Annotated in this window: 105 protein-coding genes and 2 tRNA genes (1 of these 107 cut by a window edge); 42 read left to right on the forward strand and 65 right to left on the reverse strand. The window is 68.6% G+C overall.

Annotation, left to right across the window (positions count from 1 at the left end; all coding sequences use genetic code 11):
* The first annotated feature begins 222 nt into the window (after positions 1-222).
* Together ACP96_RS10120 and ACP96_RS10125 are read left to right on the forward strand one after the other, a co-directional pair.
* Complete coding sequence (locus tag ACP96_RS10120; RefSeq protein WP_050033215.1) at positions 223-1,020, forward strand: pirin family protein; 798 nt, start codon at positions 223-225, stop codon at positions 1,018-1,020.
* 65 nt (positions 1,021-1,085) lie between these two features.
* Complete coding sequence (locus ACP96_RS10125) at positions 1,086-1,769, forward strand: haloacid dehalogenase type II (RefSeq protein ID WP_050033216.1); 684 nt, start codon at positions 1,086-1,088, stop codon at positions 1,767-1,769.
* 55 nt (positions 1,770-1,824) lie between these two features.
* Here the strand turns inward: ACP96_RS10125 and ACP96_RS10130 are convergent, their stop codons facing one another.
* Complete coding sequence (locus tag ACP96_RS10130) at positions 1,825-2,463, reverse strand: protein sorting system archaetidylserine decarboxylase (RefSeq protein ID WP_050033217.1); 639 nt, start codon at positions 2,461-2,463, stop codon at positions 1,825-1,827.
* 2 nt (positions 2,464-2,465) lie between these two features.
* Positions 2,466-3,515, reverse strand: a complete 1,050-nt coding sequence (locus ACP96_RS10135) for an AAA family ATPase (RefSeq protein ID WP_050033218.1) — start codon at positions 3,513-3,515, stop codon at positions 2,466-2,468.
* Between the two features lie 423 nt (positions 3,516-3,938).
* Between ACP96_RS10135 and ACP96_RS10140 the strand changes: the two genes are divergently transcribed.
* The 4 genes from ACP96_RS10140 to ACP96_RS10155 all read left to right on the forward strand — a co-directional run bounded on the left by ACP96_RS10140 (position 3,939) and on the right by ACP96_RS10155 (position 8,377).
* Positions 3,939-5,096 carry an ABC transporter substrate-binding protein gene (locus ACP96_RS10140; protein ID WP_082222505.1) on the forward strand — a complete coding sequence of 386 codons (1,158 nt, stop codon included), beginning with the start codon at positions 3,939-3,941 and terminating at the stop codon, positions 5,094-5,096.
* Positions 5,097-5,126: 30 nt separating this feature from the next.
* Positions 5,127-6,149: a carbohydrate ABC transporter permease gene (locus ACP96_RS10145; RefSeq protein WP_154020449.1), complete on the forward strand. Its 1,023-nt coding sequence runs from the start codon at positions 5,127-5,129 to the stop codon at positions 6,147-6,149.
* Positions 6,146-7,093 (forward strand): carbohydrate ABC transporter permease, encoded by a 948-nt coding sequence (locus ACP96_RS10150; RefSeq protein ID WP_050033220.1) that lies wholly within the window; start codon positions 6,146-6,148, stop codon positions 7,091-7,093. Before ACP96_RS10145 ends, ACP96_RS10150 begins: the two co-directional genes overlap by 4 nt.
* Before the next feature lie 129 nt (positions 7,094-7,222).
* Positions 7,223-8,377, forward strand: coding sequence for an ABC transporter ATP-binding protein (locus ACP96_RS10155; RefSeq protein WP_050033221.1), 1,155 nt, complete (start codon positions 7,223-7,225; stop codon positions 8,375-8,377).
* 46 nt (positions 8,378-8,423) lie between these two features.
* On the opposite strand, the gene ACP96_RS10160 is transcribed toward ACP96_RS10155, so the two are convergent.
* The 3 genes from ACP96_RS10160 to ACP96_RS10170 all read right to left on the reverse strand — a co-directional run bounded on the left by ACP96_RS10160 (position 8,424) and on the right by ACP96_RS10170 (position 10,153).
* Positions 8,424-9,104: a DUF4013 domain-containing protein gene (locus ACP96_RS10160; protein ID WP_050033222.1), complete on the reverse strand. Its 681-nt coding sequence runs from the start codon at positions 9,102-9,104 to the stop codon at positions 8,424-8,426.
* A 69-nt stretch (positions 9,105-9,173) separates the two neighbouring features.
* Entirely contained in the window at positions 9,174-9,590 is a 417-nt protein-coding gene (locus ACP96_RS10165; protein ID WP_050033223.1) for an SHOCT domain-containing protein, read from the reverse strand.
* An 83-nt stretch (positions 9,591-9,673) separates the two neighbouring features.
* A complete protein-coding gene (locus tag ACP96_RS10170) occupies positions 9,674-10,153 on the reverse strand; it encodes a DUF192 domain-containing protein (RefSeq protein WP_050033224.1) in 480 nt (159 codons plus the stop codon).
* A 61-nt stretch (positions 10,154-10,214) separates the two neighbouring features.
* On the opposite strand from ACP96_RS10170, the gene ACP96_RS10175 reads away from it, so the two are divergent.
* The 4 genes from ACP96_RS10175 to ACP96_RS10190 all read left to right on the forward strand — a co-directional run bounded on the left by ACP96_RS10175 (position 10,215) and on the right by ACP96_RS10190 (position 13,247).
* Positions 10,215-10,288: transfer RNA gene (locus tag ACP96_RS10175), tRNA-Val, on the forward strand.
* Positions 10,289-10,831: 543 nt separating this feature from the next.
* The gene (locus ACP96_RS10180; RefSeq protein WP_050033225.1) at positions 10,832-11,521 is read left to right on the forward strand and encodes an HVO_2922 family protein; all 690 of its coding nucleotides are present in this window, start codon (positions 10,832-10,834) and stop codon (positions 11,519-11,521) included.
* A 7-nt stretch (positions 11,522-11,528) separates the two neighbouring features.
* Positions 11,529-11,984 carry a DUF5518 domain-containing protein gene (locus ACP96_RS10185; protein ID WP_050033226.1) on the forward strand — a complete coding sequence of 152 codons (456 nt, stop codon included), beginning with the start codon at positions 11,529-11,531 and terminating at the stop codon, positions 11,982-11,984.
* 81 nt (positions 11,985-12,065) lie between these two features.
* Positions 12,066-13,247 (forward strand): DNA primase, encoded by a 1,182-nt coding sequence (locus ACP96_RS10190; RefSeq protein ID WP_050033227.1) that lies wholly within the window; start codon positions 12,066-12,068, stop codon positions 13,245-13,247.
* A gap of 4 nt (positions 13,248-13,251) precedes the next feature.
* On the opposite strand, the gene ACP96_RS10195 is transcribed toward ACP96_RS10190, so the two are convergent.
* Positions 13,252-13,470, reverse strand: a complete 219-nt coding sequence (locus ACP96_RS10195; protein WP_050023853.1) for a DUF7472 family protein — start codon at positions 13,468-13,470, stop codon at positions 13,252-13,254.
* Positions 13,471-13,649: 179 nt separating this feature from the next.
* On the opposite strand from ACP96_RS10195, the gene ACP96_RS10200 reads away from it, so the two are divergent.
* Both ACP96_RS10200 and ACP96_RS10205 read left to right on the forward strand, forming a co-directional pair.
* Positions 13,650-14,312 carry an SWIM zinc finger family protein gene (locus ACP96_RS10200; RefSeq protein WP_050033228.1) on the forward strand — a complete coding sequence of 221 codons (663 nt, stop codon included), beginning with the start codon at positions 13,650-13,652 and terminating at the stop codon, positions 14,310-14,312.
* Between the two features lie 104 nt (positions 14,313-14,416).
* Positions 14,417-14,782: a hypothetical protein gene (locus tag ACP96_RS10205; protein ID WP_050023851.1), complete on the forward strand. Its 366-nt coding sequence runs from the start codon at positions 14,417-14,419 to the stop codon at positions 14,780-14,782.
* 143 nt (positions 14,783-14,925) lie between these two features.
* On the opposite strand, the gene ACP96_RS10210 is transcribed toward ACP96_RS10205, so the two are convergent.
* From ACP96_RS10210 to ACP96_RS10225, 4 genes are all read right to left on the reverse strand, one after another.
* Complete coding sequence (locus ACP96_RS10210; protein WP_050033229.1) at positions 14,926-15,117, reverse strand: hypothetical protein; 192 nt, start codon at positions 15,115-15,117, stop codon at positions 14,926-14,928.
* 128 nt (positions 15,118-15,245) lie between these two features.
* A complete protein-coding gene (gene rpl12p / locus ACP96_RS10215) occupies positions 15,246-15,587 on the reverse strand; it encodes a 50S ribosomal protein P1 (RefSeq protein WP_050033230.1) in 342 nt (113 codons plus the stop codon).
* An 18-nt stretch (positions 15,588-15,605) separates the two neighbouring features.
* Positions 15,606-16,646, reverse strand: coding sequence for a 50S ribosomal protein L10 (locus ACP96_RS10220; RefSeq protein WP_050033231.1), 1,041 nt, complete (start codon positions 16,644-16,646; stop codon positions 15,606-15,608).
* On the reverse strand, positions 16,643-17,281 hold the full coding sequence (locus tag ACP96_RS10225) for a 50S ribosomal protein L1 (protein WP_050023848.1): 639 nt from the start codon (positions 17,279-17,281) through the stop codon (positions 16,643-16,645). The genes ACP96_RS10220 and ACP96_RS10225 overlap by 4 nt, the downstream gene beginning before the upstream one ends.
* Before the next feature lie 278 nt (positions 17,282-17,559).
* Here ACP96_RS10225 and ACP96_RS10230 point away from each other — a divergent pair, with 278 nt between their 5' ends.
* A complete protein-coding gene (locus ACP96_RS10230; protein WP_050023909.1) occupies positions 17,560-19,104 on the forward strand; it encodes an acyl-CoA carboxylase subunit beta in 1,545 nt (514 codons plus the stop codon).
* A complete protein-coding gene (locus tag ACP96_RS10235) occupies positions 19,104-19,439 on the forward strand; it encodes a hypothetical protein (RefSeq protein ID WP_050033232.1) in 336 nt (111 codons plus the stop codon). The genes ACP96_RS10230 and ACP96_RS10235 overlap by 1 nt, the downstream gene beginning before the upstream one ends.
* A 159-nt stretch (positions 19,440-19,598) precedes the next feature.
* On the opposite strand, the gene ACP96_RS10240 is transcribed toward ACP96_RS10235, so the two are convergent.
* On the reverse strand, positions 19,599-19,847 hold the full coding sequence (locus tag ACP96_RS10240) for a hypothetical protein (RefSeq protein ID WP_050033233.1): 249 nt from the start codon (positions 19,845-19,847) through the stop codon (positions 19,599-19,601).
* A 140-nt stretch (positions 19,848-19,987) separates the two neighbouring features.
* Between ACP96_RS10240 and ACP96_RS10245 the strand changes: the two genes are divergently transcribed.
* Positions 19,988-21,880 (forward strand): ATP-binding protein, encoded by a 1,893-nt coding sequence (locus ACP96_RS10245; protein ID WP_050033234.1) that lies wholly within the window; start codon positions 19,988-19,990, stop codon positions 21,878-21,880.
* Between the two features lie 57 nt (positions 21,881-21,937).
* On the opposite strand, the gene flaJ is transcribed toward ACP96_RS10245, so the two are convergent.
* From flaJ to ACP96_RS10300, 11 genes are all read right to left on the reverse strand, one after another.
* Entirely contained in the window at positions 21,938-23,674 is a 1,737-nt protein-coding gene (flaJ, locus tag ACP96_RS10250) for an archaellar assembly protein FlaJ (protein WP_050023841.1), read from the reverse strand.
* Positions 23,675-23,676: 2 nt separating this feature from the next.
* The gene (locus tag ACP96_RS10255; RefSeq protein WP_050023839.1) at positions 23,677-25,350 is read right to left on the reverse strand and encodes a type II/IV secretion system ATPase subunit; all 1,674 of its coding nucleotides are present in this window, start codon (positions 25,348-25,350) and stop codon (positions 23,677-23,679) included.
* A gap of 76 nt (positions 25,351-25,426) precedes the next feature.
* Entirely contained in the window at positions 25,427-26,176 is a 750-nt protein-coding gene (locus tag ACP96_RS10260; RefSeq protein WP_050023837.1) for an ATPase domain-containing protein, read from the reverse strand.
* A gap of 2 nt (positions 26,177-26,178) precedes the next feature.
* The gene (locus ACP96_RS10265) at positions 26,179-26,652 is read right to left on the reverse strand and encodes a flagellar protein G (RefSeq protein WP_050033235.1); all 474 of its coding nucleotides are present in this window, start codon (positions 26,650-26,652) and stop codon (positions 26,179-26,181) included.
* Positions 26,653-27,105 (reverse strand): flagellin, encoded by a 453-nt coding sequence (locus tag ACP96_RS10270; protein WP_050033236.1) that lies wholly within the window; start codon positions 27,103-27,105, stop codon positions 26,653-26,655.
* Entirely contained in the window at positions 27,095-28,909 is a 1,815-nt protein-coding gene (locus ACP96_RS10275) for a FlaD/FlaE family flagellar protein (RefSeq protein WP_050033237.1), read from the reverse strand. The genes ACP96_RS10270 and ACP96_RS10275 overlap by 11 nt, the downstream gene beginning before the upstream one ends.
* Before the next feature lie 116 nt (positions 28,910-29,025).
* Positions 29,026-29,571 (reverse strand): chemotaxis protein CheD, encoded by a 546-nt coding sequence (locus ACP96_RS10280; protein ID WP_050033238.1) that lies wholly within the window; start codon positions 29,569-29,571, stop codon positions 29,026-29,028.
* Entirely contained in the window at positions 29,568-30,767 is a 1,200-nt protein-coding gene (locus tag ACP96_RS10285) for a chemotaxis protein CheC (RefSeq protein ID WP_050033239.1), read from the reverse strand. Before ACP96_RS10285 ends, ACP96_RS10280 begins: the two co-directional genes overlap by 4 nt.
* Positions 30,767-31,123: a chemotaxis protein CheY gene (gene cheY / locus ACP96_RS10290; protein WP_008008138.1), complete on the reverse strand. Its 357-nt coding sequence runs from the start codon at positions 31,121-31,123 to the stop codon at positions 30,767-30,769. Before cheY ends, ACP96_RS10285 begins: the two co-directional genes overlap by 1 nt.
* 102 nt (positions 31,124-31,225) lie before the next feature.
* Positions 31,226-34,885: a carboxypeptidase regulatory-like domain-containing protein gene (locus tag ACP96_RS10295; protein ID WP_050033240.1), complete on the reverse strand. Its 3,660-nt coding sequence runs from the start codon at positions 34,883-34,885 to the stop codon at positions 31,226-31,228.
* An 89-nt stretch (positions 34,886-34,974) separates the two neighbouring features.
* Complete coding sequence (locus ACP96_RS10300; protein ID WP_050033241.1) at positions 34,975-36,345, reverse strand: CARDB domain-containing protein; 1,371 nt, start codon at positions 36,343-36,345, stop codon at positions 34,975-34,977.
* 254 nt (positions 36,346-36,599) lie between these two features.
* Between ACP96_RS10300 and ACP96_RS10305 the strand changes: the two genes are divergently transcribed.
* On the forward strand, positions 36,600-37,058 hold the full coding sequence (locus ACP96_RS10305; protein WP_050033242.1) for a zinc ribbon domain-containing protein: 459 nt from the start codon (positions 36,600-36,602) through the stop codon (positions 37,056-37,058).
* Between the two features lie 502 nt (positions 37,059-37,560).
* On the opposite strand, the gene ACP96_RS10310 is transcribed toward ACP96_RS10305, so the two are convergent.
* The 4 genes from ACP96_RS10310 to ACP96_RS10325 all read right to left on the reverse strand — a co-directional run bounded on the left by ACP96_RS10310 (position 37,561) and on the right by ACP96_RS10325 (position 40,396).
* On the reverse strand, positions 37,561-38,385 hold the full coding sequence (locus ACP96_RS10310) for a DUF7500 family protein (RefSeq protein WP_050033243.1): 825 nt from the start codon (positions 38,383-38,385) through the stop codon (positions 37,561-37,563).
* A gap of 86 nt (positions 38,386-38,471) precedes the next feature.
* Positions 38,472-39,125 (reverse strand): archaellin/type IV pilin N-terminal domain-containing protein, encoded by a 654-nt coding sequence (locus ACP96_RS10315; protein ID WP_050033244.1) that lies wholly within the window; start codon positions 39,123-39,125, stop codon positions 38,472-38,474.
* A 2-nt stretch (positions 39,126-39,127) separates the two neighbouring features.
* On the reverse strand, positions 39,128-39,718 hold the full coding sequence (locus ACP96_RS10320; protein WP_050033245.1) for an archaellin/type IV pilin N-terminal domain-containing protein: 591 nt from the start codon (positions 39,716-39,718) through the stop codon (positions 39,128-39,130).
* A 339-nt stretch (positions 39,719-40,057) separates the two neighbouring features.
* A complete protein-coding gene (locus tag ACP96_RS10325; RefSeq protein WP_050026364.1) occupies positions 40,058-40,396 on the reverse strand; it encodes a hypothetical protein in 339 nt (112 codons plus the stop codon).
* Between the two features lie 184 nt (positions 40,397-40,580).
* Here ACP96_RS10325 and ACP96_RS10330 point away from each other — a divergent pair, with 184 nt between their 5' ends.
* Positions 40,581-40,919, forward strand: coding sequence for a helix-turn-helix domain-containing protein (locus ACP96_RS10330; protein ID WP_050026366.1), 339 nt, complete (start codon positions 40,581-40,583; stop codon positions 40,917-40,919).
* 87 nt (positions 40,920-41,006) lie between these two features.
* Here ACP96_RS10330 and ACP96_RS10335 read toward each other — a convergent pair whose 3' ends face one another.
* Positions 41,007-41,735 carry an RAD55 family ATPase gene (locus ACP96_RS10335; RefSeq protein ID WP_050033246.1) on the reverse strand — a complete coding sequence of 243 codons (729 nt, stop codon included), beginning with the start codon at positions 41,733-41,735 and terminating at the stop codon, positions 41,007-41,009.
* Positions 41,736-41,879: 144 nt separating this feature from the next.
* On the opposite strand from ACP96_RS10335, the gene ACP96_RS10340 reads away from it, so the two are divergent.
* A complete protein-coding gene (locus tag ACP96_RS10340; protein ID WP_050026368.1) occupies positions 41,880-42,443 on the forward strand; it encodes a HalX domain-containing protein in 564 nt (187 codons plus the stop codon).
* A 212-nt stretch (positions 42,444-42,655) separates the two neighbouring features.
* Positions 42,656-44,182: a molybdopterin-dependent oxidoreductase gene (locus tag ACP96_RS10345; RefSeq protein WP_050033247.1), complete on the forward strand. Its 1,527-nt coding sequence runs from the start codon at positions 42,656-42,658 to the stop codon at positions 44,180-44,182.
* Positions 44,183-44,221: 39 nt separating this feature from the next.
* Here ACP96_RS10345 and ACP96_RS10350 read toward each other — a convergent pair whose 3' ends face one another.
* Positions 44,222-45,643: a DHHA1 domain-containing protein gene (locus tag ACP96_RS10350; RefSeq protein WP_050033248.1), complete on the reverse strand. Its 1,422-nt coding sequence runs from the start codon at positions 45,641-45,643 to the stop codon at positions 44,222-44,224.
* A gap of 158 nt (positions 45,644-45,801) precedes the next feature.
* Between ACP96_RS10350 and ACP96_RS10355 the strand changes: the two genes are divergently transcribed.
* From ACP96_RS10355 to ACP96_RS10365, 3 genes are all read left to right on the forward strand, one after another.
* Positions 45,802-47,130 (forward strand): O-acetylhomoserine aminocarboxypropyltransferase/cysteine synthase family protein, encoded by a 1,329-nt coding sequence (locus tag ACP96_RS10355; RefSeq protein WP_050033249.1) that lies wholly within the window; start codon positions 45,802-45,804, stop codon positions 47,128-47,130.
* A gap of 4 nt (positions 47,131-47,134) precedes the next feature.
* Entirely contained in the window at positions 47,135-48,436 is a 1,302-nt protein-coding gene (gene metX / locus ACP96_RS10360; protein WP_050033250.1) for a homoserine O-acetyltransferase MetX, read from the forward strand.
* Positions 48,437-49,062: 626 nt separating this feature from the next.
* Entirely contained in the window at positions 49,063-50,715 is a 1,653-nt protein-coding gene (locus tag ACP96_RS10365; RefSeq protein ID WP_050025905.1) for a long-chain fatty acid--CoA ligase, read from the forward strand.
* A gap of 25 nt (positions 50,716-50,740) precedes the next feature.
* Here the strand turns inward: ACP96_RS10365 and ACP96_RS10370 are convergent, their stop codons facing one another.
* A complete protein-coding gene (locus ACP96_RS10370) occupies positions 50,741-51,181 on the reverse strand; it encodes a DUF5807 family protein (RefSeq protein WP_050033251.1) in 441 nt (146 codons plus the stop codon).
* A gap of 369 nt (positions 51,182-51,550) precedes the next feature.
* Between ACP96_RS10370 and ACP96_RS10375 the strand changes: the two genes are divergently transcribed.
* The 3 genes from ACP96_RS10375 (at position 51,551) to ACP96_RS10385 (ending at position 54,708) form a co-directional block, all read left to right on the forward strand.
* Positions 51,551-54,037 (forward strand): DEAD/DEAH box helicase, encoded by a 2,487-nt coding sequence (locus ACP96_RS10375; RefSeq protein WP_050033252.1) that lies wholly within the window; start codon positions 51,551-51,553, stop codon positions 54,035-54,037.
* Positions 54,038-54,106: 69 nt separating this feature from the next.
* Positions 54,107-54,319 (forward strand): DUF7557 family protein, encoded by a 213-nt coding sequence (locus ACP96_RS10380; protein ID WP_050033253.1) that lies wholly within the window; start codon positions 54,107-54,109, stop codon positions 54,317-54,319.
* The gene (locus ACP96_RS10385; RefSeq protein WP_050025897.1) at positions 54,316-54,708 is read left to right on the forward strand and encodes a PIN domain-containing protein; all 393 of its coding nucleotides are present in this window, start codon (positions 54,316-54,318) and stop codon (positions 54,706-54,708) included. Before ACP96_RS10380 ends, ACP96_RS10385 begins: the two co-directional genes overlap by 4 nt.
* 6 nt (positions 54,709-54,714) lie before the next feature.
* On the opposite strand, the gene ACP96_RS10390 is transcribed toward ACP96_RS10385, so the two are convergent.
* Both ACP96_RS10390 and ACP96_RS10395 read right to left on the reverse strand, forming a co-directional pair.
* Positions 54,715-55,803: a molybdopterin-dependent oxidoreductase gene (locus ACP96_RS10390; protein ID WP_050033254.1), complete on the reverse strand. Its 1,089-nt coding sequence runs from the start codon at positions 55,801-55,803 to the stop codon at positions 54,715-54,717.
* Between the two features lie 68 nt (positions 55,804-55,871).
* Positions 55,872-56,699: an MBL fold metallo-hydrolase gene (locus ACP96_RS10395; protein WP_050033255.1), complete on the reverse strand. Its 828-nt coding sequence runs from the start codon at positions 56,697-56,699 to the stop codon at positions 55,872-55,874.
* A gap of 92 nt (positions 56,700-56,791) precedes the next feature.
* Between ACP96_RS10395 and ACP96_RS10400 the strand changes: the two genes are divergently transcribed.
* Positions 56,792-57,832, forward strand: coding sequence for a succinylglutamate desuccinylase/aspartoacylase family protein (locus ACP96_RS10400; protein WP_050033256.1), 1,041 nt, complete (start codon positions 56,792-56,794; stop codon positions 57,830-57,832).
* Between the two features lie 32 nt (positions 57,833-57,864).
* Here ACP96_RS10400 and ACP96_RS10405 read toward each other — a convergent pair whose 3' ends face one another.
* The 3 genes from ACP96_RS10405 to ACP96_RS10415 form a co-directional block, all read right to left on the reverse strand.
* Positions 57,865-58,374 carry a Tfx family DNA-binding protein gene (locus tag ACP96_RS10405; protein WP_050033257.1) on the reverse strand — a complete coding sequence of 170 codons (510 nt, stop codon included), beginning with the start codon at positions 58,372-58,374 and terminating at the stop codon, positions 57,865-57,867.
* Positions 58,375-58,519: 145 nt separating this feature from the next.
* Positions 58,520-59,017, reverse strand: coding sequence for a TRAM domain-containing protein (locus ACP96_RS10410; protein WP_050033258.1), 498 nt, complete (start codon positions 59,015-59,017; stop codon positions 58,520-58,522).
* Positions 59,018-59,143: 126 nt separating this feature from the next.
* The gene (locus ACP96_RS10415) at positions 59,144-59,491 is read right to left on the reverse strand and encodes a hypothetical protein (protein WP_050033259.1); all 348 of its coding nucleotides are present in this window, start codon (positions 59,489-59,491) and stop codon (positions 59,144-59,146) included.
* A gap of 100 nt (positions 59,492-59,591) precedes the next feature.
* Here ACP96_RS10415 and ACP96_RS10420 point away from each other — a divergent pair, with 100 nt between their 5' ends.
* Both ACP96_RS10420 and ACP96_RS10425 read left to right on the forward strand, forming a co-directional pair.
* Positions 59,592-59,840 carry a hypothetical protein gene (locus ACP96_RS10420; protein ID WP_050033260.1) on the forward strand — a complete coding sequence of 83 codons (249 nt, stop codon included), beginning with the start codon at positions 59,592-59,594 and terminating at the stop codon, positions 59,838-59,840.
* Positions 59,837-60,679: a BKACE family enzyme gene (locus ACP96_RS10425; RefSeq protein WP_050033261.1), complete on the forward strand. Its 843-nt coding sequence runs from the start codon at positions 59,837-59,839 to the stop codon at positions 60,677-60,679. The genes ACP96_RS10420 and ACP96_RS10425 overlap by 4 nt, the downstream gene beginning before the upstream one ends.
* A gap of 83 nt (positions 60,680-60,762) precedes the next feature.
* Here ACP96_RS10425 and ACP96_RS10430 read toward each other — a convergent pair whose 3' ends face one another.
* On the reverse strand, positions 60,763-61,701 hold the full coding sequence (locus ACP96_RS10430) for an NAD-dependent epimerase/dehydratase family protein (RefSeq protein ID WP_050033262.1): 939 nt from the start codon (positions 61,699-61,701) through the stop codon (positions 60,763-60,765).
* 95 nt (positions 61,702-61,796) lie between these two features.
* Between ACP96_RS10430 and htpX the strand changes: the two genes are divergently transcribed.
* A complete protein-coding gene (htpX, locus tag ACP96_RS10435) occupies positions 61,797-62,666 on the forward strand; it encodes a zinc metalloprotease HtpX (protein WP_050033263.1) in 870 nt (289 codons plus the stop codon).
* Between the two features lie 134 nt (positions 62,667-62,800).
* Here the strand turns inward: htpX and ACP96_RS10440 are convergent, their stop codons facing one another.
* From ACP96_RS10440 to ACP96_RS10470, 7 genes are all read right to left on the reverse strand, one after another.
* Positions 62,801-63,961, reverse strand: a complete 1,161-nt coding sequence (locus ACP96_RS10440; RefSeq protein WP_050033264.1) for an acyl-CoA dehydrogenase family protein — start codon at positions 63,959-63,961, stop codon at positions 62,801-62,803.
* Between the two features lie 233 nt (positions 63,962-64,194).
* On the reverse strand, positions 64,195-64,548 hold the full coding sequence (locus ACP96_RS10445) for a DUF7126 family protein (protein WP_050025288.1): 354 nt from the start codon (positions 64,546-64,548) through the stop codon (positions 64,195-64,197).
* Positions 64,548-65,465: a glutamine-hydrolyzing GMP synthase gene (gene guaA / locus ACP96_RS10450; protein WP_050033265.1), complete on the reverse strand. Its 918-nt coding sequence runs from the start codon at positions 65,463-65,465 to the stop codon at positions 64,548-64,550. The genes ACP96_RS10445 and guaA overlap by 1 nt, the downstream gene beginning before the upstream one ends.
* Entirely contained in the window at positions 65,466-67,121 is a 1,656-nt protein-coding gene (locus tag ACP96_RS10455) for a CTP synthase (RefSeq protein ID WP_050033266.1), read from the reverse strand.
* 624 nt (positions 67,122-67,745) lie between these two features.
* A tRNA-Leu gene (locus ACP96_RS10460) sits at positions 67,746-67,829 on the reverse strand.
* 30 nt (positions 67,830-67,859) lie between these two features.
* Positions 67,860-68,939, reverse strand: a complete 1,080-nt coding sequence (locus tag ACP96_RS10465; protein WP_050033267.1) for a PAS domain-containing sensor histidine kinase — start codon at positions 68,937-68,939, stop codon at positions 67,860-67,862.
* 91 nt (positions 68,940-69,030) lie between these two features.
* The gene (locus tag ACP96_RS10470; RefSeq protein WP_050033268.1) at positions 69,031-69,924 is read right to left on the reverse strand and encodes a DMT family transporter; all 894 of its coding nucleotides are present in this window, start codon (positions 69,922-69,924) and stop codon (positions 69,031-69,033) included.
* A 123-nt stretch (positions 69,925-70,047) separates the two neighbouring features.
* Here ACP96_RS10470 and ACP96_RS10475 point away from each other — a divergent pair, with 123 nt between their 5' ends.
* Positions 70,048-70,617 carry a DUF309 domain-containing protein gene (locus tag ACP96_RS10475; RefSeq protein ID WP_050033269.1) on the forward strand — a complete coding sequence of 190 codons (570 nt, stop codon included), beginning with the start codon at positions 70,048-70,050 and terminating at the stop codon, positions 70,615-70,617.
* A 72-nt stretch (positions 70,618-70,689) separates the two neighbouring features.
* Positions 70,690-71,493 carry a succinylglutamate desuccinylase/aspartoacylase domain-containing protein gene (locus ACP96_RS10480; RefSeq protein WP_050033270.1) on the forward strand — a complete coding sequence of 268 codons (804 nt, stop codon included), beginning with the start codon at positions 70,690-70,692 and terminating at the stop codon, positions 71,491-71,493.
* An 18-nt stretch (positions 71,494-71,511) separates the two neighbouring features.
* Here the strand turns inward: ACP96_RS10480 and ACP96_RS10485 are convergent, their stop codons facing one another.
* Entirely contained in the window at positions 71,512-71,910 is a 399-nt protein-coding gene (locus tag ACP96_RS10485) for a cupin domain-containing protein (protein WP_050025279.1), read from the reverse strand.
* Between the two features lie 109 nt (positions 71,911-72,019).
* On the opposite strand from ACP96_RS10485, the gene ACP96_RS10490 reads away from it, so the two are divergent.
* The gene (locus ACP96_RS10490) at positions 72,020-73,207 is read left to right on the forward strand and encodes a CBS domain-containing protein (RefSeq protein WP_050033271.1); all 1,188 of its coding nucleotides are present in this window, start codon (positions 72,020-72,022) and stop codon (positions 73,205-73,207) included.
* A gap of 630 nt (positions 73,208-73,837) precedes the next feature.
* Here the strand turns inward: ACP96_RS10490 and ACP96_RS10495 are convergent.
* The gene (locus tag ACP96_RS10495) at positions 73,838-74,041 is read right to left on the reverse strand and encodes a hypothetical protein (RefSeq protein ID WP_050027199.1); all 204 of its coding nucleotides are present in this window, start codon (positions 74,039-74,041) and stop codon (positions 73,838-73,840) included.
* A 103-nt stretch (positions 74,042-74,144) separates the two neighbouring features.
* Positions 74,145-75,071, reverse strand: a complete 927-nt coding sequence (gene larE / locus ACP96_RS10500) for an ATP-dependent sacrificial sulfur transferase LarE (protein ID WP_050033272.1) — start codon at positions 75,069-75,071, stop codon at positions 74,145-74,147.
* A 114-nt stretch (positions 75,072-75,185) separates the two neighbouring features.
* On the opposite strand from larE, the gene ACP96_RS10505 reads away from it, so the two are divergent.
* Positions 75,186-77,195 carry a MutS-related protein gene (locus tag ACP96_RS10505; RefSeq protein WP_050033273.1) on the forward strand — a complete coding sequence of 670 codons (2,010 nt, stop codon included), beginning with the start codon at positions 75,186-75,188 and terminating at the stop codon, positions 77,193-77,195.
* Between the two features lie 26 nt (positions 77,196-77,221).
* On the opposite strand, the gene uvrA is transcribed toward ACP96_RS10505, so the two are convergent.
* Positions 77,222-80,173 carry an excinuclease ABC subunit UvrA gene (gene uvrA / locus ACP96_RS10510; protein WP_050033274.1) on the reverse strand — a complete coding sequence of 984 codons (2,952 nt, stop codon included), beginning with the start codon at positions 80,171-80,173 and terminating at the stop codon, positions 77,222-77,224.
* A 98-nt stretch (positions 80,174-80,271) separates the two neighbouring features.
* Positions 80,272-82,515: a twin-arginine translocase subunit TatC gene (gene tatC / locus ACP96_RS10515; protein WP_050033275.1), complete on the reverse strand. Its 2,244-nt coding sequence runs from the start codon at positions 82,513-82,515 to the stop codon at positions 80,272-80,274.
* Between the two features lie 122 nt (positions 82,516-82,637).
* On the opposite strand from tatC, the gene ACP96_RS10520 reads away from it, so the two are divergent.
* Positions 82,638-83,741, forward strand: coding sequence for a twin-arginine translocase subunit TatC (locus ACP96_RS10520; RefSeq protein ID WP_050033276.1), 1,104 nt, complete (start codon positions 82,638-82,640; stop codon positions 83,739-83,741).
* A 448-nt stretch (positions 83,742-84,189) separates the two neighbouring features.
* Here ACP96_RS10520 and argF read toward each other — a convergent pair whose 3' ends face one another.
* From argF to ACP96_RS10585, 13 genes are all read right to left on the reverse strand, one after another.
* Positions 84,190-85,089, reverse strand: a complete 900-nt coding sequence (gene argF / locus ACP96_RS10525) for an ornithine carbamoyltransferase (protein WP_050033277.1) — start codon at positions 85,087-85,089, stop codon at positions 84,190-84,192.
* A 133-nt stretch (positions 85,090-85,222) separates the two neighbouring features.
* Entirely contained in the window at positions 85,223-86,380 is a 1,158-nt protein-coding gene (locus ACP96_RS10530) for a [LysW]-lysine hydrolase (protein WP_050033278.1), read from the reverse strand.
* A complete protein-coding gene (locus ACP96_RS10535; RefSeq protein ID WP_050033279.1) occupies positions 86,380-87,507 on the reverse strand; it encodes an aspartate aminotransferase family protein in 1,128 nt (375 codons plus the stop codon). The genes ACP96_RS10530 and ACP96_RS10535 overlap by 1 nt, the downstream gene beginning before the upstream one ends.
* On the reverse strand, positions 87,504-88,427 hold the full coding sequence (locus ACP96_RS10540) for an acetylglutamate/acetylaminoadipate kinase (RefSeq protein ID WP_050033280.1): 924 nt from the start codon (positions 88,425-88,427) through the stop codon (positions 87,504-87,506). The genes ACP96_RS10535 and ACP96_RS10540 overlap by 4 nt, the downstream gene beginning before the upstream one ends.
* Positions 88,424-89,503, reverse strand: coding sequence for an N-acetyl-gamma-glutamyl-phosphate reductase (gene argC / locus ACP96_RS10545; protein ID WP_050033281.1), 1,080 nt, complete (start codon positions 89,501-89,503; stop codon positions 88,424-88,426). Before argC ends, ACP96_RS10540 begins: the two co-directional genes overlap by 4 nt.
* Positions 89,500-90,387, reverse strand: coding sequence for a lysine biosynthesis protein LysX (gene lysX / locus ACP96_RS10550; protein WP_050033329.1), 888 nt, complete (start codon positions 90,385-90,387; stop codon positions 89,500-89,502). Before lysX ends, argC begins: the two co-directional genes overlap by 4 nt.
* Before the next feature lie 41 nt (positions 90,388-90,428).
* The gene (lysW, locus tag ACP96_RS10555; RefSeq protein WP_004047516.1) at positions 90,429-90,617 is read right to left on the reverse strand and encodes a lysine biosynthesis protein LysW; all 189 of its coding nucleotides are present in this window, start codon (positions 90,615-90,617) and stop codon (positions 90,429-90,431) included.
* Positions 90,618-90,905: 288 nt separating this feature from the next.
* Positions 90,906-92,378, reverse strand: a complete 1,473-nt coding sequence (gene argH, locus ACP96_RS10560) for an argininosuccinate lyase (RefSeq protein WP_050033282.1) — start codon at positions 92,376-92,378, stop codon at positions 90,906-90,908.
* Positions 92,379-93,608 (reverse strand): argininosuccinate synthase, encoded by a 1,230-nt coding sequence (locus ACP96_RS10565; protein ID WP_050033283.1) that lies wholly within the window; start codon positions 93,606-93,608, stop codon positions 92,379-92,381.
* Positions 93,609-94,204: 596 nt separating this feature from the next.
* Entirely contained in the window at positions 94,205-95,542 is a 1,338-nt protein-coding gene (hemL, locus tag ACP96_RS10570) for a glutamate-1-semialdehyde 2,1-aminomutase (RefSeq protein WP_050033284.1), read from the reverse strand.
* A 190-nt stretch (positions 95,543-95,732) separates the two neighbouring features.
* A complete protein-coding gene (locus ACP96_RS10575; protein WP_050033285.1) occupies positions 95,733-97,412 on the reverse strand; it encodes an ammonium transporter in 1,680 nt (559 codons plus the stop codon).
* Between the two features lie 586 nt (positions 97,413-97,998).
* Positions 97,999-99,030: a DNA repair and recombination protein RadA gene (gene radA / locus ACP96_RS10580; protein ID WP_050033286.1), complete on the reverse strand. Its 1,032-nt coding sequence runs from the start codon at positions 99,028-99,030 to the stop codon at positions 97,999-98,001.
* A gap of 194 nt (positions 99,031-99,224) precedes the next feature.
* The gene (locus ACP96_RS10585) at positions 99,225-99,725 is read right to left on the reverse strand and encodes an ACT domain-containing protein (RefSeq protein WP_050033287.1); all 501 of its coding nucleotides are present in this window, start codon (positions 99,723-99,725) and stop codon (positions 99,225-99,227) included.
* A gap of 157 nt (positions 99,726-99,882) precedes the next feature.
* Here ACP96_RS10585 and ACP96_RS10590 point away from each other — a divergent pair, with 157 nt between their 5' ends.
* The gene (locus tag ACP96_RS10590; RefSeq protein WP_050033288.1) at positions 99,883-102,078 is read left to right on the forward strand and encodes an ATP-dependent DNA helicase; all 2,196 of its coding nucleotides are present in this window, start codon (positions 99,883-99,885) and stop codon (positions 102,076-102,078) included.
* Positions 102,079-102,124: 46 nt separating this feature from the next.
* Here the strand turns inward: ACP96_RS10590 and ACP96_RS10595 are convergent, their stop codons facing one another.
* Complete coding sequence (locus ACP96_RS10595; protein WP_050033289.1) at positions 102,125-102,484, reverse strand: DUF7473 family protein; 360 nt, start codon at positions 102,482-102,484, stop codon at positions 102,125-102,127.
* 60 nt (positions 102,485-102,544) lie between these two features.
* Positions 102,545-103,102 carry a TATA-box-binding protein gene (locus tag ACP96_RS10600; protein ID WP_050025223.1) on the reverse strand — a complete coding sequence of 186 codons (558 nt, stop codon included), beginning with the start codon at positions 103,100-103,102 and terminating at the stop codon, positions 102,545-102,547.
* A gap of 87 nt (positions 103,103-103,189) precedes the next feature.
* Here ACP96_RS10600 and ACP96_RS10605 point away from each other — a divergent pair, with 87 nt between their 5' ends.
* The 3 genes from ACP96_RS10605 to rpiA all read left to right on the forward strand — a co-directional run bounded on the left by ACP96_RS10605 (position 103,190) and on the right by rpiA (position 106,371).
* Positions 103,190-104,296 (forward strand): THUMP domain-containing protein, encoded by a 1,107-nt coding sequence (locus ACP96_RS10605; RefSeq protein ID WP_050033290.1) that lies wholly within the window; start codon positions 103,190-103,192, stop codon positions 104,294-104,296.
* Between the two features lie 155 nt (positions 104,297-104,451).
* A complete protein-coding gene (locus ACP96_RS10610) occupies positions 104,452-105,579 on the forward strand; it encodes an ORC1-type DNA replication protein (RefSeq protein WP_050025950.1) in 1,128 nt (375 codons plus the stop codon).
* A 39-nt stretch (positions 105,580-105,618) separates the two neighbouring features.
* Entirely contained in the window at positions 105,619-106,371 is a 753-nt protein-coding gene (gene rpiA / locus ACP96_RS10615; protein WP_050033291.1) for a ribose-5-phosphate isomerase RpiA, read from the forward strand.
* Positions 106,372-106,451: 80 nt separating this feature from the next.
* Here the strand turns inward: rpiA and ACP96_RS10620 are convergent, their stop codons facing one another.
* Positions 106,452-106,619 carry a DUF1931 family protein gene (locus ACP96_RS10620; protein ID WP_004047560.1) on the reverse strand — a complete coding sequence of 56 codons (168 nt, stop codon included), beginning with the start codon at positions 106,617-106,619 and terminating at the stop codon, positions 106,452-106,454.
* Positions 106,620-106,806: 187 nt separating this feature from the next.
* Here ACP96_RS10620 and larB point away from each other — a divergent pair, with 187 nt between their 5' ends.
* From larB to ACP96_RS10630, 3 genes are all read left to right on the forward strand, one after another.
* A complete protein-coding gene (gene larB / locus ACP96_RS10625; RefSeq protein WP_050033292.1) occupies positions 106,807-107,592 on the forward strand; it encodes a nickel pincer cofactor biosynthesis protein LarB in 786 nt (261 codons plus the stop codon).
* 157 nt (positions 107,593-107,749) lie between these two features.
* Positions 107,750-107,902 carry a DUF7563 family protein gene (locus tag ACP96_RS19220; RefSeq protein ID WP_198951533.1) on the forward strand — a complete coding sequence of 51 codons (153 nt, stop codon included), beginning with the start codon at positions 107,750-107,752 and terminating at the stop codon, positions 107,900-107,902.
* A 70-nt stretch (positions 107,903-107,972) separates the two neighbouring features.
* Positions 107,973-108,239 (forward strand): GIY-YIG nuclease family protein, encoded by a 267-nt coding sequence (locus tag ACP96_RS10630; protein WP_050025952.1) that lies wholly within the window; start codon positions 107,973-107,975, stop codon positions 108,237-108,239.
* 23 nt (positions 108,240-108,262) lie between these two features.
* Here the strand turns inward: ACP96_RS10630 and hisG are convergent, their stop codons facing one another.
* On the reverse strand, positions 108,263-109,153 hold the full coding sequence (gene hisG / locus ACP96_RS10635) for an ATP phosphoribosyltransferase (protein ID WP_050033293.1): 891 nt from the start codon (positions 109,151-109,153) through the stop codon (positions 108,263-108,265).
* 418 nt (positions 109,154-109,571) lie between these two features.
* Positions 109,572-109,979: a hypothetical protein gene (locus ACP96_RS10640; protein ID WP_050033294.1), complete on the reverse strand. Its 408-nt coding sequence runs from the start codon at positions 109,977-109,979 to the stop codon at positions 109,572-109,574.
* Positions 109,980-110,101: 122 nt separating this feature from the next.
* Between ACP96_RS10640 and uvrB the strand changes: the two genes are divergently transcribed.
* Positions 110,102-111,658, forward strand: partial view of an excinuclease ABC subunit UvrB gene (gene uvrB / locus ACP96_RS10645; RefSeq protein ID WP_050033295.1) — the 5' portion only. It continues 498 nt past the right edge of the window; 1,557 of the gene's 2,055 nt are visible here — the first part of the coding sequence; its start codon is at positions 110,102-110,104; its stop codon lies beyond the right edge, outside the window.

The following is a 111,658-nucleotide window of genomic DNA, read 5'->3' on the forward strand; positions in this document are numbered from 1 at the left end:
GCGGATCGAGTTCGTAGCTCATGTTACATTCCTGTCTATGTACGGGACGGGTATGAACGTTCTCTGTAACGCATTTTAGTAATATATCTGTTACTACTACTGTTCGATATACACCACTCAATAGGGTTCTAGATCGCTATTTTGAAATAACCATACTTTATCTGTCTATTCTCGGCTACCGGCGACGCGGCCCTTATCAGTGGCGAACTCGTCAGATCGAGTATGACAGCAGACGAGACGGCCGCGGGCGGCGTCGAACCGCTCTCCGGCGAGACGGTCAGACACGGAACCGGCGTGAACTCCGACCGCGCGTTCCCGACGAACGGCCATCCCGACAACCTCGACCCGTTCGTGCTGTTCGAGCGGTTCTACATCGACCCGGACAAGGGGTTCCCGATGCACCCGCACAAGGGGTTCGAGATCGTCTCGTACATGATCGAGGGCGGGATGGAGCACGCGGACTCGCTCGGCGTCGAGCACACCGCCCGCGAGAACGAGGCGATGCGGATCACGACTGGAAGCGGCATCCGCCACTCCGAGTTCCCCGCCGACGGTGAGGCCTGTAACGGGCTCCAGCTGTGGGTGAACCTCCCGCGCGAGGAGAAGGAGGCGGACCCGGACTACGTCGACGCGAGCGCCGAGGAGCTTCCCACAGACGAGCTCGACGGCGCGACCGTCACGACCGTCATCGGCGAGGGGTCGCCGATCGAGCTATACACGCCGATGGAGTACCTCGACGTGCGCGTCACCGACGCGTGGACGTGGGAAGTTCCCGAGGAGTGGTCCGGGTTCCTCTACGGCGTGGAGGGGAGCGGGACCGTACGGGACGCGGGGGCTGACGCGGGCGACGAGACCGGAACCGACGCCCGCCGCGAGTTCGCCGCGGGCGACGTGCTCCCGAACGCGGACGCGAGAGACGTGATCGTCGAGAGCGACGAGGGAGCGGGGCTCCGCTTCGTCGCTGTCTCCGGGCGCCCGCACGGCGAACCGATCCGCCAGCAGGGGCCGTTCGTGCTGTAGCCACCCGCTCGACGGCAGGTGACAAGACGGGGTATGATAACGCGGGACCACGAAGAGACGGCCGAATGCCATTCGATCCGGACCGCGTTCGGACCGTCACCTTCGACTCGTACAGCACCCTCGTCGACGTGGAGGCGGCCGAGGCGGCGCTCGCCGACCGCGTCCCCGACCCGGAACCGGTGTCGCGGCTCTGGCGCTCGCGGTCGCTGGCGTACACGTTCGTCGCGAACGCGATCGACGCCTACCAGCCCTTCTACGAGATGAACCGCGGCGCGTTGACGTACGCGCTGGCGGCTCACGACGTCGATATATCGACCGGAGAGCGCGACGAGATCCTCGCGGTGTACCACGAGCTGGAAGTGTTCGACGACGTGCGGTCGGGGATCGAGCGCCTGCGCGAGGGCGGCTACGAGCCGTACGTGCTCTCGAACGGGAATCCGGAGATGCTCGACTCGATGGTCGAGCACGCCGGGATCGGCGACCTCGTCGCCGGGACGATAAGCGCCGACGAGGTGGAGACGTTCAAGCCGGCGGCCGAGCTGTACCGCCACGGCGCCGCCCGGACGGGGACGCCGATCGACGAGGTCGTCCACGTCACCGCGGGGTGGTTCGACGTGCTGGGCGCGTCGCACGCGGGGATGCAGGCGGTCCGCCTCGACCGGAAGGGGACGCCGTGGGAGCCGTTCGCGGGAGATCCGGACCTCACGGTCGAGTCGATCCACGAGGTTGCCGACGCGCTCGGGGTCTGAGGCGGTCGCTGGCGGCGCCCGAGGACGACCGCGCTCGGCGAGGAAAATCGCGAACTCAGTCTCGGTCCCGTTCGGCGATGATCGTCTCGCCGGCGCGCACCGCGTCGCCCTCGCCCACGAGGAGGTCGCGCTCGTCGACGTCGGCGGGGAAGATCACGTCCGCCCGCGAGCCGAACGAGACGTGGCCGATGCGCTCGCCGCGGTCGACCGCGTCGCCGGGCTCGACCGACGGGTGGATCCGGCGGGCGAACCAGCCGGCGATGACCAGCAGCTCGTACTCGCCGAAGTCGATCGCGACCTGCTCGTTGCGGTCGGACTCCTTGCTGAACGCGGGTCGATTAGCGCCGGGACGGTGTCGCACCTCGCGGACCTCGCCCGCGAGCGGCGCGCGGTTCACGTGCACGTCGGTGACGTTCATGAACACGCCGACGCGCAGGCGCTCGCCCTCCTCGCGCACGACGCTCACGGTGCCGTCGGCGGGCGCGACGACGACCGCTTCGGCGTCGGGCGTCGCGCGATCGGGGTCGCGGTGGAACCAGAGGACGCCGAAGGCGAGCGCGAGCAGCCCGATCCCGACCGGCGGCAGGAACGGGAGCGTCACCGCGGCGGCGAGCGCGGGCGCGAGCGCCAGCCACCACGCCTCGTCGACGACCTCGAACGGAAGGACCGCCGCGAGCGGGGGGTTCCGTCCCATCGTCAGGCCCCCACGGGGTCCCGGAGGTCGGGTCGGAGCTCGGTCCGTCCCGCCGCCCACGCCGCGAGCAGGTGGACGAGGTGAGTCCGGTCGTCGAGTCCGTCGGTCAGATCGAGGTCGGCCTCGCCGGCGAGGACGTGGAGCCGAGCGAGGTCGTCACCCCCGTACTCGGAGCCGGCGCGGGCGACCCGCAGGGTCTCCCGGAGGAGTTCCCCACCGTCGTACCCCCCCTCGTCGAGCAGGTCGTCGAGGGTCGAGCGCGCGTCCTTCAGGTCGCCGGCGCGGGCATCGGCGAGCGCCCCCCGGATCGCGTCGTCGTCGCCGACCTCGCCGAGCGTCTCGTAGGCGGTCGACATGGTGATCTCGCCGCCCTCGACCGCGGTGGCCTGCGCCGAGAGGATCGCCTCCCGGAGGTCGCCGCCGGCCGCGCTGGCGACGAACTCCAGGCCGTCGCCGTCGTAGTCGACGCCCTCGCGGTCGCAGATCGTTTCGAGCACGTCGATCGCCTCGTCGGTGGTCGGCGCGCGCACCCGCACCGGGAAGCAGCGCGAGCGGATCGGCGCGATGAGCTTCGACGGCTGCCGGGTCGCGATCACGAACTGCGTGGTCCGGTGGTGCTGCTCCATCACCCGCCGGAGCGCCTGCTGGAAGTCCTCGCGGATCGCCTCGGCGTTGTCCAAAAGCACCGTCTTGTACTCGCCGGACATCGGCGCGTACGACGCGGACTCCTTGAGCACGCGGTTGATCATGTCGCGTTTCGCCATCCGGCTACGGCCCTGCAGGAACCCCTCGAAGCGGGGGTCGGTCCGGATCTCCTTTTTCGTCCGGCCGAAGAAGTCGGCGACGTTGATCTCGATCAGGTCCGCGTCAGGGTCTTCGTGGGCGGCCCGGGTCAGCGCCCGCGTTGCCGCCGTCTTCCCGACGCCGGGCGGCCCCTGTACGACGAGGTTCATCGGCTCGTCGACCGCGCGCTCCAGTCGCTCGCGGGCCTCGTCCTGTCGGATCTCGTCGAGCGCCGGGGCGTGCGCGTCGATCCACAGCGGTCCCTCCATGTCGCGTCATCCGGGCCACGCGCTCAAGAATCGGTCGGTCCGATTCTCGATTCGGACCGTCGTCGCTCCCGACGGCCCCCTGACACGCCCCTCTCGCGAGACGCGTGGGACAGACACGGGGGCGGGTGGCAGCGCACAGACATTATTAACAATCGGAGTAAATGAACATCAATCGTTAAGTACCGGGAGTGAAGATAAGGATCGTACATGGCACAAGACAGTCCATCCGACGACGAGCGGCTTACGCGTCGCCACTACGTGGCCGGCGCCGGAACTCTCGCGACCGTGGGGATCGCCGGTTGTTCCGGCGGTGGCGACGGCGGTGACGGGAGCGACGGCGGTGACGGGAGCGACGGCTCCGACGGCAGTGACGGTTCCGACGGCTCCGACGGCAGCGACGGCGGAGCGGCCGGCCCGGTCGAAGTGCTTCACGGCTGGACCGGCGGGGACGGTGCCACGGCGGCCGAGGCGCTGGAGGAGGCGTTCAACGAGGCGCACCCCGACACCGATCTCGACATGAACCCCATCGGCGGCGGGGGCAACGAGAACCTCGACGCCGTCGTGGCCAACCGGCTCCAGAGCAGCGATCCGCCGGGCGCGTTCGCCGGCTGGCCGGGCCCGAACCTCGAGCGCTACGAGGGAGCCCTCGGCTCCGTCGACGACGTCTGGGAGGAGAACGGCTTCGAGGACGTGATGGTCGAAGAGGCTACCGACCTCCACCAGCAGGGCGGGAGCTACCGCGCCGTTCCGCTCGGATCGCACCGCCTGAACTGCCTCTTCTACAACGTCTCCGTCGTCGAGGACGCGGGAATCGACGTCGAGTCGCTGGACAGCCCCTCGGCGCTCATCGACGCCTTCGAAACGGTTTCGAGCGAGACCGACGCCGTCCCGATGACCCACGCGATGTCTGGGACGTGGACGACGACGCAGCTGTGGGCCGCCGTGATGCTCGGCGAGAACGGCTATCAGCCGTACATGGACTTCCTGGCGGGCGACGGCGACGAGAGCGCCGTCCGGACGGCGTTCGAGACGACCGCGGAGATGCTGGAGAACCACATCAGCGACGACGCCGCCTCGCTCAACCTGACGCAGTCGAACCAGAAGATCATCAACGGCGAGGCCGCCTTCATCCACCAGGGTAACTGGGCGGCGGGCGCCTTCCGGAACGCGGAGGACTTCGAGTACGGAGACGACTGGGGCTTCAAGACGTTCCCCGGGACGGAGGGGATGTACACCCTTCACTTCGACTCGTTCCTCTACCCGTCGAACAACCCGACGCCGGAGGCCTCGAAGACCTGGATGTCGTTCGCCGGCAGCGAGGAGGCCCAGATCGCGTTCAACCAGTACAAGGGGTCGATCCCGACCCGAACAGACGTGAGCATGGACGAGTTCGGTCCGTACCTCCAGGAGACGGCCGAGGACTTCGCAAACGCGGAGTACCGCCCGCCGAACCTCCAGCACGGACTCGGCGTCACCTCGCAGACGATGACGGCGCTCAACGAGGTCATCTCCTCGAATTTCACCGGGCCGTACAACGTCGACGACGCGACGCAGGGCTTCCTGGACGCGGTGTCGAACTAAGCCCACCAGATGCTCGATTTTTACCGACGATTGCACCGCGCGATCAGCCCATCCTCGGGCGACGGAGACGAACCCCGCACCGACGGTGGCGTCGTGAGCGACGGCGCTGCCTCGGGCCCGGGAGCGGAGTCCGATAGGGGAGCGGTAGAGCGGCTCAAAGCTGCGGTTGACAACCGCTTCGGGGCCGACTTCGTGGAGTCGTCGATCTTCTGGCTCCCGCCGTTCCTGCTGATGGGGCTGTTCGTCTACGGCGCGGTCATCTGGAACCTGCTTATCTCGCTGACCGACTACGAGGGCTTCGCGAACGCACCGGACTACTCGAACCTCGACTTCGAGATGTACACGCGTGCGCTCGCGGACTCCGGCTTCATCGACGCCGCGGTCAACACGCTCATCCTGCTGGTCGCGTTCACGGCTGGGACGCTCGCGGTCGGCCTCCTGCTGGCCATCCTGATCGACAGGGGGATCCGGTTCGAGAACACGTTCCGGACGATCTACCTCCTACCGATGAGCCTCTCGTTCGTCGTGACCGCCCAGTTCTGGCTGTGGATCTACAACTACAACAACGGGATCGCCAACAGCGTCATCGGCGTCGTCGGCCTCGGGCCGGTAAGCTGGCTGGGCAATCAGGACATCGTCCTCTACGCCGTCATCTTCGCGCTGATGTGGCAGTTCTCGGGGTACGCGATGGTCGTGTACCTCGCCGGGCTCCGCGCGATACCGGACGAACACTACGAGGCGGCCAAGGTCGACGGCGCGTCGACCCTGAAGATGTACTGGCGCGTGATCATTCCCCAGCTGAAGGGCGCAACGATCAGCGCCGCCGTGGTGCTGATGGTGTTCGGCATGAAGGCCTTCGACTTCCTCTACTCGCTTGTGGGGGGGTACCGGCCGCCGAACGGCGCCGACATCCTCGCGACGAAGATGGTCCGTGAGGCGTACTCGAACTCCCAGTGGGCGTACGGCGCGGCCATCGCGATCGTCCTCTTCGGGATGGCGCTGGCGGTCATCGGTCCCTACCTCGTCTACGAATACCGGAGGAACAACCTATGAGCGACGACAAACTTCGAACCGACGGAAGCGGCGCGATGGCGACGACGACGAAGCTTCGCCGGAATCTCGAACGGATGACGGTCGAAGACATTGCGCTGTACGTCGTGTTGGTTCTAGCGGCGGGGTTCTACCTCGTCCCCATCGAGTCCGGGCTGGTCACGTCGTTCAAGACAGGTACCGCGATCATCGAAACTGCTCCGTTCGCTCCGCCGGGAGCGTCCGGGTTCACGTTCGAGAAGTGGCGGACGGCGATCGATGCCCTGCTGCGCGGGATGGGGAACAGCCTCCTGTACGCCGTACCGGCGACGATCATCTCGGCGCTCGTCGGGAGCATCACGGCGTACGGGCTGACGATTCCGAACTGGAAGCCGTCGTACAAGGCGCTGGTGCTCGCGCTCATCATCGCGGGCATCTTCATCCCGTACCAAGCGGTGCTGGTGCCGCTGACCCAGTTCTGGTCGCAGTGGGTCCAGCTCGGCGACCTGCTCTCGTTCGTCTGGGCGCTCGGGATCGACGACGACTACGTGGGGATCGTCGAACTGGTGGTCACCCACGTCGCCTACGGGGTCCCGATCTGTACGCTCCTGTTCCGGACGTACTACAAGACGATGAGCGACGAGATGATGGAGTCCGCTCGCCTTGACGGGGCGTCGCTTCGCCGCGTCTACCGGCGGATCGTCCTACCGCTCTCGGGACCGATGTTCGCCGTGGTGCTCATCTATCAGTTCACCCAGATCTGGAACGACCTGCTGTTCACGCTGGTGATCGTCTCGACGGAATCGAGCGCCGCGGCCCCGGTCGTGTTGATCCTCGCGGGCCTCGGGACCTCGATGGAGGGCCAGGACTTCGCGCTCCGGATGGCTGGAGCGTTCTTCGCGGCGCTCCCGACGCTCGCGGTGTACATTCTCTTCGGCGATGAGTTCGCCGAGGGGGTGGCGGCGTGACGCGCACGCCGACGCGGGGCGACGGCGGCGCGATCCGAAGGCGGATGCTCGACGAAGCCGGCGACAGCCCGAGACGGGAGTCGGCGCGACGCGCAAACGACTACTCGACAGCGACCACAACTCAAAGATATGGCAACGCTTGAACTCGACTCAATAACGAAGACGTTTCAGGACGGCGACGAAGAGATCGTCGCGGTCGACGATGTCTCGATGTCGATCGACGACGGGGAGTTCCTCGTCGTGGTCGGTCCGTCCGGCTGTGGAAAGTCCACGACGCTCCGGATGGTCGCCGGCTTAGAGACGATCACCGCCGGCACGCTCAGCATCGATGACCGCGTCGTCAACGACGTGAAATCGCAGGACCGGGACATCGCGATGGTGTTCCAGTCGTACGCGCTCTACCCCCACATGAGCGTTCGGGAGAATATGTCGTTCGGGCTCGAGGAGTCCACGGACCTCCCCGACGACGAGATCAACCGGATGGTGAGCGAGACTGGCGAGATGCTCGGCATCTCGCCCCTGCTCGACCGAAAACCGAGCGACCTCTCGGGGGGGCAACAGCAGCGCGTCGCGCTCGGCCGCGCCATCGTCCGCGACCCCGAGGTGTTCCTGATGGACGAGCCGCTCAGCAACCTCGACGCGAAGCTCCGCGCGGAGATGCGGACGGAGCTCCAGCGGCTTCAGAACGACCTCGGCGTGACGACGGTGTACGTCACGCACGATCAGACCGAGGCGATGACGATGGGCGACCGGATCGCCATCCTCGACGGCGGGGAGCTGCAGCAGATCGCCGAGCCGCTGAAGTGCTATCACGAGCCGGCCAACCAGTTCGTCGCGAGCTTCCTCGGCGAGCCCTCGATGAACTTCTTCGACGTGACGCTCGACGGCGACCGGCTGGTCGGCGACGTCTTCGAGTACCCGATCGGCGACGACGTGCGGGCTGACCTCGGGGAGACGACCGACCTCGTGCTGGGGATCCGCCCCGAGGCGGTCGAACTCGTCGAGGGGGGAGCCGACGTACCGCACGAGTTCGGGATGACTGTCGACGTCGTCGAGCCGATGGGCGACGAGAACACGGTGTACCTCCAGTTCGACCCCGACGCGGACACCGAGACCGGCGCGACGCTCGTCGCGACGATCGACGGGTTCACGCGCGTCAGCGAGGGCGACACGGTGACCGCGCACATTCCGGAGGACGCGATCCACGTCTTCGACCGCGTCACGGGCGAGGCGCTCCACAACCGGTCGATGGAAGACGCCGCCGATCAGGTCGACCTCGCCTGACCGGACGCGAGCCGTTTGGGGTTTTTCCCGCTTTTTCAGAGCCGCCTCACCAGTAGGCGGTCCGATCGACGCCCTCGGCGAGGAGCGCCGCGGCGGCGACGTGGGCGTAGGCGCACCACCCGAGCGCGAGGAGCGCCGCGGCGCTCCGCGCGGCCGTCGCCGCGAGCGCGCTCCACGCGACGACGACGAGCACGGTCGCGCCCACCCACGCGAGGAAGTACGTGCTCGACGCCGTGCCGCGGAGGGCCTCTCGCTGGAGTCCCGCACGGAGCCCGTCTCGAACGCTCACGACGGCCGCCGCCGGGAAGAGGTAGCCGCAGACGACCGTAACGAGCAGCGCGAGGGTCGCGAGGGTCGCGAGGGTCAGGCCCCCCAGCGCGTCCGGGACCGACCCGCTCGCGACGACGTAGCCGGCGGCGACGACGGTAACGGCCGCGGGGAGGAGGAAGACGGCGGCGACGCCGAACAGCCGGCCGGCGAGCCGTCTCGTTCTGGTCGTTGCCAATCGCGGAAACCCGTCGCCCGCGAGGACGCCGCCGAGGAGGCCGAGCCACGCGAGGAGGGGCACGGCGGCGAGCGCGAGCGGCGGCACCAGCGACCAGTCGGGCCACAGCCGCGCCGCGAACCGAACGAGCGCCCCGCAGAGGAGGAGTGCCGCGAGGCACTTCGCGGTGCCGTCCAGCCGGGTTCGGTCGGCGATCGGGTACCGGAGCGCGTCGATGAACACGTCAGGATCTCTCGCCAGCGCCGCGCAAAACGATGACGGTCGCGGTCGAAATCGGGGCCGGAGCCGGGATCACTCCCGGACCCGTTCGACTTCGCGTCGGAGCCCGTCGCGGACGCGCTCGGCGATGTCCTCGGCGTCGCGGTCGGCGGTCTCGGCGTCCTCGGTCTCCAGCAGCCGGTCGAGCTTGCGCTCGAACTCGCGCTCGTCGATCTCGCCGCGGGCGTACCGCTCGCGGAGCGCGCGGAGGGCCGGGTCGTCCGGGGTATTCGCGTCGTCGCCGTCGCCGCCTTGGTCGGGAACCGGCTTCGTCAGCGTGTGGAGGACGGGCAGGGCGACGAACAGCCCGAAGAACCAGACGAGCGGCAGCGACCACCAGAGTCCGGTGACGAGCGGGGCCGCGACGCCGGCGCCGAGGACGAGGACCGCGAAGATCCGCCGCCAGCGGTGGCGGAGGTTCCACGCGATCCGGCGGGGGAGATCGGTCATAGCTCGGTCGACGCCCGCGAGGGGCAAATCGGTTTCGTCGGGAGAGAGGTGGTTCGGTCGCGGACGGCGGGTTCCACCGCGGATCAGTCGAGTTCGAAGACGAGCCGGTCGCCCGGCTCGACGCCGTTGCGCTCGCTCCAGCCGCGCGGCACTTCGAGGACGTACCGTCCCGTGCCGCGGTACCGGGTGTACGGGCGCGAGTCGGGCTCCGCCTCGTGGATCTCGGTGACGGTGCCGTTCGGCGCGACGAAGACGATGTCGAGCGCGAACGCCATGTCCCGCATTACGTAGGCGTGTTCGCCCGTCTCGTCGTGGACGAAGAGCATTCCCTCGTCGTCGGCCAGTTCGTCGGTCGCGGAGAGGCCGACGTACTGCTTCGCGAGGCCGTCGGCGACGCGCGCCTCGACGCTCGCGAGCGATTCGTCGGTCTCGCCGTCGACCGCCTCGACGCTCGCGGTGTCGTAGCCCGCGATCAGGAGAGTCGGGTTCGCCGCGATCGCGGCGGCGAGGAGGAGGGCGAGGGTAACGGAGGCGCCGGCGATCGCGAGGAGGCGGCGGTTCACGGCCGATCCTCGCGCCGCAGAAAGAAACCGTTTTCCGCTCCCGGCGGGTTTGAAACCCTGAGGGCTCGTGGTCTAGCTGGTTATGACGCGGCCTTTACAAGGCTGAGATCGGCGGTTCGAACCCGCCCGAGCCCATACCTGTGGCGAGCAATCCGCGAGCCGCAGGTATGGCGGGGCGGGTTCGAACCCTATCAGTCGCGCGCAGCGAGCGCAGTGAGCGAGCACGTCTGATTCCGGTTCGAACCCGCCCGAGCCCGCATCGTCGGAGAGCTATCTGCGAGCCGCAGGTGCGGCTGCGAGTGTCGATCGGTCGTGGATCGACGTGTTCGATAACTCGACGGTGAGGACCTCCAAAGCCCCAGTCGCGACGACTCGCGCGGCTCGGTGCGCTCCTCGTCACTCGCTTCGCTCGTTCCTGCGGTGCTTCCATCGCCGTGCTTCGCCCTCGCGACTGCCCCTTTGAGTCCCACCCCGACCGCCCCGCACCGCACAGCCTCACGCCTCCCCAGCCTCGTCGGCCGGCGCTTATAAGCGCCGGCCGACTCCCTCGCGCGTGCTACTCGCGGGCCGATGGCCCGCTTGCAGGCACGCGCCACCGCCACACTTGCTTATAAGTGAGACACAGTTTACCAGAATCGGCCATAGCGTTTTGTGCGCTCGCTGTAACGTGTTCCTCGTATGCCCGACGAAACCGTTCACGAGTCGCGGAAATCGCGGAGCCGACAGGCGCTTGCCACCTACTTCCGACGCATCGCGCGGGCGCTCGGCCGCGGAGAGCCGGTCCCCGTCGACGACGCCGGCACGGTGACGGTTGACCCGGCCGCGGAACAGGAAGTCGAGGTCGAACTCGAACGCGAGGACGGGACGGTTCACTTCGAGGTCGAGATGGAGTGGCCGGAGGCAGAGGGCCAGATCGACGACGAGGCCGCCGCGAGCAAGGCGACCTTCGAGCTGTACGCGGACAGCGCCGACGAGTGGCGCTGGCGGCTCCGTCACGACAACGGGAACATCATCGCCGACGGCGGCGAGGGGTACTCAGACAAGCGCGACGCCGAGTCCGGCATCGAGAGCGTTCAGCGGAACGCGCCCGGCGCCCACGTGATCGACGCCTCCCGCGACGAGGAGACGCCGGAGGAGGGCGGCAGCGACGCGACCTTCGAGCTGTTCCGCGACAAGGCGGACGAGTACCGCTGGCGGCTCCGCCACGACAACGGGAACATCATCGCCGACGGCGGACAGGGGTACGCCTCCAAACAGAAGGCGAAACAGGGGCTCAACAGCGTGAAGTCGAACGCGCCCGGCGCGGCGATCGAGGAGCCGGGCGACGACGAAGCGCTTGACGACGAAGAAGAGGAAGAGGAGGAGTAGCCGAGCGATGGTCCCCGACGACGGGTCCTCCACCGACGACGTCGCTTCCCCGGACGCTCGCTCCCCGGACGCGAGCGGCACCGCGTCGAACGACTTCCTCGCGCCCGGAGACGACGCGCCCGCGGACCTGGTCGACGTGCTCGTGTACGGGCTCGTCGGCGGGATCGCCGGCTCGGTGCTGTCGTTCGTCCCCCTCGCCACCGTGCTCGGCGGGGCGGTCGCGGGCTACCTCTGCGGGGGTCGGTCGGCGGACGCGCTCAAGACGGGAACGGTCGCCGGCGTCGTGATGACGCTGCCGTTCGCGGCCGTCGTGGTCTTCCTGCTGTTCTTCCTCGGGATCGCCGGGGCGCCCGCCGAGTTCGGGATCATCGCGCTGCTCGTGGTCGGGCTCGCCGCCGCCTACACCCTCGGCTCCGGGATCGTCGGCGGACTCCTCGGGCACTACCTCCGCGGGCGGCTCTGAGGCCGCTTTCCGCTAGCCCCCCCCTTACCTCGACGCGGACCGCACCGCTTATTCGCCGCCCGTGGCTACCTCGGCCCGGACATGGACGCGCTCGACGCCAAGTACCCGTTCTTCGCGACCGCCCGCGAGGCGGTCGCCGACGCCGCGGTGTCGCTGCCGGAGCTCGTCGCGGCCGACGCGCCGGCCGTCGAGCGCGCCCGCGAACGCGTGGAACGCGCCCTGATGGACGGGACGGTCGCCTCAGAGAGCGGCGCGTTCCCCGCCGAGTCGGAGTACGACGCGCAGGCCGAACTGCTCTCGTACCCGATCGCGCGGATCCTCGTCTCGCTTTTAGACTCCCAGCCCGCCATCGAGAAGTACGCCGCCGCCGAGGCCGCGACCGCGATCGACCGGATCCGCGAGGACCTCGCGACCGACGACGAGCTGCGGTCGATGTCGACCCCGACCGTCGCGCTGGACGACGTGCTCGCCGAGTTCGACCTCGCGGACGCAGTGCGGCCGGAGCCCCCGCGACCGTCCGTGGGAGCCGGCGGGGGCGCGGCTGCGACGGGAGCCGGCACCGGTCGGGGAGACGCCGGCCGCGACCCCGAGCATTACTGGATCGCCGTGGGGCCGTACCTCCGGCTTACCTCCCCCTCGTGGGGCGAGTCGTGGCGGCTCGTCAACCGCGCGCTCGCCGACGGCGAGGTGCGCGTCTCCCGCGAGGAGCTGTTGGACGCGCTCGAAGCCGCCGTCGAGGACCGGGTTTGCGAGGGGCTTCCGTTCGAACTCGCCGCCGGCGAGGGGATCGCCGCGGAGCTCGAGTCCGGCGTCGCGGACCTCAAGCGCCTGCTCTCCGAGCGCACCTACGCCGGCCCGGTCGACGTGGTCGCGCCCGCCCTGTTCCCGCCCTGCATGCGGAACCTGATCGAGAAGGCCGAGCGCGGCACGGACCTGTCCCCGCCGGAGTCGTTCGCGCTGATGGCGTTCCTCGTCGGCATCGGGATGAGTCCCGACGAGGTGGTCGCGTTCTGCGCCGACACGAGCCTCGACGCCGAGGGGATCCGGTACCAGACCGAGTACCTGAGCGACGACCGGGGAAGCCAGTACCCGCCGCCGACCTGCGAGACGCTGGCGAACTACGGGATCTGCCACAACGAGGAGGACCACATGCAGGTCGCCGCCGATCCGCTTGCGTACTACGAGCAGCGCGTGGACGAAGCTGACGAGATCACCGACTGGCGGGAGGAGAACGCGACTGCGACAGAAGCGGAGAGCGAGTAGCCGTCTACGCGTCGTCGTCGCCCGCGCGGATGAGGTACGCGCCGACGAGCGCCATCAACAGTACGAACGCGGCGAGCAGCGCGACGAGGGCGATCGCACCGGTCTCCGGCAGTCCGTCGGGACCGCCGAACGCGACCCCGATCCCGACCAGTCCGGCGACGAAGACCGCGGCCGCCGACAGCGAGACCGCGATCTGCCGACGAAGCTCCGCGTCGATTTCCATGTCCGCGAGTTTCCGTCGCCGCTAAAAAAGGACTTCGATGAGGGCGTCGAGGTCGCCGTGACCGAGCCGGTGAACCCGTCTCGAAGGCGGAATATCGGTATCTCAACCCATTTCGCCGGCGAATTTATCCGTTTCTACCACTTATCGTGACGTAAGCGAGGTCCCCCCTCGCGGTCACTATGACGCACACTCGAAACACGCCCGCGTCAGCAGCCTCCGAACCGACCCCGCCGCGAGAGCCGTCCTCGGCGACGTCGCCGCCGCCGTCGGCGGCCTCAGACAGAGACGGCGACCGGTCCGTCCGCGCCGCCGCCGAGGAGATGACGGTCCGCCCGCTCCGCGACCGGCGCTACGTCGTCGAGACCGACGGCGGCACCTACGTGGTCACCCTTGACGCCGGCACCTGTACCTGCCCGGACCACGCGATCCGCGGTTCGCGGTGTAAGCACCTCCGCCGCGTCGCGATGGAGGTGACCGCGGGGTCCGTCCCCGCGCCCGACCAGCGCGTCGGCGTCTGTGCGGTCTGCGGCGCGGAGACGTTCGTCCCGTTCGACGCGAGCGGCGCACAGCTCTGTGACCGACACGCGTTCGAACCCGGCGCGGTCGTCCGCGACCGCGAGACGGGGAAGCGGCTCGTCGTCGTCGCGGTCACGACCGAGCGGGCCGACACCTACCGGACCGAGGAGGGCCGAGCGATCGCCGACTACCCCACGAACGCCGACTACGGCGCCCACGAGCCCGTCGTCGAGGCGGTCTACGCGGAGTCGATCCGGCCGGGTCGGAGCGTCGCGGACTGCGACCGATACGGGTTCCCCGCCTCGCGGCTCTCGAGAGTTCTGTAGGGCTCCGTAACGCACCGTAACATCACGTAACACCCGGAAGCGTTCCCCTTCGGTCCGGACAGCTATTCCCAAGCTACTCGTATCGGCACGGTTCGACGTACCGTATGGAAGAGGGGTCGGACCCGGGGGACGACGGCGCTATCGCGGCCGAACTCCGCCGGCTTCACGAAGTGACCCGTGAGATGACCGCCGCGGCGACCCGCGAGGAGGTGTTCGGGGTCGCGACCGCCGCCGCAAGCGACCTGCTCGGATTCGAGTACAACACCGTCCGAGAGCACGACCCGCGCCGAGACACGCTCGCCCCCGTCGTGGTATCGCCCGCTCTCAGGGCGGTCGGCGGAGAGCGACGACCGTACGTCCGAGGTGAGTCGGTACAGTGGGAGGCGTTCGACGACGGGGAGATACGGGTGTACCAACGCGTGGCGGCGATCGACGACGACGCGGACCGCGACGGCGTACCGACCGGCTAACGGCGGCGATCCGGGGGGGCTCGGACTCGCCATCGTCGCCGATGTCGCCGCCGCGCACGGCTGGTCGCTCTCGCTGACGACAAGTCGAGTCGGCGGCGCCCGCGTGGAAATAGCGACCGGCGGCACCCCCGACGGGAAGGGGCTCACCCGGCGAGGTGGCTGATGTCCCGACGGAGCGTGTACCCCTTCGGCACCCCGACATCGCCCAGACAGTCCTCGCACAGCACCCGCTCGTAGTCGCGGTTCGTCTCCTTCTCGAGCAGCGAGACGTCTCCGATCGGCAGCACCGACTCGCACCGATCGCACTCGACCTTGTCGCCGTCGACGATCTTCATCACCTCTCCGTTTCCGAGATCGGTATATAAACTCGCGGACGGCGTTATCACTCGGGATAGCGAGCCCGATAAAAAGCGAATGTTGAAGAGTCGGTCGGCGCGGTCGGAGTCTCGGCGGTCGTCCGGCGTTAGCCGAAGAGTTCGCCGAGGCCCTCGCCGCCGTCGCCGTCTTCCTCGTCGTCGTCCGCCGCTTCCTCGGCGGCGTCCTCGTCGTCATCGTCGGCCTCGTCGTCGGCCTCGTCGGCCTCCGCGGCGTCCGCGGAGCCGCCCGAGGCGGCGCCGGCGGCCGGGGCCGCGGCGGCCGTCTCGATGGCCTCCTCGATGTCGACATCCTCCAGCGCGGCGACGAGCGCCTTGACGCGGGATTCCTCGACGTCGACGCCGGCGGCTTCGAGCACGCCGGTGACGTTGTCTTCGTTGATCTCTTCGCCAGTCTCGTTCAGGATGAGCGCAGCGTAAACGTATTCCATTGGTGTATCCTCGTGGTGTTATCCGAACATCGCGCCGAGACCCTCGCCGCCGTCGCCGTCGTCGTCGTCGGCGTCGTCGTCGGTCGCCTCAGCGTCGTCCGTCTCGTCTTCTTCCTCCGCCTGTTCCTCTTCCTCGTCGGCGTCGTCCGTCTCGGGAGCCGGGGCGGCTTCGACGCCCTGCAGCTCCTCGGGGAGCGCCTCCTCGTCGTCGATCTGGGCCGCGAGCGAGCGGAGCTGGGCGTCGGCCTTCCCGATGAGGTCGGGCACGACGTCCGGGCTCTCGATCTCCGCGAACAGCCCGACGGACTTCGCCTCGCCGGACGCCTTCGCGAGAAGGGTGCCGGCGGTGGCGGCCGTCGGGTACGCGGCGTTGACCGAGAGGTTCCGCGCGGCGGCGGCCGCCGAGCGGATGTCCGCCTCGTACTCGTCGACGTCGATCTCGAGCTCGTCCGGCTCGAACAGGACGCCGTCGGAGTAGACGCCCTTGAGGTCGAGCCCGACTTCCTTCGGCTCGATGCCGAGCTCCGTCAGGACGTTCGCGAGGTCGTCGTCGACGACCTCGCCCTCGTCGAGGACCTTCGAGTCCTCGGTGACCATGATCGAGCCGTCCTGGATGCGCGCGGCCGCGCCGACCGTCTGGAGCTCGCCGACGAACGGCCCCGGGTCGACGCCCGTGTCACCCTCGGGGATGACGACGTCGTTGGGGGCGACCTCGCCCGCGTTGATCGGGGCGGGGGTCTTCGAGGCTTCCAGCTGCTTGAAGAGACCGAACGGATTGTCGTTCGTGCCGATGAGCGCGACCTGACCCGCGACGTACTGGGTCAGCTCTTCGACGCCGTCGTTCACCTCTTCGAGCGCGCGGACGGTGAGCGTGTTGCGGCTCATCCGGACGTCCGCGGAGCCGTGCAGCTCGCGGCGCATGGCCTGGAGCTGACGGCTCGGGATGCCGGCGACGCCGACGATCCCGACTGAGTTGAACGAGCGGATGAAGTCGACGAGTTCGTCGACCTCCTCCTGTTTCCACTGCGGGATCGTCTCGGTCTTTCGGACCGAGCTCATACGGGCACCTCCTTGGCGGGACCCATCGTGGTCTTCACGTAGATCCCGTCGATGTTCAGCGGGCCCTTCTCGAGGCTCGCTTCGAGTCGCCGGACGATGACGTCGATGTTGTCCGAAATCGCGTCGGGGCCCATGTCCTCGGCACCGACACGGGTGTGGAACGTGCGCCGGTCGCGCGACCGGAGCTGCACGGTGTTTTTCATCCGGTTGACTGTGTCGACGATGTCGTCGTCCGGCTGCAGTGGGGTAGGCATCTTCCCGCGCGGACCGAGGACGGTACCGAGGTACCGACCGATGTCCTGCATCAGGTTGGCCTCTGCGACGAAGAAGTCGGTCTCGCCGGCCAGATCCTTTGCGCGGTCGTCGTCGTCTCCTAAGTCTTCGAGGTCGTCGCTGTCAAGCACTTGATCAGCGACTTCCTCTGCGCGGACGGCGGTTTCGCCCTCCGCGAAGACGACGATCTGTGTCTCCTGCCCCGTTCCAGCCGGCAGCACGACGGACTCGTCGATGCGGTTCGACGGATCGTTGAGGTCGAGGTCTCGCAGGTTGATCGCGATGTCCACGGTCTCGCGGAAGTTCCGCTCGGGCGCATCGTCGAGTGCGAGGGTTACGGCCTCTTGTATTGTGTCTGCCATTTTCACCTCCGTAGTACGCAGGTCGCTCCTACGGGTCAGTGAAACAGGCGAAGCCTGTCTCACCGGAGAGTGGTCCATCGGAGGTTTAAAAGCGTCGAACCGCACGTCCGGGTGTGAACCGGAGACAGGGGCCGTGCGGGCGGTTCTCGACCGGCACCTCGACCGACGCTCAGCGCTCGATTCGACGCGCGTCGAACGCGAGAACGTCGCGTAGGGGAACCCTTTTGATGCCGCTGTCCGACCCACGAGGTAATGACTCAGGGTGGTCCGGCGTGACGATGGACGACCGTATCGAGGACCTCCGCGAGCGCCGCGAGCGGGCGGCGCTCGGCGGCGGCGAGGATCGGATCGAGTCCCAACACGAGAAGGGGAAGATGACCGCACGCGAGCGGATCGATTACTTCCTCGACGACGGGACGTTCCACGAGTTCGACCGGTTCCGCACCCACCGGAACCACAAGTTCGGCACCGAGGAACAGCAGATCCCGGGTGACGGCGTCGTCACGGGGTACGGCGAGGTGAACGGGCGGAAGACGTTCGTCTTCGCGCACGACTTCACCGTCTTCGGCGGGTCGCTCGGCGAGGTGTTCGCCGAGAAGGTGTGTAAGGTGATGGACAAGGCGATGGACGTGGGCGCGCCCGTCGTCGGTCTCAACGACTCCGCCGGCGCCCGCATCCAGGAGGGCGTCGAGGCGCTCGGGGGCTTCGCGGAGATCTTCCGGCGCAACACGGAGGCGTCCGGCGTGATTCCCCAGATCTCGGCGATCATGGGACCCTGTGCCGGCGGGGCGGTCTACTCCCCTGCCATCACGGACTTCACGTTCATGGTCAAGGACACCTCGCACATGTTCATCACCGGCCCGGACGTCATCGAGACCGTCACGGGCGAGGAGGTGAGCTTCGAGGAGCTCGGCGGCGCGGTGACCCACACCTCGACCTCCGGCGTCGCGCACTTCGCCGAGGAGAGCGAGGAGGAGGCGTTGGACAACATCGCGCGGCTGCTCTCGTACCTCCCCGCCAACAACGTCGAGGATCCGCCCCGCGTCGAGCCGTGGGACGACCCCGAGCGCGCCGACGAGGAGCTGGGCGACATCGTCCCGAACGCGCCCCGGAAGCCGTACGACATGAAGGAGGTTATCGGCAGCGTCGTCGACGAGGGGTCCTTCTTCGAGGTGCAGGAGAACTTCGCGAAGAACATCGTCGTCGGCTTCGGCCGGCTCGACGGCCACTCGATCGGGATCGTCGCCAACAACCCCCGCGTGAACGCCGGCACGCTCGACATCGAGTCGAGCCAGAAGGGCGCGCGGTTCGTCCGGTTCTGTGACGCCTTCAACATCCCCATCCTCACCTTCGAGGACGTGCCCGGGTTCATGCCCGGCACGGATCAGGAGCACAACGGGATCATCCGCCACGGCGCAAAGCTGCTGTACGCCTTCTCAGAGGCGACCGTTCCGCTCCTGACCGTCATCACCCGGAAGGCGTACGGCGGGGCCTACTGCGTGATGTCGTCGAAGCACATCGGCGGGGACGTGAACTACGCGTGGCCGACCGCCGAGATCGCAGTGATGGGCCCGAAGGGCGCCGTCAACGTCCTCTACCGCGAGGAGCTGGAAGCCGCGGACGACCCCGACGCGCGCAGACAGGAGCTCATCGACGAGTACCGCGAGGAGTTTGCGAACCCGTACACCGCCGCCGACCGCGGCTTCGTCGACGACGTGATCGAGCCAGCGGAGACACGCGCGCGGCTGATCGACGACCTCCAGATGCTGAAGGGGAAGCGCTCGGAGGCGCCCGAGAAGAAACACGGCAACATCCCGATCTGATGGCGACCGACGCACCCGAACCGGACGACGCGGCGGCCGAATCGGGCGGCACCGCGCCCGGCGATGACGCCGCCGTCGCCCTCGACGGCCTGTCGATCCCGGACGACGCCGGCGACGAGGAGGCCGCCGCCATCGCCGCCGCGGTCGCGGCCCACCTCCGAGACGGCGAACGCGCCGCCGCCGCGGCCGCCGCGGCAGACGACGAGCCGGACTGGGAGGGCGAGCGCTGGTCGTTCGCCGGTCGAGTCGATCGGCTGCAGAATCGGTCGGTCCGCGTCCCCGTCGACGCGCCGACCGACCCGTGGACCGCGGCCGGTCGCGCCGACCGGTTCTGAGTCGAACCGCGCGCATTCCCCCGGCGGCCGACCTCAGTAGCCTCCGATAGTCCGGCGGTTCGGCCGCCATGCGAACCCGTTGCAGGGCGCATCGGAGAATACGTTCGATCGCGTATATAGCTACGGCCAATATCTGTAGCCGGGTCTATCGCCGACGGGTCATGCGTCGCGCGAGTCGTCGGCGTCAGCGTCGCCGTCTCCCTTCGTTTCGATCGGCTCGCCGCGCCACTCGTCCGGCGAACCGCCGCCGAGGAGCCGGTTGAGGACGATCGGCACGACGCCCGCGAGGAAGACGAGAACCCCGATCCGAACGAGCAGCGAGGCGTCGGTCAGCAGGGTCGCGGCGAGGTACGCGCCCGCCGCGACCAGCACCGACGGCAACACGTAGGGATTTCCGGCAGAGAGCATGTCCGGACATGGGGTCCGGCAGGCTCTTAATCGTCTCGGAGGGTCGCGGCGGGCGCCGACGCGGTACGACGATCGTCGTGAGTGCCCGTCGTCGCGGACCGATAGAATGAGGTGGGTTATGGTGGAATAACCGTGTAAGAATGTTCGACAAGGTTCTGGTCGCGAACCGCGGGGAGATCGCGGTTCGGGTGATGCGCGCCTGTGCGGAGCTGGGTGTCGACACCGTCGCCGTCTACAGCGACGCGGACAAACACGGCGGCCACGTCCGGTACGCGGACGAGGCGTACAACGTCGGGCCGGCGCGCGCCGCCGACTCGTACCTCGACGGCGAGGCGGTCGTCGACGCCGCGCAGGCGGCCGGAGCCGACGCGATCCATCCGGGCTACGGCTTCCTCGCCGAGAACGCCGACTTCGCGGCCCGCGTCGAGGCCGCCGACGGGATCACCTGGGTCGGCCCCGCAAGCGACGCGATGGAGCGGCTCGGGGAGAAGACCCACGCCCGCCGGGTGATGGACGACGCCGACGTGCCCATCGTTCCGGGAACGACCGAGCCCGTCACCGACGCCGAGGCCGTGACCGAGTTCGGCGACGAGCACGGCTACCCCGTCGCGATCAAGGCCGAGGGGGGCGGCGGCGGTCGCGGGATGAAGGTCGTCGAGAGCGCCGACGAGGCCGAGGAGGCGCTCGAGTCCGCCAAGCGCGAGGGCGAGGCGTACTTCTCGAACGACTCCGTCTACCTCGAACGCTACCTGCAGAACCCGCGCCACATCGAGGTACAGATCGTCGCGGACGATCCGGACGGCGACGCCGGCGTCGACGCCGATCGGTCCCTCGGCGAGAGCGACGTGGTCCACCTCGGCGAGCGCGACTGCTCGCTCCAGCGCCGCCACCAGAAGGTGATCGAGGAGGGTCCCTCCCCCGCGCTCTCCGACGAACTGCGCGAGCGGATCGGCGAGGCCGCGCGCCGCGGCGTCGCCGCCGCCGACTACACCAACGCCGGCACCGTCGAGTTCCTCGTCGAGGAGGACGTGGACCGCGACCCCTCGGAGCCGCTCGGGCCGGACACGCCCTTCTACTTCCTCGAGGTCAACACCCGGATTCAGGTCGAACACACCGTCACCGAGGAGCTGACGGGGATCGACATCGTGAAAGAGCAGCTCCGGGTCGCCAGCGGCGAGGGACTCTCCGTCTCGCAGGACGACGTGGCGCTCGACGGCCACGCGATCGAGTTCCGGATCAACGCCGAGAACGCCGCGAAGGAGTTCCAGCCCGCCAACGAGGGCCGGCTCGACACGTACGACCCGCCCGGCGGGATCGGCGTTCGCGTCGACGACGCGCTCCGACAGGGCGACGAGCTGGTCACCGACTACGACTCGATGATCGCGAAGCTGATCGTGTGGGCTCCGGACCGCGAGGAGTGTCTCGCTCGGTCGAAGCGCGCGCTCGCGGAGTACGACTTGGAGGGCGTCGTCACCATCGTCCCGTTCCACCGGCTCATGCTCGACGACGAGCGATTCGTCGACGGCACGCATACGACGAAGTACCTCGACGAGGAGCTCGACGAGGCGCTGATCGCGGAGGCGCAGGAGAAGTGGGGCACCGAGTCGGCGTCGGCGAGCGACGACGACGAGGAGGTGTCCGAACGCGAGTTCACCGTCGAGGTGAACGGCAAGCGCTTCGAGGTCGAACTGGAGGAGCGCGGCGCGCCCGCGATTCCGATGCCAGAGGGCGGGGCGGGCGGCAGCGGCGGCGGCCAGCAGCGCCCCCCGCAGGCGAAATCCGACGACGGGGGCGACGACGCAGTTGACGTGGCCGAGGGCGGCGAGGCCATCGAGGCGGAGATGCAGGGGACGATCCTCTCGGTCGACGTCGACGAGGGTGACGAGGTCGCCGCCGGCGACGTGGTCTGCGTGCTCGAGGCGATGAAGATGGAGAACGACGTGGTCGCCGAGCGCGGTGGCACCGTCGCGAGCGTCCACGTCGGCGAGGGCGACAGCGTCGACATGGGCGACGTGCTGATCGTTCTGGAGTAGCGGCGCTCCCTCCGCCGACTCGGTGGTTTATAACGGGTAGAGAGACAGTTTCAGCCCCTAGATCGATAGGAGCGCGTTCACCAGCGACCGGGTCGCGATCGCCGTCGCCGCGCCGAGCCACGTCAGCAGGACGAAGTGGATGTACCCGTTCGCGGGGTTCCCGCCGTCGATCCGGCGGATCATCTGCGAGGAGAGCGCGGCGTTGAACAGCACCACCGTGAGCAGCAGGTACTCGATGAGCGGGATGTCGTACGCGCCGGGGTAGACGATCTGCCCGATGTCCATCTGGTCGAGCTGGAAGTCGGCCGTCAGGTCCGCGAGGATGGCGACGATCTCTAACCCGATGAAGAAGGCGAACGTCGCCGCCGCCGTGATCCCGTACAGCAGCCCGATGAAAGTCATCGCCGCCTGCCGGCGCTGCTCGCGGAGCTGGTTGACGGCGTTCATGTTCTTCGATATCAGCTCGCCGAGCATCTTCGGGTCGCCGCCCATCCGCCGACCGACGAGGTACATCTCCGAGAACTTCTGGATGAGGTACGACCGCGTGTCGTAGGTGAACTCCTCCCACGCGCCCTCGGTGCTGATCCGCATGTTAAGTCGGCGGTAGAGCCGTTCGATCGCCGGCGAGAGGTCGCCGAAGTTCTTGTCGCGCAGCGTGGTCAACACGTCTGTCGTCGTCGACTGCTTGGCGCTCTCGGTGGCGCCGAGCGCCCGGACGAAGGAGGGGAACTCGCCGTCGCGGGCCGTGATCATCTGTTCCTCCTGTCTGAGCACGACCCCGGTGATAAAGAGGGGAGAGATCGGCACCGCGAGGTACAGCGGGAGTCGCACATCGTCGATAAAGAAGAGCAGTCCCGGAAGCCCGGGACCGTACCCGAACATCCCGGCGGCCGTGATCCCGATAATGAGGAAGGAGAGCCCGCCGCCGATCCCGAGCGACGCCCACAGCTTCAGGTCGCCGGGGGCGCGCTCGTCGGGGTGGTACCAGATCGGGTCGTACGGCGAGGTCGCGCGGATCATCGCGTAGAAGCCGAGCTGAACGAAGACGAAGAGGACGATGACGGCCGACACCGTCGCGGTCGGGTCGTTCCCGGTGAGAATCGGGAGGACGATCGCGAACACTAGCGCGAACGTCATCGAGAGGATCATCGACATGTACAGGTCCTTCATCACCTCCAGGTTCGACAGCGAGGACTCGTAGAGCGTCTCGTACTTCGCGAGCATGACGTCCTGCTCCGAGACGAGGAACTCCTCTAGCGACTGGCCCGCGCCCATCGTGTAGCCGAGTCGATCGAAGAAGTCGGCCATCGCGTCGGAGGGGACCTCCTCGGCCCGCCGGCGACACGCGTCGTCGAGGCTCTGGTTCCAGGTGTCGACGAGGTGGACGACCCGGTTGATCTCCTCGGCGGCGACGCCGTACTCCTCCTCTTTCGCTAGGGTTCGGAACACCTCCATGCGGTCGATGTTCGTCGTCGACAGCACAGTCATGTGGGTCATCACGAGATGCAGTTGGTTGTCGATCTTGTTCTCTAAGCTGGAGAGGTAGATCTTCGGGTAGATGACCGCGGCCACCAACACGAGCCCGCCGAACATCGGGACGGGAATCCGTGCCGCGAGCGGCAGGGGAAGGACGAACAGCCCGACGACGCTCGCGAGGAAGACGAGGACCGACGGAACCAGCACGAGCCCGACGTACTTCCGCTTCGAGATGTCGAGCTTGTCGTACGACTCCATCACGGCCGAGGTCAGCTGCGCGGCCGTCGCGAGCCCGTTGCCGACCTCCTTCACCGCCATGGCTATCTGACGTTCCGGTGCATGTCGAAGGGGAGCCCCTCGACGCCGTCGCGCTGGAAGGAGTTGATCGCGTCGTTGACCTCGTGGTAGCCGAGGATGTCCTCTTGGATCATCCGCTCGATAAGCTCCGCGCGGAACTCCAAGTCGTCGTAGATATCGCGGGTGTCGGCGTACCCCAGAAGCGTCGCGATCTGCTCTTCGAGCACGTAGGAGTTGTTCATCCCCTGGAAGACGATCTCGTCTTCGACGGGGTCCCAGCTGAACACCTCGCGGGTGACGACGCCCTCCATCTCCTTGGAGTACCCCTCGATCTCCTGGACGCTCGTCACCCGGCGGAGCACGTCGTCGCCCTGTTTCACCCGGTTCTGGAACAGCGCCACGTCGGCGTTGTCCATGAACGTCTCCGGGACGTTGATCGGCTCGGAGGTGAACCGCTGGATCATCGAGACGATGTCGGACGCGTGGAACGTCAGCATGACCGGGTGCCCCGTCTGGGCCGCCTGGAACGCCATGCGCCCCTCGGCGCCACGCACCTCACCCACGATGATGTAGTCGGGGCGCGACCGCAGCGCGGCGGCGACCAGGTCGAACATGTCCACGTCCGAGGAGCCCTCGCCGCCGCCCTCGCGGGTCAACAGCTGCTGCCAGGTGCTGTGCGGCGGGATGACCTCGGCGGTGTCCTCCGCGGTGTAGATTTTCGAGTCGTCCGGGATGTACGAGAGGATGGCGTTCAGCGTCGTCGTCTTCCCGGACGCCGTCTCCCCGACCACGAACACCGTCTGCTCGTTCTCCAGACAGAGCCAGAGGTACGCCGCCAGCTGCGGCGAGAGCGTCCCCCAGTTGGTGATCTGGTTGATCGACAGCGGCACCTCCTCGCCCTGCCGGATCGTGAGCGAGGAGCCCTTCAGCGACACGTCGTCGGAGTAGATGATGTTGATACGCGAGCCGTCCGGGAGCGTGGAGTCGACGATGGGGTCGGAGTCGGAGAGGGGGTCGCCGATCCGCTCGCCCATGTTGCGCAGCCAGTTGTCGAACTCCTGCGGCGTGCCGAAGTCGACGGTCGTCTCCAACATGCCGAAGGTGCCGTGATCGACGTGACACTCCTTCGGACCGATGACGTGAATGTCCTCGTTGGCCGTGTCACGCATCACCGGTTCGAGCGGGCCGAGTCCGACGATGTCGCGGTTGAGCCGATAGCGGATGCTCTCGTAGGTCTCCTCGGTGACCGACAGCTTTCCCATGTTGAGCACCTTCGAGAGGCTGCCGCGGAACCCCTGGTTCTGCTCGTCGACGTGCGTGACCTCCTCCAACAGCTCCTCGATGAGGTCGTCGTACTCGGCCTCCGAGTCCGGGGCGCTGTGCTGACCGCTCACCGTGAGGAGCCGGTTTTTCACCTCGTTCAAGACTTCCGCCTGCGGCCCGGACACCTCCGGCTCGATGGCGTAGTACTTGGTGTCCTGCCCGAGGTCGCCGTAGATGTGGCTGTAGATCGGTCCGCCGACGGGGTAGATGACGTTGGGGCGGTTCGACTCGTACTCGTCTTTCGGCTCCTCGATGAACTGCGGGAACTCCCCGGTGATCTGTTTGAACTCCCGCAGGTGCTCGCGGAGGTGTGGCCGCCGCATGGCCGCCTTCCGGAGCTCGTCCGACGGTTTCGCTGTGCCGTGTTCGGTCATGGTCTACTCCGTGTCTCCTGTCGGGTCGGTCGCGTCCCGGTCGCCGGGACGGCTGTGCGTCGACTCGTCCATGGGTTCAGGCGACGCTCCGGCTCTCGATGACGATTCCGGTCCCCGAGCGCACCGAGAACCCGATCGTGTCGCCGACCTGTTCGCCCATTCCCGCGAACCGCTTCACGTTGATCTGCCGGCGGATGTCGTTCCCGACCTCGATCATCTCCAGCTGGAGGAACACGTCGGCGATGGACCGGAACGGGCCGATCGCGTCGTCGTCGACGGCCGAGGGGTCGACCGTGAGCACCACCACCTTCCCCTGCGAGATGATCTCCCGGAAGAAGGAGATGATCTCCAGGGCGGCCTGTCGCTCCTCGTTCTTCCGAACGAGCGCCTCGAAGGTGGGGTCGTTCCGGAAGATGGCGTCGAACGTGTCGAGGAAGACGACGTCGGAGTTCCACATCGCCTCCGCGTTCATCAGCCGCTTGAGCAGCTCCTTGCGCTCCCCGTCGTCGTCGGAGAACGCCCCGCCGGAGTCGAAATCGGCGTGGAGGAAGAGCATCTCCTCCTGGAGGAGCGGCTTCACCATGTCGTACTCCAGCGAGTGCATCTGGTCGATGAATCCGCGGACGGTGAGCTCGGTCGACATCATCGTCACCGACGCGCCCTCCTCGACGAGCCCGTAGGCGAACCGCTGGGAGATGGCGCTCTTGCCGGCGCCGTAGTCGCCCTCCATGAGGACAATGCTCCCGCGGGGGATCCCCCCGCCGAGCTCCTTGTTCAGTCGGTCGCGCTCGCCGAGGCCCAAGGAGAGGAGGTTGTCGTGGGGCACGGTTAGCTCCCCCCTTCCACGCGGAACTGGAACAGCTCTTCGTCGCCGTTGACGGTGACGAACACCCGGTGGTCGCCGTCGGCGAGCTGTCCCGTGTCGATCGTGAGCCGCAACACGTCGCCCCGGCTCCACGCCGCGCCCGCGTCGGCGGAGACGAGCTTGCCGTTGATCGCGCTCGGCCCGACGTACTGGCCGTCGAAGACGACGTCGAGGTCCGAGCCGTCGGGCGCGAGTCGATAGGTGCCGGTGTTCTTTATTAAGAGGGTCACGTTCTCCTCGGTGGCGTCGTACACCCCCGCGTTCGCGTCGGAGATGATCGTCACGTCGGTCCGGAGCGTCTCGGTCGCGTCCAGCCCGGCGTCGTCGACCGCCGCGCTCACGCGATCGACTCCGGTGGTGATCGTGCCGACCACGCCGGCCGCGATCACGAGGCTCGCGATGAACAGGATGAGGTGCGAGACGGGAACGCTGGCCATCTACGCGCTCACCTCCGCCGTGTCGCGAACCCCGGACTCGACGACGAGGACGACGCGGGTGCCGTCCTCGATGTTCGTGTCGGTCTGCGCGACCTCGATGCTCAGCGTCTCCCCGCCGAGCCACAGTTCGGTGTCGCCGTTGCCGTCGACAGTCGTGGCCGCGTTGGCTCCGCCCACGTCGACGTACTCGTTGCCGACGACCAGCGTCGCGTCGCCTGCGACGAGGCCGACGGAGCCGTTGTTAGTCGCGTTGACGGTGAGCGTCGTGCCGTCGTACGTCGCGTTCGACACCGCGAACGCCGTGTTCTGCCGTTCGAGCGCGCGCTCGTTCATCCCGTGTTGCGCGTCGGTGACGCGGTCGAACCCGTTGGCCGCGACGGGGTAGAACGTCGTGAACGCGAAGAACAGCCCCGCGACGATGATCGCCGTCGACGCGGAGACGCTAACGCCCATCGCCCCACCCTCCGTCGGCCGGGTCGGCGCGGTCGGAACGCGGGTTCGGGTCGTTCATCGGCCGCGGGGAGCCGCCGTTGCGCTCGCACCCCTCGGAGCCGCGGCGGTCGTCCCGGTCGTCGCGGCGTTCCCCGTGACCGTCCCGTCGCTCCGCGTCGCCCCTGTGACCGTTCTCGCTCGCGCGCCCCTCGCGGCGATCGTCGGAGCGGTCGGGCGCGCGGCGGTCGCGTCCGCCCTCGCGTCGCCCGTATCCGCCGCGTCCACCGCGACCCGACCCCCCCCGCGGCGGGCCGCCGCCGACCAGCGAGCCGCCGGCGAGGTCGTCCCAGCGGTCGAGCAGCAGCAGGTGACCGCTCGTCCCGTTGAGCTGGGTCACGTACCGGAGGCTGCGGGTGTGGTGCTCGCGGACCAGCCGGTCGGTCCCCGGCCGGTCGACGAGGTTGCGGTCGATCGTGCCGAACCCGGAGAGGAAGTCGCGGAGCCGCGCGGCCGCCTCGGGGGCGATCCACTCGATGCGCTCGTAGTAGTTGATCGCGCGCACCGCGTCGGTGACGTCGCTCTCGGAGACGAGGAACTCCAGCCACTCCATCACGAGGAGGTCTCCGACGTAATCGCCGGGCAGCTCCGTGAGATACGGCTTGCCGCGGGTCCCCGAGAGCTCGTCCTGCTGGACGTACTCGAAGCCGTCGCCGTTCGCCTCGGCGGGGTCGCCGCCGGGCTGGGGGCCGCGCGAGCGGTCGGGCTCCGGTTCGGGTTCCGGCTCGGGCTCGTGGCCGTTCGTCGCCGGGTCGTCGTCGACGGGGTCCTCGTCGAACGAGTCCATCCCGTCGTCGAAGTCGACGCCGTCGTCGGGGCCGTCGTCGAACGGGTCCGGCTCGTCGCCGAGGTCCTCCTCGAAGGAGTCGTCCCCGTCGTCGAACGGGTCCTCGTCCGCGGGCCCGTCGGCGTCCGTTTCGGCGCCGTCCTCGTCGGCCCAGTCGGCCTCCCCGGCGTCGTACTCCTCTTTCAGCTCGCTGAAGCTCTTTCCATCGTCGTTCATGTCGTCTCCGTCGTCCGCCGCCGCGGTCTCGGACGCGGCGTCGGCGGGGTCGCCGTCGTCCGTGTGCTCGTCGCCCGGTTCCTCGTCCAGCTCGGCGAACTCGTCGTCGTCCTCGTCCTCGAGGTCGTCGTCGAGCAGGTCGTCGTCGAAGAACCCGTCGGCGTCCGCGTTCGCGACGTCTTCGTCGAGGTCGTCGTCGCCCGCGTTCTCCTCCTCGTCGTCGAAGAGGCCGAACGAGCCCTCGCCGCCGCCGTCGACCCCGTCGAAGCCGCTGGAGTCGTCGACGAACGGGTTGATGCCGCGGGTGACCATCTCGTAGATGTCGAGGAGGTTCCGCACGTCCTCCTCGATGTCGTCGACGGCGGCCGAGATCTCCTCGTTCTCCGAGCGGACGGTCGAGACGGTCGACGAGAGCGAGGCGACCTCGTTCTCCAGATCGTCGAGCCGATTTTCGAGTTCGTCGGTGTCCGCCCCACCACCGCCGCCGTCGTCGTCGAACTCGTCGTCCCACTCGTCCATCCCGTCGAAGTCGTCGAAGTCGTCGCCGCCGCCGCCCATTCCGCCGCCACCGCCCATTCCGCCGCCACCGCCGCCCATCCCTCCGCCGCCGAAGGGGTCGTCGTCGCCGCCCATGCCCCCGGAATCGTCGTCGTCGGAGCCGTCATCGTCGAGGAATCTGTCGAGGACGCTCGCACCGACGAGCCCCAGCGTGGCGACTATCCATGCGGCCGTTGGAGCTCCCCACACCGGTAGTTCGAGGCCCATTACCGTGTACCACCCCCAGAACACACTTCAATTCACCCCTCAAAATATCAGCCGTGAGAAGACATCCGTTCGGCGGGGTTCCAGTGATACCGCGGCACCGTCCGAGCGGAACCCGCTCAAAGCGTCCGCTCGAACCCGTCGGCCGCTCGAACGACAAGCCGCCCGTCCGCCCTGAACCGGACGGTCCGACCGACGCCGTCGCCGACGGCGCGCTCGACCACCGGAATCCCGGCGGCGTCGAGACACTGCTCGGCGCGCGCGACGTTCCTCGGTCCGACCGCGTCCGTGAGGTCGAGCATCTCCGCGCCCCCGGCGACGCGCGCTTCGAGCCGGCCGGGAGACGCGCCCGCAGCCTCCAGCTCCCCGATCAGCGTCTCGATACCCGTGTCGACGTACTTTCCCGGGCGCTCGATGCCGGTGTCGGTTTCGGAGCCGTTCGGCAGCATCGCGTGTAACAGCCCCCGGACGCCGGCCGACCGATCGACGAGCGCCACGGCGACGCACGAACCGAGGCCGCTCGTCGTCAGCGTCTCTCCGCCGGTCGTGATCGACAGATCGCTGACGCCGACCTTGATCCGACCGGCGTCGGGGGGCTCAGAGCCGTCGGAGGTCCCGGAGCCGCCGGGGGGCGCTCGTTCGCGAGACGACGGCGGGTTGCTCACGGCTCCGAGAGACGGTCGAGCGCCCGCGCCAGTTCGCGCTCGTCCGGGAGCGCGTACACGTCGCACCGCGTCTCCACGCCCTCCGTCTGGATCGCGGCGTCGATCACGAACCCGTAGTCCTGCCGCCGGCTCAGCTTCGCGACCAGCGGGCTGATCGTGGCCGAGCCGATGTCGTGGACGAACTCCGGCGGCGAGTGGGTGATCGAGGTGCCGAGCACGTTCGCCCAGCCGTCGATGAATCCGCTCGTCATCACGTTGCCGAGCTCGCAGAGCGCGTTCTCGGCCATCCCACCCAGCGGCTCGTCCGGCTCGCTGGGGAGCATCGAGGCCGCGATCTTCTCCGCGGACTCCTCCTCGAAGAGGATCGCGAGGTAGCCGCTCGGCTCCCCCTGTAACTCGAAGACGGTCCCCGCGTGCGGCTCGACGCCGACCTCCGCGGGCACGTCGGCGAGCGGCACGAACCGCAGCCGGCTCACGTCGACGCTCGTGTCGAGGCCCGTCATCATCGCGATGTTGTCGGCGGCGTTCGCGGAGCCGCGCTTCGCCAGCGACGCGAACGTCGACAGCGACTCGTAGGGGACCGCGGTGCTGTCGGCGCCGTCCTTGCCCGCCCCGCCGTCCGCGCCCGGCGCGGCGGCCGGCGCGGTCTTGCCCACGATGAGGTCGCGGAACTGCCCGGAGTCGGGAAGCATGTAGATCGAGAAGTCCAGATCCGTCGTCGTCGCGTCCAGTCGGCTCTCGAAGAGGAACACCCCGTCGCCGGCGAGCGCCCCGTCGGGGAGGACGGCGGCGCCGTCGGCCTCGAAGTACCGGGGCGGCGTCATGTCGATCGCTTTCCCGAGGTAGTTCGCCCAGCCGTCGAGGAACCCGCCGAGCGCGATGTTGCCGACCTCGGTCACCGCGCTGCGTCCCATCGACGACCCGCCCGGTAACAGCGAGAGCAGGGCGTCGACGTTGTCCGCGTCGAACGCGAGGACCGCCTCGCCCTCCAACCCGCCCCGGAGCCCGACGCTCACGCCGATCGACTCCCGGCCGGCGAACGCCTCGGCGAGGTCCTCGCCGCTGGCGACGCTTGCGCCCGTGACCTCCACGGAGAGATCCGTGCCGGTCAGGTCGGTGAGCGCGCCGGCGGCCTGCCCGGCCCCTCGCTCCGCCAGCCGGTTGCAGGCGCCGAGCGCCCGGACGTCGACGCGCATTATACCGCCGATCCGATGGCGTCGAGCACGTTCGGCTTCTGGAACGGCTTCGTGATGTACCCCTCGGCGCCGGCCTTGATGGCCGCCTTCATCTTCTCCTCCTGCCCGACGCTGGTACACATGATCACCGTCGCTTCCGGGTTCTCTTCGAGGATCTCCGTCGTCGCCTCGATGCCGTCCCGGATCGGCATCACGATGTCCATCATCACGAGATCGGGCCCGTGTTCTTCGTACATGTTGACCGCTTCCACGCCGTTTTCCGCCTCGCCGACGATCTCGAACTCCCCTTCGAGGATCTCCCGGAGCAGGTTCCGCATGAACTCCGAGTCGTCCGCGATAAGCACGCGCGTTGCCATGGTTACTCGAAAGGCGGGACAGCGTTCACTTAACGACTCCCCCGCGGTTCTCAGCGCTGAGAACCGATCGGACGAGAGCGAAACCGGTGAGGCGGGCCGCGCTCAGACCCAGTGACCGAGGAGATACGTCGAGCCCACGAGGACCGTTCCCCCGAACGTCTCCCGCGTCCCGATGCCGAAGGGCAGGAACGTCGCCGGCGCGTCGTCGTCGCCGTCCGGACCGTCCTCACCGCCGTTCGAGTCGTCCCCGGCGTCGGGCTCCGAGTCCGCGGCGTCACTGTCGCCCGGAGACGCGCTCACCGTCTGGGCGGTTCCGTTGTCCCGATCGGTCATGGTGACGTTCTCGCCGTCCCCCTCCGTGACGGTCAGCTGCCCGGTTTCCTCGTCGTTGTCGGTCCGGAGGGCGTATTCGTACTGGCCCGGAGGGAGGACGACGAACCGGTCGGAGAGGTCGAGCGTCGTCGACTCCGTGCTGTCAAGCGTCGTCGACATCTCCGTCACGGTCTCGCCGTCGATGGCGAACTCGACCATCTGCCGGTCGGCGATCTCGCCCGTGTTGGTGACCTCGCCCGCTATCGAGTCCAGACGCTCGCCCTGGGCGACCGTCGTCTCCGCCGTGAGGTTGCTGACCTCGAAGTAGGCCGGCTCGTCGAGGTCGTCGACCACGATCGCGCCGCGTTTGTCCAGCAGCCTGTTCCCGACGAGCCGTTCGGGAGTGTAGAACTCGACCTCGACGCGTTCGCCCGGCTCCAGCTCGGAGAAGTCGTGAACGACCTCGAAGCCGCCGTCCTCGCCGATGGTGACGTCTTCGACAGTGATCGTCGTCGGTTCGGGGCGGTCGCTCGCGATCAGCTGGACCGTGACATCCGAGTTGGGAGCGATGTTCGTGTTGCCAGCGATCACTCCGTCTTGGCTCGACGGGACCATCAGCTCCCTGTCGAGGCCCGTCTGGCGGTACTCGACGTACGGGTCCTCGAAGACGAACGAGTCGTTCGTCCGCACCGTCGTGTCGCCGTCGCCGAAGTACGGGTAGTGTTCGAGGCCGTCGGTCTCCTCCATGGTTCGGTTGAACGGGTCGGGCTGCTCCCCGTCGGCGAGCGAGTAGTCCTCGAACTGATACCGCTCGTCCTCGGGGGACTCGTACGCCATCTCGAAGGCGAGCTCGTCGCCGTCGCGGGGCTGGTTGTCGAACGGGTCCGACCCGCGGGTGTCGATCACGAAGTAGAGACCGCCGACGACGGGGTCGTCGCCGACGGCGTCGCCGTTCTCCCACTGGAACGCGCTGTCGTCCGGGAGTATGTAGAGGTCGCTGCTGGCGACGTCGGTGAACCGAAGCGTCGATCCCGGGTTGTTCGGCGCGCCGAGCGACTGATGGGTGAGCTCCGCGTGGACGCCCTCGTGGCGTTCGAGCAGCGTCGCGAACTGCTCGGTGTCGATGTTCCCGGGCGCGCCCTCCCCGGAGTCGGCGTTCTCGTTGATCGCGGGGTGTTCGGTGTCTCCCGCCAGAAGCGCGCCGAAGGTCCCGCTCCCGCGCACCTCGACGAGGATCCGGTCGCCGCGGGCGATCGTGTCGGTCTCGGTGGCGTCGGCGCGGAGCGCCCCGATGTCGCCGAGCCCCATCGGCCCCGACTCCTCGTCGAACCGGTCCAGTCGATCGGCCGGGCCGGGCGGGAGGACGTACGTGTTCACCTCGCCGAGCTCCGGCTGCGTGAGGACGAGGTTCGACCGGTCGACCGGGTGCCGGAAGCCGGGGACGTCGTCGTCGCGGAGCATCACGGTTCCGGTCGCGCCGGCGACGAGGCGGTACCGGCCGGCCTGAAGGGGGCTCCCGCGCGCGGTGAGCCCGACCTCGTCGCGGAACTCGGCGAGCGTGTCCGCCACCTCGGTGCCGCGGTGGTTCTGGAACGTCACGTCGGAGAACGTCCCCTCCGGGTCCACGCCCTCGTCGTCCGAGTCGTTCGCGGCGCCGATGCTGTGCGCGTAGCTCGTCACCTCGCCGTCGGAGACCGGGATGTACACGTCCTCGGAGGGAGCGTCGGTGCCGACGAGGCGGGTGTTGATCACGAACGACGCGTCGCCCGTCACGTGCAGGACGTCGAGGTGGTTCTGGAGGCTGCGCTCCCCCGACTCCCGGTCGCCGCCGACGAGGAGGTACGCCTCGTCAAGCGAGTCGTCCATCGTGACGTCGACCACGACGAAGTCGCCCGCGGGCGACTGGTACCGGTCCTGCGAGAACTCGACGGCGCCGCTCTCGAAGGCGTTCGACACCGCGAACGACGACGAGGCGTTCTCGCCGAGGGCGCTGACTTCGGCGGTGTAGTCGCCGTCGTCGATCTCGCTCCGGGCCGGCAGCTGGAACGTCTCCGTGTACGACGACTCCGGCTCGTGGCCGACGGTCACCGTCCTGTCATCGATCGTCGACGACGGCCCCTCGACCGCGACGTTCACCTCGTCTTCAACCTCCTCGTCGAACGTGTACTGGACCGTCACCGTCTCCGTGGCCTGTCCGAGGTCCGTCCACACGTCGTCCACCGACAGTCGCACGTCGGTCGCGCGGGTCAGGTCGAAGTCACGCTCGGTCGCCGGTTCGCCCGTCTGCCCGACCTCCACGGAGTGACTCCGGGTCTCGTAGTCGGCGTGCTCCGCGACGACCGTGTGCGTCCCGAACGGAACGTCCGAGAGCCGGTACCGCCCGTCCGGGCCGGTCGGCGCACTGCGGTCCACGCTGCCCTCGATCCGGACCGACACGTTATGCAGCCCGTTTCCGTGCGGGCCGGTGACGCGTCCCGTGATGTCGTTATCCACGTGGGTGAGAGAGATGTTCTTCGTCAGCCCGTCCTCGCTGGAGATCGGCTGCGACATCGTCTCCGTCTGGAACGTGTCGGCGCTGGCCACGATGTCGCGCTGCCCGCCAGTCGTCGTCGACGGGACCTTGAGTATCTCGTAGGTCCCGTCCTCGTCGGTTTCCGTCGTCAGGTCGTCCTGACCGATGCCGGGCCAGATGCCGGTGTCCGCGTCGACGGAAACCGTCGCGCCCGCGATCGGTTCCCCCTCGGTGTTGGTGACCGTCCCGTTGACGGTCGTGAGGACGGGAGCCAGATCGATGTTTCGGGTGGCCGTCTCATTGTTCCGGACGGCCACATCCGCTTCTTTCGGGTCGAACCCGTCCTGAGTCGCGGTGACCGTGACATCTCCCGTCGGGACCTGAGTCATGTTATATTCGCCGGTCTCGTTGGTCTCGACGTCCCAGTAGTCCGCCCCAGTGGCTGCCATTATTTTCCGGTCCGTCTCGTTGTCGTGTCGTACCGTGACGGTGACCTCGGGGAGCGGATCGCCCCCCATCGGACCGGACTCGCCCGCGATCGTTCCGGTCAGTGTTCCCGTCTTTCGCGTCAGGGTGACGTCCTCCGTCACCGGAGAGTTCGTCGTCGACACCGCGACGTCGGTGTCCAGCTTCTCGTACTTGTCGTGAGTTATCTCCAACCCCTGTTCGTCGTACGGGAGGTCGTCGATCTCGTAGGCCCCGCTTTCGTCGGTCGTGTCCGTCAGGCCTGAGTGGCCCTCGACCGTCACCGTCGCGCCGGCGATCGGCTCGCCGGCGGCGTTGGTGACGGTTCCTTCGATAGTGCCGTTGGCGCCGGACTGCGCCGCGCCCGACGGGGCCGTCGCCGCCAGGCCGACGGCACAGCACAACAGCAGTCCAACGACCAGCAGGCGGCGGCGGGGACCGGGGGCGCCGCCGGTCAACGTGACGAGATCCATCGGATACGGCGAGGTATCGAACGGGAGAATTTAACATATCGGGTGCAGTTCTCGCCCGCTATAATCGGGGCGACCGGATCTCTCGCCCCTCAGCGACGCCGCCACGCGACGACTCCGGCCCCGGACAGGAGGGTGAGCAGCGCTCCCGCCCCCAGCCGGAGGTCGACGTCGATCGCGATGGGACCGTCGTCGTCTCCGTCGCTGCCGTCCTCGTCGTTCCCGTCGCCGTCCCCATCGCTCTCCCCGCCATCCTCGTCGCCGCCGTCGCCGCCGTCGCCGTCCGACTCTTCGCCGTCCGACGCGCCGTCGCCGTTCGGGTCAGTCACCGTGATCGTCCCGTTCGCCGAGTCGCCGTCGGTGTCGACGACGAACTCGTACTCCCCGGGCTCGGTCGGCGCCGAGAGGGTCGTGGAGACGGTGGTCGACGCGCCGCCGGGGAGAGACGGTTCGATCGCGGTCTGTCCCCCGTCGCCGAGCCGGAACGTCACCTCCCGCTCGGTCGTCGCACTCCACCGGTTCCGGACCGTGGCGGAGAGCGTCACGGTCGACCCCGGGTCGACCGACCCCGGCGCGGTGACCTCGGTTATCTCGAACGGACCGGTCTCGATGCCGCGCGCCGATATCTCCGCGGTGTCCGTGACGCCCGTGTCGGCCACCTCGACGGTGACGGCGCGGGGGACCGACTCGGCCTCGCCGAAGTCCGACCGGAGCCGCCCGTCGGCGAATCCGCGCAGGACGATCACGTCGTCGTCCGCGTACATCCCGTAGCCGTCGGCGCGGCGTTCGATCGGCGGTCGGTCGGCGTGCGGCGCGTTCTGATCCCTGAGCAGGCGATCGCGGATGAACGCCGACTCGAGATCGTCGAACGTCAGGTCCGGGGCGGTGACGTTCACGTTGTACCGGGCGCGGTTGGACGTCAGCTCCAGTTCGAGGTCCGTCTCGACGGTCCCGTTGCCGGTGCCGCTCCCCACCAACCGCGCGTCGAGCGTCTGTACGAGCACCTCGAACGGTGCCGCCGCCTCCATGTCGGTGGTTCCGGTGATCGTCCCGTTGTCGACCACGACCGCCTTTGTCCGCTGTCCCGCCGGGACGAGGACGTACGTCCCGCTGAGCTTCGCCGTGTCTATCCGAACCGGACCGTCGACCTCGAACTCGCGGACGAGCGTCCCCGGTTCGTCGGTCTCCTCGTCGTACTCTCGGAGGTGCAACCGATCGCCCTCGACGGTCCCGTTCGGATCGTCGAACGCGACCGTCTGTCCCTGCCAGAACGTCCCGCCCGAGCTGAGGTTCCGGTCCGCGTCGTCGATCGTGTGGAAGCCGTCCGCGCCCGCCGCGTGGAGGGGCACCGTCTCGTCGGCGCGGTCGAGCCCGTGACCCGCCCCCGCGGCGGTCCCCGAGGCGAGGGCGCACAGCACGACCAGCAGCAAGAGGAGCGGCGCTCCGCCGGCGCGCTCAGACATGGTCACGCGATCGAGAGCGGGGCGGAGACCGGTCGGACGGGCCGGACCCGTCGGCGCTCGTTTCGCGAGGTCGATACCGCTGCAGCGGGTCCATCTGCGTCGACGTGCGGGAGTGACGGATTAAAACGTACGCCTTCGAATATTACGGTTGATAACCGATTCGGACCGGCGGGGGGAGAGAATCCGAAAGTCGGGGACGGGCGGGCGACGGTCTTCCGAAGAATTAATCCGGACCGTCTGCCGTACACACTACGATGAAGACCTGTCCCCGGTGCGACTCGTCGCTCGACGACGAGGCCCGTTACTGCGTCGAGTGCGGCGCCCCGCAGACGGAGGACGCCGCCGAAGAGCTCGACGAGTACGTGCAGCGGCAGGCCCAGCAGGTGGCGGCCGACTCCGGGGCCGAAGGGGGCGGGAGCGACGGAAGCGACGGAGACGACGGCTCCCGGTTCATCCCGACCGAAGAGCTCACCGACCGCGAGCAGCTCTGGCGTCGCGGCTGTTACGTGCTCGGCTACGGGACGATCGTCGTCGCACTCACGCTGGTCCCGCAGGTCGGCGCCTTTCCCCTCATTCTCGGCGGGATCGCGATCCTCCCGCCGATCCGTCGCCTGACCGCGGAGCCGCTCGGGAGCCCGCTGAAACGGGAGGTGATGGCCGGGCTGTACGCGGTGTTCGCGCTGCTCGGCGTCGCGCTGCTGGTTCTTTTATAAGCGATTCAATATTTAACGCTTGAGAGCGACGGCGACAATTACTTATAAATGAACGGCGGTGGCGTGCGCCTCCGAGCGCCCATCGGGCGCGAGGAGCACCGCGCGAGGGAGTCGGCCGGCGCTTATAAGCGCCGGCCGACGAGGCTGGGGAGGCATGAGGTGCGGTCCCGTGAGCGACCGGAGGGAGCGAACGGGAGCACGGGAGTCGCAGCCCGCACAGCGAACGAAGTGAGCGAGCAGGAACGTCTTCCGGTGGTGCTGTGCGGTTGCGGGGTGGGACTCAAAGGGGCAGCCGCTGAGGACGACGCAGGCGACGCAAGCACTACAGGGAGCGAGCAACGCGAGCGACTGAAGCGCGCAGCGAGCGTGCATCGTCCTCAGCGGCTGGGGCTTTGGAGGTGTTCACCGTCGCTCCATCGTCGATCACGTATAAACAGCCGCCGGCAACACACAAACTCGACTTATAAACAACCGCTCCACCACAGTAGTTCGCGTACTCCCGCTATTCGATCCGGAACCCGTCGGCCTCCTCCGCGGCGCGTACGAGGTCGCCGATGCTGTCGCTCGCCGTGAGTCCCTGGCTCGCGGCGAAGCGCTTGATCGCCACCGGCGGGACGTCGACGGTCGTCTCCGAGGCGACGAGCAGGAGCCCGAGCGCTTCCGGCGTGGGCGAGCTCGGCCCCGCGTTGGACGCGAACCACGTCACGAGCGAGTCGAACGTCGCCGTCACGTCGTTTGAGACCATCCGCTGGCGGGTGGTGTCGCCGTCGACGTGGAGCGTCGCGTCGATCCCGTAAGTGAACCCGTCGTCGTCGAAGGAGCTCGCCAGCCACCGACTCACCGACTGGCGGTCGACCTCGGGGGCGCCGCGGCCTTGTTGGGAGTTGGCCGCACCTTGTTGGAGATTGGCTGCACCTTGTTGGGGGTTCGCGGGAGCGCCCCCTTGCGCGCGGGTCTCCTGCGATCGACCCGCACCGCCGTTTTGCGGTTGCCCAGCTCCTCCCTGCGGCCGGCCGGCGTTCCCGGCCTGCGGTTGGCCGCCCGCACCGCGAGGTGCGTCAGTTCCGGCTCCGCCTCCGGCACCTCCGCCGCCCGGATCCGGCGGTCGTCGCTCCTCCGGGTTCGCCGGGTCGGCGGACGTGAAGCCGGTGTCGTCTCCGGGACGCTGGTCCGGCTGCGCCCGGCGGATGTTGGGCCGGCCGTTCGTCCCGACGACGTACCGGCTCTCCCCGATCTCGACGACGCTCTCGTCGTCGGTGAAGTCGAGCTCGTCGGGATCGGCCGGCATCGCGTCCGAGTCGGCCGCCGGTGCGTCGTGGTCACTCATGACGTAGCCGTGGACGCGCGAGAAAATAGGTGTTCCGGGCGGAGCGGTTCCGCCGGGGACGTGGTTAGGGGGCTATTCGAAGCTCGTTAGAGCCGGACCGCTTCGTCGTTATTGCTGAAGAGGTCCGGGGCACGAAGCTCCACGGATGTCGTCGCAGACGAGGGCGACACAATATCGATCGACGACTGCTCGCTTTCGCCGAACGGGTCGGTCGAACTACCGAACGGTTCAATCTCCGGATTGAGCACGATAGTGAACTGCTCCTCATCGTTGATCACTGGGTCGTCTACGAAGTCTCCGGTGCTGTTACGGACTCCGAAGTGATCGTCAGGAATATCTGTAGCGACAGCGTCTGCACCGCCAACTCCGCCGGGGCTGGCGCTGGTGTTAGCAAACACCAGATTTGCTTGTCCGTTTGGACCGACAGCCTGAATTGTCGATTCACTCAGATCGATCTCGTCGGCACCTGGCGATCCTGCGACAGTGATCCGAATCTCTGCCAACTCACCGTCGTCAGCGGTACCGGTGACGATACCCACCGAACTCGTCACGTCGATACGCTCGGAGACGAGATCGGTACTCTCCTGACCCGTTGCCTCTGCCTGCGACTGAAGGAATCCGGCCGTGTTGATCAGCACACCAGCGGCGATTGCTGCCACCAGCACCATCGCGATGAACACGATGAGAGTTCCGATACCCACTTGGCCGCGTTCTTCGGTGTTAGTGATTGATTCGAACATGGTTATAGCCTCACCGAGTCCTCAACGACGGTACTAGGCACGCGGATCTCAGAGGTGGTCGACGCTCCACTTGGAGCCGTAAAGGTAACACTGAGCCTATCTCCTTCTTGGAGTTCGTACCCGATTTCATCACTATCGTCGATAGGGTCGTCAAGTAGGATGTTAATCTGGGCGCGTTCGCTGTTGTCCGTCAGAACAACGCTCAAGTCGTCGTTAGTGAAGATATCGATTGTCGCGTTGTCTTCATCGCCGATTTGGAACGATTCCTGCCCGTCAGCTCCGATCATCTCTATCGAAGTTTCACTAAGATCGATGTTATCGGAGCCAGGTGACTGAGCGACGACAAAGCTTAGGTTTGACATCTGCCCGGTGCTCTGATTGAATGTACCTGACTGACTCACGACCTGTAGCCGGTCGCTCACCTGACTCGTACTCTCTTGACCCGTTGCTTCCGCCTGCGTCTGAAGGAACCCGGCGGTGTTGATCAGGACGCCGGCGGCGATCGCCGCCACCAGCACCATCGCGATGAACACGATGAGGGTCCCGATCCCCACTTGACCGCGCTCTTCCTCGTCCAGTATTGTTTCGAACATTGTGTGTTGCGTCGGCCCCCGGCCTGCCCGGCGGGCGTTATCGCTAGGGAGTACGATTTCCCTATTAAAGACTCCGTGCCGATTATTTGAACTGATAAAACGCTGCCGTCTTCCGATTTTCGGATTTGTTTTTGGATACTAGTTTCTGAATACATTAACGATATCGCGATCGAATTATCGGTTCTGGATCTGTGAGTGCGCCGTATCCCTGAGTCAGATCGATCGCGCTGGGGACGCGAATCCGCGACGCTCTCGCGTGCGATCGTCGGGAAAAGTTCGTCTCAGACTCGCTACGCTCGCGCCGTAGGCTCCGATCGCTCCGCGAGATTCCGCCTCGCCTCAGCGGTCCTGAATCCGCGCCAGCTCCGAGTCGGGGATCACGAACTCCTGCGTGCCGGGCTCGTACACCGCGAGGCTCCCGGCGACCAGTGCCATCGACGCAGCCAGCAGCCCGGTGTTGACGAGCAGCAACGCCTGCGGGTTCGCGAACGAGGTCCGGAAGGCCGCGACGGGCGTCGCGACGGCGGCGAGCACGACGAGCGCGAATCCGACCGCGAGGTACGCCATCGCCGTCCGGCCCGAGGACCGGTACGCGGAGACCGCGAACGCGAGCAGCGTCGCGCTCGCGCCCGCCAACACGGTGGTCGTCACGAGATACAGCGCCTCGATGAGCTCCATACCCACCGTGACCGGAGTCGGCTTATAAATCTGCGGTGGCGGCTATCACCGGCGATAACACCCGCGAATAACTGCCGGCGCCGAGCGCCCAACACGCTGTACGACGGCGTCCCGAACCGGAATCTCGACAGGTAGCGATCACCGGTACCCTTTTAAGCCCTAAAAATCAACAGCGATAACGTGAATGGTGGGGGACGACTTGATCACGGTGCTCGGCAACAAGTACAACACGGACATCCTGACTGCGACCGGTGACGCGAAGTCCGCGCAGGACCTCAGCGACGAGCTCGACGTGCCGATCGCGACGTGTTACCGCCGGATTAACGAGCTGGAGGAGGCGGACCTCTTGGAGCTTCACGACCGCCCGCTCTCGGACGAGCACCGCCGCGTGAAGGTGTACCGCCGGAAGGTCGACGGCGTCGAGGTCGACTTCCGCGACGGGCTCACCGTGGAGGTCGAGGAGCGCTCCGCGGTGAAGAACCGCCTCGACGACGTGTGGCGCGATCTCTCGTCCGGACAGTAGCAGTTCGCATTCGTCCCCGCTATCCCGTTCTTCGCCCGGTTCGCGCTCGCCCCCGCTCCGCCTTCTCGTCGTCTTTCTCGCCGAGCGTTAGAACGAGGGTTCCTCGGACCGTCCCATCATCGAGAACCCGCCGGCTCGTTCGTGGACGGTGATCCCACCCTCGCCGATCTCCATCGGGAAAATGTCGGTGTCGATGTCCTGTTTCCGCATCTTCGCCACCCAGACGTACCGGTTGACGCCGGAGTCGGTCGGCGTCTGGATGAAGTAGATGTTCCCGTCGGTGAGGAAGTTCTCCAGTCCGACCTCGGTGTCGGGGAACACCGCGCCCTGCTCGTTGATAAGCAGGGAGGTCAGCCCGTTGGCCTTGAGGATGTCCGAGAACTTCAGCAGGTACGTCCGCTTCTCCTGTTCGGCGTCGAAGAAGAGCTGGAACATCGACAGCGAGTCGAGGACCAGCCGGTCGAAGTCCCCGTCTTCGAGCGTGTCGAGGAGCTTGTCGACCGCCGTCGAGAAGTCGGTCTCGCGCAGCATCTCGCGTTTGTCGAGGATGACGATGTCGCCGCTGTCGACGAGGTCGTCGAACCCCTCCAGCCCGATCGACTCCGCGGCGCCGCGGATGTCCGCTTCGTCCTCCTCGAAGGAGACGTACACGCCGCGCTCGTCGTGTTCGGTGGCGCCGTGGTGGAGGTACTGGATTCCGAAGATACTCTTGCCGGTACCGGGGTTGCCGGAGACGAGGACCGTCGATCGCTCCGTGATTCCGCCGGAGAGGATCGAGTCGAGTCCCTCGACCCCGGTGGAGACGAGTTCTGACATTCGTCCCCTTGTTGGCGACGGGAGTACATAAAAGACGATCCGACGCATCGACCGCACGGACGCCGACAGGTTTATTCCTCGACACGCCGCCCCTTCCTGTATGCCCGGTGAAGCGTCTCCCGTCGCCCCCGACGGTGATCGGCGGTGAACGACCCCTCGGTCCTCGTCGTCGAAGACGAGCCCGACATCGCCGCGCTGTACGCCGGCTTCCTCGAAGAGCGGTACGACGTCGAGCTCGCCGAGACCGCCGCCGACGCGATCGATCGGGTCGACGGCGCGGTCGACGTGGTGTTGCTCGACCGGCGCCTCCCCGACGGGAGCGGCGACGACGTGCTCGACCACATTCGCGAGGCCGGCTACGACTGCCGCGTCGCGATGGTCACCGCCGTCGAGCCCGACTTCGACATCATCGATATGGGGTTCGACCTCTACCTCACCAAGCCCGTCAGCCGCTCGAAGCTGCTGGCGGCGATCGACACGCTGTTGACCCGCAGCGAGTACGACGACCTGATCCAAGAGGCCGCGGCGCTGGCGAGCAAGCGCGCGGTGCTCAACGCCCAGAAGCCCGCGGCCCAGCGCGAGGGTAACGAGGCGTACGCCGAGCTCGTCGAGCGGCTCGAAACGCTCGACGCCGACATCGACGAGCTCGGCGAGTCGCTGTCGTCCGACGACTACCGCGCGATGTTCCGCGACCTCGGCGAGGCCTGACGCGGCGCCGATCGCTCCGATTTTTCCCCGCCACCGCAGATCGCTTCACCGCTGTTTCGTTCGTCTCTCCGCCGCCGACTCATTTACTCTCCCGTCACCGTTTCCGTCGATACCGACAGATCGCGGAGACCGCAGTCGGCGACCGGAACGACGGCCACGGGCACCTGGCCGCCGAGGACGTTGTTCAAGTGGCTACAACCCCGACGTAGATCATGATCGACGTTACCGAACACCGAGAGATGCTTCTCGCGGCGGCGGCCGGGACGGCCGCGGTGGCCGGCTCGTACCTCGTCACGGGGTGGACGCCGTCGTTCGTCGTCCGGCCCGTCGACCAGGCCATCGTGAACCTGACCCCCGGTTCGATCGTGACCCTCGCGATCGAGACCGTCGGCGACGCGGGGCACCTGATCCACATCGCCATGGCGTTCGCGGCCGTGATCGGGCTGTTCGGTGCGGTCGCGTTCGCCGGCCTCCGACTCTCCGCGCGCGTCGATCGCTCCTCGGTCGGCGCCGCGGCCGCGGGCGCCGGATCGTGGCTCCTCGCCGCCGGTCTGACCCGAAGTCCGGTGCAGGCGTTGGGCGTGGCGCTTCCCGTGGCGGCCGTCGTCGTGATCGGCGGGCTTCCTCTGACTTCGACCGGTCCGGCGTCTGGAGACGACTCCCCCGTTTCGGGCGTGTCGTCCGGTGCCGTCGACGCGGTGCGTCGCCGGACGCTCGGGGGAGTCGCGGGAGCGCTCGGTCTCGTCGCCGCGGCGATCGTCGGTCGGCGGTCGCTCGCGACGGACGACGAGCCGCTCGCCGACGCCCCGCGGTCGGAGGGCGCGACCGCGCGGCTTCGGGAGGTCGAATCGGCCTCGCTGGCGGTCGCGAGCGACAATCTGCTCGGCATGGTGAGTCCGATCGGGGAGTTCTACAACGTCGATATCGCGGAGTTCGACCCGGCGGTCACCGCGGCCGAGTGGTCGCTGACGTTCACCGGCGAGACCGGCTCAGAACGGACGGTCACCTTCGACGAGCTGACCGACCGGCCCGTCGAACACCGGGCGGTAACGCTGCGGTGCGTCGGCGAGGATCTCAACGGCCGCAAGCTGGACAACGCCGTCTGGACAGGGACCCCGATCCGGCCGCTGCTGGAATCCGTCGACCCGCGGGGCGAGTGCGACTGCGCAATGTTGCGCGGCGAGGACGGGTACTACGTCCAGTTCCCGGTCGACGTGCTCGCCGACGGCTTCCTCGCGTGGGGGATGAACGGGAAGGAGCTACCTCTCGGCCACGGCCACCCGGTTCGGGTGCTGATCCCGGGACACTGGGGCGAGACGAACGTGAAGTGGCTCTCGGAGATCGAGCTTCTGAACGTCGAGGCGGACGGCTACTGGGAGGAACGCGGCTGGAAGGGGACCGGCGAGGTGAAGACGGTCGCCAAGCTCTGGGACGAGGGGATCACGGAGCTCGACGACGGCCGGGTCGAGCTGGCCGGCCACGCCTACGCCGGGACGCGCGGGATCGAGCGGGTCGAGGTGTCGACCGACGGCGGCGACTTGTGGACCGACGCGACGCTCTCGGACCCGCTCCCCGACGCCGACGTCTGGCGGCAGTGGCGCCACGTCTTCGACCCCGACGGCGCGCACGAGGTCGTCGTCCGCGCGGTCGACGGCGAGGGGACCCGGCAGCTTCGAGAGCCGTCGGACCCGTCGCCGACCGGGTCGTCGGGCTGGGTCCGGCGGACGGTCGGACAGTGAACAGTCGGTGAGTAAGCGAACCGGTGCGCGGAAGCCCCCTTACGAGAGCTGTTCGCCGACCAGCCGGTCCGCCTCGGCGACGAACGTATCGCGCTCCTCCGTCGGGATGGTCGCGCCCGCGGCCACGTCGTGGCCGCCGCCGTCGCCGCCGACCGCCTGACTCGCCTCGCGCATCACCGCCGAGAGGTCGAGGCCCTGCCGCACGAGGGCGTGCGACCCCCGCGAGGACACCTTCAGCTCCTCCGCGTTCTCCTCGGCGAACGCGATCACGGGTTTCGAGCGGTCGAGGGCGGGCGAGCCGAGCGCCATCCCCGCCACGATGCCGACGATCGTCTCGCGGATCCGCGAGCCGGCGTCGAACCACTGGAGGTTCTCCTCCTCGGTGACGCCCTCGTTTTTCACCCACTGTAACCCCTCCGAGAGGTTCTTGCGGTGGTTCCGCAGGAGCCGGCGCGCCTCGGCGAGGGCATCGCCGCGGTCGCCGAGACACACCGCGAGCCCCACGTCGGCCCGCTCGTACCGGGCGGTGGCGTTGAGGAGGGTGGAGAACTCGCTCACGTCCCGCAGCTCGGTGCCCGGCTCCTCGTCGACGAGGGTGTAGGAGGTGCCGACGAGCGCCTCGATCCGGTCGGCGGGGACACCGGAGGCGACGGCGCGGCGCATCAGGCCGGAGGCGAGAATTTGTCGTTCCTCGCCGTCAAGGTCGACCCAGCGCCGCCACTCTCCGTCGCGTTTCACGTCGACGTCGAGGTCGGTGAGGAAGGCGATTGCGCCCGCCTCGTCGTTCGAGACGCCCGGGATCTTCACGTCGGAGGCGTACTCCAGCAGCTTCGGGAGCGGGCGCGTCTGCCTGCCGTACAGGTCCAGATCGGTCTGCGCCTCGATGACGCCCGCGTCGACGCCGTCGGCGACGATCGCCTCGTTGGCGCCGACGAGCCCGCCGTCGGAGTCCTGCATGTCGCCCACGGCCCCGACCACCGCCAGCGCGGCGAGGTCGCGGTTGTCGCCGTCTGGCCCCTCCAGCGCGCGGGCGAGCACGTAGCTCGCGCCCGCCCCCGACAACTCGCTCGCGCCGTTTATCCCTTCGAGCAGCGGGTTGAGGTGAAACTCCGTGTCGCGATCGCCCGGCTGGTGGTGGTCGGCGATCACGGGGACGAAGTCGCCGCGGTCCTCGTGCTCGGCGATGGAGTCGAGCTGGCCGGAGCCGAAGTCGGTGAACAGCACCACGTCGAACTCGCGGGCGGCGATCCCCGCGATCGACTCGGCGTCGAGCTGCTTCTCGAAGACGACCTCGTGGTCGATCCCGGCCCGTTCAAGCGCCGTCGAGGCGATCGCGCCGCTGGTAAGCCCGTCGGCGTCGATGTGGGACGCGAGCAGCACTCGGTCCGCGGCGCGGAGCCGGTCGGCGCAGGCGTTCGCGCGCGCAGTGAGCTCCGGCACGGGAGGGTCGGCGACTGCCATTACCGGTCGTTGGCTCCCGACCGGGGATAAACTCACGCTTCGGCCGACCACCCGGTGGGGCCCGCCGCGTGCCCCTCCTCCGGCACTTCGACGCAGGCCGAGGCATCACTTGCCGTAACTGACGGTTATAGATATTTGTAGATATATGCACTACACACATGACACGTGGGTTCAACACCCGGAGTCTCCACGCCGGCGCCGAGGCCGATCCGGCGACCGGGTCGCGCGCGACCCCGATCCACCAGACGACCTCCTACGTCTTCGACGACGCGGACACGGCGGCGGAGCTGTACGCGCTCCGGGCGGAGGGGCACGTCTACTCCCGGCTCTCAAACCCGACGGTGAGCGTCCTCGAAGACCGGATCGCCGACCTCTCGGGCGGGTCCGACGCCGTCGCGACCGGCTCGGGGATGGCCGCACTCGACACGATAACGACGGTGCTCGCGAGCGCGGGCGACAACATCGTCGCCAGCTCCGAGATGTACGGCGGCACGGCCGCGTACCTCACGAGCATCGCGAACCGCCGCGGGATCGAGGCGCGGCTCGTCGACACCCTCGACGACGAGGCGTACGCGGACGTCATCGACGAGGACACCGCGTTCGTCCATGTGGAGACGGTCGCCAACCCCTCGCTCGTCACGCCCGACTTCGAGCGGCTCGCCGAGATCGCCCACGACCACGCGGTCCCGCTTGTGGTCGACAACACGTTCGCGACCCCCTATCTCTGTCGCCCGTTCGAGCACGGCGCCGACATCGTCTGGGAGTCGACGACGAAGTGGATCACGGGCAACGGGACGACGGTCGGCGGCGTCGTCGTCGACGGCGGGCAGTTCCCGTGGGACCATCCCGACGCCGACTACGACGAGCTCGACGGCCAGTCGCCGGCCTACCCGATCGACTTCGTCGAGCAGTTCGGCGACGCCGCTTTCGCCAACGTCGCCCGCCAGCGCGGGGTCCGGCCGACCGGCGGCCAGCAGTCGCCCTTCGACGCGTGGCAGACGATCCAGGGGCTCAACACGCTCCCGCTCCGGATGGAGCGCCACTGCGAGAACGCCCGGAGCGTCGCCGAGTTCCTCCGCGACGACGACCGGGTCGACTGGGTGGCGTACCCCGGCTTCGAGGACCACGAGAGCCACGGCAACGCCGCCGAGTACCTCGACGGCTACGGCGGGATGGTCACCTTCGGGGTCGACGGCGGCTACGAGGCCGCCAAGACGTTCTGCGAGGCGGTCGACCTGACGAGCTTCCTCGCGAACATCGGGGACGCGAAGACGCTCGTCATCCACCCGGCGTCGACCACGCACGCGCAGATGGACGAGACCCAACAGCGCCTCGCCGGCGTCTACCCGGAGATGCTCCGGCTCTCCGTCGGGATCGAGGACGCGGACGACGTGATCGCCGACCTCGACGCGGGACTGACCGCGGGCGAGCGCGCCGCGACGGAGCGAGCCGAAACCGAGGAGCCGGCGAACGGGGGAGGGGCGTGAACCGATGAGCGCCGTCCCGACAGACCACGGCGTCGCCTCGCTCGGCGAGTTCACCTTCGAGTGCGGGCAGTCGGTCCCCGACCTGGAAGTCGCCTACGAGACCCACGGCGAGTTCGACGGCGACAACGTCGTGTTGGTGTGTCACGCGCTCACCGGCAGCCAGAACGTCGCCCGGTCGCCCGCCCCGGAGCGCGACGAGGAGACTCGCGGGGCCGGACAGGCCGGGCAGGCCCGCGCGTGGTGGGACGACATCGTCGGCCCGGGGAAGGCAATCGACACGACCGAGTACTACGTCGTCTGCGCGAACGTCCCCGGCTCCTGTTACGGCACCACTGGCCCGACGAGCGAGCGCCCCGCCGACCTCGACCTCCCCGACGAGCCCGATCACGACCGGTGGGGAACCTCCTTCCCGCCGGTGCAGGTCGAGGACTGGGCGCGCGCGCAGCGCCGCCTGCTGGACCACCTCGGCGTGGGCCGGCTCCGGGCCGTCGTCGGCGGGAGCGTCGGCGGGATGAACGCCCTGGAGTGGGCGAAGCGCTACCCGGACGACGTCGACCGGGTGGTCGCCATCGCGACCGCGGGGCGCCTCGACGCGCAGTGCCTCGCGCTCGACGCGGTCGCTCGGCGGGCGATCCGCGCGGACTCGAACTGGAACGGGGGCGACTACTACGGCGAGGACCGTCCCTCGCCCGACGAGGGGCTCGCCTTGGCCCGCCAAATCGGCCACATCATGTACCTCTCGAAGGCGTCGATGGAGCGGAAGTTCGGGCGACGCTCCGCCGGTCGCGACTCGCTGACGCGCGAGGAGGGCGACCTCGGGCTCCCGCCGGAGCCGACGGCGGCCTTCTTCCCCTACCGCGAGGTGGAGTCGTATCTCGACTATCAGGCCGAGGGGTTCAGCCAGCGGTTCGACGCCAACAGCTACCTCTACCTCACGCGCGCGATGGACGAGTACGACCTCGCGGCGGGACACGGCACCGACGCCGACGCGCTCGGCGCCTTCGACGGGGAGGCGCTCCTGTTGAGCTTCACCGCCGACTGGCACTTCACCGTCGAGCAGTCGTCGTCGCTCGCCGACGCGTTCCGCGCCGGCGACGCCCCGGTCGCCCACCACGTGATCGACTCCGACCACGGCCACGACGCGTTCCTCGTCGAGCCCGAACACGTCGGGCCGCCCCTCCGCGACTTCCTCGCGGAGGGGGTCGAGGGGCGGGCGGTCTCCGACGACAGCGGCGGCGACCGAGACGAGTCCGTGCGTCCCGAGTCAGACCACGCGCCGGTCCACGCGAGCCTTTTTAAGGGATAGCTGACGCTTTTAAAGATAGCTGACGCTTTTAAAAAGAGCCGATGTGCGGTGGCGTCGCCGGCGCTACGCGCCGGCTGCAAGCGAGAGCTTCGCTCTCGCCCCGCGCGCCTCCGAGCGCCCTGATAAGGGCGCGAGTAGAGAGAGACCGAAGGTCTCTCTGACAGCCGGCGGCGAAGCCGCCGGCGAGAGCGTCGCGCGAGGGACGCGGTGAGCGCTCGCAGAGCGCGAACCGCGAGGCTGGGGAGGCGTGAGGTGCTGTGCGGTTGCGGACGGGTGGGACTCAAAGGGGCAGTCGCCGGCGGCTTCGCCGCCGGCTGCCAGAGGCGCGAAGCGCCTCGCTGCCGTGAGGATGGCGCAGGCGACGTAAGCACCACAGGAACGAGCGCAGCGAGTGACGAGGAGCGCAGCGAGCGTGCGTCATCCTCACGGCTGGGGCTTTGGAGGTGTTCGCCGTCGATCCGGAATCAACCGTTTATAAGCGAGCGGGTGGGGCTTTGGTGCCTTCACCGTCGATCCGGTATCGGCTGTTTATGAGTGAGCAGGTGAGCCGTCGAGGTCTCTCTGACACAACTATAACGATCAACCATGACAACGTTCATAGTTCTCGGCTCCGTGGTGTGTGAGGTATGCCCGGTGGACACTCCCAGACCCTGCGACCGTTCCTGTGGCGCGCGGAAAAACTGTACGGCGACACCGAGATCGTCTCCCGGACTCACGAGGGGCGCACGCGACACACCTATTCCGAGTACGCCGACCGAACCGCACAGCTCGCGAACGCCCTAGACGAGTACGGGATCGACCGCGGTGACCGGATCGCGACGTTCTGCTGGAACCACACGCGCCACTTCGAGACGTACTTCGGCGTCCCGAACACCGGTGCGCAGCTTCACACGATCAACCCGCTCCTACCCGACGAGCACATCCAGTACATCGTCGAGGACGCCGCCGACGAGATAATCTTCGTCGACGCGTCGCTGGCGCCGAAGCTCGCTGGCGCTGCGGAGGGAGCAGCGGAGTTCGACGACGTCGACTTCGTCTCCATGGGATCCGATGAGATCGACGCGCTCGACGCGACACCCTACGAGGAGTTCATCGCCGGCCACTCGACCGACTACGACTGGCCGGACCTCGACGGCGACCAGCCCGCCGGGCTCTGTTACACCTCCGGCACCACGGGGAAGCCGAAGGGCGTCGAGTACACCCAGTCGATGCTGTGGAGCCACACGATGGCCTCCCAGACGCCGCAGGGGATCCCGATGGAGGACTCCGACGTGGTCATGCCTGTCGTCCCCATGTTCCACGTCAACGCGTGGGGGATGCCGTTCACCGCGACCGCAGCGGGCGCGAAACACGTCTACCCCGGTCCCTCGCCCGACCCAGCCGACCTCGCCGCCCTCATCGAGGAGGAGGGCGTGACGGTCTCCGCGGGCGTGCCGACGGTGTGGCTCGGGCTCCAGGAGTACGTCACGGAGGGGAACGACGTCGACCTCTCGACGCTCGACACCGTGATCGTCGGCGGCGCGGCCGCGCCGCAGTCGCTGATCGAGTGGTACGACGACCGCGGGGTCGAGGTGCTCCACGCGTGGGGGATGACCGAGCTGTCGCCGATCGGCACCGTCTCGCATCTCACGAACGACCTACGGGACGCCGACTACGAGACGCAGGTCGACAAGCGCTCGAAACAGGGGCTCGTCGTCCCCGGGCTGGAGTTCGAGGTGATCGACGAGGACGGCGAGGAGATCCCGTGGGACGGCGAGGCGTTCGGCGAGCTCCGGATCCGCGGCCCGTGGGTGACTCAGGAGTACTTCGCGCGCCCCGACGCCAGCGAGGAGGGGTTCGAGGACGGCTGGCTGAAGACCGGCGACGTGGTCACCGTCGACGAGGACGGCTACCTCCAGCTCGTCGACCGGACGAAAGACGTGATCAAGTCGGGCGGCGAGTGGATCTCCAGCGTCGAACTGGAGAACGCGATCATGGCCTATGACGGCGTCAGCGAGGCGACCGTAGTCGGCGTCCCGCACGAGCGCTGGCAAGAGCGCCCCGTCGCGTTCGTCGTCGCGGCCGACAGCGTCGACCGCGACGCCTTAGTCGAGGAGATCGAGGCCGGGCTCCGCGAGGAGTACCCGAAGTGGTGGGTGCCCGACGCGGTGGAGTTCATCGACGAGGTGCCGAAGACCGCGACCGGCAAGTTCTCGAAGAAGGACCTCCGGGAGCGGTACGCCGACCAGTCGCTCGTCGAGGGATCGGTGCCGGAAGACGACGCGCCCGAGGGGGAGTAGGACCTCGTCCGGAGAGAATCCGCTCTCAGTCGTCGCGGTCGCCGACGACCCACTTGTGCGAGTAACTCTCGCCGCAGGTGCAGTGGGCGTACGCGTGAACCACGTCGCCCTCGGCGTAGAGGCCGCCGACCTCCTCGTTTTGTGCCTCCGCGAACGCGAAGACGAACTGGACTTCGTGGTCGTCGTCGGGGGTCTCCTCGGCGACGGGGCACGCCCCGTCGTCGAGCGCACGGGCGATCTCCCCTTCGGCGCCCATGGCCGTCTTCGCGAACTCCATCGCTCCCATGCCCGTGCCGGCCTCGAACGCGGAGCGACCGGTCTCGCCGTCGAGGATCAGCCGGACCCCGCCGTCGGTCTCGGTGCCGACGTTCCGGAGCCGGGAGTCGTCGTCGAGATACGCGTCGCTCAGGTAGAAGACCACGTCGTCGAGCCGCTCGCCGGCGAGGAACTCGTCGAGTTTGCTCATGCCGACCCGAGGCGCGTGAGCGGTAAAAAGCGTGCGAGTCGCGGTAGGTCGGGGCGCCTCGTACCGATGCGAATCGCCGCCGACGCCCGACGCCGGACGTCCGACGCAATCCCCGCCGCGACGCCCCGCCTAATATATGATTTTTGATAACTCGTGTGGAATCGGGATAACTGTTAATACGTACCACTGAGATCCGTCGCCTAATGAGTGCGCAGACACCATCCGGAGAACGACTCGTCGAGTGGGCACAGCTGGTCGACGAGAATGTCCCGGACGAGGTTCGAGAGGCCCGAGAGGAGCGGTCCGGCGACTGTTAACTTTCACCCCGCTTCGCGAAGGCTTTAGGCCGGTGCCGGCCAAGAGCCGTCGATGGCGACCGAGGCCGCCGGCATCGATAGACCCCTGCTCGTCGACGACTTCCTCCAGCGACGCCGCTACCAGCTCCAGCTGGCCGACGCCGCCGCCGACGAACACACCCTCGTCTGTCTCCCGACCGGCCTCGGCAAGACGACGGTCAGCCTGCTCGTCACCGCCGAGCGTCTCAACGAGGCGGGCGGGAAGGCGCTCTTCTTGGCCCCCACCAAACCCCTTGTCCAGCAGCACGCCGACTTCTACCGCGAGGCGCTACAGATTCCGGACGACGATATCGTCGTGTTCACCGGCGACGTGAAGCCGGACGACCGCGCCGCGCTCTGGGACGACGCGCGGATCGTGATCGCGACCCCGCAGGTCGTCGAGAACGATCTCGTCGGCAACCGGATCTCGCTTCGCGACGTGACCCACTGCACTTTCGACGAGTGCCACCGCGCGACGGGCGACTACGCGTACGTCTACATCGCGGAGCGCTACCATGCCGACGCGGCCGACCCGCTCGTCACGGGGATGTCGGCCTCGCCCGGCGGCGACACCGAGGAGATCGAGACGGTCTGCGAGAACCTCGGGCTCGCGAACGTCGAGGTGATGACCGAGGCGGACGCCGACGTCGACGAGTACACCCACGACACCGACGTGCAGTGGGAGCAGGTGACGCTCCCCGACGAGGTATTAGACATCCGCGACGCGCTCAACGAGGTGATCACCGACCGGCTGGAGAAGCTGAAGTCGCTGGGCGTGACGAACACGACGAACCCCGACCTCTCGCAGAAGGACCTCAACAAGATGCGGGGGCAGCTGAAGCAGATGATGGACAACGACCAGTCGGACGGGTACAAGGGGATGAGCACCCACGCCGAGGTGATGAAGCTCCGCCGCGCGACCGAACTGGTCGAGACGCAGTCGGTCGAGTCCGTCCGGCGCTACTTCGAGCGCCAGCGCGAGGCCGCCCGGTCGTCGGGCGCCTCGAAGGCGAGCCAGCGCATGGTCGCGGACCCCAAAGTGAGAGAAGCGATGCGGAAGGCCGAGTCGTTCGACGGGCTCCACCCGAAGTTCTCGAAGGCCCGGATCCTCTTGGCCGAAACCCTCGGGATCAACGAGGGCGAGCGCGCCATCCTGTTCACGGAGTCCCGCGACACCGCCGAGGCGCTCGTGGAGTTCCTCTCCGCCAGCTTCGACGTCCGCAAGTTCGTCGGGCAGGGCGACAAGGAGGGATCCGACGGGATGAGCCAGAAGCAACAACAGGAGACGCTCGACGAGTTCAAGGCCGGCAAGTTCGAGGTGCTCGTCTCAACGTCGGTCGCGGAGGAGGGGCTCGACGTGCCCGAGGTCGATCTGGTCTGCTTCTACGAGCCGGTTCCGACCGCGATCCGCTCGATCCAGCGCAAGGGCCGGACCGGCCGGCAGGCCGAGGGGAAGGTCGTCGTCCTGATGGCCGAGGACACCCGCGACGAGGCGTTCTTCTGGATCTCGCGCCGCCGCGAGAAGAAGATGGCCAGCCAGCTGACCGAGCTGAAGGAGGCCACCGACGACATCGAAGAAACCGTTGGCGACGACGGGCAGGCCGGCCTCGACGCGTTCTCTGGGGGATCTGCCGAGGACGATGTCGGTGCGAAAGCCGACGAGAGCTCGCCCGACAGCGACGAGAATAGCGCCGACGCTGACGACAGCGACGACACCGACGACACCGGCGACGCCGGTCTCACCGACTTCGCGGAAGAGGCACAAAACGGGAGCAGGACGAGCGACGATGCTGACGAGGCGAGCGACGAGGTCGAAGCGAACGACACCGACAGCGACGACGACGCTGTCGTCGCCACCGCCGGCGTCGACGAGGGCGTCGAGGTCGTCGTCGACCAGCGCGAGCTCGACTCCACCATCGCGAAGGACCTCTCGACGCGCGACGGGCTCGTCACCCGGCTGGAGACGCTCGCGGTCGGCGACTACGTGCTCTCCGACCGCGTCGCCGTCGAGCGCAAGTCGGCGGCGGACTTCGTCGACTCGATGCTCGACTCCGATCGGTCGATGTTCGAGCAGGTCGGCGAGCTCTCGCGGGCGTACGCCCGCCCCGTGATGGTCGTCGAGGGGACGAACCTCTACGGCCAGCGCGACATCGACCCGAACGCGATTCGCGGCGCGCTCGCGTCGCTCGCCGTCGACTTCGACGTGAGCGTCCTCCGCACCGAGGGCGAGGAAGACACCACCGAACTGCTCGCGACCATCGCCAAGCGAGAGCAGGAGACGCGCGACCGCGAGGTGAGCGTCCACGGCGAGAAGACGACGAAGACCCGCGCGGAACAACAGGAGTACGTCGTCTCCTCCATCGCCGACATCGGGCCGGTCACCGCGCGCACCCTGCTGGAGCACTTCGGCACCGTGGAGGCCGTGATGACCGCACCCGAGGACGACTTACTGGAGGTCGACGGCGTCGGCCCGGTGACCGCGGAGCGCATCCGCGAGGTCGTCGGGAGCGAGTACGAGTAGCTTCGATCGACGGTACGAACGGAAACAGCGGCGAAAGGATCATGTATACGAGGTAGTATACGAGAAGACATGAGCAAGAGCATCCGCGTCGACGAGGAGACACACGCCGCGCTCGCGTCGCTGAAAGGCGACGACGAGACCTTCGACGATCTGCTGACGCGGTTGCTTCGCGAGCGCCGCGAGGAGATCCGGTCCGGGGCCGGTCTGTGGGAGGGAAGTGACGCGCCTGAGCGCGCCCGAGAGAAACGCCGGGAGATGAAACGCGGGGTCGACTCGCGGTGACCCTATACGACAGTAGCGTCCTCATCGATTACCTCGCGGGACGGTCCCCCGCCGTCGAATACGTCGAGTCTCACGCCGACGAGCGTGCGGTCGCACCGCCGCTCGTGCTGTTCGAAGTGTATCAAGGAGAGGTGTTCAAGTCGGGATCGACAGACCTCGGCGCGGTCGACGAGGCGCTGGACTGGATAGATGTGATCGACACGTCGGCGGCAGTCGCTCGTGAAGCGGCGGTACTTCAGGATGCGCTCCGTGATCGGGGAGATCCCCTCGCGGCCCGCGACGCTTTCATCGCGGGGGCCGCCGTCGCACAGGACGAACGGCTCGCCGTGTCGGACACCGACTTCGACGTCGACGGGATCCGTGACGCTCTCGACGTCGATTTCGTCTGAGGAGGCTCAGTCGAACCCGCTCACCAGCGTCACGACCCACTGGCCGAGATCGTACTCCGCCCGGACCTCCACGCACGTCACCCACTTCACCCACTGGAACCCCCGGCGATCGGGCGCGACCAGCCGCGCGGGCGCGCCGTGGCCGTGGCTCAGTCGCTCGCCGCCGACGTGGGTCGCGAGCAGCACGTCCTCGGCCTCGTCGAGCGGGAGGCTCCAGCGGTAGCCCGTCACCGACGTGAACCGGACGTAGGCCGCATCGGCGTCGGTTCCCCCGGCCGCGTCGAGCAGGTCGCCGACGCGGGTCCCGCCCCACTCCTGAACCGTGTACCACCCGCTGGTGCAGTCGAGCAGCGCCTCGGTTTCGTGGCCGGCGGCGAGTTCGTCGGCGGTCAGATCGACCGGCTCGCTCACGAGTCCGTCAACCGTCAGCCGATAGTCGTCCCGGTCGATCGGGGCGGGGTCGTCGGCGACCCACGAGGTGATCGGGAACGCGGCGTTCCCCTCACCCTCCCGCGGCTGCGACCCGGTGAATCGCCGATCTGCGCCGGCGATGTCGAGCAGGTCGTTGACGCCCTGCTGGAGGCGGTACGTCGCCGCCCCCGCGGCCAGCAGGACGGTGTATCGGACCGCGGTTCGGCGGCGCTCGAAGTCGACCCGCCGGGAGGGCCGGAACCGGGTCGCTGCGTGCGCGGCCACGAGCGGGACCAAGGCGAGCCCGAACCCGACGTGGACGGAGAGGAGCGTCCAGTACGAGAGCCGCACGTCGAGCCCGAACACCCACGCGATTCCGGTCGCGAGCGCACCGAGCGCGGCGACGAGCGTCAGGACGGACAGCGCGGTCGACGGCTGCCAGAGGCCGGGGTCCGTGAGCCGGTGGCGGACCCGCGCGAGCTTCCACGCGAGCAGGGCGATAATTCCGATTCCGAGCGCACGGTGGAACCAGAAGAGCGGCCATCCTTCGGGAACGCTGACGGTAAAGGAGACCAGCCCCGTCGCCGCCTCGGCGACAACGAACGCGAACAGCGACCAGTCGACCGCGCGCGGCGGCGGCTCGAACCGGTCGAGCGCCTCGCCGATCAGGGATCGCGCACCCATCTCGCCTGTGGTACGTGCTACCGAGACAAAAGGACACAGCTCGAACGCCCCGCGCTGCCGATCGCCGGCTACAGCTCGTACTCCTCGCCGTCCACCGCCAGCGGCTCCTCGAACGCCTCGTCGGGCGGGTAGTAGTGCGCGAGGTGGACGAGCCGGGTGCGCTCGGCGTTCAGCTCGTCGGCGAGCGCGAGCGCGCCCTCCCGAGTCATGTGTTTCGAACCGAACGTGCGGGGCACGCCGTCGGGCCCCTCGTGACGCCCGCCGATCGGGTGGTGCTCGCAGAGCGACGCCGGGACGATGGCGTCGGCGAGCAGAAGGTCCGGATCAGCGAGCGCCTCGCGGGACCGCTCCGGGATGTCGTAGCTCGTGTCGCCCGTCAGCGAGAGCTTGGCTCCCGTCTCAGGGTCCTCGATCACGACGCCGAAACAGAGCAGCGGCGGGTGGTCGACAGGGACGAACCGGACCTCGAACCCGCACGTCTCGAAGGGCTCGAACGGGTCGCGGGAGTGGACGCCGATCCGATCTTCGAGGTAGTCGTACTTGTCGCGGATCGTCTCCGCGACGCTCTCGTCGGTGGCAGGGTCGGTCTCCGACGGCGCGTGGACCGGGAGCCCGTCGACGATTCGATAGACGTTGCCGAGCCCGTCGAGGTGGTCGAAGTGGATGTGCGTCACGAGCCCGGCGTCGGGCACCGAGACGTCGTTGTCGAGGAACTGGCTCCGGAAGTCGGGGCTGAAGTCGACGAGCAGCGACTCGCCCGTGCGCTCGTTGGCGACGTGGACCGAGAATCGCGAGCGCGACACCCCCCGCTCGCGCGCCGCGGCGCAGGTGTCGCAGTCGCAGCCGACGGTCGGCGTCCCGGTCGTGTCGCCGGTGCCGAGGAGGGTGACCCGCATCTCGGGTCGGGATCGACGGCCCACCGACTTAGCGTCCGTGATCGACCCACGCCCGCCCCGATATATAAGCACGTCAGGCGCGACGCTCCGGTATGCACGACGCTCGCGACCTCGTTCTCGCGCGGCTCCCCTCGGGAGTCCGGATCCGCACGACCGTTCACGTCTACGGCGAGGGGCGTCTCGTCGACGGCCCGGACGGGCCCGAACTCGGAGTTCCCGCCGACGGCGGCCCGGTCGTCTACGCGCAGGCGGCCCAGCACGGCCGGGAGGTGAACGGGACGGCGGTCCTCCGACGGCTCCACGAGCGGCTGGCTGAGGCCGGCGAGGGCGCGGCTGGCGAGGACGCGGTCGACGCGGAGCTCGAAGGCACCCTCGTCACCGTCCCGGTCGCCGACCCGCTCACCTTCGACCGCGTCTCGTACACCACGCCGGAGTCGCTCGACGCGATCCACTCGAACATGAACCGCTGCTGGCCCGGCGACGCCGACGGGACCCTCCACGAGCGAATGGCGGCCAGCCTCTGGACCTTCGCGAGCGCGGCGGACGCGGTGGTCGACCTCCACACCGGGTCGCCCGCGATGCTCACTCACGCGGTGTACATGCGCGACGACGCGGCCTGCCGAGGCCTCGCGGAGGCGTTCGGCACCGACCTCCTGCTCGCGGAAGCGGCGGGAGACGAGGCGGACGCCGAATGGTCCGAGCGCGGCTTCGCGGGCAAACTCCGCGTCGCCGCCACCCGCGAGGGGGTCCCGACGATTACCCCCGAACTCGCGCACAGCCGCGAGATCGTCCCCGGGGCGGTCGATATCGGCGTCAGGGGGATGATCGGCGTGCTCCGGCACGAGGGGCTCCTGTCGGACAACCCCGCGCCGTGGAACGGCACGGTTGCGCGGAACCACCTCGGGCGCGTCGAGGCCGCGGACTCCGGGCTGTTCACCCCGGATCGGGGCCTGTCGATCGGCGACGAGGTCGAAGCGGGCGACCGGCTCGGCGTCGTTCACGACCCCGCGACGTTCGAGCCGCTCCAGACCGCCGCGGCCGACCGCGACGGGATCGTCTACTCGATCGCCCGCGAGGCGACCGTGACCGCGGGCGCGACGCTCGTGGGCGTGGCCGAGCGACTGGAAGAGTGATCTGCGGTCGGAGAGAGGGTTCCGCTACCGGATCAGGGCTGCCGCACTCGGATCTGTCCGTTCGCGTCGACGGTGACGAAGAGCCGGTCGCGCACCTCGCGTCCGCGGACCGCGTCGCCCGCGCGGTCGCCGATCGTCTTCATCAGGTCGGGCGCGGTCTGGTTCACCTTCACGCCCGCCTCGTCGCAGGCGTCGTACACACGCTTCGGCGCGTCGTAGAGATCGGTCCCCGCCTCGATCTCGACGCGGACCGGCGCTGCGAGCGCCTCCGCGAACGCGACCGTCTCGCGGGCGCTCGCCACGTTGTCGCGGGCACTGGCCTCGACGCTGGAGACGTTCGCGCGAGAGGTGCCGAGCCGGTCCGCGATGTCGGACTGGCGGAGCCCCCGCTCCCGAAGAGCCAGCACCTCGGCCTGCCGGTGGGTGAGGACGCTCTCGTCCGCGTCGAATCCCGCGCGCTCCAACAGCGTCGCGGCGTCGACGTCGTCGGGGTCAGGCACGGTGTCGGGATCGGATCCGGGAGCCCCGTCGTCTGCGACCATACACGATGTCAGGGGATGCGCGCTCAAAAAACGGGGGTTTCGGTGGGGGTCGGAAAGGAGGAGAACGGAACGGGACCTGGGGCGGCGGCGGCGGATCGGTAACGTCCGGACTGTCCGTGGGGTGGGGCCGTCTCCGGGATGCGGCCTACTTGCCCCAGAAGTTCTCGCGGCTGCCGAGCCGCTCGCGGTCGGGGCGGTCGCGGCGGCGATCGCCCTCCTCGTCTTCTTCGTCGGCATCCGCGTCGGTCTCGCCGGTGTCGTCGGTGTCGTCGCCGTCGCCCTCCGCGCCCTCGTCCGCCTCCGGATCGTCGGGGAGGCGCTCGACGACCTCTTCCGCGGTCGCGTGGCTCGACTTCACCCGGTGGATCCGGACCTCGGCGCGCGCCGGGGGGAGCAGGCCGTCGACGAGGACGATGAAGCCGTCGTCGGTACGCCCCACGCCGGCGCCGCTCTCGTGGATGTCGTCGACCTCGACGACGACTTCCTCACCGGGCTGGACCGGCTGCTGTTTCAGCTCGTAAATGGGCATGTCGTAGTGGTTACACCACTCCGCGCCCCCCTTGTTGCCGTAGTGTTGACACCCCATCCCCTCGATTCGTTCGTCGAAACTGGGGCAGTCGTCGGCGAGTGGACAGTCCGCCATACCGTAGGGGAGACCGGCCGCCATTGAAACGTTTTCGACTGGGCGGCCGTCGTATCCGGCATATCGGCCGCTCATCCGGGTGAGCGGCGGCTGGTTCGGTGTATTCGGCGACCCCTCACCCCCGGCTCACAAGAATTCCCGGACCTCCGAGTACCACATGTCGTGGTGGTCGACAGCGCCGACCGCGTCCGCCACGTCGACCGCGATCGCGTGCCAGCAGCGCTCGGAAGGGTCGTCGGCGTCGAGGTTGTACGTCGCGTCCGCGCAGTTGCACTCGCCGTCTTCGACGACGTACTCGTCGTCGTGGCCGACGACGACGGTGAAATCGCGGTAACGCTTCACGCGCCCCTCGCCGACCGCCTCGATGGCGCGCTGCCCGCGGTCGCCGTGTTCGTCGACGACGGCCGCGGCGATCGGGCCGGTGAGCTCCCCGGCCTCCGCGATCGCCGCCTGCCAGTCGTCGACTGGCTCCATGTCGCTCCCTTTTCGGGCGTTCGGTTAAACACCGTCGGTCAGGACGGGCCTCTCCCGCCCCGACGCGTGGTTTCAAGCCGCTCGCCCGCCTCCGTCCGCTATGGCTGAGTCGTGTCCACACTTGGCGTATCGCGAGGCGGGCGAGGGGCGGTCGTTCGACGAGCCCCGCGCGTTCTGTACCGTGACGGAGTCGTTCGTCCAGCCCATGCGCGCCGACATCTGTAACGCGCGGTACGGCCTCGATCCGGCGGCGGACTGCGAGTTCTACGTCGAATCGGAGGCGGGATCGGAGACGGAGCCGGCGTCGGAGTCGTCTGACGAGAGCGAGACCGTCGACGCCGACCGATGACCTACGACGACTACCGCGACGGGAAGCCGGTCGTCATCACCGCGGCGCTGACGGGCGGCGTCCACGGGAAAGAGGCGCACCCGGACCTCCCGGAGACCCCCGAGGAGATCGCGGCGGCCGCGGCCGCCTGCGAGGACGCGGGCGCGAGCGTCCTCCACCTGCACGCACGCCGCGACGACGGCGAGCGCGCCTTCTCGACCGAGCGCTTTCAGGAAGTCGCCGACGCGGTCCGCGACGCCACCGACGACGCCGTCCTCCAGCACTCCACCGGCGGGACGGGCGCGCCGGACGCCCTCCGACACGAGCCACTCCGGACTGACCCGGCTCCCGAGATGGCGTCGCTCGACATGGGACCGCTCAACCGCTACGAGCGGCTCACCTCGGAGAACACCCGCGGACTGGTGGCGTCGCTGCACGCGGAGATGCGGGAGCGCGGGATCAAGCCCGAACTGGAGGTGTTCAACGACGGCCACCTCAACGAGTCGCTGGCGATCCTCGACGATCTGGCGGACCCGCCGTACCTCAACTTCCTGTTCGGCGGCGGGACCACGTCGCCGCCGCATCCACGAAACCTGATGAACCGGGTCGAGATACTGCCCGAGGGCGTCGAGTTCAACGTGATCGGGTTCGGGCCGCACCAGCTCCCGCTGACGACGCAGTCGATCCTCCTCGGGGGCCACGTCCGCGTCGGACTTGAGGACAACCGGTACTACGAGAAAGGCGAACTGGCGACGAACGAACAGCTGGTGGCGCGAGCGGCGCGGATCGCCGAGGAGCTGGGTCGACCCGTATCGACGCCGGCGGAAAACCGGGAGATGCTGGGGTTGCGTGGCCGATGACTCTGCGGCGACCATTTCCAACGGCCCAGTCGCCGGCGGCTTCGCCGCCGCACTGAGCGTTTATAAGTGACTTTCCCCGCTGTCTATCGCTCGAACAGCGTCGGCTCGGGAACGTCCGCGGCCGCCGCCTTCCGCCACGACCGGCTCGGTTTCCACCCGAACAGCCGCTTCGCCTTCTCGATCGCGTAGGCGCCTCGGTCGTCGCCCTCGGCGAGCGCGCTCCCGTCGACCGCGCAGTCGTCCGGAATTTCGCCGTACGACTCGCGCAGCAGGTCGAGCAGGGGGCGACCGAGCGCGTTGTCGGCCGCGACGCAGTTGACGGCCTCGTGGGTTCCGGACGGGACGGCCGGGTCCGACCCCGCCGTGCCCGCGAGCGCGGCGGCGACGAGGTCGGCGCCGTCGCGGGCGTCGACGTACGACCAGAAGTTGCCGGCGCCCGCGTCGAGGTCGTCGACGTAGCCGTCGCTCCGACAGGCGTACTCGCCGGGGAACTGGATCCACGAGGGTCGGATCGAGACCGCCGGAACGTCATCGCGGCGAGCGACCGCTCCCGCGGCCGCCTCCGCGGTCACCTTCGAGAGCCCGTAGGGGTCCTCGGGCCGGAGGGGGTGCTCCTCGGTGATCGGGAGTTCGTCGGGGAACGGCGTCGGGTCGGCGAAGAAGAAGCCGTACGCGCCGTCGCTCGAGGCCTGCACGATCCGGGCGTCCGCGCGGCCGGCGGCGTCGAGGACGTTCTTCGCGGCGCCGACGTTCGTCTCGAACACCCGGCCGTCGGGGTGGGTGCCGGCGACGGGGATCGCGGCCCAGTGGACGACGGCGTCGGGGTCGACGGCGTGGACGGTGTCGAGCGCCTCGCCGCGGTCGGCGAGGTCGGCGGCGCGGAACGAGACGTGCGGGGCCGGGTCGGCGTCCGGACCGGGGCGCTCGTAGTCGACAACGACGACCTCGTAGTCGCCCGCGAGCCGGTCGACGACCCAGCGCCCGGAGGCGCCGCGGCCGCCGGTGACGAGAACCGTTTCCATGCGTGCGGGTGGCTAGGGCGGGGGAAAAGCGCTCCGTCGTCGGCCGATCCCCCGCTCCCGGCAGCCTTTAATCGGGCGAGCGGTAAAATACGGGTATGGAATGGAAGACCGACTGGGGACTCCGTGGACGGATGGCGTTCACGATGTTCCTCCTCTTCGCCCTCTACGTCGTGTTCGTCGGCGCGCTGACCGTGTATTTCGGTGACTTCCTGTTCCCGCTGATCATGCTCGGCGGGTTCTCGATCGCCCAGTACTTCTTCAGCGACAAACTGGCGCTCCGGAGCATGGGCGCCCGCGAGGTGAGCGCCGACGAGTACCCGGACCTCCACCGCCGGGTCGAGCGGCTGAGCCAGCAGGCCGACCTCCCGAAGCCGACGATCGCGGTCGCCGACACGCAGGTACCGAACGCGTTCGCGACCGGCCGGAACAAGAAGAACGCGACCGTCGCCGTGACGACCGGACTGCTCCGGGCGCTCGACGACGACGAGCTCGACGGCGTGCTCGCACACGAGCTCGCCCACGTGAAGAACCGCGACGTGATGGTGATGACCATCGCGTCGTTCCTCTCGACCATCGCCTTCTTCATCGTGCGGTGGGGGTGGCTGTTCAGCGGCGACAACCGCCAGGGCGCGCCCGTCATCGTCGCGATCCTCGTCTCCATCGTCGTGTGGGTGATTTCGTTCCTGCTCATCCGCGCGCTCTCGCGGTACCGCGAGTACTCCGCCGACCGCGGCGCGGCGCTGATCACGGGGAAACCCGGCGCGCTCGCGTCCGCGCTGATGACGATCGACGGCCGGATGGACCGCGTGCCGAAGGAGGACCTGCGCGAGGAGGCGGAGATGAACGCGTTCTTCATCATCCCGATCAAGGCGGGATTCGTCGGCAAGATCGCCTCGACGCACCCCTCGACGGAGAACCGGATCGAGCGGCTCCGCGACCTAGAGCGCGAAATGGAAACGGCCTGACCGACCGAACTCCGGGAGAGGCACTACCCGTCGTCGCGTCACCGCGTTTTGCGGAGACCGGCCGGGGCGACGGGGTGAGAGGGCAGGTAGCCCGGCAGAGCGGCGGGGGCGGGAGAGGGGGGAGACCGGCGGCGCTACTGGTACGCCGGGATCCCGGTGAGGTCCTCGCCGAGGATCAGCGTGTGGATGTCGTGGGTGCCCTCGTAGGTGTACACCGTCTCCATGTTCGTCATGTGACGCATCGGCGAGTAGTCGGCCGTGATCCCGTTGCCGCCGAGCATCTCGCGGGCGATCCGCGACTGGTCGCGGGCGGTGCGGACGTTGTTGCGCTTGGCCATCGAGACGTGTTGCGGCCGCATCTCGCCGGCCTCTTTGAGCTCCGCGAGCCGGTGCGCGAGGAGCTGCGCCAGCGTGATCTGCGTCGCCATCTCCGCGAGCTTCTGCTGTTGCATCTGGAAGCCGCCGATCGGCTTCCCGAACTGCTCGCGGTCGGTGGCGTACTCGCAGGCGACCTCGAAGCAGTCCGCCGCCGCGCCGACCGCGCCCCACGCGATGCCGTAGCGGGCCTGCGTCAGGCACGACAGCGGGCCCTTCATCCCCTCGACCCCGGGCAGCCGGTTCTCCTTCGGAACGCGGACGTTCTGGAGGCTGATCTCGCCCGTGATCGACGCGCGCAGGCTGAGCTTCTCGTCGATCTTGTTTGTGGTGACGCCGTCGCGGTCGGTCTCGACGAGGAACCCGCGGACAGGGGTGTCTGCCGCGCCGTGGTCCTTGGCCCAGACGACGGCGACGTCCGCGATCGGAGAGTTCGTGATCCACGACTTCGAGCCGTTGAGGACGTACTCGTCGCCGTCCGGCTCGGCCATCGTCTCCATCGCGGAGGGGTTCGAGCCGTGCTCCGGCTCGGTGAGCCCGAAGCAGCCGACGGCCTCGCCGGTGCCGAGCTTCGGGAGCCACTCCTCCTTCTGCGCGTCGCTGCCGAACGCGTAGATCGGGTACATCACCAGCGCGCCCTGGACACTCGCCATCGACCGAAGCCCGGAGTCACACGCCTCCAGCTCGCGCATCAGCAGACCGTAGGCGGTCTCGCTGACGCCCGGCAGGCCGTACCCCTCCAAGTTCGGGGCGTAAAATCCCATCTCGCCCATCTTCGGGATGAGATCGGTCGGGAACGTGCCCTCGATCCAGTGGTGACCGATGTCGTCGATCTCCCCGTCGATGAACGACCGAGCGGAGTCGACGAGCAGCCGCTCCTCCTCGGACAGGGTCGACTCCATGTCGAAGTAATCGAGCATACGACCAGAAGGGATCCTAAGGATAAATAACTACACTCAGCGGTGCCGAAGCGTCGGAACCGGCAGTGACGGTCGTGATTCAGCGACAGGTCGAGGGCTGTGACCGTCGGAGACGGCACCGAAAGGCGGACACCGGACGCGTCGCGGAGGCGACCGGATAGCCCTCGGCGGATCTCACGGGAGAGGCGTCTCATCGACCAGTTTCGGGGAGAGAGTCGGCCGCTTGGACGCGCCTACTCCGCCCGGTCGGCGGCGCCGTCGACCAGCTCTTCGGCGACGGTCGCGGCGTCCATCAGGGCCGGGTCGATCGCGAGGTCGGCGACGCCGGCGACGAACTCCGGCAGCGACCGTTCCGCGTACGTCACCGCGAGGACGTCCGGGTTCAGCTCCTTGGCGATCGGAATGCCGGTCGCCTCCTCCACGTCGGTGAGGACGAAGTAGGCAGCTTCGGCGATCCCGGCCTCGGAGAGCGTGTCGGCGGTGACGAGCCCCTCGATGCGACGGATCTCGACGCCGAGGTCCGCGAGCTCCTCGCCGAGCCCGTGCTCGTCGGAGCCGGCGACGACGGCGATAGATTGGTCCGTCATCACTCGTACTCGATCGTCGCGGGCGGTTTGTGGGTCACGTCGTAGACGACGCGGGCCACGTCCTCGTTCTCGCCCGTGATCCGGCTCTGGATGCGCTGGAGGGTGCTCCAGTCGAGCTCCTGCGCCCGAGCGGTCATCCCGTCGCGGCTCTCGACCGAGCGAACGGCGACGACCCAGCCGTGCACGCGGTTGTCGCCCTTGACACCGGTGGCCTTCCCGAGCACCGCGGCGAACGCCTGCCACGGGTCGTACTCCTCCAGCTCCTCCTCGACGACGTGGGTCGCCTCGCGGGCGACCGCGGCCTTCTCAGGGGTGACCTCGCCGACGATCCGGACGGCGAGCCCGGGACCGGGGAACGGCATGCGCTCGGAGATGATCTCCTCGAGGCCGAGCGCGCGGGCGACCTCGCGGACCTCGTCCTTGTAGAGGTCGCGGACGGGCTCGACGATCCCCTCGAAGTCGACGACATCGGGGAGCCCGCCGACGTTGTGGTGCGACTTGATGTTCCCCTCTGACTCGATGCGGTCGGGGTAGATCGTCCCCTGCACGAGGTAGTCGGCGCCCACGTCGCGGGCGACCGTCTCGAACTCGTCGATGAACCCCTCGCCGATCACGTGGCGCTTCTCCTCGGGGTCGGTGACGCCCGCGAGCCGGTCGAAGAAGCGTTCCTGCGCCTCGATCACGCGCAGCGACTCCATGAAGTCGAAGGTGTCGCGGATCTCCGTTGTCTCCCCTTTCCGCATCAGTCCCGTGTCGACGTAGACGGGGGTGAGCTGGTCGCCCACCGCCTCGTACGCGAGCGTCGCCGCGACCGAGGAGTCGACGCCGCCCGACAGGGCGATCACGGCGTTCGCGTCGCCGATCGCCTCCCTGATCTCCGCTTTCGCTTCCGCGATGAATTCCTCCGTCTCGACCATCTATAGCCTCACGTCCGCGTTCCGCTCGGTTGTGTCCGTCGATCCCAGCGCCGCCTCGACGAGCGCGACGAACGGGGGACTCGCGCGGTCCGGCCGCGACCGGAATTCGGGGTGCGCCTGCGTGCCGAAGAAGAACGGGTGGTCCGGACGCTCTAAGATCTCCATCCGGTTGTCTGCCCGGCCAGAGAACGTGAGGCCGTCGGCCTCCAGCTCGTCGATGTACTCGGGATTCACCTCGTAGCGGTGGCGATGGCGCTCGGTACAGGAGTCGGCGTCGTACACCCGCGCCGCGAGCGTGTCGGGTTGAATGTCGGTCTCGTGGGCGCCGAGCCGCATCGTGCCGCCCATGTCTTCGGTTTCGTACTGATCGGGGAGAAGATCGATGACCGGGTGGGGAGTGTCGGGATCGATCTCCGCGGAGTGGGCGTCTTGGAGGCCGAGCACGTTGCGCGCGTGCTCGACGACCGCCATCTGGAAGCCGAGGCAGAGCCCGAGGAAGGGCACGTCGTTCTCGCGGGCGTACCGGACCGCCTCGATCTTCCCGTCCGTACCGCGGGAGCCGAAGCCGCCGGGGACGACAACGGCGTCCGCCTCGGCGAGACGCTCCTCGTGGCGGTCCGTCGTCTCGTCGGCGTCGACCCACAGCACGTTCACCTCGGTCTGGGTGTGGATCCCGGCGTGTTTCAGCGCCTCGTGGATCGACATGTACGCGTCCTCTAAGGCGTACTTGCCGACGAGCGCAACGTCGATCTCCTCCTCCCGGTCGCGGGTGACCAGCTCGCGCCACTCCGTGGACCGCTCCGCCTTCGGGAGCGCCTCGTCGGCGAGCCCGAGCCGCTCCATCACGTGCTCGTCGAGCCCCTCGTCTTCGACCATCAGCGGGACGTGGTAGATGTCCTCGACGTCGGGGTTCGAGAAGACGGCGTCGGTGGGAACGTCGCAGAATAAGGCGATCTTCTCCTTCGTCTCCGGCTCCAGCCGGTCCTCGGAGCGCCCGACCAGGATGTCGGGCTGGAGGCCGATCGACCGCAGCTCCTTCACCGAGTGCTGGGTCGGCTTCGTCTTCTGCTCGCCGTTCTTCGAGTAGGGGACCAAGGTGACGTGGGTGAAGAGGATGTCCTCGTCGTCCTCCTCGTGGGCGAACTGCCGGAGCGCTTCGAGGAAGGGCATCGACTCGATGTCCCCGACCGTCCCGCCGATCTCGATCAGACAGACGTCGCTCCCCTCGGCGGCCTCCCGGATGCGCCGCTTGATGTCGTCGGTGACGTGCGGGATGATCTGGACGGTCTTGCCGAGGTAGTCGCCGGCGCGTTCGCGCTCGATGACGTGCTGGTAGGTCTTCCCCGTGGTGACGTTGTGGTCGAACGTCATGTCGGTGCCGAGGAAGCGCTCGTAGTTGCCCAAGTCGAGGTCGACCTCGCCGCCGTCCTTGAGGACGTACACCTCACCGTGCTCGTACGGGTTCATCGTCCCGGCGTCGACGTTGAGATAGGGGTCCACCTTCACGGCGGTGACGTCGAAGCCCGCGTTCGCGAGAAGACGCCCGGTGCTGGCGGCGGTGATACCCTTGCCCAGTCCGGACATCACCCCGCCCGTGACGAACACGAACTTCCGACCCAGCGAGGGGTCGTACCCGGTGTCGGGATCCGTTGGCATATCGACCGTCCGTCAGGGGCCGGCAAAACCGTTTCGGACCCTTCGTTTCGGGTGGACGTTCGTGACGTTTGGGCGGGGACGCGTAGAGTGGTGGGCGCGACGTGATCGGTGTCGGGAGCGGTCCGCGTTTTCGCCGCGATCGAGTCCGCGATCGGCGTCGGGCTGGCGGTCGTGGCGTTGGCCGGGTGTGTGCGGGGGCGATCGCTTATAAATGGTTACTGGCAGTGGATCCGCGGTGACACCTCCAAAGCCCCAGCCCGCACCGCGACCGCACCTCTCGCCTCCCCAGCCTCGTCGCTGGCGCCTTATAAGGCGCCAGCGACTCCCTCGCGGACTCCTCGTGGCCGCCAGAGGCGGCCACTCGGAGGCGCGCCACCGCATCGTGTGGTTGGACTCAGCGATCGAGATGACTAGTCGCCACTCTCGATCCCGTTTATAAATAGCCGACGCTGGGCGAGTTCGAGTGAAGTTTTGCGAGGGAAGAGCGCTCCGAGAGCGTCTTCCGCATCACGGGGGTGGACCCCGGCGATGCGAGGGGAGGGATTTGAACCACGGTCGCGCCAGAGGCGCTCCCTGATTCAAATCCCGCCCTCGTTGTGCATTCGCGCGTTGTGGACGCGCTCATGCGAGGGGAGGGATTTGAACCCACGGACCTCTACAGGAGCGGAGCTTGAATCCGCCGCCGTTTCCGGGCTTGGCTACCCTCGCACGCGGCCGTGAGTTCGACACCCCAGCCCTTTATCTCGTCGGTTCCGCGCCGACGAGGCGAGCCTCGAAGCCGCCACCGGGCGACTCGCCGATCTCCAGCGCCCACCCGTGTGCGGCCGCGACGCGCTCGACGATGGCGAGCCCGATCCCCGTGCCGCCGTCGTTCGAGACGCCGAACTCGGTCACGTCGCCGCGCTCGTCCGCCGGAATCCCCGGCCCGTCGTCGGCGACGTAGATCCCGCGGTCGTCGACGCCGACCCGGATCTCGGGCGCGTCCCCGGCGTGGTCGAACGCGTTCCCGAGCAGGTTCCCGATCGCCCGACGGAGTAGGTCTCGATCGGCCGCGACCGGGCCGGGATCTTCGACGACGAGCGTCGCGCCAGCCGGCGGGTCGCCGAAGTCGCCCGACTCCCAGCAGTCGGTCGCGAGCGCGTCGAGATCGACCGCTTCGAGATCGACCTCGATCGCCGCGGGCTCCCTAGCCATCACGAGCGCCTCGTCGATCAGCGCCTCGATCCGGTCGAGCGCGTCCTCGGCGGGGTCGAGCCGGTCGAGGTCCTCGGTGTCTCGGGCCAGCGTCAGGTACCCGCGCGCGACGGAGAGCGGGTTCTTGAGGTCGTGCGAGAGGAACCCCGCGATGCGTTCGAGCCGCTCGTTGAGCCGCGCCAGTTCGCGTTCGCGCTCGACGCGCTCCGTCACGTCGCGGATCACGCCGACGGCGCCGACCACCTCGCAGTTGGGACCGTCGTCACCTTCGGAACTTCCGTCGAGGTTCTCGGTCAGCGGCGTGAGCCGCGTCTCGGTCGTGACCGTCGACCCGTCGCCGAGCGTCGTCGTCAACTGGACGCGCTCGTCGGCGGACTCGCCCGCGAGCACGGGCTCCGCGGCGGCGCGGAAGCACTCGCCGGTCGATTCGTCCCAGTACCCCTCAGCGACCACGCGCTCGGGGTGTTTCCCGAGGAGAATCTCGTCGCCGAACTCCGTCACCTCCCGGAGCCGGTCGTTGACGAACACGCGGTTCCGGTCCGCGTCGAGGACGTAGGCGCCGTCGCCGAGCGCGGAAACGATCGACTCGGCATATCTCTGACCGGGATCCGCGTCGCGGTTCATGGAGACGCTTCGGTTCCCCACGTAAGGTGTTTTGGGGGTCGTCTCGCGTCCTTCGCGACTCGCCTGCGGACCCACCCTGGCCGTCCCGGCCTCACAGCGCGATCATCCCGACGCCGACGACCGCGAGTAGGGCCGCGACGAGCCGGAGCCGGAAGTAGCGCTCGCCGAGGATCACCCCGCCGAGCACGACGGCGACGATCGCCTGCGTGTTGATCACGGGAGAGGCGACACTCGCGGGTAGCGCCGCGAACGCGACCGTGGTCAGGTGCTCGCCGAGCGCGACCAGGGCGCCGCCGGCGACGAACTTCGGCGCGTCGTCGCGCGTCACGCTCGGCGGGTTCCGGAGCGCGCCCGGGAACAACACGAGCGTCACGCCGGCGAGCAACAGGGGCACCCACAGCGTCCCGGGGATCGCGAGCTCCTGGAGCGCCACCCGTTTTCCGAGGTCGGCGACGGCGTAGCACGCCGCGCTCACCAGCGCGAGCTGGGCCGGCCGCGAGCGGACGGCACCAACCAGCGGCGCGAGCAGGTCTCCCGGTTCGTAGTTGGCGACGTACACGGCCGCGGTGGCGACGACGACCCCGGCCACCTGTATCGGCGCGAGCACCTCGCCGAGCAGCAGAACCTCCAGCGGGAGCACGAACATCGGGACGACCTTGTTGATCGGCGTCACGTACGACACGTCGCCCTCGTCGATCGCCCGGAGGAAGAGCACGAAGGCGGCCGCGGTCGCCGCCGCGGTCCCGGCGACGACGGCGACGGCAGCGGGGTCCACGCCGACCGCCGCTTGGGCAATAGCTCCGATTCCGCCGGCAGCGAAGTCGTTCGTCGCGACGGTGACCGGGAGGAACCACGCGATCGCCGAGACGTTGATCAGCACCGTGAGCCCGGCGGGCGGATATCCGGAGAAGGAGAGCTTGAGCACGAAGATGTAGGTCCCCCAGACGACCGCGGCACCGATCGCGGAGAGGAGGCCGGCGTCCATTGCCCGAGTCGACGCCGGGCGGGGGAAAGAAGCGTTCGATCCGACTGGGCCGACCGCCGCGAAGGGTCGCCGCTTCCTCTTCCCCGCGAAACGGTTAGGTCGCTGGGGGCGCGACCCGTGCCCATGGACGAGCACACCCGCGATCCCGGCGTCGCCCCGCCGCTTGGGAACCCGACCGGGTGGCAGGCGACGGGCGAGGGCGGCGCTGAGGAGGGCGCCGTGAGCGAGGGCACGGCGGACGACGACCCCGCCGCCGACACCCGGATCGCCGGCGGCCACTGGGAGCACGCCACGCTCCGGCGGGCGACCGAGCACGGCGTCCGGCTGTTCAACGCCGGCGAGTACCACGAGTCGCACGACTGCTTCGAATCTGAGTGGTACAACTACGGCAGCGGCACCGCCGAGAGCGCCTTCCTCCACGGGATGGTGCAGGTCGCGGCGGGCGCGTACAAGCGCGTCGACTTCGGGAACGACGACGGGATGCGGTCGCTGTTCGAGACCGCACTGGAGTACCTCCGCGGGCTCCCGGGCGACTTCTACGGGGTCGACCTCGACGATGTCCGGGCGACGCTTCGGGCCGCGCTCGACGACCCGACCGCCATCGACGGGTGGAAAATCGCCATCGACGGCGCCCGCCCCGAGGCGTATCCGGCCGACTACGAGTACGCGGAGCGAATCGACGAGGAGCACTGAGCCGCACTAGCGACACCGTCCGGGGTGTCCGCGATCCGAACGCCACTTATCGGCGGGCCTCCTTTCGGTCGTATGGACGTTCACGATCTGGGCGAGGGGGAGCCGGAGGTCGCGGTCGTCGGCGCGATCCACGGCGACGAGCCCTGCGGCGCCCGCGCAGTCCGACGGCTCCTCGACGCCGACCTCGACGTTGAGCGCCCGGTCCGGCTGATTCTCGCCAACGAGGAGGCCCTCGACGCCGAGGTCCGCTACCTCGACGCCGACCTCAACCGGTCGTTCCCCGGCGATCCCGACGCGGAGGCGCACGAGGAGCGGCTCGCCGCCGAGGTGCTCGACGCGCTCGACGGCTGTACCACGCTCGCGATCCACTCGACGCAGTCGTACGCCGAGCCGTTCGCTGTCGTCGACTCGATGGACGAGGTCGCCCGCGCGGTCGCCCCGCACCTCCCGGTCGACGCCGTGATCCAGACCGACGCGTTCACCGAGGGGCGGCTCATCGAACACCCGCACACGCTGGAGGTGGAGGCCGGCCTGCAGGGGTCGGACGGCGCCGCCGACAACGCCTACTGGCTCTCGCGAGCCTTCTTGGCAGCGACCGGCGTCACCCCCGCTCCAGGCGCCGAAGACGTGATCGACGCCGGCGGGCGCGAGGACGTGGCGGTGTTCCGGCTCCGCGAACGGATCCCCAAGCCGGACGCCGAGGTGTACGAGGTGTTCGCGCGCAACTTCGAGCGCGTCGAGGCCGGGGAGCCGTTCGCGGCCGCCGACGACGAGCAGCTCCGCGCCGACGAACCCTTCTACCCCGTGTTGCTGTCGCCGTACGGCTACCGCGACCAGTTCGGCTACGTCGCGGACCGCGTCGGGACGATCGAGTGAGCGGCGGGAGCGAGACGGCTACTCGACCAGTTCGATCTCGTCGTCGCCGTTCGGCACCGCGCAGATGAACGCCCCCGGCTCCTCGCTCTCGTTCCGGTACCAGTGTTCGACGCCCGCCGGAATGAGAAGGGCGTCGCCGGGGGCGACGACGCGCTCTTCCTCGCCGATTCCGACGACGTACTCGCCGGCGAGCACGTACTGCTCGTGTTCGACCGCGTTCGTGTGGCGCGGGACCGCGGCGCCGGGAGCAAGTTCGAACCGCCGCATCGCGAAGTTCGGGGCGCCGTCCGACTCGTCGAGGAGGACGCCCTTCCGGAGCCCGTCGGCGGCGTCGACCGATTCGTACTCGATCTCGTCGCCGCGCTTCAGGACAGGAGCCGGTCCCGCGGTCGCCGCGTCGTCGGTGGTGTCTCGCATACCGACCGATCGCCGGCCGACATCTTATAAACGACGGCGCCCGTCGCCCCGCTGCCGCTCCGTCGCCGTCGCCCGGACGTTTAACCGCCCACCCGTCTAACTCGCGGACATGCGTGGAATCAAGATCGGGACGGTTCTGGGGATTCCGGTCCGGCTCAACTGGACGTTTCTGATCGTACTGCCGCTTTTCGCCTATCTCATCGGCTCGCAGGTCGGAATGATCGCCGAGACGATGAACATGGCGCTCGGTGCCGAGATCATCACCCCGGGTGCACTCACCGAAGGACTCACGCCGTGGGCGCTCGGGCTGGCGGCCGCGCTCGGGCTGTTCGGCGGCGTCCTCCTCCACGAGTTCGGGCACTCGATCGTCGCCATGCGGTACGGCTACGAGATCGAGTCGATCACCCTGTGGCTGCTCGGCGGGCTCGCCAGCTTCACCGAGTTCCCCGAGGACTGGAAACACGAGTTCTGGATCGCGATCGCGGGCCCGGTCGTCAGCGTCGCGGTCGGGCTCGTCTGTTTCGGCGTGTTCGCGCTCGCGCCGGTCGGCTCGAACGCCGTGCTGTTCGTCTTCGGCTACCTCGCGCTGTTGAACGTCGTGCTCGCGGTGTTCAACATGCTCCCCGCCTTCCCGATGGACGGCGGACGCGTCCTCCGGGCGCTCCTCGCGCGGAACCAGCCGCACGCGCAGGCGACCCAGCGCGCCGCCGGGATCGGCAAGGTGTTCGCGTTCCTCATGGGACTGATCGGGCTGTTCACCTTCCAGCTCCTGCTGATCGTGTTGGCCTTCTTCATCTACATGGCCGCCTCCGGCGAGGCCCAGCAGACGACGCTGAAGGCCGCCTTCCAAGACGTCACCGTCAGCGACGTGATGACCCGTCGCGAGGACCTCCACACCGTCACCGAAGACACCTCGGTCGCGGAGCTGGTGAGCCGGATGTTCGAGGAGCGCCACACCGGCTACCCCGTGGTTCAGGGGGGCAACCTCGTCGGGATGGTGACTCTTGAGGACGCCCGATCGGTCCGGGAGGTCGAGCGGGACGCCTACAACGTCGGGGACGTGATGGAGACCGACATCGTCGGCGTCGGTCCCGAGGCCGACGCGATGACCGCGCTCCAGACGATGCAGGAGAACGGCGTCGGCCGGCTCCCGGTCGTCGACCGGAACGAGGAGCTCGTCGGGATCATCTCCCGCACGGACCTGATGACCGCGTTCAACATCATCCAGACCGGTGGCACCCCGAACATTATCAGCGGCCGCCGACAGGGGACCGAGAGCGGTCCCGGTCTGTTCTGAGATCCGCCATCGCTGGTCGCTGAACGTGCGTCTTGATTGATAGCGGGAGTGGGTATAGCGAGATGGTGGAGTGGTTGTTTATACGTGATCGAGTGGTGTTGCTGTCGGCTATTTATAGGCGAGCGACAGTGCTAGAGTGAACACTTCCAAAGCCCCAGCCGCGCTCGGCTCCCACAGCTCGCTGCGGTCCTCAGTCGGTCGCTAACGCTCCCTCCCTGCGGTCCTTGCATCGCTGGGGTTCGCCGAGCGCGGCTGCCCCTTTGAGTCCCGCCCCGCACCGCAACCGCACAGCACCTCACACCTCCCCAGCCTCGTCGCTGGCGGCTGCCGCCGCCAGCGACTCCCTCGCACCGGCGTCGCCGGCGGCTTCGCCGCCGGCTGCCAGAGGGACCTTCGGTCCCTCGCGATTCGCGGCCGCCGATGGCGGCCGCTCACCGGGGCGCGCCGACCACATCGTTCTTTATAAGTGATCGTCGCTAGCGCTCACGATTATTTAAATACTGGATCGCCACCACCGATCTGCAACACCTACTCCCGATCTGACTCACCACCGGTCGGAGAGTAGCCGCAGTCGGGCCAGAACGGATCACCGACAGAAGGCGTCGACAAAGTCGCTCGCGAAGTGGCGAGTCACTCCCCGTCGGCGCTCGCGAAGAACTCCACGTCGCCGGCGATGACGGCGCTGGCGATCACCGCCACGCCGACCACCAGGGCGACGACACTCGTCGTCAGCGCTACCGAGAGCGCGCTCCCGCCAATCGCGACCCCGACGAACGCGCCGACCGCGCCGCCGACGCCGCCGGCGATGACCGCAAGCGTCTTCGCCTCGCTCATAGCTGTCGTTTGACCAACACGCCTCATAAACGTTCGCGTCGGGTTCTCTCGGGTGATAACGGCTCGGGACGGTCGGGCGGACAGTTCCGCTCCACCGGCGGGCTCAGCGGGGGTACTGCCGGCCGAGATCGACGTTCGCCTCGCCGTCGCTTTCCGCCGCTTCTCCCTGTCCCTCGCTCCCGTCGCCGCCGGGACTCACGCTCCCGGTCCGGTAGCCGGCCATGTCGAGGGTGACGTACTCGAACCCCACGTCGGTGAGGTGCTCGTGGACCGCGTCGGCGAACGCCGGGTCGAGCGCGCGCTCCAGCTCGTCGGGGGCGATCTCGACGCGCGCGAGCCCGTCGTGGTCGCGGACGCGGAACCCCTCGAACCCCCACTCACGAAGCACCCGCTCGGCCTTCTCGACGCGGGTCAGGCGCTCTTCGGTCACCTCCAGTCCGGTCGGGATCCGCGACGAGAGACACGCCATCGACGGCTTGTCCGCGACCGACAGGTCGTACGCCTCGGCGATCTCCCGGACCTCGTCTTTCGTGATCTCCGCGTCCAGAAGCGGCGAGAACACGTCCAGCTCCTCGACCGCGCGGAGGCCGGGGCGGTGTCCCTCGCCGGAGTCGTCGGCGTTGGTCCCGTCGCAGACGGTTCCGATCCCGAGTTCCTGAGCCGTCTCGTACATCCGGCCGAGCCGCATCGTCCGGCAGTGGTAACAGCGGTCGCCGTCGTTGGCGACGAAGTTCGGGTCGTCGAGTTCCGAGAAGGTGACCGTCTCGTGGGAGATTCCGATCTCGCCGGCGACGCGCGTCGCGTCGTCGAGCTCCGCGGCCGGGAGGGTCTCGCTCCGCGCCGTGCATGCGACCGCGTCGTCGCCGAGCGCGTCGCGTGCGAGCGCCGCGACGACCGAGGAGTCGACCCCGCCGGAGAAGGCGACGAGGACCCCGTCGCGCTCGGCGAGCGCGTCGCGGGCGGCCGCCGCTTTCGCCGCCGTCTCGGGGGCGAGGTCACTCCCGTCGGCGGCGAGGGTGTGCTGGCTCATGGCCCCGGATTCGCGGCCGGCGGGAAAAAGCGCGTCGGCCGCGGCGAGGGGCGGGGGATGTGATACGCCGGGACCCCCTATCCTTTTGCGCGTTGCCGCGATACCCGCGGACAGATGGAGTTAGAGGCGATCCCCGGCGTCGGCGCGAAGACGGCCGCGTCGCTGCGCGAACTCGATGATCCGGTCGCGACCGTCGAATCCGGCGACGTGGCCGCGATCGCCCGCGCCCCCGGAGTCAACGAGGCCCGCGCGGCCCGCATCGCGCGCGGCGCGATCCGCCGACGACACGGCGACGACGGGCGCGTACTGGCGACCGACCGCGCCCGCGAGGTGTACCGGGAGGCGATCGACCTGCTGCGCGAGCGCACCGTCACCGACTACGCCGCGAAGCGGCTGGAGACGTTCTACCCGAGCGCCTCGGCCTCGCGGATCGACGAGGCGCAGTCGTTCGTCGCGGCGGCGACAGAGCGCGACCCCGACCCCGCGGTCCGCGAGGCGCTCTCCGGGGTCGAACCGCTGGCCGACCCGCCGACGGTCCGCGTGCGTGACCGCTGTCTCGCGACGGCCGACGCCGAGACGCTCGCGCGCGCCGAGTCGGCGGTCCCGGAACTGTCGGTCGAGACCGTCGAGGAGGCCCGCGACATCTCCGAGCTCGCGCGGTCGTACGCGACCGTGATCGTGTTGGACGAAGAGTTCGCCGGGCTCGACGTCGAGGGCGACGTGCACGTCCGCCCGAACGCCCTCGACGAGCCCGCCGAGACCGTCCCCGAGCGACTGCTCGCCTTCTTCGCCGCGAACCGCGAGCGGCTGGAGGCGGCCGCGGCGGTTCACGAGGCGGCCGCGGCGGCGGGCGGCCCCGTCGCCGACGGCGACCCCGCGGCCGACCCCGACCGCCTCCGCGACGCGCTGGCGCGGCTCGACGACGACGGGACGGTTGTGGGCGACGAAGAGCTGGAACGGCTGACGGCCGCCGTCGACGATCTGGACGCCGCGGTGTCGACCGCGGAGTCGGTCGCCGACGACCGGCTCCGGGAGGCGATCCGCGAGCGCGACGTGACCATCGAGGGGACCGACTTCCTCTCCCTCGTCGAGCAGGGCGCTCGCGTCGACTCGCTCTTGGACCGCGAGCTCGCCGACGAGTACGATGAGGCGCTGGCCCGCGCCCGCGAGCACCTCGCGGACGCGCTCCGCCTGGAGCCCGAGGAGGCGGGGCTCGCGGAGCGAGTCTTCGGCGGCGACCCCTCCTTCCCGGTCGAGCACGACGAGAGCGCGGTCTCGCGGCTCCGCACCGAGCTCTCGGCGGCGCGCGACCGCCGGGCCGCCCGGCTGAAGGCGGAACTCGCGAGCGACCTCGGCGACCTCCGCGAGCCCGTCGAAGAGCTCGTGCGCGACGCCCTCGAACTCGACGTGGAGCTGGCGATCGCGCGGTTCGCGCGCGACTTCGACTGCGCGATGCCCGAGGTGGTCGGGGCGGAGTCGTCCGACTCGGGCTTCCGGATCGAGGGCGGTCGCTCGCCCCTCCTCGACGTGGACTTCGAGGACGTGGAGCCGATCGACTACGCGGTGTCGGGTGCGACGCTCCTCTCAGGAGTCAACTCCGGCGGGAAGACCTCCACCCTCGATCTGGTCGCGCTCGTCGTCGTCCTCGCGCAGATGGGGATGCCCGTCCCCGCCGAGTCGGCGACCGTCGAGCGCTTCGAGGAGGTCCACTACTACGCCAAGTCGCAGGGGACCCTCGACGCGGGCGCGTTCGAGGCGACCCTCCGGGACTTCGGCGACCTCGTCGAGGGCGCGGACGGCCGGCTCGTACTGGTCGACGAGCTGGAGTCGATCACGGAGCCGGGTGCCTCCGCGAAGATCATCGCGGGCATCCTCGAAGCGCTCGACGATCAGGACACCACCGCCGTCTTCGTCTCTCACCTGGCCCGAGAGATCCGGGACGCCGCCGACTTCGCGGTCGCCGTCGACGGGATCGAGGCCGCCGGACTCGTCGACGGCGAACTCCGAGTGAACCGCTCGCCGCGCAAGGGCCACCTCGCGCGGTCGACGCCGGAACTCATCGTCGAGAAGCTCGCCGGCGACCGCGGCGGGGAGTTCTACGACGGCTTACTGGAGAAGTTCTGAGTTCGAGGTGGGTTCGAGACCGAGACTCAGTCGTCGTCGGCCACCGCCGGCTTCCGGCGGTCGTCGCGCGGCCCCTCCAGATCCACGTCGGGGAGCATGTCGCGGAGATACCGACCGGTGTGCGACTCCTCCTCGCGGGCCACCGCTTCCGGAGTCCCGCTGGCGACGAGTTCGCCGCCGCCGTCGCCGCCCTCGGGACCCAGATCGATCACGCGGTCGGCGTTTTTCACCAGATCGAGCTCGTGTTCGATGACGACCACGGTGTTGCCGCCGTCGACGAGGCGGTGGAGCACATCGATCAGCTTTCGCTCGTCCTCCTTGTGGAGCCCCGTCGTCGGCTCGTCGAGCAGGTAGAGCGTGTCGCCGGTCGCCTTCTTGCCGAGCTCCTCGGCGAGCTTCACGCGCTGCGCCTCGCCGCCGGAGAGCGTGGTGGAGGGCTGGCCCAGCTCCATGTAGCCGAGCCCCACGTCTTTTAAGAGCTTCAGGCGGCGCTGGAGCCCTTGGTGGCTCTCGAAGAAGTCGTACGCCTCGTCGACGCTCATGTCGAGCACGTCGGAGATGGTCGCGCCTTTATACGTGACGTCGAGCGTCTCGTCGTTGTAGCGCGCGCCGCCGCACTCCTCGCAGGGGACGTACACGTCCGAGAGGAAGTTCATCTCGATCTTGACGGTCCCCTGCCCGCCGCACTCCTCGCAGCGCCCGCCCTTCACGTTGAAGGAGAACCGGCCCTTCTCGTAGCCGCGGCGCTTGGAGAGCTTGGTCTCCGCGAACAGCTCGCGGACGTAGTCGAACACGTCGGTGTACGTCGCGGGGTTCGAGCGCGGCGTCCGGCCGATCGGCGACTGGTCGATGAGCCGGACCGTCTCGATCCCCTCCATCCCGTCGATCGCGTCGTGCTCGCCGGGGTCGACCGAGGTGTTGTCGTTCATCTCGCGGACGAGTCCCTTATAAAGCACGTCGTTGACGAGCGTCGATTTCCCGGACCCGGAGACGCCGGTCACGGTCGTGAGCGTGCCGAGCGGGATCGGCACGTCCAAGTCCTTCAGGTTGTGCTGGCGCGCGCCTCGCACCGTCAGCTCGCCGTCCGGGTTGCGGCGCTCCTCGGGCACCGGAATCTCCTTGCGCCCCGAGAGGTAGTCGGCGGTGATCGAGTCGTCGGCCGCGACGATGTCGTCGAAGTCGCCCTGCGCGACCACTTCGCCGCCCCGCTTTCCGGGGCCCGGCCCCATGTCGATGATCTCGTCGGCGCGGCGCATCGTCTCCTCGTCGTGCTCGACGACGATCAGGGTGTTTCCGAGGTCACGGAGCCCCGCGAGGGTGTTCAGCAGGCGGTCGTTGTCGCGCTGGTGGAGCCCGATCGACGGCTCGTCGAGCACGTACAGCACGCCCACGAGCCCCGAACCCACCTGCGTCGCGAGCCGGATGCGCTGGCTCTCGCCGCCCGAAAGCGTCGACGCCTCGCGGTCGAGCGTGATATAATCGAGACCGACCTCCTCCATGAAGCCGAGCCGCGCGCGGATCTCCTTGAGGATCTCCGTCGCGATCGTCGTGTCGCGCTCGTTCAGCTCTGCTTCCATCCCCTCGAAGTGCTCGCGCGCCTCGGCGATCGACAGCTCGTTCACCTCGGTGATCGCGGTGTCTCCCACGAGGACGTGTCGCGACTGCTCTTTCAGGCGGGTGCCCTCGCACTCGGGGCACGTCGTCACGGCCATGTACTCCTCGATGTGGTCGCGGGCGCGTTCGGAATCCGTCTCGACGTGGCGGCGCTCCAGATTCGGGATGACGCCCTCGAAGCGCTCGGTCTTCTCGCGGGTGCCGTTCTTCGTCGTCCACTCGAAGTGGACGAGGTCGTCGGTGCCGTAGAGGAACTGCCGCCGGATCGACTCGTCCAGCTCCTCGAAGGGCGTGTCCAGCGAGACGCCGAAGTGATCGGCGACGTTGTCGAGCTGGCGGGAGTAGTAGGTGCGGTCGTAGCTCCACGGCTCGAAGACGTGTTTGAGGGGTTTCGACGGGTCCTCGATAACGAGGTCCTCGTCGACCTCCTTCGTCGAGCCGATCCCCTCGCACTCGGGACAGGCGCCGTAGGGGCTGTTGAAGGAGAACGAGCGCGTCTCGATCGCGGAGAACTGCACGTCGGAGTTGGGGTTACCGAGCTCCTCGGAGAACTCGACGACGAGCCGGTCGTCGCTCTCGGCGTCGGCCGCGAGCGACCCGGTCGAACGCGCGTTCGACGCGAACGGCACGTCTTCTGGCGGGTCGGGGACGATCAGCTTGAGCGCGCCGTCGGCCTCCTCCAAGGCGGTCTCTACCGAGTCCGTGATCCGCGAGCGAGCGTCGGGCGAGACGGTCACGCGGTCGACGATCACGTCGATCGTGTGGTCGTAGTTCTCGTCGAGGTCCGGGTCGTCCAAGGTCAGGTCGATCGGCTCGCCGTCGACCTCGACGCGCGCGTAGCCGTCGCTCACCAGCTCCTCGAACAGTTCCTCGAAGGCGCCCTTCTGGTCGCGGACGACCGGCGCGGCGACCTTCGCGCGGGTCCCCTCGGGCAGTTCGAGGATCTGGTTCACCATGTCCTGTGCCGACTGCTCGCCGACCTCCTCGCCGGTGACGGGGTCGTATTGGGTGCCGATCCGGGCGTACAACAGCCGGAGGTAGTCGTGCAGTTCGGTGACGGTCCCCACGGTCGAGCGGGGGTTGTTCGCGGCGTTCTTCTGGTCGATGGAGATCGCGGGCGAGAGCCCCTCGACCGACTCCACCTGCGGTTTGTCCATCTGGCCGAGGAAGTTGCGGGCGTACGCCGACAGCGACTCGATGTACCGGCGCTGTCCCTCGGCGTAGACGGTGTCGAACGCGAGCGACGACTTCCCCGACCCGGAGAGCCCGGTGACGACGGTGAACTCCTCGCGCGGGATCCGGACGTCGAGGTCCTTGAGGTTGTGCTCCTCGGCGCCGCGGACCTCGATGTAGTCCTTGCTCATCTTGTCCCCCTATTGCGTGCGCGCGCGGGAATACCCGTCGGTCTCGGCGGTCTGCGGCGCTGGTAGGGGGAGAGGACCCAAATCGATCTCGGCGCTCGTCAGCGCCCGACGAACTCCGAGGGCGGCGAGAGGTTCCGCCGGCCGCCGAAGGTGACGACGAACAGGACGCCGATGCCGACGCCGTACGCCGCCATCACCGGGAGGGTCGCGAGGATCATCGTGATCACGTCGGCGGGGGTGAACACCGCCGCGAACAGCATGATCCCCACGGTGACCTCGCGCCAGCGGTTCCAGAAGACCCGGTAGGGGACGCCGGCGTTGTTCAGTAGGACCATCGCGATCGGGATGTCCGCGAGGAACCCGATCCCGATCGTCGTGTAGATGACGAGCCAGAAGAAATCGCCCACCTGATAGGTGATGATCATATCGGCGAGCCGCGCGTCGGTGACGAGCCACCCGATGAGGCCGGGCGCGATGTACGCGTAGCCGAGCGCGAAGCCGCCGATCAGCCCGGCGAGCAGCGCTCCCGCCCAGAGGTACACCTGGTAGATGCGCCCGGCGACGAAGCCGCGTTCCCGCAGGGCGGGCCACGCGTAGTAGAGCACGACCGGGAACACAGCGATGATCCCGAGCAGGACGGAGAACTTCACCATGAATATCAGCGCCTCGACCGGGTGGAGGGTGATGATGTTGATCCCGCCCTCGATCTCGGCGGGGACGCGGGACTCCAGATCGTTGCGAACCGTCCCGAGTCCACCGAGGTACAGCCACGTGAACGCGGCCGCCATCACGCCGCCGAAGACGGCGACGAGGCGGAACGACCGCGACCGCAGCGAGTCGAAGATGAACTTGAGGTCCGTGTAGTAGCCGCCGATGTCGTCTTCCGCCTCGTCCTCGTCGCCGTCGGTGAGCTCCGAGAGGAACGTGGAGCTGGCGCGAGAGGTGCGGTCCTGAACGGTACCGACCAGTCCGTCGCCGCCGGAACCGCCGGAGCCGCCCGCCCCGCCACCTCCAGTCCCCGCCGCGTCGGCGCCGGAGGCCGCCTCACCGTCACCGTCCTCGCCGTCGTCCTCATGCACCGCGTCGAACCGGTCGAGGATCGCCTGCGCCTTCTCCGGGTCGTCGTCGTCGATCGCGGCCTGCGCGAGCGCCAGCGACTCCTCTTCGTCCATCTCCGCGAACGCGTCGTCCGGGGCGGCGCGGACGCCGGGCGCGTCGAGTTCGCTCACGTCGATGGCGGCGGGGTCGCCGTACTGGTAGCCCGCGCTCGTCGTGTCGAGGTCGGCGTAAACGGCCCACAGCGTCGCGACGGCGACGAACGCGAGCGCCCAGGCGGCGGCGTAGATCCCGGCCGCCGTCGCGGGGTCGACGCCGAGCCCGGCGCCGGGTTCGAGGAAGCGCCAGTCGCTGTTGGCGAGCCGGAGGAGGTCGTTGAACGCGGTCCGGCCGCCGTACTCGTAGAAGGCGTAGACGAGCCCGCCGCCGAGGACGGCCGCGCCGCCCACGACGTTCCAGTGGTTCCGGGCCGCGCCGAGCACGTCGATGCGGTCGGAGCTTCGCTTGGCCGTGACGACGAGCTTCGCGAGGTAGAGGCTGAAGCCGTAGAGGACGATGAGCGGGAACGCCCACATCAGCTGCGTGAACGGGTCCGGCGGGGAGAAGACGGCGCCGAAGACGAAGATGGCGACGACCGCGTAGCGCCACTTGTCGCGGAACGTCTCGTACTGGACGATCCCGGAGTAGGAGAGCCCGGTGATGAGAAGCGGCATCTGGCCGGCGAGCCCGAAGGACAGCGAGAGGAAGACGATGAACTCCGTCCACATCACGATCCCGTAGGTCGGCTGGAGCCCGGCCTCCAGCCCGAAGCCGGCTAGGAAGGAGAACATGATCGGGAAGAAGGCGTAGATCCCGTAGGCGACGCCCACGGTGAAGAGTCCGGCTCCGAGGAGGAAGATCCCGGCGAGCTTCCAGCGCGGGATCCGCGACTGCGGCCACGCCCCGCGGGCGCGGAGCTCGTCGCGAGAAACGTAGATGAAGGGCGGAATCGCGAAGATCACGCCGACGATCAGCCCGATCTTCGCCTGCAGGAGGATCACCTCGAACGGGGTCGTCGCGATCACGTCCGTCTCGGCGGCGACCGCCGGCGACATGTTCGATTCGGTGACGGTTCTGAGAGCGTCCCAGATGTACACGCGGAGCGCCCAGAACGTCGCGAGGAATCCCGCCAGGAAGACGACGAACACCTTCTGGAGGTCTTTCTGAATCGACCGGAGGAAGGCCTTCGCCGACTCGCGTCCCTCCGCGAGCGACTGCTGGGTATCCTCGTCGAGGGCACTCGCCATACGGGACCGGAAGTCCGTCGCCGTTATCAACCTTTTCGACCGCGTTCGCGTCCGCGCACCGGGGGCGGCGCTCGCCGCTATCCGAAAAGGCCTATAGTCACCCGGTTGCCTAGAAGAAGTGAATGGACGACTCGGACCGGTCGCGTGACGAGCCCTCGGCCCCCGAGGACGACTCGGTCGCCGACGACGGGACGGTCGACAGCGCCGGCGCCGACTCCGGCGAGGCGGCGGAGACGGACGGCGACGCCACTGCAGGCCGCCGATCCGACGGCGACGGGAGCGAGGACGGCGACGACTCGGCCCCCGTCGAGCCGGAGGTAACTCCCGAGGTCACCTCCGAGGTCGGCGTGAGCGATGACGCGAGCGAGGACGACGCGGGCGAGGATACGGGCGACGCGGACAACGCGGACACCGAGGACGACGAGGCCGACGCGCCGACCGCCGAGGACGGGGGCATCGCCGGGGGAGCGGCCGCCGGAAGCGACGAGGAGTTCTCGGGGTTGGAGGCGCCCGAGACGGACGAGGAGATGCCGCTTGCGGCTCACATCGAGGAGATGATGCGGCGGCTCGCCGTCGTCTTCGCCATCGGCGGGCTGGCGACGCTGGTCGTCGTCACCGAGTCGACGGATCTCATCAACTACTTCTGGAGCTACCACATCCCCGCGCCGATGGAGAACCGCCCGCGGCTGTACGGCCCCCTCGAACTCCCGCTCACGCGGCTGAAGGTCGCCGGGCTCGCCGGCGTCGTCGTCGGCCTCCCGGCGTTCGTCTACCAGACCTACCGGTTCATGAAGCCCGGCCTGTACGACAACGAGCGGCGCTACTACCTCGCGGCGGTCCCCACGAGCCTGATCCTCGGCGGGGTGGGGATCGCGTTCGCGCACTTCCTCGTGTTGCCCGCGATCTTCTCGTACTTCACCACCTACACCTCCGACGCCGCGACGATCGCCTTCGGGCTCGCGGAGACGTTCAACCTGATCGTCATCATGCTCGCGTTCATGGCGATCGTCTTCCAGATCCCGCTTTTCATCATGCTCGCGATCATGATGAACCTCGTCACCCGGCAGTGGCTGGAGGCGAAGCGGCTGATCTTCTGGGGGTCGTTCCTCGGGATCGCGTTCCTCTTCAGCCCCGACCCGACCGGGATGGCGCCGATCATCGTGACGCTGACGATGATCGTGCTGTACGAAGGGACGCTGGCGGTGCTGCGCTGGACCGGGAACTAGATCGCGGATCGGTGTTTTATAAGCGATCCGTCGTCGCAGCGAACGTCACTTGCGTTCTGATCGATCGTTTATAAATGGTTGATGACGGATCGACGTCGGACTCCTTCAAAGTCCCAGTCGATCGCTTATAAGTAGTTGTCTGCGGATCGACGGCGAACACCTCCAAAGCCCCAGTCGCGACGACTCGGGGGCCTTGCTGTGCGCCTCGCTCAGTCGCTTGCGCTCCCTCGCTGCGGTGCTTGCTGCGGCCACCTTCGTCCTCGCGACTGCCCCTTTGAGTCCCACCCCGCCCCGCACCTCACGCCTCCCCAGCCTCGCGGTTCGCGCTCTCCGAGCGCTCACCGCGTCCCTCGCGCGGTGCTCCTCGCGGCCTGTCGGCCGCTCGGAGGCACGCGCCACCGCAAATCTGTTTATAAATAGCGAGATTCGACCGATTCCCGCTCCGCCCTCACTCCCCGCCGAGCAGCTCGACGAGCAACGCGTTCTGCGCGTGCATCCGGTTTTCGGCTTGGTCCCACACCAAGGCGCGGTCCGACTCCAACACGTCGTCCGTGATCTCCTCGCCGCGGTGCGCGGGCAGGCAGTGCATCACCTTCGCGTCGGTGCCGGCGAGCAGCTCCTGATTCACCTGGAACCCCTCGAACGCGGCCAGTTTCTCCTCACGCTCGTCCTCCTGCCCCATCGAGATCCACACGTCGGTGTAGACGACGTCGGCGCCGTCGATCGCGGCCTCGGGGTCCGTGGTGGGCTCCACGTCGGCGCCGAACTCCGCGGCGCGGTCGAAGACCGCGGGGTTCATCCCGTACGCCGCGGGAGTCGCGACCTCCACGTCGATCCCGGCCATCGCGGCGCCGACAACGAACGACTGCCCGACGTTGTTCCCGTCGCCGACCCACGCGACCGTGGCGTCCTCGCCGACCGTCTCGCGGATCGTGAGGAGGTCGGCGAGCGTCTGGCAGGGGTGTGCCTCGTCGGTGAGTCCGTTGATCACGGGGCAGTCGGCGTTAGCGGCGAGGGTCTCGACATCCTCGTGATCGAACAGCCGGGCCATCACCCCGTCGACGTACCGGCCGAGCACGCGCGCGGTGTCGCGAAGCGGCTCGCCGTGGCCCAGTTGGATGTCGTCCGGACCGAGAAACATCGCGTGGCCGCCCAGTCGCGTCATCCCCGTCTCGAAGGAGACGCGGGTGCGGGTCGAGGGCTTCTCGAAGATCATCCCGAGCGTCGCGTCCCCGAGTCGGGGGTCGGTCTCGCCCGCCTTCATGGCGGCTGCGCGGTCGAGCAGGGCGTCCAGTTCGGCCGGCGTCACGTCGTCGATATCGAGGAAGTCGTCGGTGGCGAGTGGCATGGTACTGTGGTGCGTGTGGTGTCGGTGAGCGGTGGTGTCGGCGGTGCGGTAGTGTGACAGCAGTGAGGTCAGTCGTCGGAAGCGAAGCGGATCGGCTCAGAAGGAGGCGGCGTCACGGTCGGTGCCGTGACGCCTACGGTCGGTCCCGGCAGACGTCGCTCAACACCGCTGTCGCGCGGTCCAGCTCGGAGAGGGGGAGCCGCTCGTCGGGGGCGTGGTCGAGGTCCGAGTCTCCGGGGCCGTAGGTGACCATCGGGCAGTCCCACGCGGCCGCGAAGAGGTTCATGTCGCTCGTGCCAGTCTTGCGCAGCAGCCGCACGTCGCCGCCGGCGCCGCGGATCGCGACGCGGAACGCCCGCGCCAGCTCCGTCCGCGGGCTCTCCATCACCGGCGGGATCGGCTCCTTCCAGTGGACCGAGCCGGTGAACAGCTCCGTCTCGGCCAGCTCGTGGATCTCGTCGACCGTCCGGTTCGGGGGGACGCGGAGCTGCACGTCCATCGTCGCCTCGACCGCCAGCCCGTCGTCGGTGAGCCCGCCGTCGACCGAGACGGGCTTCGTCGTCACCTGCTCGAAGACGGGCGTGTCGTCGTCGGTGGGGTCGAACGTCTCCTCGACGCTGTGCCACCAGTCGATCGCGTGCTGGATCGCGTTCGGCTCCGGCCGCGAGGTGTGGCCGGACTCGCTCGTGTTCACGTACGTCCCCGCGAGGAAGCCGCGGTAGCCGAGGGTGACGCCGTCCCAGCCGGAGGGCTCGCCGTTCACCACGGCCTCGGGCGCGTCGCGGTCCTCGACGAGGTGGCGGGCGCCCCGCGAGTTCGTCTCCTCGCCGGCGACGCCGACGAACGAGACGCCGGTCTTGACCGCCGCGACCGCCATCGCGACGAGCGGGCCGGTGGCGTCCACGGTCCCGCGCCCCCAGAGGACGGGCTCGCCCGGCTCGCCGACCGCCTCGTCCTCGGCCGCCGGCTTCACCTCGACCGGGATGTCGCCCGGAACGGTGTCGATGTGCGAGGTCAGCAGGACGGCGTCGCTGGCGGGCGCGCGGACGTTGCCGACCTCGTCGATCCACGCCTCCCGGCCGTTCGCCTCGAAGAAGTCGACGAGGCGCTTCGCGGCCTGCTCCTCCTCGCCCGAGGGCGAGGGGATCGAGACCATGTCGTACAGCAGCTTCCGGGCCGGCGTGTCGCAGGCCTCGGGGTAGCCGCCGCCGGCGACCACGTCGGTCCCGGGCGCGGATGTCGACTCGTCCGCGGTGGATTGCTCCGATTCGCGCTCCTTCCCGGTCGACATCACCCGATCACCTCGGCGAGCGCGTCGACGACCGCGTCGGCGTGTTCGCGCTCGATCGTCAGCGGCGGGAGCAGACGCAACACGGTGCGGCCCGCTGGCAGCGCGAGCACCTGATGGTCGATCGCCAGATCGCGCAGCAGGCGGTTCGAGCCGCGCTTCACTTCGATTCCGATCATCAGGCCGTCGCCGCGCACGTCGCGGACGTCGTCGCCGAGGCGCTCGTCGATCTGGTCGCGGATGTACGCCCCCGTCTCGGCGGCGTGCTCGGGGAGGCCCTCGCGCTCGATCACGTCGAGGGTCGCTCCCGCGGCCGCGGAGACGACGGGGCCGCCGGAGAACGTCGACCCGTGGTTGCCGGCGTCCTCCGCGACCCAGTCGCGACACAGCGTCGCGCCGATCGGGAGCCCGCTGGCGAGCCCCTTCGCGGTCGTGAGCACGTCGGGCACCACATCGTGCTTCTCGGCGGCCCAGAGCGTTCCGGTGCGACCGAGCCCGGTCTGGATCTCGTCGAGGACCATCGCGGCGCCCTCCTCTTCGGTCACTTCCCGGACCGTCCGCAGGTACTCGGTGGCGGCGGGGTTGATCCCGCCCTCGCCCTGCAGGGGCTCTAAGATCACCGCGGCGGTCTCGTCGTCGACCGCCTCGCGCATCGCGTCGGCGTCGCCGTACTCGACGAACTCCACGCCGCCGGCGAGCGGCTCGAACCCCTGCTTGTACTTCTGCTTCCAGGTGGTCGCGAGCGCGCCCATCGTCCGGCCGTGGAACCCCTGCGTCGTCGCGATTATCTTCTCGCGACCGGTCGCGTGCCGGGCGAACTTCAGGGCGGCCTCGTTGGCCTCGGTCCCGGAGTTACAGAGCCAGACCTCGTCGACGTCACCCGGTCCGGCCGCGGAGAGCTGCTCGTACAGCGCCGTCCGCGCCGTGTGCGGGTACGACGCCTGCACGTACATGAGCTCCTCAAGCTGGCTCGTCGCGGCGTCGACGACCTCGGGGTGGCAGTGACCGACCGGAGTGCACGCGTAGCTCGCGCCGAAGTCGAGGTACTCGGTCCCGTTGGTATCGGTGAGGGTCGCGCCGTCGCCGGAAGCGATCTCGATCGGCTTCTCGGAGAAGACGAAGCCGCTCATGCGGTCTCTCCCTCCGTTTCGGCCTGTTCCGCAACTGCGGAGCGTTCGATCGTCGTCCCCGCGCCGCCGAGCGCGGCGACGATCGGGTCGCGGACGTTGGCGTCGGCGACGACGACGCGCCCGGAGCCGCCCGAAAGCGCCTCCTTGGCCGCCATCACTTTCTTGCCCATGAACCCCTCGGCGGCGTCCTCGACCGAGTCGAATTCCTCGGGCGTCGCCGCCGACTCGATCAGCGTGTCGGAGTCGTCGGGGTCCGCGTACACGCCGGCCACGTCCGTCAGCAGGACGAGGTCGGCGCCGAGCGCCCCGGCGACCGCGGCGGCCGCCCGGTCCGCGTCGGTGTTGACGGGCGTGACGCCGCCGTCGCTCTCTTTCCCCTCCATCGGGGGCGAGACGACCGGGGTGTAGCCGTCGGCGAGGAGACCGGAGAGGAGGTCAGCATTCACCGACTCGATCCGCCCGGAGTGCTCGCCGCGGCGGATCTTCTTCTTGCCGTCCTCGATAACCCGGACCGCCGACTTGCGGGGCCCGGAGAGGAGCCCGCCATCGACGCCGCTCAGCCCGACCGCGTCGACGCCGGCCTCGCGGAACTGCGCCGTCAGCTCGGTGTTGAGCTTGCCGGCCATCGCCATCGTGAACGCCTCCATCGTCTCCGCGTCGGTGAACCGACCGGTGACGCCGGAGGCGGACTCGACGTACTCGGGCTCCATGCCGAGCCGCTCGATGACCTCGTCGACGACCGTCGAGCCGCCGTGGACGACCACGACCTCGCGCCCGTTGGCGGCGAGGTGGGCGACGTCGCCGACCGCGCCGGCCGGGTCGACTGCCTTCGCGCCGCCGATCTTGACGACGACGGGCGGTTCATCGGTAGCCGTGCCGTCGGCGCGCGCGCCGCCGGCGTCGGACCGCTCCCCGCTCATGGCGATCCCACGGGGTGAAGCCCCTGGAACTCCAGACCGGCGTCTTCGGGCAGTCCGAGGACGACGTTCGCCGCGTGGACCGCCTGGCCAGCGGAGCCCTTCATCATGTTGTCTATCGCGGAGAAGACGACGATACGCCGGTTGCCGGGGTCGAGCTCGAAGCCGACCTCACCGTGGTTGGTGCCGGCGACCGCCTTCGGCTCGGGGTAGCGGTAGACGCCGCCCCCGCCGGAGACGATCCGCATGAACGGCTCGTCGGCGTAGGCGCCGCGGTACGCCTGCCACAGGTCCGCCTTCGAGACGGGCTCGTCGGGGAAGACGTGGCAGGTCGCGCTCGCGCCGCGCACCATCTCGACCGCGTGGACGGTGAAGGAGACGTCGAGGCCGAGGTACGCCCCGATCTCCGCCTCGTGACGGTGGCTCGTGGGCGCGTACGGGCGCACGACGCCCGAGCGCTCCGGATGCGAGGAGGCCGCGCCGCCGCCGGCGCCCCCCTCCGAGGAGCCCACCTTCACGTCGACGACGACCTCGCCGGTCTCGGGACCGAGCGCGCCGGCGTCGACGAGGGGCTTCAGACCGAGGATCGTCGCGGTCGCGTTGCAGCCGCCGCCGGCTATCAGGTCGGCGCCGGGGAGGTTCTCGCGGTTGAGCTCGGGGAGCGCGTACTCCGCGCGCTCTAAGTACTCGGGCGACTCGTGGCCGTCGTACCACTCGTCGTACAGCTCCGCCTCGGGCAGGCGGAAGTCGGCCGAGAGGTCGACGACCGTGTCGGCGGCCTCGAAGTACTCGTCGATCCGGCCCATCGAGACGCCGTGTGGCGTCGCCGAGAACAGCACGTCGACGGACTCCAGATCGTCGGGGTCCGAGAAGCGCAGGTCGAGCCCGCGCAGGTTCGGGTGCGAGCGACCGACCGTCATGTTGTCGGCCGACCGCGACGTGGCCTGCACCACGTCGAACTCGGGGTGTCCCGAGAGGATCCGCAACAGCTCGCCGCCGGTGAAGCCGGTGCCGCCGACGACGCTGGCGGTGTACGTCTCGTCGGTGGTCGCCGCGTCGGCCGCGTCGCCGGCGCTCATACCGTGACCCCCTCGCCGTCGGCCGCCGCGGCCGCCTTCGCCTCCAGCCAGTCGACGACCTTCGCGGGCACGTCGACGTCGGTGGCCGAGTCGAGCGCCTTGAACTCGACCGTGTGGTTCACCTCGTGAACGGTGTACTCGCCGGACCCGGTGCCGCCCACCTCCATCAGGTCGACGCCGAGCATGCCGCCGCCGACGGCATCCGAGGCGCGCTCGACCAGATCGAGCGCGCGGTCGTCGAGGTCGAACGACTTCGTCTCGCCGCCCTTCGCGGCGTTCGTGAGCCAGTGGTCCGACGACCGGGTCATCGCGGCGACCGGCTCGCCGTCGACCGCCAGCACGCGGATGTCGCGGCCGGGCTTGTCGACGAACTCCTGGATGTAGAACACCTTGTGCTCGTAGTGGCCGAGCGTCTCCTTGTGCTCTAAGATCGCCTCCGCGGCGTTCCGCGTGTCGATCTTCGCCATCAGCCGGCCCCACGAGCCGACGACGGGCTTGAGCACGCAGGGGTAGCCGAACGCCTCGATGGCCTCCATCGCGGCCTCTTTCGTGAACGCGACCTCCGTCGCCGGGGTGGGAACCTCCGCCTCCGCGAGCGCGAGCGAGTTCTTCGCCTTGTCGGCGCAGATATCGCCCGTCTCGGGGGAGTTCACCACCGGGACGCCGTAGCTGTCGAGGAACTTGGTCGCGTACAGCGACCGGCTGGTCGACAGACAGCGGTCGACGACCAGATCGAGGTCGGCGACGTTCGCGGTCGTCGATTCGAGCCCGAACCGCTCCTTGCGGACGTCGATCTTGGTGACCTCGTGGCCGCGCTCGCGGAGCTCGCCGAGCAGCAGCTTCTCGTCTTTCCGGATCCGCGAGTAGAGGATCGCTATTTGCATGTCGACCACTCGCGTGTCGCGGTCGTGGCGGTCGTCGCCATCTACTCGCCCCAGTCCTCCTCGAGTTCGGGGGCCTCCTCCAACACGACGGGGTCCAGCGAGATGACCTCCAGCTCGGTCCCGGTGACCGGGCTGTCGATGATCTCGCCGACCTCGACGTCGGCCGGAAGCTCGATCTCCTCGCCCGTGATCGGGTCCTCTGCCATCACTGGGTCAGTGTCGCTCGTCATCGTGCCTCCTACTCGACCGTGAACCCGCATAAACCCTTCGAACTTGTAATCTAGTTTACAATAAATGGACTATCAGCTAACGGACGAAAATCGGCCGTACAACCGCCGTGTGAAATCTGATGTCAGATTTCAGTAGTTAGTGTGTCCCCTCGCGGGGACGGCGGCGTCGTCGGCGGTCGCGGGTCGACCGTCGACGGCGCCGGTCGTCGCGGTGATCGCGGTGGTCGTCGCGGCGGCCGGGGTCGTCGCAGCCGGTGCAGCCGTCGATCCGCGGCAGTCGTCGTCGACTTACGCATACGAGTCCACCTCCGCGTCAAGCTGCTCCGCCGCCGCCGCGAGCGACTCCCGCTCGTCGGCGAGCGCGGCGGCGTCGTCTTCGATCCCCGCCTCCGCGGTCGCCAGCTCGTCGGCGACCGCCTCGGGGGCGGGCCCGCCGGCGGAGTCGCGGCTCGCGACGCTGGCGGCCGGATCGAGCGCGGACTCCACGTCCTCGCGGTTCACGTGCGCCGAGAGGGGCTCGCCCGTCACCTTTCGAGTGGCCTCGTCAACTTTTGCGGCCGCCGCCTCCGGCGAGTCGTCGTCCGAGACCGTCTCGGCGGCCGTCGCGACGATCTCGTGAGCGGTCCGGAAGGGCATTCCGCCCATCGCGAGCAGGTCGGCGACGCCGGTCGCCGTCGAGAACCCCTCTCCCGCGGCGTCCGCGAGGGTCGCCTCGTCCCAGTCGGCGGTCGCGACCGCGCCCGCGGCGACCTCGGTCGCCTCGCGCACGTCGTTCGCGATCTCGAACACGCCCGCGTGGGCGCGCTGGAGGTCGCGGTTGTACGCGCGGGGGAGCCCCTTGAGCAGGCTCAGCGTGCCCGTCGCCTCGCCGATCGCGTCGCCGGCGACGCCGCGGGTCAGCTCCAGCGTGTCCGGGTTCTTCTTCTGGGGCATGATCGAGGAGGTAGAGGAGTACGCGTCCGACAGCTCCACGAACCCCTTGTTGGAGAAGAGGATGAGGTCCTCCGCGAGCCCCGACAGCGTCGTCGCGAGCGTCGCGCACGCGGTCGACCCCTCCGCGAGGAAGTCGCGCGCGGAGGCCGCGTCCGTCGAGTTCCGGACCGTCCCGTCGAACCCCAGCAGCTCCGCGGTGCGGTCGCGGTCGATGTCGAAGGGCGTCCCCGCGAACGCGGCCGCGCCGAGCGGCGACCGGTTGACCCGATCGTACGCGTCAAGCAGGCGCTCGGTGTCGCGGGCGACTCCGCCCTCGTACGACAGGAGGTAGTGCGCGACCGTCGTCGGCTGGGCCGGCTGGAGGTGCGTGTAGCCGGGCATCACCGTCTCCGTCTGCTCGCTCGCCACGTCGACGAGCGCCTCGCGGAGCGTTAGCGTGGCCTCGGCGGCCGCGAGCAGGTCCTCACGCAGGCGGTACCGGATGCAGGTCGCCACCTCGTCGTTGCGCGAGCGGGCGGTGTGCATCCGACCGCCGTCCGGGCCGATCCGGTCGATGACGGCGGTCTCGATCGCCTCGTGAACGTCCTCGCCGTCGGGGAGTTCGCCGTGGCCGGCGGCCTCCACGTCGTCGAGCGCGCCGAGGATCTCGCCCGCGACCGCGCTATCGACGATCCCCCGCTCGGCGAGCATCACCGTGTGCGCGCGGTCGACCGCGAGGTCGGCCTCGAAAATGGCTTCGTCGGCCGCGAGGCTCGACAGGAACTCGCGGGCGGGGCCGCCGCTGAAGCGGTCGCGGCGGACGGCCGTGCCGGGATCGTCGTCAGTCATTTAGCTGTGGTCGGCGTCGGTTCCACTTCCGTCAGTAGCCAGTTCGGGCTTCGAGACGCTCGCTTTCACGTCGTTGGCGAGGCGCTCCTGCAGCCCGTGGTACTTCGCGACGCCCGTGGCGTCCTCCTGCGCGATGCCGGCCACGTCCTCGGTGTTGAACGAGGCCATCTCCTCGGAGTACACCGCGTACTCGGAGTCACGGGCGACGACGCGGCAGTTGCCGCCGGAGACCTTCACCGTCGCCGTCCCCGTCACCACGTCCTGCGTCTCGTCGACGAACGCGTCGAGCGCGTCGACGACGGGCGCGAACACGAGCCCCTGATACGCCTTCTCGGACCACTCCTGCTCGATCCCCTTCTTGAACGAGCGCTCGTTCTTGGTTAAGACGAGGTCCTCGAGCGCTTGGTGGGCCGTCAGCAGGACGGTCGCAGCCGGGTGCTCGTAGTTCTCGCGCACCTTCAGCCCGAGCATGCGGTCCTCCATCACGTCGGTGCGGCCGATGCCGTAGCCGCCGGCGTACTCGTTGAGGTGCTGAATGAGCGAGACGGGATCCATCTCCTCGCCGTCGACGGCGACCGGGACGCCCTCCTCGAAGGTCACCTCGATGGTGGTCTCCCCTTCCGGCTCCGCGGTCCACTCGTAGATGTCCTCCGGCGGCTCGTAGTTCGGGTCCTCCAGCTTGCCGCCCTCGACCGCGCGCGACCAGATGTTCTCGTCGATGGACCAGACGCCGCCGTCGCCGGCCTCGACGGGCAGGTCCTTCTCGGCGGCGTAGTCGATCTCCCACTCGCGAGTGAGGCCGAGCTCGCGGACGGGCGCGATGACCTCAAGGTCGGAGCCGCGCCAGACCGCCTCGAACCGGAGCTGGTCGTTCCCCTTCCCCGTGCAGCCGTGGGCGATGGCGTCACAGCCCTGCTCCTCGGCGACGGCCAAAATCGACTCGGCGATGACGGGGCGCGCGAGGGCGGTGCCGAGCGGGTAGCCCTGATACGTCGCGTTCGCCTTCACCGCGTCGTAACACAGGTCCGCGAACTCCTCTTTGGCGTCGACGACGTGGATGTCGAGCCCGAGTGCCTCGGCGGTCTCCTCCGCCTCGTCGAATTCCTCGGTCGGCTGTCCCACGTCGACGTTGACGCCGATGACCTCGTCGTAGCCGTACTCCTCCTTCAGGAGCGGCACGCAGACGGTCGTGTCGAGTCCCCCACTGAACGCGAGTGCAACGGTTGCCATTACCGGAGTAAAATGGACTATACCCCTTAAATTCACCGCTTTAGATATTGGAAGAAAATGACGGCGGCGACGCTACGCAGGGACGTAGCTGTCACTCTCCGGAACGGAACGGCGCGAACGCGACGAGGGAAAAGTTACTGGCCCGAAGGGGCCGGTCGTCGCGCCGCGCCGGAAGCCGGTCGCGGCGGTCGGACGCCTCGTCGCGGTCGCGGGGCTCGTCGGCCTCGGAAGAGAGCGGCGTCGAGACGAGCCTCCGCGCGCATTACTAGCATCTAGTCCCGTTTCAGTATAAAAATATTCCGCAACTCCGCCACAAACACGCACCACACCGCTTCACCGGACGGGACGTTGCGCACCTGTTTGATGGCGGGAGTGGGTGTTGCAGATCGATGGCGACGATACAGTATTTAAAAAGGCGAGAGCGACGGCGACGAACGCTTATAAATGAACGGGGCGGTGGCGTGAAGCGCCTCGCGGCTGGGGCTTTGGAGGGCTTCACCGCGTCGTCGACGACGTATAAATACCTGACAGCGACACCGCTCGATAGCTTATAAACAACCGTTTCACCAATTCGCTATACCTACTCCCGCTATCGCTCAGATCGCTTCTCGGTACGCCGCCAGCGTCTCCTCGACATCCTCCTCCGTGTGCGCGTAGGAGGTGAACTGACACTCGAACTGGTTGGCGGTGAGGAACACCCCGCGGTCCTTCATCTCCTGCCAGAACACGCGCTCCCACCGGTCGGTGGCGGCACGCGCGACATCGGCGCCGGTCTTCGGACACGAGTCGTAGCGGTCGCAGTCGGGGTCCTGCCGACAGCCGCCCGCGCAGCAGGCGTCCGGGTCGTCGGGCGCCTCGCGGGTGAAGACCGTCTTGAACATCGAGTCGGTGCCGACGACGGTGTACTCGGGCGCGCGCTCCGCGCAGATCTCCGCGATCCCCTCGCGGAGTTTCCGCCCGAGCCGGTTGACGTGCTCGTACACGTCGTTCTCGGCGGCGTACTCCAAGGTGGCTTTCCCGGCCGCCATCGTCACGGGGTGACCGGAGAACGTCCCCGACTGGAACACGTCGCCCGCGGGCGTGAATTCCTCGATGATCTCCGCTTTCCCGCCGATCGCGCCGACCGGGAACCCGCCGCCGATGATCTTGCCGAACGTCGTCACGTCCGGGGTGACGCCGAACTTCGACTGCGCGCAGCCGAGCCCGCCGACACGGAATCCGGTGATCACCTCGTCGAAGACCAAAAGCGACCCGTGGTCGTCACAGAGGTCCCGGAGCGTCTCGTGGTAACCGTCGATCGGGGTCACGATGCCCATGTTGGCGAGGATCGGCTCGACCAGGACCGCCGCGATGTCGTCGCCGTGTTCGGCGAACACCTCTTTGGCGGCCTGCAGGTCGTTGAAGGGAATCGGGAGGGTGTGCTGCGCGAACTCTTCCGGGATCCCCTTCGTCGAGGGATGCGGGTCGTCGGCCGACCCCTCCACGAGCGTCGACTCCTGCGCCCCGTGGTAGCCGCCCTGCATGACGACGATCTTGTCGCGGTCGGTGTGACCGCGCGCGAGCCGCACCGCCGAGACGGTCGCCTCGGTCCCCGAGTTGACGAACCGGATCGACTCCACGCTCGGGACGTGTCGCGCCACGAACTCCGCGTGTTCGACCTCGATCTCGGTGGGCGCGCCGTACATCGGGCCCGCGGCGACGTGCGACTGGATCGCCGCCTCGACCGGTTCCGGGAGGTCGTGGCCGTACAGCAGCGGCCCGTACCCCATCACCCAGTCGACGTAGCGGTTGCCGTCGGCGTCGATCACGTGGCCGCCGTCGCCGCGCTCGACGAAGAACGGGTGCGGCATCGTCGCCCGGACGGAAGAGTTGACGCCGCCGGGCATGACCGACAGCGCGCGGTCGTACAGCCCGCGAGAGCGCTCGTGGTTCATGTCCCGCCGTTCGGTCGGCAGGGTGAAAGTTGTTGCCGAACCGGGCGACGAGGGAGTGAGCGAATCGCGGGAGCGTCGAGGGGATCCGCGAGCGACGCCGTCGCTGGCTGGCGTAGCGTCGCCGAAAAAGCGTCCGTCGAAACCGCCTTCGAGTCCGTCGGTTCTTCCCGTCGAAGTCGTCGACCCGAGCCTACACCGCCTCCGGACCGGTCGTGCCGGTGCGGACCTGCAGCGCGTCCTCAACCGGCATGATGAACACCTTGCCGTCGCCGGGCTCGCCGGTCTTCGCGGCGTCGGCGATCGCCTCCGCGACCTCGTCGGCCGGGATGTCGGCGACGACGACTTCGATCTTGACCTTCTGGTGGAGGTCGACCGTGAACTCCTCGCCGCGCCACTGACCCGTCTTCGCGGGCTGGCTGCCGCGGCCGGAGACGTTCGTCACGGTGAGCGAGGGCGCGTTGATCTCCGCGAGCGCCTGCTTGATGGCCCCGAGCTTGTCGGGGCGGACGACCGCCGTGACCATCTTGATCTCTGCGCCCGCCTCCTCGCCGCCGTCGGCGCGCGGGGAGTCGTCGGTGGTGTCGACGACGGAGGGACCGCCGTCGGTCGCGACGTTCGCTTTGCCGAACTCGGGGTACGTCTCGACGCCGTGCTCGCTGACGTCGAGCCCGTCGCGCTCGTGTTGGGAGGTGACGCGGGCCTGACCCGCCGCCTTGAACACGCCGAACACCACGGCGGTCGCGACGACCGTCCACGCGGTGATGACGACGACGCCGATCACCTGCGAGACGAGCAGGTCCATCGAGAAGCCGTCGACGTGGATGAACGGCAGCGCGAGGACGCCGATGACGCCCGCGGAGCCGTGAACCGGGAACACTGCGCACACGTCGTCGATCTTCATCTTGTCCGAGACGAACTCGAACACGAGCGGGAGCTGGAGCCCGCAGATCAGCGCGACCGCGATAGCGCCCCACCAGGTGATCGCGTTGGCGGTGCCGGTGACGGCGACGAGCCCCGCCAGCACGCCGTTAGCGACGTACAGCGTGTCGACCTTCTTCGTGAGGTACATCGAGCCGAGCGCCGCGCCGACGGCACCGGCACCCATGCCAAGCGTCGTCGTCAGGGAGACGCGGCCGACCGCCGAGTAGCCGCCGAGCGCGAGTTCGCCGGACTCCGTGACCGAGAAGACGGTCGCGGTCGTCCCGACGTTGAACCCGTACCAGCCGAACGCCAGGACGAGGGTCCCGAGCACCGCGAACGTCATCGAGTGACCGGGAATGACGTTCGTGGAGCCGTCCTCGGCGTAGCGGTCCATACGCGGTCCGAGCATGTACGCCGCGGTGAGACCGGCGATACCGCCGACGCCGTGGACGATCATCCCGCCCGCGAAGTCGGTGAAGCCGAGACCGGCGCCGCCGAGGAAGCCGCCGCCCCAGGTGATGCCCGCGACGACCGGGTAGATGACTGCAGAGATGGCGATCGTGTACGCCACGTACGCGCGGAGCTTCGCGCGACCGGCGACCGCGCCGGAGACGATCGTCGCCGCCGTCATCGCGAAGACGGCACCGAACAGCCAGCTGTTGACCCAACCGCCGTCGCTGAGGGCCGACGCCGGGGAGAATCCGGCGCCGCCGGCGACGCCCTCGATCCCGAAGCCGACCAGGAAGTACACGAGGACGCCGACTCCCCACGTGAGGAGGTTCTTCGTGAGCTGGTTCGCGACGTTCTTCGCGCGTACCTGCCCGGCCTCCAGCATCGCGAACCCGGCGTGCATGAAGAAGATCAGGAAACAGACCACCGCGACCCACATCAGGTTCACGCCCTCCGCGAGGACGCTCGGATCGATCGAGGCGAGTACGCCGGCCGTCACGCTCCGAACACCTCGTGTGAACGTTTGTCCGTCGTACAGCGCGTTTCGTTCGTGTTCATGTGCTGAATCACGTTTCCACAGCGGGGAATGGGAATATATAAACGTTCTAGTTGAGTTTCGCAAGAAATACTGTTGATGATACGGGAGACGTTCAATATAAGGACAGGTCAATGTTGTATAAGGTCATATGTTCCGGGAACTTACAGCAATATTTGCGCTCGAAGCGGACGAACGTGTTATTGACCGAGCGTCAATATCTGCCGGATCAGGCGTTTTCGGGCCTCGAAGCGCCGTGCGCGGTGTCCGGTGGAAATACTTGCCTCCCTGCGGATCGCCGTGAAATCCCCGACACAACCTGACTGTCCCGATATCAGGCGTCTCGGGCGTTTTTCGGGGAAAGTGACGTTTGTCAACCGGGGTTGCTGTCCGACGTGCGATCCGGGGATTTACATCGCACAACATCGCTCGTCCGCCGCGGTTTTTTCGTCAATTCCGTTCGAAGCGGTAGCGATGTCCGCCGATCGCGGTCCAGCCACGAGCGGTCTTGACGCCAAATTCGGGCAATCGACCCGCGAAGCGTAACGAGTTACTCCGGCTTCAGTCCCTCGCCCTGCACGCGCATCACGGCCTCGCCGTCGGCGAGGTTCGGCGCGTCGACGAGCCGGACGATCCGCTTGTTACCCTTCGACTTCCGGAGGTAGATCCGGAACGTGGAGGCGTGTCCGAGGATGTTGCCGCCGATCGCCTGCGTCGGGTCCCCGAAGTAGGAGTCGGGGTTCGACGCGACCTGATTCGTGACGAGGATGGCGGTGTTGAACAGGTCGCCGATCCGCATCAGGTCGTGGAGGTGTTTGTTGAGCTTCTGCTGTCGCTCGGCCAGTTCGCCCCGACCGACGTACTCCGCGCGGAAGTGGGCCGTCAGCGAGTCGACGCAGACGATCCGGATGGGCCACTCGCCCTCCTCGTGTTCGCCCGCCAGTTCCTTGGCCTTCTCGGCCAGCAGGATCTGGTGATTGGAGTTGAACGCCTTCGCGACGTGGATCTGATCGAGGAACGCCGCGATGAGCTCCTCCATCGCGTCCTCGTCGCTCGGCGTCCCTTCGATCTCGCGGCGCTCCATCTCGTCGGCGAGGATCTCGTCGTCGAGCCCGCGGACCATGTCGTCGATCCGCTCCGGCCGGAACGTGTCCTCGGTGTCGACGAAGATACAGCCGCCCTCCAGCCCGCCGTTCTCCTTGGAGAGCTGGACGTTGACGGCCATCTGGTGGGTCACCTGCGACTTACCGGACCCGAACTCGCCGTACACCTCGGTGATCGACTGCGTCTCGATGCCGCCGCCGAGCAGGTCGTCGACCTCGTCGATCTGCCACGAGAGCTTCCCGATCTCCTCGCGGCGTTCGAGCACGGTCGCGCCCGTCTCGAACCCGCCGACGTCGGCGGCCTCGCGGGCGGCGTTGATGATGTCGCTGGCGGACGACTCGCCGATGTCGGCGGTGTTGGACATCTCGCCGGGGCTGGCGACGGCGATCGACTGGTAGCTCTCGAACCCGTTCTCGACGAGCTTGTCTGCGGTGGCGGGGCCGACTCCGGGGAGGTCCTCGAGTTCGTCTTCTGGCATGTACACGTCCCTTGTTCGCCATCCCGTATAAAGACTGGTTTACACCCGAGTGAAAGTGAAATTCGGGCGCGGACCGAGCTCCGGAATAGCTCGGTACCGTATAAATGGGCTCGGGCGGAGGCGAGGGCTCGACAACGCGGTGGAACTGATCGGTCCGACCGATCGGTCGGCGGTTGCGCCGCGGCGCGACCGCGTCAGAACCCGACGCGGCGGACGTACGCCAGATCTCGGATTTCGACGAGCAGGTCGCCGGAGAGGTCGGCGTCGGTGATCACGTACAGCTTCGGGTCGTCGGTGAACTCCGGGTCCTCGCTCAGCACCTGCCGGATCGAGACGCCGTGGTCGGCGAGGATGCCGGTCACCTCGGCGACGATCCCGGCCTCGTCGGCGGCCGCGACCTCGATCGTGAGCACCGTGAGATCGAGGACAGGAGCGAGATCCATCAGGCTCGGGACCGACGAGATGTTCGTGAAGATGCGTTTCAGGTCCGGGTCGGCTAAGATCGCGTCGGTCGTCGAGTCCACGACGCGCCGGTCGACGTCGAGCTCGCGCGCGATCCCGGTGTACGGGATCTCGATCCCGCCGGAGACGACCCGTCCGTCCTCGTTGACGGAGAAGCCGCGCTCTAAGAACAGCCGGATCACCGCCTGCTGGCTGGGTGACCCCTCGAACTTCTCGAGGATCTCGTCGAACATTCGTCTGCGGATGCTCGCCGCGCGTTCTTAAAAAGGCAGGTACGTCGCGGGCGGCGAGAGCGGTGCGGCGGTGCGGGCGGCGGATCGCGGCGACGGCACGAACCACTTCCGCTCCGGCACCCGACCCCTTTTAGCCGATGGCGACGAACCTCGTCCCGTGTCAGAGTCGCCGCATCTGCGGTTCTTCCCGTACGAGGAGCCGTACCCGAACCAGCGCGAGGCGATGGACAGGATCGCCAACGCGCTGGACCGCGGACAGGACGTGCTGTTCGAGGGCGCACCGGGGACGGGGAAGACCCTCTCTGCGCTCGTACCCGCCTTAGAGCACGCCCGCGAGCACGACCGTACGGTCGTGATCACGACCAACGTCCACCAGCAGATGCGACAGTTCGTCGAGGACGCCCGCGCGATCACCGGCGAGGAGCCCATTCGCGCGGTCGTATTTAAGGGAAAATCCTCGATGTGTCACATCGACGTCGACTATCAGGAGTGTCAGACCCTCCGGGACACCACCCGCGAGATGGTCGAGACGGAGAGCGAGGTCCGCGAGCTGGAGGCCCGCCAGCGCGAGCTGCTGGCCGAGAGCCGCGAGGGCGACGCGGGGGCCGCCGAGGCCCGTGAGTCGGTGATGGAGGAGCTCGACGAACTGGAAGCCGAGATCGAGGAGTACGAGACCGCGAACGTCTGCGCCCACTACCGGAACAACCTCGTCGAGGACACCGACGAGTTCTTCGGGTGGCTGTTCGAGGACGTTCGCACTCCCGAGGACGTGTACGCGTACGCGGACGAGCGCGAACTGTGCGGCTACGAGCTGCTGAAGGAGGGGATGGAGGGCGTCGATCTGGTGGTGTGTAACTACCACCACCTGCTGGACCCGAACATCCGCGAGCAGTTCTTCCGGTGGATCGACCGCGACCCCTCCGAGATAATCACCGTCTTCGACGAGGCCCACAACGTCGAGGACGCCGCCCGCGACCACGCCACCCGGACCCTCACGGAGAACACGCTCGACGCCGCGCTCGACGAGCTCGCGGACAGCGACGACTCCCGCGCCGAGGCGGCCGAGAACGTCGTTCGCGCGTTCCGCGACGCCCTCGTGGAGACCCGCGACGACGCGCTCGGCGCCGGCCAGCGCGAGACGGTCGGTGAGAGCTGGGAGGACCTGTCTATCGCCAACGACGACCGCCGCGACGACCTCACGCTCGCGTTCCTCCGCAACTACGAGGGGAAGGGGATCGACGCGGAGACCGAACTCGCGATCCAGCTCGGGCAGGCGCTCGACGAGGAGTACGAGCGCCGCTACCGCGACGGCGAGACCACGACCCGCACGGAGTGTCAGACCCTGCAGGCCGCCCGGTTCGTCTCCACGTGGATGGAGGAGGGGACGGAACTGGGCCAGTACCCGGTCGTCTCCGTGCGCCGCGACGGCGCCACCGAGGAGGTGTACGGTCGGGCGGAGCTGTACACCTGCATCCCGCGCCGCGTCACCGAGGAGCTGTTCGGCGAGGTCGCCGCCTCGGTGCTGATGAGCGCGACGCTCCGCCCCTTCGACGTCACGAAGGACGTACTCGGCTTAGAGGACGTGGCGGCGCTCGCGTACGAGATGGGGTACCCCGAGGAGAACCGCCGGACGTTCGCGGTGGACACGCCCCCGCTTTTCGCCTCCGAGCGCAACGACCCGGAGACGCAGGGAACGGTGGCGTCGCTGCTGCGCGACGCGATCCGCTTCACGCCGGGGAACACGCTCGCCTTCTTCCCCTCCTACGCCGAGGCCGAGCGCTACTACGAGCGGCTCGGCGGGTCGGCGGGCGGGAGCGTGGGGACCGGAAAGACCGGCGCCCGCTACCTCGACGGTCCCGGAGAGGACGAGGAGGAACTGCGCAGAAAGTTCGTCGAGAGCGACGATGCGACCCTCTTCACCTCTCTGTGGGGAACGCTCGCCGAGGGAGTGAGCTTCGACGGCGACGACGCCCGGACGGTCGTGGTCGTCGGCGTTCCGTACCCGCACCTCTCGGACCGGATGGAAGCGGTCCAAGACGCTTACAATCGGGCGTTCGCCGACCGCGACCGCTCCCGCGACCCCGGCTGGGCGTACGCGGTCGAGATCCCGACGATCCGCAAGACGCGACAGGCGCTTGGGCGAGTCATCCGCGGCCCCGACGACTTTGGTGTCCGGATCCTCGCAGACCGCCGGTACACGACCGCGGACATGGGAAAGTACTCGGTGCGCGGCGCGTTCCCGCCGGAGGAGCGCGACGAACTGCTCGATCTCGACCCGGAGAAACTGAAGTTCGCGACGCTGAACTTCTACGGGGACCACGACGCGTACGACGGGGCACCGCCGGAGCCGTGAGCCGGTGGCGGGTGAGGACCGCCGCCGACGCCGCGAGCTCTCTTCTTCATCCCGGCCGCGCCGCGAGCAGCACCGCGATCCCGAGCAGCACGATTCCGAGCAGCGTCGTGATCACCGCGTGGATCACGGTCATCCCGACCACGAGCCGTCGGGGCTGGTCGTAGCTCCACGCGAACATGGCGCCGTCGACGAGGAGCGCGGCCCCGACGATCAGCCCCTCGGGGAGCGCGAAGGCGCCGCCGACGACGCCGATCACCGCGGGGAGCGGGCCGACGTAGAGGGCGCGTCGCGGGTCCACGTCGCCGAGGACGTTCCGGGCGGCGAGGTGGGCGGTCAGGGAGAGGAACAGCGCGAACAGGACGGTCGTCCCCAGCACCGACGCCGGCGTCACCGTCTGAAGGAGCATGGACGACCTACGGCGCGGCGGGTAAAAGTGGTCGCGGAATCGGATCGGGCGAGAACGACATCAGGCCAACAGCCCGAGCCCGTCCAGCTCCTCGACGATCACGTCGACGGCGGCCGCGGCGTCGTCGGGGCTCGTCCCGCCGGTGACGACGAGCTTCCCGCTGCCGAACAGAAGCGCCACCACGTCGGGCTCGTCGATCCGGTAGACGAGCCCCGGGAACTGCTCCGGCTCGTACTCGATGTGTTCGAGCCCGAGCCCGATCGCGATCGCGTTGAGGTTGAGGCTCTCGCCGAGGTCGGCGGACGTGACGATATTCTGGACCGTGATCTCCGGGTCCTCGATCGGGATCTGGAGCTTGCGGAGCTCGTCGAACACCAGAGCGAGGCTCTCGTGGACGGCGTCGATTGAGTTTGCGCCGGTACAGACGATCTTCCCGGACCGGAAGATCAGCGCGGCCGACTTCGGGTCCGTGGTGCGGTAAACGAGCCCCGGGAACTGCTCCGGATCGTAGTCGGCGCCCTCGAGATCCATCGCGACGCTCTGGAGATCGAGCTCCTGCCCGATCCCCGTGGAGGCAACGACGTTCTCTATCGTGATCGTCTCCTTCGGATCGGCCATTTCTACCTCGATACACACTTGAAGCACGTAAAAAGGTGGCTGGTCGGAACCGCTATCCTCTTGCGACCGGCGGCACGACTCCGCGGCGTGTACTGGCTCGAACTCGCCGGCGAGGAGGACGCGTTCGCCGCCCGCGAAGCCGCCGTCGCGGCGACGGGCGTGGAGCTGCTCGCGCCGGGGGTCGCGCGCGCCGGGAGCGTCGGTGACGGGGTCGGTGGTGGCGGGGACGGGGACGGGAGTGTCGCCGACCGGGAGAGCCCGGTCCGTCGCCTCGCGTACACCCGCGCCGCCCACGAGGCGATCGCCCGGACCGACGCCGAGGTCGACGCCGCCGCGACCGCCCTCGACGCGGCGCCGCTCGACCGCTCGGGCACCGTCGCGGTCCGCGCCCGCAACGTCCGGAACACGACCGAGGTCTCGACGAGCGACGCCGAGCGCGAGTTGGGCGGCGTCCTCGTTGACCGCGGGTTCGACGTCGACCTCGACGACCCAGACCACGTCCTGCGCGCGCTGTTCGCGGCCGGCGAGCGAGACGACCACGAGGCGGTCCCGGGCGCGGACGGCGGCGAGACCGGGATCTGCGCGCTCGGGTGGGTCGCCGTCGAGGCCGCCCGCGACTTCGCGCCGAAGCCGACCGACCGGCCCTTCTTCCAGCCGGGGAGCATGGCGCCGGCCGACGCCCGCGCGTACGTCAACCTCGCCGGCGCCGCGCCCGGCCGGACCCTCCTCGACCCGATGTGCGGCACCGGCGGGCTCCCGCTGGAGGCCGGAATCGTCGGGGGCGATGTGATCGCGTGCGACGCCCAGGCGAAGATGATCCGCGGGACGCGCGAGAACCTCCGCGAGTACGTGGACGGCGGGGTCGAAGACGACACCGAGAGTCCCGGTTCCGCTCCCGACTGGCACGTCGCCCGCGGCGACGCCACCGACCTCCCCCTGCGCGACGACGTGGTCGACGGGGTCGCGTTCGACGCCCCGTACGGCCGCCAGTCGAAGATCGCCCGCCACAAGCTCGCGGACCTCGTCGGGGGCGCGCTCGCGGAGGCCGCCCGGGTCGCGCCTCGGGCCGTCATCGTCGCCGACCGCGACTGGCGCAGGGAGGCGCTTGGGGCCGGTTGGTCGGTCGACGCCGCCTTCGAGCGCCGGGTCCACCGGTCGCTCACGCGGCACGTACTCGTGCTCGACCGAGAGTGATAGAGCGATACCGCTACGAGATCGGCGCGATTTCACCGACCCGAGAGTGAACGATCGGTCGTCGATACCCGGCGGATGAGCGTCGCAGGCGACAAGTTTCAGTTTCACCGCCCCCGCGGGCAACGGTTAAGTGGGCGGCCTGTCGTGGTGTGCACATGACCGGGGACGCCGGCGGCGACATGCTCTCGTGGGACGAGTCGGTGTTCCGCGACGAGTCGGTGTTCGAAATCGACCACGTCCCCGAGACGTTCCGCCACCGCGAGAGCCAGCTGGAGAGCTTGAAGTACGCGCTCCGCCCCGCCGTCCGCGGCTCTCGCCCCCTCAACACGATGGTTCGCGGCCCGCCCGGCACCGGGAAGACCACCGCAGTCCAGAAGCTGTTCGGCGAGCTCGGCGCCCGCACCGACGTGCGAACGGTCCGGGTGAACTGCCAAGTGGACTCGACGCGGTACGCGGTGTTCTCGCGGCTGTTCGAGGGGATCTTCGACTACGAGCCCCCCTCCTCCGGAATCTCCTTCAAGAAGCTGTTCGGGCAGATAACCGACCGGCTCGTCGAGGAGGACGACGTGCTCGTCGTCGCCTTAGACGACGTGAACTACCTCTTCTACGAGAACGAGGCGTCCGACACCCTCTACTCGCTGCTTCGCGCCCACGAGGCGCACTCGGGCGCGAAGATCGGCGTCATCGTCGTCTCCTCCGATCTGGGCCTCGACGTGATCGACGACCTCGACACCCGAGTGCAGTCCGTCTTTCGACCCGAGGAGGTGTACTTCCCCGTCTACGACGCCACCGAGATCTACGACATCCTCTCCGAGCGCGCGAAGCGCGGGTTCCACGACGGCGTCATCGGCGACGCCGAACTGGAGCGCGTCGCCGACCTGACCGCCGAGAGCGGCGACCTCCGAGTCGGGATCGACCTGCTCCGCCGGGCAGGGCTCAACGCGGAGATGCGCGCCGCGAAGACGATCGCAGAGGAGGATGTGGAGTCCGCCTACGACAAGTCCAAACACGTCCACCTCTCGCGGTCGCTCCGCGGGCTCTCGGACTCCGAGCGCGCCCTCGTCCGCGTGCTCGCCGAGAACGACGGCGAGCGCGCCGGGGCGGTGTACGAGGCGTTCCGCGACGAGACCGACCTCGGCTACACCCGCTACTCGGAGATCATCAACAAGCTCGACCAGCTCGGCGTGATCGACGCGGAGTACGCCGAGGTGGAGGGGCGCGGGCGCTCGCGGGAACTCTCCTTGGCCTACGAGTCCGAGGCGGTGCTGGAACGGCTGGAGTAGCCCGACGCCTTTTCAACGGCTCCGCACGCACTCGACTCCATGAAGACGAGCGGCGGCAGCGACGCGGCGAAGCGACGCGCCGGCGAGTCGGCGGCCGAGGCGGTCGCCGACGGCGAGGTAGTCGGCCTCGGCACCGGATCGACGGCGGCCCACGCGATCCGGCGGCTCGGGGATCGGGTCGGCTCGGGCCTCGACATCCGGGGCGTCGCCACGTCCTTCGCGAGCCGCGAACTCGCGGCCGACCGCGGGATCCCCCTGCTCGACCTCGACGAGGCGGTGGGGCCTGACGCGCCCGGGATCGACGTCGCGATCGACGGGGCGGATCAGGTCGCGGTCGGCGCGGCAGGGAGCGACAAAACGGCGAGCGACGAAGCGGCGGCCGGCGTCGGCCCTCTTATAAAGGGCGGCGGCGCCGCGCACGCCCGCGAGAAGTTGGTCGACGCGGCGGCCGGCCGCTTCCTCGTCGTCGCCGATCCCTCGAAGGAGGTGCCGGTCCTCGACCGGTCCGTTCCGGTGGAGGTCCTCCCGGCCGGTCGATCCGCGGTCGCGGAGGCGGTTCGGGCGGCCGGCGGCGAGCCGACCCTGCGGCGCGCGGAGCGGAAGGACGGGCCGGTCGTCACGGACAACGGAAACCTCGTGCTCGACTGCGCGTTCGGCGAGATCGACGACCCGGGCGCGCTGGCGACGGCGCTGTCGACGACGCCCGGCGTCGTCGAACACGGGCTCTTCGTCGGGCTCGCGGACGAGGTCCACGTCGGGACGGAGACGGACGTGCGGGTCGCGAGACGGTGAGGGTGGTCACCGAATCGACGGACGCGCCGCTCGCCGATCGGCGGGTGCGCAAAAAATGAAGAACTGAAAGCGCGTTCGTCTTAGAGGTCGCGAGGCTGGACCGTCTTCCGGTCGTTGGCCTCGGCGCGGCGCGCGGCGTCTTCGAGCAGCTCGTCCACTTCGTCGTCGAGTGCGTCGTAGAAGTCCGAAGCGACGTTCTTGTCGTCCAGCGCTTCCTTGACGGCCGCTTTGACAATAAGGTCTGCCATGCGCTCGACGCTATCCGTCGACAGTTAATAAGAGTTCCTGAATTCGACCGCGAGGGACGCCGTGCGGGCGGTTCGCGGCGGTGTCCGGAAGCGCTTACTTATAAACTTTGTGAGAACGAGAGGCGATCGGCGGCCGAGATCGGCTCGAATCGATAGGTACGACACCGTTCGGCCCGGACGAGCGACCATGCGCGACACGCTTGAGGCGCTCGACGCCGGCGAAATCGGCGTCATGGAGGCGGAGTCACGGCTCGCGGGCTACGCGACGACGGCGTCGGGGCGGTTCGACGCCGCCCGGGAGGGTCGGCGCGGGATCCCGGAGGCGATCCTCGCGGAGGGGAAGACGCCCGCGGAGGTCGCCGCGCTGACGGCGACCGCGGTGGAGACGACGGGCCGCGCGCTCGTCACGCGGGCCGACGCGGACGACGCGGCCGCGATCCAGACGGCGGTCGAGGACCTCGAACTCGACACCCCGGACCCGCTCGACGCGACCGTCGACCACGACGAGCGGACCGGGACCGTCGTCGTCCACGCCGGCGACTTCGACCGACCGGACCTCGACGCGACCGTCGCGGTCGTCGCGGCCGGCACCGCGGACGCGGCGGTCGCGGGAGAGGCGGCAGTCGTCGCCCGCGAGATCGGCGCGACGGTCGACCGGATCGACGACGTGGGGGTCGCGAACCTCGACCGGATCTTGGACCAGCGCGACCGCGTCCGCGAGGCCGACGTGGTCGTGGTCGCCGCCGGCCGTGAGGGGGCGCTCCCGACGGTCGTCGCGGGACTCGTCGCCGCGCCGGTGATCGCGCTGCCGGTCTCGACAGGGTACGGCGTCGGCGGCGAGGGCGTCGCGGCGCTAGAGGGGGCGCTCCAGTCCTGCTCCGTACTCACGACGGTGAACGTCGACGCCGGCTTCGTCGCCGGCGCGCAGGCGGGCCTGATCGCTCGGGCGGTCGACGCCGCTGGGCACGACTGACCGTGAGCAGGGGACCGCCGGCTGCGAGCGGGCGTCGAGACGGATCGTCGGCTTGCGGCGGCCGTTTATAAGTGATTTTCCGGAAGCTGACGGGGGTGAGAAAGGGTATTTGTTCGTCGAAACCCTACAATCGATCGCCGGTGAAGACCGGTACCAAATGCCACGCTGTGACCACTGCGGGTCGCACGTCTCGGACCGCTTTGCACGCGTCTTCGCGGACGAGCACGGCGACCTGAACGCCTGTCCGGACTGTTCCGCGAACGCCGGGATCGCCGAAGTCTCCCGGGAACGCGCCGGCACCGGAGACTGACTCGTCGATCCCACCGTAATATCGCGCGAAGACCGGCAGCTATTCGTTCCGGTCGCGCCGATCCGGTGGCGTGCCGACGCCGAACCAGAACTCGCCTCACCACGTCTACGTCATCGAATGCGCGGACGGGACGTTTTATACCGGGTACACCACCGACGTCGAGCGGCGCGTCGCCGAGCACGACGCCGGCGAGGGCGCCAAGTACACCCGCGGGCGGACCCCCGTGACCCTGCGCCACGTCGAGTCGTTCGACTCGAAGTCGGCGGCGATGTCCAGAGAGCACGCGATCAAGTCGCTCACGCGGGCCGAGAAAGAGGAGCTTATCGGCGACGCGTAGCGCTCTCTCGCTTTCTCCCGGGGTTACTCGACCAGCCGCTCGATCTCCGTAACGAGGATACCGGTCGCGCCGACCGACTTCAGCTCCGAGATCGTCGCGAACACGTCTCGCTCGTCGACGACGGCATGGACCGCGACCATCCCGTTCCCGTTCTCGTCGGCCTCGACGTTCATGACGGTCGGCCCGCCGAGTCCGGGGATCACGTCTTTTACCTCGTCGAGCCGCTCTTCCGGGGCGTTCATCATCAGGTACCGGCGCCCGTCGGCTGCGAGCACGGACTCGAAGGCGGTCAGCACCTGTTTGACCTTCGGGTTGTCGACGACATCCGGGCGAGCGAACAGCCGCACCGAGGAGTCGAGCACGTCGTCGATCACGGCGAGGCGGTTCACCTTCAGCGTCGTCCCCGTGGAGGTGATGTCGACGATGGCGTCGGCCATGTCGACGTGGGGGGTCAGCTCCGTCGCGCCCGTCACGGTGACCACGTCGGCGTCGACGCCGACGCGATCGAGGTAGTCGCGGGTGATCGCCGGGAACTCGGTGGCGACCGTGCCGCCGTCGAGGTCCGCGACGACCGAGATGTCGCCGTCTTCCGGCGCCGCGAGGACGAGCTTGCAGGAGCCGTACCCCAGATCGAGCAGGTCGACGAGGTCGTCGTCGACCGCCTCGCTCGCGGAGTCGGCGACGCCGCCGGACTCCGCGGCCTGATCGAGGCCCGTGATCCCCACGTCCGCCGCGCCGTCGCGGACGTACTCGGGGATGTCGGCCGCCCGGGCGAAGAGGATCGACACGTCGGGGTCGACGGTGTCGGCGTACAGCTGGCGGTCGGCGGTCTCCTCGACGTGGAGCCCCGCGCGCTCCAGAAGCGAGAGCGTCGGATCGTGTAGGCGGCCCTTGTTGGGGACGGCGATGCGCATACGGAGAGCGTCGCGGGGAGGCGGGGAAACGTTTTCGTCCGGGGAGCGGTGGCGAGCGGCGACGTGAGATAGGTGAGAAACGGTCGTGCGGTGGCGCGCGCCGCCGAGCGCCCGCAGGGCGCGAGGTGCACGCGCGAGGGACGCGGCGAGCGAGGTTGGCGACCGAAGGGGGCCCCGAGCGAGCCGCGAGGCTGGGGAGGCGTGAGGCTGCGGTGCGGTCGTAGTCGGGTGGGACTCAAAGGGGCAGCCGCGAGGCAGGCACAGGCGACGGAAGCACCGCAAGGAGCGAGTGAAACGAGCGACTGAGGAGCGCAACAAGCGTGTGCCTGCCTCGCGGCTGGGGCTTTGTAGGCGTTCACCGCAGAGTCATCGGTCACGTGTCACCGAGCGACCAGGTTTTTGCAGGACCCGCCTTTTCCTAACGACCGACAGACGTACCCGCAACCGCGTCAAACCGCCTTCTCACCACCCAGTACGCGACGGGGAGACAGCAGGCGAACGCGATCGGCCAGACGGTCAGCTGTGAGATCGGATCGGGCGGCGAGACGAGGTTCCCGGCGACCAGTCCGCCGAGGCCGGCGGCGACGACGGTGGCGGTGGCTCGCTCCCACCGGGACGGCGGATACTCGCGAGGGCGTCCGCGACACCACCAGAGGAGGTAATAGAAGAGTACAATACCCGAAAGTGGCGCGAGAACGCCCCAAAAAGCCGGATAGTCGCTCCCACGAGCGCGCGCGTCGAAGTTGACCCAGATGCCGGTCGCGAGCCAGACGAACAGCACGAGGGCCGCGCCGAACGCGGCGAGGGGTGTGAGCTGGAGGGACACGATTGCAGTTCCGTCCGATCGCTAATCGGTCTTCCCCTCGATGGACCGCTCTGCGTGGGAACTCCGACGCCGACCCCCGTAGCCGCGCCGCTCAAGTGTCTCGCCGCCCAACCACGCGTATCGTGAGCGACGCCGACTCCCCCCTCTCCGAGGACCGCCCGACCGTCGACCGCCCCCTCCGCGTCGACGCCCCGTTCGAGCCCGCGGGCGACCAGCCGGAGGCGATCGAGGGGCTCGTCGAGGGGTTCGAGTCGGGCGCCGACAAACAGACCCTCCTCGGCGTGACGGGATCCGGGAAGACCAACACCGTCTCGTGGGTCGCCGAGGAGCTCGACCAGCCGACGCTCGTGTTAGCCCACAACAAGACGCTCGCGGCCCAGCTCTACGAGGAGTTCCGCGAGCTGTTCCCGGACAACGCCGTCGAGTACTTCGTCTCCTACTACGACTACTACCAGCCGGAGGCGTACGTCGAGCAGACGGACACGTTCATCGACAAGGAGATGTCGATCAACGAGGAGATCGACCGCCTGCGCCACTCCGCGACGCGTTCCCTCCTCACCCGCGACGACGTGATCGTGGTCGCGAGCGTCTCCGCCATCTACGGGCTCGGCGACCCGCAGAACTACCGCGACATGGCGCTCCGCTTGGAGGTCGGCGAGGAGGTGGGCCGCGAGGAGCTACTCGCCCGGCTCGTCGACCTGAACTACGAGCGCAACGACGTGGACTTCACGCAGGGCACCTTCCGCGTCCGGGGCGACACCGTCGAGATCTACCCGATGTACGGGCGGTACGCGGTCCGGGTGGAGCTGTGGGGCAAGGAGATCGACCGGATGATCAAGGTGGACCCGATGCACGGCGAGGTCGTCTCGGAGGAGCCGGCCGTGATGCTCCACCCCGCCGAGCACTACTCGATCCCGGACGACCAGCTGGAGCAGGCGACCGCGGAGATCGAGGATCTGATGGAGAAACGCGTCAGCTACTTCGAGCGGCAGGGCGATCTGGTGGCGGCCCAGCGCATCGAGGAGCGCACCACCTTCGACCTGGAGATGCTCCGGGAGGCGGGCTACTGCTCGGGGATCGAGAACTACTCGGTCCACATGGACGACCGCGAGTCGGGCGACGCCCCGTACACCCTCATCGACTACTTCCCCGACGACTTCCTCACCGTGATCGACGAGTCCCACCAGACGATCCCCCAGATAAAGGGCCAGTACGAGGGCGACAAGTCGCGGAAGGACTCGCTGGTCGAGAACGGGTTCCGGCTCCCCACGGCGTACGACAACCGCCCGCTCACCTTCGAGGAATTCGAGGAGAAGACGGACCGCACCCTCTACGTCTCGGCGACCCCCGGAGACTACGAGCGCGAGACCTCCGACCGGATCGTCGAGCAGATCGTTCGCCCGACCCACCTCGTCGACCCGAAGGTGGAAATCGCGGAGGCGACGGGGCAGGTCGAGGACCTCTTAGAGCGGGTCGACGACCGGATCGAGCGCGACGAGCGCGTCCTCGTCACCACGCTCACCAAGCGGATGGCCGAGGACCTCACGGAGTACTTCGAGGAGGCCGGGATCGACGTCGCGTACATGCACGACGAGACGGACACCTTGGAGCGCCACGAGATTATCCGCGACCTCCGCTTGGGCAACATCGACGTGCTCGTCGGGATCAACCTGCTCCGC

Source organism: Halorubrum halophilum, from assembly GCF_000739595.1.
Lineage (GTDB): Archaea > Halobacteriota > Halobacteria > Halobacteriales > Haloferacaceae > Halorubrum > Halorubrum halophilum.

What these genes read in the sequence shown, in the direction of transcription:
- ACP96_RS10390 (WP_050033254.1), bottom strand. Translation starts at nt 55,803, where the DNA reads ATGGGTGCGCGATCCCTGATCGGCGAGGCGCTCGACCGGTTCGAGCCG.
- argC (WP_050033281.1), bottom strand. Translation starts at nt 89,503, where the DNA reads ATGAGCGCCGGCGACGCGGCCGACGCGGCGACCACCGACGAGACGTAC.
- ACP96_RS10275 (WP_050033237.1), bottom strand. Translation starts at nt 28,909, where the DNA reads ATGGGCCTCGAACTACCGGTGTGGGGAGCTCCAACGGCCGCATGGATA.
- ACP96_RS10530 (WP_050033278.1), bottom strand. Translation starts at nt 86,380, where the DNA reads ATGTCGACCGGGAAGGAGCGCGAATCGGAGCAATCCACCGCGGACGAG.
- ACP96_RS10430 (WP_050033262.1), bottom strand. Translation starts at nt 61,701, where the DNA reads ATGGAAACGGTTCTCGTCACCGGCGGCCGCGGCGCCTCCGGGCGCTGG.
- cheY (WP_008008138.1), bottom strand. Translation starts at nt 31,123, where the DNA reads ATGGCAACGCGCGTGCTTATCGCGGACGACTCGGAGTTCATGCGGAAC.
- ACP96_RS10480 (WP_050033270.1), top strand. Translation starts at nt 70,690, where the DNA reads ATGGACGTTCACGATCTGGGCGAGGGGGAGCCGGAGGTCGCGGTCGTC.
- ACP96_RS10155 (WP_050033221.1), top strand. Translation starts at nt 7,223, where the DNA reads ATGGCAACGCTTGAACTCGACTCAATAACGAAGACGTTTCAGGACGGC.
- larB (WP_050033292.1), top strand. Translation starts at nt 106,807, where the DNA reads ATGCGCGACACGCTTGAGGCGCTCGACGCCGGCGAAATCGGCGTCATG.
- radA (WP_050033286.1), bottom strand. Translation starts at nt 99,030, where the DNA reads ATGCCAGAAGACGAACTCGAGGACCTCCCCGGAGTCGGCCCCGCCACC.
- ACP96_RS10400 (WP_050033256.1), top strand. Translation starts at nt 56,792, where the DNA reads ATGCACGACGCTCGCGACCTCGTTCTCGCGCGGCTCCCCTCGGGAGTC.
- ACP96_RS10180 (WP_050033225.1), top strand. Translation starts at nt 10,832, where the DNA reads ATGCCCGACGAAACCGTTCACGAGTCGCGGAAATCGCGGAGCCGACAG.
- ACP96_RS10350 (WP_050033248.1), bottom strand. Translation starts at nt 45,643, where the DNA reads ATGGCAGTCGCCGACCCTCCCGTGCCGGAGCTCACTGCGCGCGCGAAC.
- ACP96_RS10380 (WP_050033253.1), top strand. Translation starts at nt 54,107, where the DNA reads ATGAGCAAGAGCATCCGCGTCGACGAGGAGACACACGCCGCGCTCGCG.
- tatC (WP_050033275.1), bottom strand. Translation starts at nt 82,515, where the DNA reads ATGGCGAGTGCCCTCGACGAGGATACCCAGCAGTCGCTCGCGGAGGGA.
- ACP96_RS10495 (WP_050027199.1), bottom strand. Translation starts at nt 74,041, where the DNA reads ATGAGCGAGGCGAAGACGCTTGCGGTCATCGCCGGCGGCGTCGGCGGC.
- ACP96_RS10165 (WP_050033223.1), bottom strand. Translation starts at nt 9,590, where the DNA reads ATGACCGATCTCCCCCGCCGGATCGCGTGGAACCTCCGCCACCGCTGG.
- ACP96_RS10300 (WP_050033241.1), bottom strand. Translation starts at nt 36,345, where the DNA reads ATGTCTGAGCGCGCCGGCGGAGCGCCGCTCCTCTTGCTGCTGGTCGTG.
- larE (WP_050033272.1), bottom strand. Translation starts at nt 75,071, where the DNA reads ATGAGCCAGCACACCCTCGCCGCCGACGGGAGTGACCTCGCCCCCGAG.
- ACP96_RS10210 (WP_050033229.1), bottom strand. Translation starts at nt 15,117, where the DNA reads ATGAAGATCGTCGACGGCGACAAGGTCGAGTGCGATCGGTGCGAGTCG.
- ACP96_RS10410 (WP_050033258.1), bottom strand. Translation starts at nt 59,017, where the DNA reads ATGGCGGACTGTCCACTCGCCGACGACTGCCCCAGTTTCGACGAACGA.
- ACP96_RS10520 (WP_050033276.1), top strand. Translation starts at nt 82,638, where the DNA reads ATGGACGACTCGGACCGGTCGCGTGACGAGCCCTCGGCCCCCGAGGAC.
- guaA (WP_050033265.1), bottom strand. Translation starts at nt 65,465, where the DNA reads ATGGTCGAGACGGAGGAATTCATCGCGGAAGCGAAAGCGGAGATCAGG.
- ACP96_RS10325 (WP_050026364.1), bottom strand. Translation starts at nt 40,396, where the DNA reads ATGGAGCTCATCGAGGCGCTGTATCTCGTGACGACCACCGTGTTGGCG.
- ACP96_RS10610 (WP_050025950.1), top strand. Translation starts at nt 104,452, where the DNA reads ATGACCGGGGACGCCGGCGGCGACATGCTCTCGTGGGACGAGTCGGTG.
- ACP96_RS10485 (WP_050025279.1), bottom strand. Translation starts at nt 71,910, where the DNA reads ATGCGAGACACCACCGACGACGCGGCGACCGCGGGACCGGCTCCTGTC.
- ACP96_RS10230 (WP_050023909.1), top strand. Translation starts at nt 17,560, where the DNA reads ATGGACGACCGTATCGAGGACCTCCGCGAGCGCCGCGAGCGGGCGGCG.
- ACP96_RS10395 (WP_050033255.1), bottom strand. Translation starts at nt 56,699, where the DNA reads ATGCGGGTCACCCTCCTCGGCACCGGCGACACGACCGGGACGCCGACC.
- ACP96_RS10195 (WP_050023853.1), bottom strand. Translation starts at nt 13,470, where the DNA reads ATGGAAATCGACGCGGAGCTTCGTCGGCAGATCGCGGTCTCGCTGTCG.
- ACP96_RS10355 (WP_050033249.1), top strand. Translation starts at nt 45,802, where the DNA reads ATGACACGTGGGTTCAACACCCGGAGTCTCCACGCCGGCGCCGAGGCC.
- ACP96_RS10335 (WP_050033246.1), bottom strand. Translation starts at nt 41,735, where the DNA reads ATGTCAGAACTCGTCTCCACCGGGGTCGAGGGACTCGACTCGATCCTC.
- rpl12p (WP_050033230.1), bottom strand. Translation starts at nt 15,587, where the DNA reads ATGGAATACGTTTACGCTGCGCTCATCCTGAACGAGACTGGCGAAGAG.
- ACP96_RS10405 (WP_050033257.1), bottom strand. Translation starts at nt 58,374, where the DNA reads ATGGTCGCAGACGACGGGGCTCCCGGATCCGATCCCGACACCGTGCCT.
- ACP96_RS10370 (WP_050033251.1), bottom strand. Translation starts at nt 51,181, where the DNA reads ATGAGCAAACTCGACGAGTTCCTCGCCGGCGAGCGGCTCGACGACGTG.
- ACP96_RS10205 (WP_050023851.1), top strand. Translation starts at nt 14,417, where the DNA reads ATGGAAGAGGGGTCGGACCCGGGGGACGACGGCGCTATCGCGGCCGAA.
- ACP96_RS10125 (WP_050033216.1), top strand. Translation starts at nt 1,086, where the DNA reads ATGCCATTCGATCCGGACCGCGTTCGGACCGTCACCTTCGACTCGTAC.
- htpX (WP_050033263.1), top strand. Translation starts at nt 61,797, where the DNA reads ATGGAATGGAAGACCGACTGGGGACTCCGTGGACGGATGGCGTTCACG.
- ACP96_RS10470 (WP_050033268.1), bottom strand. Translation starts at nt 69,924, where the DNA reads ATGGACGCCGGCCTCCTCTCCGCGATCGGTGCCGCGGTCGTCTGGGGG.
- ACP96_RS10270 (WP_050033236.1), bottom strand. Translation starts at nt 27,105, where the DNA reads ATGGGCGTTAGCGTCTCCGCGTCGACGGCGATCATCGTCGCGGGGCTG.
- ACP96_RS10240 (WP_050033233.1), bottom strand. Translation starts at nt 19,847, where the DNA reads ATGCTCTCTGCCGGAAATCCCTACGTGTTGCCGTCGGTGCTGGTCGCG.
- ACP96_RS10220 (WP_050033231.1), bottom strand. Translation starts at nt 16,646, where the DNA reads ATGAGCTCGGTCCGAAAGACCGAGACGATCCCGCAGTGGAAACAGGAG.
- ACP96_RS10535 (WP_050033279.1), bottom strand. Translation starts at nt 87,507, where the DNA reads ATGAGCGGCTTCGTCTTCTCCGAGAAGCCGATCGAGATCGCTTCCGGC.
- ACP96_RS10365 (WP_050025905.1), top strand. Translation starts at nt 49,063, where the DNA reads ATGCCCGGTGGACACTCCCAGACCCTGCGACCGTTCCTGTGGCGCGCG.
- ACP96_RS10200 (WP_050033228.1), top strand. Translation starts at nt 13,650, where the DNA reads ATGACGCACACTCGAAACACGCCCGCGTCAGCAGCCTCCGAACCGACC.
- ACP96_RS10255 (WP_050023839.1), bottom strand. Translation starts at nt 25,350, where the DNA reads ATGACCGAACACGGCACAGCGAAACCGTCGGACGAGCTCCGGAAGGCG.
- ACP96_RS10425 (WP_050033261.1), top strand. Translation starts at nt 59,837, where the DNA reads ATGACCTACGACGACTACCGCGACGGGAAGCCGGTCGTCATCACCGCG.
- rpiA (WP_050033291.1), top strand. Translation starts at nt 105,619, where the DNA reads ATGAAGACGAGCGGCGGCAGCGACGCGGCGAAGCGACGCGCCGGCGAG.
- ACP96_RS10120 (WP_050033215.1), top strand. Translation starts at nt 223, where the DNA reads ATGACAGCAGACGAGACGGCCGCGGGCGGCGTCGAACCGCTCTCCGGC.
- uvrA (WP_050033274.1), bottom strand. Translation starts at nt 80,173, where the DNA reads ATGAGCAAGGACTACATCGAGGTCCGCGGCGCCGAGGAGCACAACCTC.
- ACP96_RS10315 (WP_050033244.1), bottom strand. Translation starts at nt 39,125, where the DNA reads ATGTTCGAATCAATCACTAACACCGAAGAACGCGGCCAAGTGGGTATC.
- ACP96_RS10235 (WP_050033232.1), top strand. Translation starts at nt 19,104, where the DNA reads ATGGCGACCGACGCACCCGAACCGGACGACGCGGCGGCCGAATCGGGC.
- ACP96_RS10475 (WP_050033269.1), top strand. Translation starts at nt 70,048, where the DNA reads ATGGACGAGCACACCCGCGATCCCGGCGTCGCCCCGCCGCTTGGGAAC.
- ACP96_RS10265 (WP_050033235.1), bottom strand. Translation starts at nt 26,652, where the DNA reads ATGGCCAGCGTTCCCGTCTCGCACCTCATCCTGTTCATCGCGAGCCTC.
- ACP96_RS10420 (WP_050033260.1), top strand. Translation starts at nt 59,592, where the DNA reads ATGGCTGAGTCGTGTCCACACTTGGCGTATCGCGAGGCGGGCGAGGGG.
- hisG (WP_050033293.1), bottom strand. Translation starts at nt 109,153, where the DNA reads ATGCGCATCGCCGTCCCCAACAAGGGCCGCCTACACGATCCGACGCTC.
- ACP96_RS10190 (WP_050033227.1), top strand. Translation starts at nt 12,066, where the DNA reads ATGGACGCGCTCGACGCCAAGTACCCGTTCTTCGCGACCGCCCGCGAG.
- ACP96_RS10375 (WP_050033252.1), top strand. Translation starts at nt 51,551, where the DNA reads ATGGCGACCGAGGCCGCCGGCATCGATAGACCCCTGCTCGTCGACGAC.
- ACP96_RS10285 (WP_050033239.1), bottom strand. Translation starts at nt 30,767, where the DNA reads ATGCGCGTCGACGTCCGGGCGCTCGGCGCCTGCAACCGGCTGGCGGAG.
- ACP96_RS10345 (WP_050033247.1), top strand. Translation starts at nt 42,656, where the DNA reads ATGATCGACGTTACCGAACACCGAGAGATGCTTCTCGCGGCGGCGGCC.
- ACP96_RS10295 (WP_050033240.1), bottom strand. Translation starts at nt 34,885, where the DNA reads ATGGATCTCGTCACGTTGACCGGCGGCGCCCCCGGTCCCCGCCGCCGC.
- ACP96_RS10415 (WP_050033259.1), bottom strand. Translation starts at nt 59,491, where the DNA reads ATGGAGCCAGTCGACGACTGGCAGGCGGCGATCGCGGAGGCCGGGGAG.
- ACP96_RS10150 (WP_050033220.1), top strand. Translation starts at nt 6,146, where the DNA reads ATGAGCGACGACAAACTTCGAACCGACGGAAGCGGCGCGATGGCGACG.
- argH (WP_050033282.1), bottom strand. Translation starts at nt 92,378, where the DNA reads ATGACTGACGACGATCCCGGCACGGCCGTCCGCCGCGACCGCTTCAGC.
- ACP96_RS10445 (WP_050025288.1), bottom strand. Translation starts at nt 64,548, where the DNA reads ATGACGGACCAATCTATCGCCGTCGTCGCCGGCTCCGACGAGCACGGG.
- ACP96_RS19220 (WP_198951533.1), top strand. Translation starts at nt 107,750, where the DNA reads ATGCCACGCTGTGACCACTGCGGGTCGCACGTCTCGGACCGCTTTGCA.
- ACP96_RS10310 (WP_050033243.1), bottom strand. Translation starts at nt 38,385, where the DNA reads ATGAGTGACCACGACGCACCGGCGGCCGACTCGGACGCGATGCCGGCC.
- ACP96_RS10245 (WP_050033234.1), top strand. Translation starts at nt 19,988, where the DNA reads ATGTTCGACAAGGTTCTGGTCGCGAACCGCGGGGAGATCGCGGTTCGG.
- ACP96_RS10305 (WP_050033242.1), top strand. Translation starts at nt 36,600, where the DNA reads ATGAAGACCTGTCCCCGGTGCGACTCGTCGCTCGACGACGAGGCCCGT.
- ACP96_RS10600 (WP_050025223.1), bottom strand. Translation starts at nt 103,102, where the DNA reads ATGGCCGATCCGAAGGAGACGATCACGATAGAGAACGTCGTTGCCTCC.
- argF (WP_050033277.1), bottom strand. Translation starts at nt 85,089, where the DNA reads ATGCCACTCGCCACCGACGACTTCCTCGATATCGACGACGTGACGCCG.
- ACP96_RS10455 (WP_050033266.1), bottom strand. Translation starts at nt 67,121, where the DNA reads ATGCCAACGGATCCCGACACCGGGTACGACCCCTCGCTGGGTCGGAAG.
- ACP96_RS10130 (WP_050033217.1), bottom strand. Translation starts at nt 2,463, where the DNA reads ATGGGACGGAACCCCCCGCTCGCGGCGGTCCTTCCGTTCGAGGTCGTC.
- ACP96_RS10135 (WP_050033218.1), bottom strand. Translation starts at nt 3,515, where the DNA reads ATGGAGGGACCGCTGTGGATCGACGCGCACGCCCCGGCGCTCGACGAG.
- ACP96_RS10585 (WP_050033287.1), bottom strand. Translation starts at nt 99,725, where the DNA reads ATGTTCGACGAGATCCTCGAGAAGTTCGAGGGGTCACCCAGCCAGCAG.
- lysW (WP_004047516.1), bottom strand. Translation starts at nt 90,617, where the DNA reads ATGACGAGCGACACTGACCCAGTGATGGCAGAGGACCCGATCACGGGC.
- ACP96_RS10465 (WP_050033267.1), bottom strand. Translation starts at nt 68,939, where the DNA reads ATGAACCGCGACGCGGATCCCGGTCAGAGATATGCCGAGTCGATCGTT.
- ACP96_RS10225 (WP_050023848.1), bottom strand. Translation starts at nt 17,281, where the DNA reads ATGGCAGACACAATACAAGAGGCCGTAACCCTCGCACTCGACGATGCG.
- metX (WP_050033250.1), top strand. Translation starts at nt 47,135, where the DNA reads ATGAGCGCCGTCCCGACAGACCACGGCGTCGCCTCGCTCGGCGAGTTC.
- ACP96_RS10440 (WP_050033264.1), bottom strand. Translation starts at nt 63,961, where the DNA reads ATGCTCGATTACTTCGACATGGAGTCGACCCTGTCCGAGGAGGAGCGG.
- ACP96_RS10620 (WP_004047560.1), bottom strand. Translation starts at nt 106,619, where the DNA reads ATGGCAGACCTTATTGTCAAAGCGGCCGTCAAGGAAGCGCTGGACGAC.
- hemL (WP_050033284.1), bottom strand. Translation starts at nt 95,542, where the DNA reads ATGAACCACGAGCGCTCTCGCGGGCTGTACGACCGCGCGCTGTCGGTC.
- flaJ (WP_050023841.1), bottom strand. Translation starts at nt 23,674, where the DNA reads ATGGCGGTGAAGGAGGTCGGCAACGGGCTCGCGACGGCCGCGCAGCTG.
- ACP96_RS10490 (WP_050033271.1), top strand. Translation starts at nt 72,020, where the DNA reads ATGCGTGGAATCAAGATCGGGACGGTTCTGGGGATTCCGGTCCGGCTC.
- ACP96_RS10320 (WP_050033245.1), bottom strand. Translation starts at nt 39,718, where the DNA reads ATGTTCGAAACAATACTGGACGAGGAAGAGCGCGGTCAAGTGGGGATC.
- ACP96_RS10595 (WP_050033289.1), bottom strand. Translation starts at nt 102,484, where the DNA reads ATGCTCCTTCAGACGGTGACGCCGGCGTCGGTGCTGGGGACGACCGTC.
- lysX (WP_050033329.1), bottom strand. Translation starts at nt 90,387, where the DNA reads ATGCAAATAGCGATCCTCTACTCGCGGATCCGGAAAGACGAGAAGCTG.
- ACP96_RS10330 (WP_050026366.1), top strand. Translation starts at nt 40,581, where the DNA reads ATGGTGGGGGACGACTTGATCACGGTGCTCGGCAACAAGTACAACACG.
- ACP96_RS10505 (WP_050033273.1), top strand. Translation starts at nt 75,186, where the DNA reads ATGGAGTTAGAGGCGATCCCCGGCGTCGGCGCGAAGACGGCCGCGTCG.
- ACP96_RS10565 (WP_050033283.1), bottom strand. Translation starts at nt 93,608, where the DNA reads ATGGCAACCGTTGCACTCGCGTTCAGTGGGGGACTCGACACGACCGTC.
- ACP96_RS10540 (WP_050033280.1), bottom strand. Translation starts at nt 88,427, where the DNA reads ATGAGCGGGGAGCGGTCCGACGCCGGCGGCGCGCGCGCCGACGGCACG.
- ACP96_RS10185 (WP_050033226.1), top strand. Translation starts at nt 11,529, where the DNA reads ATGGTCCCCGACGACGGGTCCTCCACCGACGACGTCGCTTCCCCGGAC.